103 protein-coding genes, 1 tRNA gene, 5 pseudogenes, 1 riboswitch and 1 other annotated feature (2 of these 111 only partly in view) are annotated in these 115,343 nt (G+C 51.7%); of the genes and pseudogenes, 51 read left to right on the plus strand and 58 right to left on the minus strand.

What is annotated here, in order from left to right; genetic code table 11:
• The 4 genes and pseudogenes from NAL19_RS09870 to NAL19_RS09885 all read left to right on the plus strand — a co-directional run.
• Nucleotides 1-2,544 carry the 3' portion of a CHC2 zinc finger domain-containing protein gene (locus NAL19_RS09870; protein WP_263057366.1) on the plus strand. Its footprint begins 708 nt before the window's first position, so the window shows 2,544 of its 3,252 coding nt (coding positions 709-3,252); the start codon falls outside the window, past its left edge; it ends in the stop codon at nucleotides 2,542-2,544.
• The gene (xerC, locus tag NAL19_RS09875) at nucleotides 2,531-3,640 is read left to right on the plus strand and encodes a site-specific tyrosine recombinase XerC (protein ID WP_263057365.1); all 1,110 of its coding nucleotides are present in this window, start codon (nucleotides 2,531-2,533) and stop codon (nucleotides 3,638-3,640) included. The genes NAL19_RS09870 and xerC overlap by 14 nt, the downstream gene beginning before the upstream one ends.
• Before the next feature lie 917 nt (nucleotides 3,641-4,557).
• Nucleotides 4,558-5,280, plus strand: a pseudogene (locus tag NAL19_RS09880) (type IV secretion protein Rhs); the annotation flags it as partial.
• Nucleotides 5,280-5,654, plus strand: a complete 375-nt coding sequence (locus tag NAL19_RS09885; RefSeq protein ID WP_103860613.1) for a hypothetical protein — start codon at nucleotides 5,280-5,282, stop codon at nucleotides 5,652-5,654. The pseudogene NAL19_RS09880 and the gene NAL19_RS09885, both read left to right, overlap by 1 nt.
• Nucleotides 5,655-5,730: 76 nt before the next feature.
• Here the strand turns inward: NAL19_RS09885 and NAL19_RS09890 are convergent, their stop codons facing one another.
• Nucleotides 5,731-5,967, minus strand: coding sequence for a SymE family type I addiction module toxin (locus NAL19_RS09890; protein ID WP_225084761.1), 237 nt, complete (start codon nucleotides 5,965-5,967; stop codon nucleotides 5,731-5,733).
• Here NAL19_RS09890 and NAL19_RS09895 point away from each other — a divergent pair.
• On the plus strand, nucleotides 5,950-7,968 hold the full coding sequence (locus NAL19_RS09895) for a VENN motif pre-toxin domain-containing protein (protein WP_317630313.1): 2,019 nt from the start codon (nucleotides 5,950-5,952) through the stop codon (nucleotides 7,966-7,968). The two genes, NAL19_RS09890 and NAL19_RS09895, sit on opposite strands and share 18 nt — an antisense overlap.
• 9 nt (nucleotides 7,969-7,977) lie before the next feature.
• On the opposite strand, the gene NAL19_RS09900 is transcribed toward NAL19_RS09895, so the two are convergent.
• A protein-coding gene (locus NAL19_RS09900; RefSeq protein ID WP_263058019.1) for an IS1 family transposase occupies nucleotides 7,978-8,672 on the minus strand; the annotation gives its coding sequence in 2 pieces (ribosomal slippage) (nucleotides 7,978-8,426 and nucleotides 8,426-8,672; 696 coding nt in all).
• On the opposite strand from NAL19_RS09900, the gene NAL19_RS09905 reads away from it, so the two are divergent.
• A complete protein-coding gene (locus NAL19_RS09905) occupies nucleotides 8,671-9,114 on the plus strand; it encodes a hypothetical protein (RefSeq protein WP_263059563.1) in 444 nt (147 codons plus the stop codon). The two genes, NAL19_RS09900 and NAL19_RS09905, sit on opposite strands and share 2 nt — an antisense overlap.
• A 40-nt stretch (nucleotides 9,115-9,154) precedes the next feature.
• Here NAL19_RS09905 and NAL19_RS09910 read toward each other — a convergent pair whose 3' ends face one another.
• Nucleotides 9,155-9,394: a type I toxin-antitoxin system SymE family toxin gene (locus tag NAL19_RS09910; RefSeq protein WP_263059564.1), complete on the minus strand. Its 240-nt coding sequence runs from the start codon at nucleotides 9,392-9,394 to the stop codon at nucleotides 9,155-9,157.
• Between NAL19_RS09910 and NAL19_RS09915 the strand changes: the two genes are divergently transcribed.
• Nucleotides 9,377-11,605: a VENN motif pre-toxin domain-containing protein gene (locus NAL19_RS09915; protein WP_317630314.1), complete on the plus strand. Its 2,229-nt coding sequence runs from the start codon at nucleotides 9,377-9,379 to the stop codon at nucleotides 11,603-11,605. The genes NAL19_RS09910 and NAL19_RS09915 overlap by 18 nt on opposite strands.
• A complete protein-coding gene (locus NAL19_RS09920) occupies nucleotides 11,602-12,075 on the plus strand; it encodes a hypothetical protein (RefSeq protein ID WP_263059565.1) in 474 nt (157 codons plus the stop codon). Before NAL19_RS09915 ends, NAL19_RS09920 begins: the two co-directional genes overlap by 4 nt.
• A gap of 45 nt (nucleotides 12,076-12,120) precedes the next feature.
• Here NAL19_RS09920 and NAL19_RS09925 read toward each other — a convergent pair whose 3' ends face one another.
• Nucleotides 12,121-12,258: a type I toxin-antitoxin system SymE family toxin gene (locus NAL19_RS09925; protein ID WP_263059566.1), complete on the minus strand. Its 138-nt coding sequence runs from the start codon at nucleotides 12,256-12,258 to the stop codon at nucleotides 12,121-12,123.
• Between the two features lie 100 nt (nucleotides 12,259-12,358).
• Here NAL19_RS09925 and NAL19_RS09930 point away from each other — a divergent pair.
• Nucleotides 12,359-12,499 (plus strand): annotated as a pseudogene (locus NAL19_RS09930) (hemolysin); the annotation flags it as partial.
• Between the two features lie 37 nt (nucleotides 12,500-12,536).
• A complete protein-coding gene (locus tag NAL19_RS09935) occupies nucleotides 12,537-12,812 on the plus strand; it encodes a DUF6966 domain-containing protein (protein ID WP_263059568.1) in 276 nt (91 codons plus the stop codon).
• A gap of 67 nt (nucleotides 12,813-12,879) precedes the next feature.
• Here NAL19_RS09935 and sdaA read toward each other — a convergent pair whose 3' ends face one another.
• The 3 genes from sdaA to pabB all read right to left on the minus strand — a co-directional run bounded on the left by sdaA (nucleotide 12,880) and on the right by pabB (nucleotide 16,672).
• On the minus strand, nucleotides 12,880-14,244 hold the full coding sequence (sdaA, locus tag NAL19_RS09940) for an L-serine ammonia-lyase (protein WP_263059569.1): 1,365 nt from the start codon (nucleotides 14,242-14,244) through the stop codon (nucleotides 12,880-12,882).
• A 395-nt stretch (nucleotides 14,245-14,639) separates the two neighbouring features.
• Nucleotides 14,640-15,233 (minus strand): CoA pyrophosphatase, encoded by a 594-nt coding sequence (locus NAL19_RS09945; protein WP_263059570.1) that lies wholly within the window; start codon nucleotides 15,231-15,233, stop codon nucleotides 14,640-14,642.
• Nucleotides 15,230-16,672, minus strand: coding sequence for an aminodeoxychorismate synthase component 1 (gene pabB, locus NAL19_RS09950; protein ID WP_263059571.1), 1,443 nt, complete (start codon nucleotides 16,670-16,672; stop codon nucleotides 15,230-15,232). Before pabB ends, NAL19_RS09945 begins: the two co-directional genes overlap by 4 nt.
• Nucleotides 16,673-16,815: 143 nt before the next feature.
• Between pabB and NAL19_RS09955 the strand changes: the two genes are divergently transcribed.
• Complete coding sequence (locus NAL19_RS09955; protein ID WP_225088009.1) at nucleotides 16,816-17,055, plus strand: YoaH family protein; 240 nt, start codon at nucleotides 16,816-16,818, stop codon at nucleotides 17,053-17,055.
• Between the two features lie 161 nt (nucleotides 17,056-17,216).
• Here the strand turns inward: NAL19_RS09955 and NAL19_RS09960 are convergent, their stop codons facing one another.
• Complete coding sequence (locus NAL19_RS09960; RefSeq protein ID WP_263059572.1) at nucleotides 17,217-17,561, minus strand: RidA family protein; 345 nt, start codon at nucleotides 17,559-17,561, stop codon at nucleotides 17,217-17,219.
• A 228-nt stretch (nucleotides 17,562-17,789) separates the two neighbouring features.
• On the opposite strand from NAL19_RS09960, the gene NAL19_RS09965 reads away from it, so the two are divergent.
• From NAL19_RS09965 to rnd, 5 genes are all read left to right on the plus strand, one after another.
• Nucleotides 17,790-19,721 carry an ATP-dependent DNA helicase gene (locus NAL19_RS09965; protein WP_263059573.1) on the plus strand — a complete coding sequence of 644 codons (1,932 nt, stop codon included), beginning with the start codon at nucleotides 17,790-17,792 and terminating at the stop codon, nucleotides 19,719-19,721.
• Between the two features lie 140 nt (nucleotides 19,722-19,861).
• The gene (tsaB, locus tag NAL19_RS09970) at nucleotides 19,862-20,563 is read left to right on the plus strand and encodes a tRNA (adenosine(37)-N6)-threonylcarbamoyltransferase complex dimerization subunit type 1 TsaB (RefSeq protein WP_263059574.1); all 702 of its coding nucleotides are present in this window, start codon (nucleotides 19,862-19,864) and stop codon (nucleotides 20,561-20,563) included.
• Between the two features lie 123 nt (nucleotides 20,564-20,686).
• Nucleotides 20,687-21,304: a Slp family lipoprotein gene (locus NAL19_RS09975; protein ID WP_411561430.1), complete on the plus strand. Its 618-nt coding sequence runs from the start codon at nucleotides 20,687-20,689 to the stop codon at nucleotides 21,302-21,304.
• A gap of 200 nt (nucleotides 21,305-21,504) precedes the next feature.
• Nucleotides 21,505-23,190: a long-chain-fatty-acid--CoA ligase FadD gene (gene fadD / locus NAL19_RS09980; protein ID WP_263059576.1), complete on the plus strand. Its 1,686-nt coding sequence runs from the start codon at nucleotides 21,505-21,507 to the stop codon at nucleotides 23,188-23,190.
• Between the two features lie 140 nt (nucleotides 23,191-23,330).
• Entirely contained in the window at nucleotides 23,331-24,455 is a 1,125-nt protein-coding gene (rnd, locus tag NAL19_RS09985; RefSeq protein ID WP_263059577.1) for a ribonuclease D, read from the plus strand.
• A gap of 249 nt (nucleotides 24,456-24,704) precedes the next feature.
• Here the strand turns inward: rnd and minE are convergent, their stop codons facing one another.
• The 3 genes from minE to minC are packed head-to-tail and all read right to left on the minus strand — an operon-like array spanning nucleotide 24,705 to nucleotide 26,497.
• The gene (minE, locus tag NAL19_RS09990) at nucleotides 24,705-24,974 is read right to left on the minus strand and encodes a cell division topological specificity factor MinE (protein WP_015840174.1); all 270 of its coding nucleotides are present in this window, start codon (nucleotides 24,972-24,974) and stop codon (nucleotides 24,705-24,707) included.
• A 3-nt stretch (nucleotides 24,975-24,977) separates the two neighbouring features.
• Entirely contained in the window at nucleotides 24,978-25,790 is an 813-nt protein-coding gene (gene minD / locus NAL19_RS09995) for a septum site-determining protein MinD (RefSeq protein WP_039511326.1), read from the minus strand.
• 20 nt (nucleotides 25,791-25,810) lie between these two features.
• Nucleotides 25,811-26,497: a septum site-determining protein MinC gene (gene minC / locus NAL19_RS10000; RefSeq protein WP_010275486.1), complete on the minus strand. Its 687-nt coding sequence runs from the start codon at nucleotides 26,495-26,497 to the stop codon at nucleotides 25,811-25,813.
• Between the two features lie 136 nt (nucleotides 26,498-26,633).
• Between minC and NAL19_RS10005 the strand changes: the two genes are divergently transcribed.
• From NAL19_RS10005 to NAL19_RS10015, 3 genes are all read left to right on the plus strand, one after another.
• Entirely contained in the window at nucleotides 26,634-26,891 is a 258-nt protein-coding gene (locus tag NAL19_RS10005; protein ID WP_225088149.1) for a YcgL domain-containing protein, read from the plus strand.
• Nucleotides 26,892-27,233: 342 nt separating this feature from the next.
• The gene (locus NAL19_RS10010) at nucleotides 27,234-27,890 is read left to right on the plus strand and encodes a fumarylacetoacetate hydrolase family protein (protein WP_263059578.1); all 657 of its coding nucleotides are present in this window, start codon (nucleotides 27,234-27,236) and stop codon (nucleotides 27,888-27,890) included.
• Between the two features lie 117 nt (nucleotides 27,891-28,007).
• The gene (locus NAL19_RS10015; protein ID WP_010275477.1) at nucleotides 28,008-28,454 is read left to right on the plus strand and encodes a YcgN family cysteine cluster protein; all 447 of its coding nucleotides are present in this window, start codon (nucleotides 28,008-28,010) and stop codon (nucleotides 28,452-28,454) included.
• A gap of 167 nt (nucleotides 28,455-28,621) precedes the next feature.
• Here NAL19_RS10015 and mgtS read toward each other — a convergent pair whose 3' ends face one another.
• Complete coding sequence (mgtS, locus tag NAL19_RS10020) at nucleotides 28,622-28,717, minus strand: protein MgtS (RefSeq protein WP_039300147.1); 96 nt, start codon at nucleotides 28,715-28,717, stop codon at nucleotides 28,622-28,624.
• A 316-nt stretch (nucleotides 28,718-29,033) separates the two neighbouring features.
• Here mgtS and NAL19_RS10025 point away from each other — a divergent pair, with 316 nt between their 5' ends.
• Entirely contained in the window at nucleotides 29,034-29,231 is a 198-nt protein-coding gene (locus NAL19_RS10025; RefSeq protein ID WP_263059579.1) for a DNA polymerase III subunit theta, read from the plus strand.
• 109 nt (nucleotides 29,232-29,340) lie between these two features.
• Here the strand turns inward: NAL19_RS10025 and dsbB are convergent, their stop codons facing one another.
• Nucleotides 29,341-29,871: a disulfide bond formation protein DsbB gene (gene dsbB, locus NAL19_RS10030; RefSeq protein WP_263059580.1), complete on the minus strand. Its 531-nt coding sequence runs from the start codon at nucleotides 29,869-29,871 to the stop codon at nucleotides 29,341-29,343.
• A 194-nt stretch (nucleotides 29,872-30,065) separates the two neighbouring features.
• On the minus strand, nucleotides 30,066-31,646 hold the full coding sequence (nhaB, locus tag NAL19_RS10035; RefSeq protein ID WP_263059581.1) for a sodium/proton antiporter NhaB: 1,581 nt from the start codon (nucleotides 31,644-31,646) through the stop codon (nucleotides 30,066-30,068).
• A 244-nt stretch (nucleotides 31,647-31,890) separates the two neighbouring features.
• Between nhaB and fadR the strand changes: the two genes are divergently transcribed.
• The gene (fadR, locus tag NAL19_RS10040) at nucleotides 31,891-32,610 is read left to right on the plus strand and encodes a fatty acid metabolism transcriptional regulator FadR (protein WP_015840182.1); all 720 of its coding nucleotides are present in this window, start codon (nucleotides 31,891-31,893) and stop codon (nucleotides 32,608-32,610) included.
• 91 nt (nucleotides 32,611-32,701) lie between these two features.
• On the opposite strand, the gene NAL19_RS10045 is transcribed toward fadR, so the two are convergent.
• Nucleotides 32,702-34,243, minus strand: coding sequence for a SpoVR family protein (locus NAL19_RS10045; RefSeq protein ID WP_263059582.1), 1,542 nt, complete (start codon nucleotides 34,241-34,243; stop codon nucleotides 32,702-32,704).
• 344 nt (nucleotides 34,244-34,587) lie between these two features.
• On the opposite strand from NAL19_RS10045, the gene NAL19_RS10050 reads away from it, so the two are divergent.
• Complete coding sequence (locus NAL19_RS10050) at nucleotides 34,588-35,841, plus strand: D-amino acid dehydrogenase (RefSeq protein WP_263059583.1); 1,254 nt, start codon at nucleotides 34,588-34,590, stop codon at nucleotides 35,839-35,841.
• Nucleotides 35,842-35,864: 23 nt separating this feature from the next.
• Here the strand turns inward: NAL19_RS10050 and NAL19_RS10055 are convergent, their stop codons facing one another.
• The 3 genes from NAL19_RS10055 to yeaG all read right to left on the minus strand — a co-directional run bounded on the left by NAL19_RS10055 (nucleotide 35,865) and on the right by yeaG (nucleotide 40,480).
• Entirely contained in the window at nucleotides 35,865-37,064 is a 1,200-nt protein-coding gene (locus NAL19_RS10055) for a multidrug effflux MFS transporter (RefSeq protein ID WP_263059584.1), read from the minus strand.
• A gap of 170 nt (nucleotides 37,065-37,234) precedes the next feature.
• The gene (locus tag NAL19_RS10060; RefSeq protein WP_225088020.1) at nucleotides 37,235-38,509 is read right to left on the minus strand and encodes a YeaH/YhbH family protein; all 1,275 of its coding nucleotides are present in this window, start codon (nucleotides 38,507-38,509) and stop codon (nucleotides 37,235-37,237) included.
• Between the two features lie 36 nt (nucleotides 38,510-38,545).
• The gene (yeaG, locus tag NAL19_RS10065; RefSeq protein WP_263059585.1) at nucleotides 38,546-40,480 is read right to left on the minus strand and encodes a protein kinase YeaG; all 1,935 of its coding nucleotides are present in this window, start codon (nucleotides 40,478-40,480) and stop codon (nucleotides 38,546-38,548) included.
• Between the two features lie 454 nt (nucleotides 40,481-40,934).
• Between yeaG and NAL19_RS10070 the strand changes: the two genes are divergently transcribed.
• A complete protein-coding gene (locus NAL19_RS10070) occupies nucleotides 40,935-41,684 on the plus strand; it encodes a MipA/OmpV family protein (protein ID WP_263059586.1) in 750 nt (249 codons plus the stop codon).
• Nucleotides 41,685-41,842: 158 nt separating this feature from the next.
• Nucleotides 41,843-42,694, plus strand: a complete 852-nt coding sequence (locus tag NAL19_RS10075) for an aldo/keto reductase (RefSeq protein ID WP_225088023.1) — start codon at nucleotides 41,843-41,845, stop codon at nucleotides 42,692-42,694.
• A gap of 94 nt (nucleotides 42,695-42,788) precedes the next feature.
• On the opposite strand, the gene NAL19_RS10080 is transcribed toward NAL19_RS10075, so the two are convergent.
• The gene (locus NAL19_RS10080) at nucleotides 42,789-43,658 is read right to left on the minus strand and encodes a D-hexose-6-phosphate mutarotase (RefSeq protein WP_263059587.1); all 870 of its coding nucleotides are present in this window, start codon (nucleotides 43,656-43,658) and stop codon (nucleotides 42,789-42,791) included.
• 107 nt (nucleotides 43,659-43,765) lie between these two features.
• A complete protein-coding gene (gene gapA / locus NAL19_RS10085) occupies nucleotides 43,766-44,761 on the minus strand; it encodes a glyceraldehyde-3-phosphate dehydrogenase (RefSeq protein WP_225088025.1) in 996 nt (331 codons plus the stop codon).
• 343 nt (nucleotides 44,762-45,104) lie between these two features.
• On the opposite strand from gapA, the gene msrB reads away from it, so the two are divergent.
• Both msrB and NAL19_RS10095 read left to right on the plus strand, forming a co-directional pair.
• On the plus strand, nucleotides 45,105-45,524 hold the full coding sequence (gene msrB / locus NAL19_RS10090) for a peptide-methionine (R)-S-oxide reductase MsrB (RefSeq protein WP_180741073.1): 420 nt from the start codon (nucleotides 45,105-45,107) through the stop codon (nucleotides 45,522-45,524).
• Nucleotides 45,525-45,708: 184 nt separating this feature from the next.
• Nucleotides 45,709-45,987, plus strand: coding sequence for a YeaC family protein (locus NAL19_RS10095; protein ID WP_180741072.1), 279 nt, complete (start codon nucleotides 45,709-45,711; stop codon nucleotides 45,985-45,987).
• A gap of 55 nt (nucleotides 45,988-46,042) precedes the next feature.
• On the opposite strand, the gene pncA is transcribed toward NAL19_RS10095, so the two are convergent.
• From pncA to sppA, 3 genes are all read right to left on the minus strand, one after another.
• Complete coding sequence (gene pncA, locus NAL19_RS10100) at nucleotides 46,043-46,690, minus strand: bifunctional nicotinamidase/pyrazinamidase (protein WP_225088026.1); 648 nt, start codon at nucleotides 46,688-46,690, stop codon at nucleotides 46,043-46,045.
• A gap of 19 nt (nucleotides 46,691-46,709) precedes the next feature.
• Nucleotides 46,710-47,729, minus strand: a complete 1,020-nt coding sequence (ansA, locus tag NAL19_RS10105; RefSeq protein WP_225088027.1) for an asparaginase — start codon at nucleotides 47,727-47,729, stop codon at nucleotides 46,710-46,712.
• 377 nt (nucleotides 47,730-48,106) lie between these two features.
• Nucleotides 48,107-49,957, minus strand: a complete 1,851-nt coding sequence (sppA, locus tag NAL19_RS10110) for a signal peptide peptidase SppA (protein ID WP_225088028.1) — start codon at nucleotides 49,955-49,957, stop codon at nucleotides 48,107-48,109.
• A 336-nt stretch (nucleotides 49,958-50,293) separates the two neighbouring features.
• Here sppA and NAL19_RS10115 point away from each other — a divergent pair, with 336 nt between their 5' ends.
• From NAL19_RS10115 to NAL19_RS10125, 3 genes are all read left to right on the plus strand, one after another.
• Nucleotides 50,294-50,845: an NAD(P)H nitroreductase gene (locus tag NAL19_RS10115; protein ID WP_225088029.1), complete on the plus strand. Its 552-nt coding sequence runs from the start codon at nucleotides 50,294-50,296 to the stop codon at nucleotides 50,843-50,845.
• A gap of 100 nt (nucleotides 50,846-50,945) precedes the next feature.
• On the plus strand, nucleotides 50,946-52,871 hold the full coding sequence (locus NAL19_RS10120) for a DNA topoisomerase III (RefSeq protein WP_263059588.1): 1,926 nt from the start codon (nucleotides 50,946-50,948) through the stop codon (nucleotides 52,869-52,871).
• Nucleotides 52,868-53,158, plus strand: a complete 291-nt coding sequence (locus NAL19_RS10125) for a YnjH family protein (RefSeq protein ID WP_263059589.1) — start codon at nucleotides 52,868-52,870, stop codon at nucleotides 53,156-53,158. The genes NAL19_RS10120 and NAL19_RS10125 overlap by 4 nt, the downstream gene beginning before the upstream one ends.
• A gap of 184 nt (nucleotides 53,159-53,342) precedes the next feature.
• Here NAL19_RS10125 and xthA read toward each other — a convergent pair whose 3' ends face one another.
• Complete coding sequence (xthA, locus tag NAL19_RS10130) at nucleotides 53,343-54,149, minus strand: exodeoxyribonuclease III (protein WP_225088032.1); 807 nt, start codon at nucleotides 54,147-54,149, stop codon at nucleotides 53,343-53,345.
• A 300-nt stretch (nucleotides 54,150-54,449) separates the two neighbouring features.
• Nucleotides 54,450-54,545: riboswitch (glycine riboswitch) on the plus strand.
• 21 nt (nucleotides 54,546-54,566) lie between these two features.
• Here xthA and NAL19_RS10135 point away from each other — a divergent pair.
• Nucleotides 54,567-55,193, plus strand: coding sequence for a trimeric intracellular cation channel family protein (locus tag NAL19_RS10135; protein ID WP_225088033.1), 627 nt, complete (start codon nucleotides 54,567-54,569; stop codon nucleotides 55,191-55,193).
• Between the two features lie 187 nt (nucleotides 55,194-55,380).
• Here NAL19_RS10135 and NAL19_RS10140 read toward each other — a convergent pair.
• From NAL19_RS10140 to NAL19_RS10150, 3 genes are all read right to left on the minus strand, one after another.
• Nucleotides 55,381-55,465: transfer RNA gene (locus tag NAL19_RS10140), tRNA-Tyr, on the minus strand.
• A gap of 154 nt (nucleotides 55,466-55,619) precedes the next feature.
• Nucleotides 55,620-56,468, minus strand: coding sequence for a formyltetrahydrofolate deformylase (purU, locus tag NAL19_RS10145; RefSeq protein ID WP_225088034.1), 849 nt, complete (start codon nucleotides 56,466-56,468; stop codon nucleotides 55,620-55,622).
• Between the two features lie 82 nt (nucleotides 56,469-56,550).
• Entirely contained in the window at nucleotides 56,551-57,018 is a 468-nt protein-coding gene (locus tag NAL19_RS10150; protein WP_225088035.1) for a YchJ family protein, read from the minus strand.
• A gap of 132 nt (nucleotides 57,019-57,150) precedes the next feature.
• Between NAL19_RS10150 and rssA the strand changes: the two genes are divergently transcribed.
• The 3 genes and pseudogenes from rssA (at nucleotide 57,151) to galU (ending at nucleotide 60,346) form a co-directional block, all read left to right on the plus strand.
• Nucleotides 57,151-58,056, plus strand: a complete 906-nt coding sequence (rssA, locus tag NAL19_RS10155) for a patatin-like phospholipase RssA (RefSeq protein ID WP_263059590.1) — start codon at nucleotides 57,151-57,153, stop codon at nucleotides 58,054-58,056.
• A gap of 164 nt (nucleotides 58,057-58,220) precedes the next feature.
• Nucleotides 58,221-59,229 (plus strand): annotated as a pseudogene (gene rssB / locus NAL19_RS10160) (two-component system response regulator RssB).
• Nucleotides 59,230-59,434: 205 nt separating this feature from the next.
• Nucleotides 59,435-60,346, plus strand: a complete 912-nt coding sequence (gene galU / locus NAL19_RS10165) for a UTP--glucose-1-phosphate uridylyltransferase GalU (RefSeq protein ID WP_015840214.1) — start codon at nucleotides 59,435-59,437, stop codon at nucleotides 60,344-60,346.
• A gap of 151 nt (nucleotides 60,347-60,497) precedes the next feature.
• Here the strand turns inward: galU and hns are convergent, their stop codons facing one another.
• Nucleotides 60,498-60,905: a histone-like nucleoid-structuring protein H-NS gene (hns, locus tag NAL19_RS10170; RefSeq protein ID WP_225088037.1), complete on the minus strand. Its 408-nt coding sequence runs from the start codon at nucleotides 60,903-60,905 to the stop codon at nucleotides 60,498-60,500.
• Nucleotides 60,906-61,299: 394 nt separating this feature from the next.
• Here hns and NAL19_RS10175 point away from each other — a divergent pair, with 394 nt between their 5' ends.
• Complete coding sequence (locus NAL19_RS10175) at nucleotides 61,300-61,896, plus strand: thymidine kinase (protein ID WP_225088038.1); 597 nt, start codon at nucleotides 61,300-61,302, stop codon at nucleotides 61,894-61,896.
• Nucleotides 61,897-62,037: 141 nt separating this feature from the next.
• Here NAL19_RS10175 and adhE read toward each other — a convergent pair whose 3' ends face one another.
• On the minus strand, nucleotides 62,038-64,713 hold the full coding sequence (gene adhE, locus NAL19_RS10180) for a bifunctional acetaldehyde-CoA/alcohol dehydrogenase (protein WP_263059591.1): 2,676 nt from the start codon (nucleotides 64,711-64,713) through the stop codon (nucleotides 62,038-62,040).
• A 1,009-nt stretch (nucleotides 64,714-65,722) separates the two neighbouring features.
• Between adhE and oppA (NAL19_RS10185) the strand changes: the two genes are divergently transcribed.
• The 6 genes from oppA (NAL19_RS10185) (at nucleotide 65,723) to oppF (ending at nucleotide 73,159) form a co-directional block, all read left to right on the plus strand.
• Nucleotides 65,723-67,393, plus strand: coding sequence for an oligopeptide ABC transporter substrate-binding protein OppA (oppA, locus tag NAL19_RS10185; RefSeq protein ID WP_263059592.1), 1,671 nt, complete (start codon nucleotides 65,723-65,725; stop codon nucleotides 67,391-67,393).
• 196 nt (nucleotides 67,394-67,589) lie between these two features.
• Nucleotides 67,590-69,227 carry an oligopeptide ABC transporter substrate-binding protein OppA gene (gene oppA, locus NAL19_RS10190; protein WP_263059593.1) on the plus strand — a complete coding sequence of 546 codons (1,638 nt, stop codon included), beginning with the start codon at nucleotides 67,590-67,592 and terminating at the stop codon, nucleotides 69,225-69,227.
• A 53-nt stretch (nucleotides 69,228-69,280) separates the two neighbouring features.
• Entirely contained in the window at nucleotides 69,281-70,201 is a 921-nt protein-coding gene (gene oppB / locus NAL19_RS10195; RefSeq protein ID WP_180741055.1) for an oligopeptide ABC transporter permease OppB, read from the plus strand.
• Nucleotides 70,202-70,212: 11 nt separating this feature from the next.
• On the plus strand, nucleotides 70,213-71,121 hold the full coding sequence (gene oppC / locus NAL19_RS10200; protein ID WP_180741054.1) for an oligopeptide ABC transporter permease OppC: 909 nt from the start codon (nucleotides 70,213-70,215) through the stop codon (nucleotides 71,119-71,121).
• An 11-nt stretch (nucleotides 71,122-71,132) separates the two neighbouring features.
• On the plus strand, nucleotides 71,133-72,128 hold the full coding sequence (locus NAL19_RS10205; RefSeq protein WP_263059594.1) for an ABC transporter ATP-binding protein: 996 nt from the start codon (nucleotides 71,133-71,135) through the stop codon (nucleotides 72,126-72,128).
• Complete coding sequence (gene oppF, locus NAL19_RS10210; protein ID WP_263059595.1) at nucleotides 72,125-73,159, plus strand: murein tripeptide/oligopeptide ABC transporter ATP binding protein OppF; 1,035 nt, start codon at nucleotides 72,125-72,127, stop codon at nucleotides 73,157-73,159. Before NAL19_RS10205 ends, oppF begins: the two co-directional genes overlap by 4 nt.
• Before the next feature lie 242 nt (nucleotides 73,160-73,401).
• Here oppF and NAL19_RS10215 read toward each other — a convergent pair whose 3' ends face one another.
• Both NAL19_RS10215 and cls read right to left on the minus strand, forming a co-directional pair.
• On the minus strand, nucleotides 73,402-73,725 hold the full coding sequence (locus tag NAL19_RS10215) for an HI1450 family dsDNA-mimic protein (protein WP_225088044.1): 324 nt from the start codon (nucleotides 73,723-73,725) through the stop codon (nucleotides 73,402-73,404).
• An 83-nt stretch (nucleotides 73,726-73,808) separates the two neighbouring features.
• Nucleotides 73,809-75,269 (minus strand): cardiolipin synthase, encoded by a 1,461-nt coding sequence (cls, locus tag NAL19_RS10220; RefSeq protein ID WP_225088045.1) that lies wholly within the window; start codon nucleotides 75,267-75,269, stop codon nucleotides 73,809-73,811.
• Between the two features lie 391 nt (nucleotides 75,270-75,660).
• Between cls and NAL19_RS10225 the strand changes: the two genes are divergently transcribed.
• Nucleotides 75,661-75,837 carry a YciY family protein gene (locus NAL19_RS10225; protein WP_015840226.1) on the plus strand — a complete coding sequence of 59 codons (177 nt, stop codon included), beginning with the start codon at nucleotides 75,661-75,663 and terminating at the stop codon, nucleotides 75,835-75,837.
• Between the two features lie 75 nt (nucleotides 75,838-75,912).
• On the opposite strand, the gene NAL19_RS10230 is transcribed toward NAL19_RS10225, so the two are convergent.
• Both NAL19_RS10230 and NAL19_RS10235 read right to left on the minus strand, forming a co-directional pair.
• On the minus strand, nucleotides 75,913-77,586 hold the full coding sequence (locus tag NAL19_RS10230; RefSeq protein WP_263059596.1) for a Tar ligand binding domain-containing protein: 1,674 nt from the start codon (nucleotides 77,584-77,586) through the stop codon (nucleotides 75,913-75,915).
• Between the two features lie 130 nt (nucleotides 77,587-77,716).
• Nucleotides 77,717-78,013: a YciI family protein gene (locus tag NAL19_RS10235; RefSeq protein WP_263059597.1), complete on the minus strand. Its 297-nt coding sequence runs from the start codon at nucleotides 78,011-78,013 to the stop codon at nucleotides 77,717-77,719.
• A gap of 277 nt (nucleotides 78,014-78,290) precedes the next feature.
• Here NAL19_RS10235 and tonB point away from each other — a divergent pair, with 277 nt between their 5' ends.
• A complete protein-coding gene (tonB, locus tag NAL19_RS10240) occupies nucleotides 78,291-79,046 on the plus strand; it encodes a TonB system transport protein TonB (protein ID WP_263059598.1) in 756 nt (251 codons plus the stop codon).
• 111 nt (nucleotides 79,047-79,157) lie between these two features.
• Here tonB and yciA read toward each other — a convergent pair whose 3' ends face one another.
• From yciA to NAL19_RS10260, 4 genes are all read right to left on the minus strand, one after another.
• Entirely contained in the window at nucleotides 79,158-79,580 is a 423-nt protein-coding gene (gene yciA / locus NAL19_RS10245; RefSeq protein WP_225088049.1) for an acyl-CoA thioester hydrolase YciA, read from the minus strand.
• Nucleotides 79,581-79,602: 22 nt separating this feature from the next.
• Nucleotides 79,603-80,169, minus strand: a complete 567-nt coding sequence (locus NAL19_RS10250; protein WP_263059599.1) for a septation protein A — start codon at nucleotides 80,167-80,169, stop codon at nucleotides 79,603-79,605.
• A gap of 200 nt (nucleotides 80,170-80,369) precedes the next feature.
• Nucleotides 80,370-81,122 carry a YciC family protein gene (locus NAL19_RS10255; RefSeq protein ID WP_225088051.1) on the minus strand — a complete coding sequence of 251 codons (753 nt, stop codon included), beginning with the start codon at nucleotides 81,120-81,122 and terminating at the stop codon, nucleotides 80,370-80,372.
• A gap of 58 nt (nucleotides 81,123-81,180) precedes the next feature.
• Nucleotides 81,181-81,585: a YkgJ family cysteine cluster protein gene (locus tag NAL19_RS10260; RefSeq protein WP_263059600.1), complete on the minus strand. Its 405-nt coding sequence runs from the start codon at nucleotides 81,583-81,585 to the stop codon at nucleotides 81,181-81,183.
• A gap of 283 nt (nucleotides 81,586-81,868) precedes the next feature.
• Between NAL19_RS10260 and ompW the strand changes: the two genes are divergently transcribed.
• Entirely contained in the window at nucleotides 81,869-82,501 is a 633-nt protein-coding gene (gene ompW / locus NAL19_RS10265; protein ID WP_263059601.1) for an outer membrane protein OmpW, read from the plus strand.
• A gap of 132 nt (nucleotides 82,502-82,633) precedes the next feature.
• Here the strand turns inward: ompW and NAL19_RS10270 are convergent, their stop codons facing one another.
• The 7 genes and pseudogenes from NAL19_RS10270 to NAL19_RS10295 all read right to left on the minus strand — a co-directional run bounded on the left by NAL19_RS10270 (nucleotide 82,634) and on the right by NAL19_RS10295 (nucleotide 90,330).
• A complete protein-coding gene (locus NAL19_RS10270) occupies nucleotides 82,634-83,353 on the minus strand; it encodes an oligogalacturonate-specific porin KdgM family protein (RefSeq protein ID WP_225088054.1) in 720 nt (239 codons plus the stop codon).
• A 387-nt stretch (nucleotides 83,354-83,740) separates the two neighbouring features.
• Nucleotides 83,741-84,547, minus strand: coding sequence for a tryptophan synthase subunit alpha (gene trpA, locus NAL19_RS10275; RefSeq protein WP_263059602.1), 807 nt, complete (start codon nucleotides 84,545-84,547; stop codon nucleotides 83,741-83,743).
• Nucleotides 84,547-85,740, minus strand: a complete 1,194-nt coding sequence (trpB, locus tag NAL19_RS10280) for a tryptophan synthase subunit beta (RefSeq protein WP_225088150.1) — start codon at nucleotides 85,738-85,740, stop codon at nucleotides 84,547-84,549. The genes trpA and trpB overlap by 1 nt, the downstream gene beginning before the upstream one ends.
• Before the next feature lie 13 nt (nucleotides 85,741-85,753).
• The gene (trpCF, locus tag NAL19_RS10285; protein ID WP_225088056.1) at nucleotides 85,754-87,121 is read right to left on the minus strand and encodes a bifunctional indole-3-glycerol-phosphate synthase TrpC/phosphoribosylanthranilate isomerase TrpF; all 1,368 of its coding nucleotides are present in this window, start codon (nucleotides 87,119-87,121) and stop codon (nucleotides 85,754-85,756) included.
• A 7-nt stretch (nucleotides 87,122-87,128) separates the two neighbouring features.
• Nucleotides 87,129-88,130: pseudogene (gene trpD, locus NAL19_RS21820) on the minus strand (anthranilate phosphoribosyltransferase); the annotation flags it as partial.
• Between the two features lie 62 nt (nucleotides 88,131-88,192).
• A pseudogene (locus NAL19_RS21825) lies at nucleotides 88,193-88,768 on the minus strand (glutamine amidotransferase-related protein); the annotation flags it as partial.
• Nucleotides 88,768-90,330: an anthranilate synthase component 1 gene (locus NAL19_RS10295; protein WP_225088057.1), complete on the minus strand. Its 1,563-nt coding sequence runs from the start codon at nucleotides 90,328-90,330 to the stop codon at nucleotides 88,768-88,770. The gene NAL19_RS10295 and the pseudogene NAL19_RS21825, both read right to left, overlap by 1 nt.
• Nucleotides 90,331-90,362: 32 nt before the next feature.
• Nucleotides 90,363-90,467, minus strand: a sequence feature (Trp leader region).
• A 201-nt stretch (nucleotides 90,468-90,668) separates the two neighbouring features.
• Here NAL19_RS10295 and rnm point away from each other — a divergent pair.
• The 3 genes from rnm (at nucleotide 90,669) to rluB (ending at nucleotide 93,398) form a co-directional block, all read left to right on the plus strand.
• Nucleotides 90,669-91,571 (plus strand): RNase RNM, encoded by a 903-nt coding sequence (gene rnm / locus NAL19_RS10300; protein ID WP_263059603.1) that lies wholly within the window; start codon nucleotides 90,669-90,671, stop codon nucleotides 91,569-91,571.
• A gap of 124 nt (nucleotides 91,572-91,695) precedes the next feature.
• The gene (locus NAL19_RS10305; RefSeq protein WP_225088059.1) at nucleotides 91,696-92,316 is read left to right on the plus strand and encodes an L-threonylcarbamoyladenylate synthase; all 621 of its coding nucleotides are present in this window, start codon (nucleotides 91,696-91,698) and stop codon (nucleotides 92,314-92,316) included.
• Nucleotides 92,317-92,513: 197 nt separating this feature from the next.
• A complete protein-coding gene (gene rluB / locus NAL19_RS10310) occupies nucleotides 92,514-93,398 on the plus strand; it encodes a 23S rRNA pseudouridine(2605) synthase RluB (RefSeq protein ID WP_263059604.1) in 885 nt (294 codons plus the stop codon).
• 80 nt (nucleotides 93,399-93,478) lie between these two features.
• On the opposite strand, the gene cobO is transcribed toward rluB, so the two are convergent.
• Together cobO and NAL19_RS10320 are read right to left on the minus strand one after the other, a co-directional pair.
• Entirely contained in the window at nucleotides 93,479-94,069 is a 591-nt protein-coding gene (gene cobO / locus NAL19_RS10315; protein WP_225088061.1) for a cob(I)yrinic acid a,c-diamide adenosyltransferase, read from the minus strand.
• 18 nt (nucleotides 94,070-94,087) lie between these two features.
• A complete protein-coding gene (locus NAL19_RS10320) occupies nucleotides 94,088-94,849 on the minus strand; it encodes a YciK family oxidoreductase (protein ID WP_263059695.1) in 762 nt (253 codons plus the stop codon).
• A 361-nt stretch (nucleotides 94,850-95,210) separates the two neighbouring features.
• On the opposite strand from NAL19_RS10320, the gene sohB reads away from it, so the two are divergent.
• A complete protein-coding gene (gene sohB, locus NAL19_RS10325) occupies nucleotides 95,211-96,257 on the plus strand; it encodes a protease SohB (protein WP_263059605.1) in 1,047 nt (348 codons plus the stop codon).
• A 75-nt stretch (nucleotides 96,258-96,332) separates the two neighbouring features.
• Here sohB and NAL19_RS10330 read toward each other — a convergent pair whose 3' ends face one another.
• Nucleotides 96,333-96,602, minus strand: a complete 270-nt coding sequence (locus NAL19_RS10330; protein WP_180741030.1) for a YciN family protein — start codon at nucleotides 96,600-96,602, stop codon at nucleotides 96,333-96,335.
• A gap of 390 nt (nucleotides 96,603-96,992) precedes the next feature.
• Between NAL19_RS10330 and topA the strand changes: the two genes are divergently transcribed.
• Entirely contained in the window at nucleotides 96,993-99,590 is a 2,598-nt protein-coding gene (topA, locus tag NAL19_RS10335) for a type I DNA topoisomerase (protein ID WP_263059606.1), read from the plus strand.
• 379 nt (nucleotides 99,591-99,969) lie between these two features.
• Complete coding sequence (gene cysB / locus NAL19_RS10340) at nucleotides 99,970-100,944, plus strand: HTH-type transcriptional regulator CysB (RefSeq protein ID WP_225088065.1); 975 nt, start codon at nucleotides 99,970-99,972, stop codon at nucleotides 100,942-100,944.
• Nucleotides 100,945-101,053: 109 nt separating this feature from the next.
• On the opposite strand, the gene dtpA is transcribed toward cysB, so the two are convergent.
• The 11 genes from dtpA to NAL19_RS10395 all read right to left on the minus strand — a co-directional run bounded on the left by dtpA (nucleotide 101,054) and on the right by NAL19_RS10395 (nucleotide 113,424).
• A complete protein-coding gene (dtpA, locus tag NAL19_RS10345) occupies nucleotides 101,054-102,574 on the minus strand; it encodes a dipeptide/tripeptide permease DtpA (RefSeq protein WP_263059607.1) in 1,521 nt (506 codons plus the stop codon).
• Between the two features lie 657 nt (nucleotides 102,575-103,231).
• On the minus strand, nucleotides 103,232-103,867 hold the full coding sequence (gene nth, locus NAL19_RS10350) for an endonuclease III (protein ID WP_180741027.1): 636 nt from the start codon (nucleotides 103,865-103,867) through the stop codon (nucleotides 103,232-103,234).
• The gene (locus NAL19_RS10355; protein WP_263059608.1) at nucleotides 103,864-104,571 is read right to left on the minus strand and encodes an electron transport complex subunit E; all 708 of its coding nucleotides are present in this window, start codon (nucleotides 104,569-104,571) and stop codon (nucleotides 103,864-103,866) included. The genes nth and NAL19_RS10355 overlap by 4 nt, the downstream gene beginning before the upstream one ends.
• The gene (rsxG, locus tag NAL19_RS10360; RefSeq protein ID WP_263059609.1) at nucleotides 104,568-105,197 is read right to left on the minus strand and encodes an electron transport complex subunit RsxG; all 630 of its coding nucleotides are present in this window, start codon (nucleotides 105,195-105,197) and stop codon (nucleotides 104,568-104,570) included. The genes NAL19_RS10355 and rsxG overlap by 4 nt, the downstream gene beginning before the upstream one ends.
• A 10-nt stretch (nucleotides 105,198-105,207) precedes the next feature.
• Nucleotides 105,208-106,263: an electron transport complex subunit RsxD gene (gene rsxD, locus NAL19_RS10365; protein ID WP_263059610.1), complete on the minus strand. Its 1,056-nt coding sequence runs from the start codon at nucleotides 106,261-106,263 to the stop codon at nucleotides 105,208-105,210.
• Nucleotides 106,264-108,333 (minus strand): electron transport complex subunit RsxC, encoded by a 2,070-nt coding sequence (rsxC, locus tag NAL19_RS10370; RefSeq protein WP_263059611.1) that lies wholly within the window; start codon nucleotides 108,331-108,333, stop codon nucleotides 106,264-106,266.
• Nucleotides 108,326-108,904, minus strand: coding sequence for an electron transport complex subunit RsxB (gene rsxB, locus NAL19_RS10375; RefSeq protein WP_225088071.1), 579 nt, complete (start codon nucleotides 108,902-108,904; stop codon nucleotides 108,326-108,328). Before rsxB ends, rsxC begins: the two co-directional genes overlap by 8 nt.
• Nucleotides 108,904-109,485: an electron transport complex subunit RsxA gene (gene rsxA / locus NAL19_RS10380; RefSeq protein WP_010296121.1), complete on the minus strand. Its 582-nt coding sequence runs from the start codon at nucleotides 109,483-109,485 to the stop codon at nucleotides 108,904-108,906. Before rsxA ends, rsxB begins: the two co-directional genes overlap by 1 nt.
• Before the next feature lie 227 nt (nucleotides 109,486-109,712).
• Nucleotides 109,713-109,928 carry a transcription modulator YdgT gene (ydgT, locus tag NAL19_RS10385; protein ID WP_129711257.1) on the minus strand — a complete coding sequence of 72 codons (216 nt, stop codon included), beginning with the start codon at nucleotides 109,926-109,928 and terminating at the stop codon, nucleotides 109,713-109,715.
• A 253-nt stretch (nucleotides 109,929-110,181) separates the two neighbouring features.
• Nucleotides 110,182-111,687, minus strand: a complete 1,506-nt coding sequence (araA, locus tag NAL19_RS10390; RefSeq protein ID WP_263059612.1) for an L-arabinose isomerase — start codon at nucleotides 111,685-111,687, stop codon at nucleotides 110,182-110,184.
• A 36-nt stretch (nucleotides 111,688-111,723) separates the two neighbouring features.
• Nucleotides 111,724-113,424, minus strand: coding sequence for a ribulokinase (locus NAL19_RS10395; protein WP_263059613.1), 1,701 nt, complete (start codon nucleotides 113,422-113,424; stop codon nucleotides 111,724-111,726).
• A 372-nt stretch (nucleotides 113,425-113,796) separates the two neighbouring features.
• Here NAL19_RS10395 and NAL19_RS10400 point away from each other — a divergent pair, with 372 nt between their 5' ends.
• Both NAL19_RS10400 and araG read left to right on the plus strand, forming a co-directional pair.
• Nucleotides 113,797-114,780, plus strand: a complete 984-nt coding sequence (locus NAL19_RS10400; RefSeq protein ID WP_180741018.1) for an arabinose ABC transporter substrate-binding protein — start codon at nucleotides 113,797-113,799, stop codon at nucleotides 114,778-114,780.
• Nucleotides 114,781-114,984: 204 nt separating this feature from the next.
• Nucleotides 114,985-115,343, plus strand: partial view of an L-arabinose ABC transporter ATP-binding protein AraG gene (gene araG, locus NAL19_RS10405; RefSeq protein ID WP_225084668.1) — the start only. It continues 1,165 nt past the right edge of the window; the window shows 359 of its 1,524 coding nt (coding positions 1-359); it begins with the start codon at nucleotides 114,985-114,987; its stop codon lies beyond the right edge, outside the window.

A 115,343-nucleotide genomic window follows, 5' to 3' on the forward strand; every position in this document is an offset into this window, starting at 1 on the left:
GGTCGCCGGACCACGGCGGACTACGCGGTGAAGAAAGGCTCACCCAAACACCTCTACTTACCGTCACCGCTGGCCGGGGTATGGAACGAGGAAGCGCTGAAAGCCTCGTCTGAAATTATCCTGTGCGAAGCGCTTATCGACGCCATGACCTTCTGGTGTGCGGGGTTCCGCCATGTGACCACGGCTTACGGGTCGAACGGTTTTACCGCTGAGCATCTGGCGGCGTTGCAGTACCACGGGGTCAAGCGGGTGTTAATCGCCTATGACCGGGATGAGGCAGGCGACCGGGGTGCGGAAGCCGTGGCCGCTGACCTGCTGGAAAGCGGTATCGAGGCGTGGCGAGTGCCGTTCCCGCAGGGGCTGGATGCGAATGCCTATGCGCTGAAAAGTGGTAATCCTGAAGCGGCGTTAGGGCTGGCGCTGGAGCAGGCACAATGGATGGGTAAAGGGGTTGTCCCCGGCGTGGTGTTCAGTCATGAAACGCCGGTGTCTGACGTGGGTGAAAATCCTTCTTCTTTAGCCGCCTCTGCACCTGCGGTTGATGTGGTGCCGTGCGAACAAACGGATACCGGTGAGCTGCTGTTACGCGCCGGACCACGGGTGTGGCGGGTGCGCGGCTGGCAGAAGAACAGAGTGGCGGAAGTGATGAAGGTGAACGTGCAGGTGCGGGATGAGAGTGCCGGTACGTTCCATGTGGACTCACTGGATATGTACAGTTCACGTCATCGTCAGGGCTATATCAGTGCGGCGGCGGTTGAACTGGGCTGTGAGTCCTCGGTCATCAAACGTGAATGCGGTCGGGTGCTGCTGATGCTGGAGCAGAAGCAGGATGAAGCGCGACAATCTACGGTGCAGTCGGATGTTACAGCGGCGGTGACGGTCAGCGCGGAAGACGAAGCGGCAGCGCTGGCGCTGCTCAAATCTCCCCATCTCACCGAGCGTATCGTCAATGACCTGGCAGCCTGTGGCGTGGTGGGGGAATCAACCAATCTGCTGACGGGGTATCTGGCGGCGACGTCGCGCAAGCTGGATAAACCGCTGGCCGTGCTTATCCAGTCATCATCAGCTGCAGGTAAATCCTCGCTGATGGACGCGGTGCTGGGGCTGATGCCGGAAGAAGAGCGTATCCAGTACTCGGCGATGACCGGGCAGAGCCTGTACTACCTTGGTGAAACCTCGCTGCAACACAAGATACTGGCTATCGCGGAAGAGGAAGGGGTGCGGCAGGCGGCGTATGCGCTGAAGCTGTTGCAGTCGGACGGGGAGCTGAAAATCGCCAGTACCGGCAAGAACGAGCAGAGCGGCGAACTGGTCACACGGGAGTACAAGGTACAAGGGCCGGTAATGCTGATGCTGACCACCACGGCTATCGACGTGGATGAAGAGCTGCTGAACCGCTGTCTGGTGCTGACGGTCAACGAGAGCCGTGAACAGACGCAGGCGATACACGCGATGCAGCGACACGGGCAGACGCTGGAAGGGCTGCTGGCCGCGAGTGAGAAAGGGTATCTGACTAAGTTGCACCAGAACGCGCAGCGGCTGCTGCGGCCACTGAAGGTGGTGAACCCGTATGCTGACCGGCTGACGTTCCTGAGTGATAAAACCCGTACCCGACGCGACCATATGAAATACCTGACGCTGATACAAAGCATCGCGCTGCTGCACCAGTACCAGCGAGCGGTGAAACGGGTCGAGCATCGGGGCGCGGTTATCGAGTATATCGAGGTGGCACAGAGTGATATCGCGTTAGCCAATCAACTGGCGCATGAGGTACTGGGGCGAACGCTGGACGAGATGCCGCCACAGACGCGGAAGTTACTGGTGTTGTTGCGTGAAATGGTGCGGGATGTCGCAGTGCGTCAGGCGCTGAAAGCGGAAGAGGTTCGGTTCTCACGGCGGGATGTCCGGGCAACCCTGCGCTGGGGTGATACGCAGCTAAAAGTGCATCTCTCAAGGCTGCTGGAAATGGAATACCTTGTGCTTTACCGGCGCGGGCTGACGTATGAGTACGGCCTGCTGTGGGACGGCGAAGACAGCGGTCAGCCACACTTATGCGGGTTACTGGACGTGGAAGAAACCGTTCCGGCCAGCGAGAGCAACGATAACCGGTCGGGGTCAGATGAATATCGGTCGACCACGGGTCGGGGTGTGGTCGGTAGTCGGTCGGAGAGTGAAAAAGTAGCGTCAGACCAGACAGTACAAGGGCTGGGTGCCGAAGCGGCCGGGGTTGCTGAAAACGCAGTAATAAAGGGAAAAAAGAAAGCGGGTAAAATCGTGCTGCCCGTGAGTGCGGGTTCACCGATAAATAGCGTGGTTGAGGGCAGCGATAACCGGTCGGGTCTGGAAGCGGCTCAGTCGGCCACCAGTCGGGGTGTGGTCGGTAGTCGGTCGGACAGTGAAAAAGTGGCGTCAGGCCAGACAGTACAAGGGCTGGACGCCGAAGCAGTCGGGGTTGCTGAAAACACGGTAATAAGAGGAAAAAGAAAACGTGCTGCTGCCATCGCCTCCGATGCTAACAAGGTGGTGACGCATGGCCAACCGTAAACCACGGTCGGGTGCGCTGCTGACGGTGGATGAGGTCTACCGTAAACCCATCGGTCCGGCCAGCGACCCGAAGAGCCTGTATGCGCTGCTGCTGCGGTTCGTGGTGTGGCGTCGGGAGCGCAACGGGTCGGAGGCGACGCTGAAGGTGCAGACGCATCACCAGTACCGGTTCATCCTGTGGGCAGCAGAGCGGGGAGTGCATTATGTCCGTGACGTAACCCGCCCCATCCTTGAACGCTACCAGCGGCATCTGTACCAGTACCGCAAAAGCAACGGTGAACCCCTCTCCACCCGGACCCAGCGCACGGCGTTACAGCCGTTGCAGGTGTGGTTCAGCTGGCTGACGAAACAGCATCTGATACTGGCGAACCCGGCGGCCGACCTGGAGCTGCCGAAACTTGAAAAGCGACTGCCGCGCACGATACTGAGCGTGGAGGACGTGGAGCAGGTACTGGCCTTACCCGACCTGACGACGCTTCAGGGCATCCGTGACCGTGCACTGATGGAGCTGCTGTGGTCAACGGGGCTGAGGCGGGGTGAGGTGGCAAAGCTGGACGTCTACAGCGTGGACGGGAGCCGTAAAACGGTGACGGTGAGGCAGGGCAAGGGAAGAAAAGACCGGGTTATCCCGATAGGAAACCGGGCGCTGCGCTGGCTGAGTCACTACCAGCAACAGGTGAGGCCGCAACTGCTGGTCAGTCAGGACATTACCGCGCTGTTCGTGGCGCTGGATGGAATCGCGGGACTGACGGCGAACGGCATCACCCACATGGTCGGCCACTACATCCGGGCATCGGGACTCGCGCCGTGGGGAAGCTGTCACCTGTTCCGGCATGCGATGGCGACGCAGATGCTGGAGAACGGCGCGGATATCCGGTGGATACAGGCGATGTTAGGTCATGCGAGCGTGGAGAGCACGCAACTCTATACGCAAGTCTCCATCAGGGCGTTATCCGCAGTCCATGCGAGTACGCACCCGGCAGAGCGTGAGGCTGAAGAAGAAACCGGGCTGCTGGCTGACCTGATAGCGGACGAGGAGGCGGACACAGCGGAGCCGCACGACATACCTGTGTTGCCGGACAGTCACAAAAGTTAGCTCGTTCTCTTCAAGGCCGCAGGGTACGGCGTCGGGCAAAAGCTGCGCCATCCGTGGCGCACCTATTGCCTTGTTCAGCTAAGCGCTCCGGCGGTAAATGTCGCCCGGCCAGCGTTAACCCAAGCCGTTCTCTGTCATTAACGTTGCTGGCCGTTCGTCATTCAACATAATGTGGCATTACGCGAAAGCCGCTGAACGCGGCCAACGCGCAACGAACATTATGTCGGCGCCGGTCGGCTAATGGGCGCGCTGCGGTCTTCCTCGGCAAAGGCGTGCGGCTGGCCGCCGGGGTTGGGCTCTGTGGCGCGGTGTGGCGCACAGGGCTTCGCCCTCTGCTGCAAACCTCAGCGTGCTTCCCTGGCTCTGACGGAGTGGCCGCCATCCCTGGCGGCGCAGGCTTCGGCGTCAATCCTCAGCAAACATCAACGTCAATATCAAAGCAGAAGCCGTTCCTGCGTCACGGCGCTGAAGGGCTTTACCTCGCCCCCGCCCCGACCCCGCTGCACTGGCTGCGCCCGGCTCGCAGTCGCCGGCTCCTTGCTCGTTCCCGTGCTCGCCATCTCCGCCCCGTGCGGCCCCCGCCGGGGGCCTCCCCGCTAACCCGTTCTCTTGCGGGCTTCGCCAGCCCGCACCCGGCAGACGCTTCACCGTCCCACAGGCAAGCTGCGGAACGGCTCGCGCCGCGATAAACCCGGTTCAACAACAAAACGACTACTGGCAGCGACTTGGGCTGCTGCTATGATGTGGCGGTTGCAGGCGGTAAGGTCACGGCGGGGCGGTAGCGTGCCGGGATGAAAAAGTGCGTATCGGGGCTTGGGTGTGCTGTTATCGAAACGCTTCAGGAAAAACCGGCTGTAACTGGCTGACTGTACAGGGAAAAATGGTGTTCGCTGGCTGAGTCCGCACCGGAAAACGTTGTTGTTGAGAATAACTTCTTCGGCAAAGCGCTGGTTGAAGGATGTGCGATAGCGGCACCATGCCGAACCAAGGTTGCTGAAAAGTTACTTGAGCTCGGCGTGAAAGCAGGTATTACCGGTGTTGTAGCGAAGGAAATCGCGGACAATCTCTCGTCGGAAGAGCTGGATCATCTCATCAGACTGAACATGATGGGTAATGATGAGATTACCGTGAAGTATCTGAACTCGCTTCAGGATAAGTACGGTTCTGACAATGCTTCCAATCCGAATCTTGGTAAGGATCTGACTAACGAGCAGAAGGTTGAGCTTGGCGGATCAGGATCAGGTACACCGGGCGGTTGGGAGCCTCAGGATGAAGAGAATGCCCGTAATAATGATTCTTCATCAGACCCTAAAAGCAGATCACAGTATGAACAATATGTGGATTCGTTACGTGCATCAATGGAAAAGCCCAATGTTAAGGATGATAATCTTAAAAACATAATCAATGATTTATATAGGCCAAATGCCAAAGTTGGTAGTGGAAGTACTGCGGATGCTGTTCGCTATGAATTAGCTACGGGCGAAAAAGTTGGCGGAAGGGGGCATGTTGAAAAAGCGCAAACATACTCCAAGGCTCTTCAAGATTGGTTGAATAAAAATCCTCAAGCCTCTTCAAGTGATAGAGCTGCGGCGGAAAACGTTCTGAAAGATATGCAAAATGCTCTTAAGGGTAAGAAGTGATGGATAAGTATGTTAATGAGTATCTGAGTATCTTTACTCAGAAGTCGGAATATATAAAAAATGAAGTAAATAAGAGTGTCGAATATTGGTACCCAGATCCTCCGCCGACAATTTTATTATTTTCGCTAGTAGGTAAAGCGCTAGTGAGCCAATTAGCCTCATTAGAGCAGTCAGATAAATCAATTTTTTTCCAGCACATCGAAACCGGAATAGTGTCAGATAATGATGATTTGGCAACGGCGGTAGCAACTGGTCTTATTGAATCTTTAGTTACAGCCACCGATGAAAATGAGTCTGTGTGGAAAGAAGTTGAAAGTTGTCTCCATACTGAATCAAAAAAGCACGCGCTATCGTGGAAAAATTTTGGGCAGTAATAGAATTTACCTGACTCAATAAAAGTAATCGTAAAAATCCCGGCCCCTAAAAAGGCCGGTTTTTTTTGCCTGTCTGTCATTCAGTCACAATACGGATCAGCAGTTGCCCCTGTTCAACGGTGACAATCACCGGGGTATCGGTCCCAAATCCCGCCGCTTCGAGCCAGTTGCCGGTAAGGTGCAGGCTGGGGCTGCGGCTGTAATAGCGCGTCATATCGTTGCGGTCTGCGTGGCGACGGCTGACATAGCCGACCTTCAGGTGTCGTAATGCTTGGGGTGTGGCGGGTTCTGACTTATGATGCTGCTTAGCCATAGTAACTACCTCAATGCGGCGAAAGGGCGGGAAACCGGCACGGGCAACAGCTGGTCAGAAACCACGGTGGATGCGGGTAACCACGTCACGCTGAAAAGCGAGCGCGACACGCGGCTGACTGGCGCGCAGGTGAACGGCGAGCGCATTGATGTTGATGCCGGACGTAATCTGCTGCTGCAAAGCCAGCAGGACAGCGAGCGTTATGATTCCAGACAGGTGAGCGGGTCGGCGGGCGGCAGCTTTACCTGGGGCGGCGGGGGCGGTAGCGGCTATATCAGCCTCAGCAAAGACAAGATGCACAGCAATTATGACAGCGTGCAGCAGCAAACCGGGCTCTTTGCGGGTAAAGAAGGATTTGGTATAAAAACCGGTGAGCACACCCAGCTTGACGCCGCGGTCATTGGCTCCACCGCCAGCGCCGAGAAAAATCGGCTGGACACGGGGACGCTGGGCTGGAGCGGGCTCAACAACAAAGCCGAGTTCAAGGTGGAGCACAGCGGCGCCGGGTTCAGCGCCAGCCCGTCCCTGAACGGCAGTATGCTGTCGACGCTGGCGATGAATGTGCCGTCGGCGCTGATGTCGCTGGGTAGCCGCGGCAATGCGTCCAGCACCACCTATGCGGCGGTGAGCGACGGCACGTTGTTGTTGCGGGACACGGCGAAGCAGGTGCAGGATATCACTACGCTGAGCCGTGACGTTGAGCACGCGAACAACGCGCTCAACCCGATCTTTAACAAAGAGAAAGAGCAAAAACGCCTGAAACAGGCGCAGCTGATTGGTGAGATTGGCGCGCAGGTGATGGATATCGTGCGCACGGAAGGCGAGCTGAAGGCGCAGAAAGCCGCGGAGGCTAAAGGCGATGCCACCGTCAAACGTCCGCAGGACGGTGATTCGGCGCAGGAATGGGAAGTCTATAAAAAGGCGCTGACGGAATCACCGACCTACAAAGCCGAGATGCAGAAATACGGCACGGGCAGCGACTTCCAGCGCGCGGCACAGGCGGCGACGGCGGCGATTCAGGCACTGGCGGGTGGGGACATTCAGAAAGCGATTGCCAGCGGGGCATCACCGTATCTGGCGCAACTGGTGAAAGACGTCACGCTACCGAAGGACGAAAGCAAAATCACGGCGTCGGATATCGCAGCCAATGCGATGGCGCATGCGGTGGTGGGGGCGGTGGTCGCCCAGCTGTCGGGTCAGGATGCAGCCGCGGGGGCCATCGGTGCCTCCAGCGGTGAACTGGCTGCCCGTGCGATTATGGCCGCACAATATCCCGGCAAGACGGCAAACGACCTGACGGAAGAAGAAAAGCAGTCGGTCAGCGCGCTTTCCACGCTGGCCTCCGGGCTGATATCCGGTCTGGCGAGCAACAGCACGGCGTCTGCCGCCAGCGGCGCACAGTCCGGGCGTAATGCGGTGGAGAATAACTTCCTCAGTAGTTCCGATATCACGACGTTCCTTGAGAAGTACGCTAAAGCTAAGACAGAAGAGGAAAAAGAAAAGCTCCGTGAAGAACTGAAGCAAAAGGATGCCGAGCAGCAGGCCCAGGCCCAGGCAACCGGAATTTCGGTCAATGACCAGAAAGCCGAACTGGAAAAGCTGAAAGCGCTGATGGCGTCACCGGATTGCAGTGCGGAATGTCGGTCACTGGTAGCTTACTCAATATCTCAGCTTGAACCGGTAGCCAATGATACCCAATTGCATAAGGATAATCTTGCAAAGGCTGGGCTGGCTGCGGTTATCTTCGGGATTACTGACAGAATATCGTCAGGAGCAGGAAAAGCGAAATCGCAGGAGGTGTCTGCAACTGCAAAAGCGGAAAAATCCGCACTTGATGATATTTTACAAGGAGAAAATCAGGCAGCAAAAAACACCGCTACTAATAATTTTGAAGTCAAAAAACTTCCTGATGCTAATGGGAAAAATCACATCACTGCTGTAAAAGGTGATGCAACAATACCCGTCGATAAGATTGAACTATACATGCGTGGAAAAGGGTAATGCGTCCAATTAGTAGAACATGTGTTTTTCAATGAATGCCCCGATGACTTTTTCATGCAATTCTATCGAACGCGAGAAGCAGATTGTTTTACGGGCCAGACGTTTAATACGTGTCCTCAGTGTCAGGTTGTTACGCTCAATACGCTGAGTGAAGATTTTTCCTGTCAGATGCTTATCTTTCGGGAGTTCTCTGGCATAACTGCCCCAGTCATCGCTGGTTATCATACCGATGTTAAACGGCGTCAGCAGAGCCAGAAGTTCACGGCAGGTGTTATCCGTGCGCGGTCCAAACGTGTAAGCCAGAACGCCACCTGTTTTGGTGTTGTATGCATACCAGAGCCAATGCTGCCGGGCTTTATTGCCGACAAAGCTCCATTGCTCATCAAGCTCACAGATAAGTGCTACATCGGCATGAGCGACCGGAGAGGAAGTTATTCGCTTCGGCGCGAGTTTTTTAACGTGCGAATGACGGTGTTAATACCGATTTTCAGTGTTCTGGCTGTATCACGAACGCCGGCGCCGTTGAATGCCATTTCGGTAATTTGTTGTTTGACACCGGGCTTACGCGCTTCATAGGTATAGGTGAGCAGAAACACGCGGTGACAGTCACGACAGCGAAACCGGTCACGACCTTTAGGGTTCTGTCCATGACGGTAAACCTGAACAGACTGACAGCGAGGACAATGAACATTAACGCTGGCCATGAGCAAACCTCAAAGCGGTCATTATATATCAATTCAACTAATTAGAGGCACCACCGACGCGTTAGAGTGCCTCAGTGATTTATTAGTTAAAGACCAGGGGTGTTGTCTGTTATTTTGTAAAAAAATACTTAATTCAAATAATATCGATGGTGTTTTTATTAAAGGTTCGGCCCTAAATTTTTTATTGTTGTCAGAGCAGTGGTCTTATGCCTTTGAGTATTTAACAGGTAATGCAGACAATATAACAATTGCAGAGCTTGAAAAGGCGCTGTTCTATTTTTACTGTGCAAAAAATGAGACAGATCCTTACCCTGTACCAGAAGGTTTATTCAAAAAGCTAATGGAAAGATACGAAGAGCTGAAAGATGATCCTGATGCAAAATTTTATCATCTTCATGAAACGTATAATGATTTTTCAAAAGCTTACTCGCTGAATAATTAGAACAATCCCGGCCCCGCGCCGGGATCGTTGTATTTATCGGTCATAACCGTAGCTCAGTCTCAATCACCAGCCGCCCGTGCTCAACGGTGACAGTCACCGGCGTATCCGTCCCAAATCCTGCGGCTTCCAGCCAGTGGCCGGTAAGGTGCAGGCTGGGGCTGCGGCTGTAATAGCGCGTTATATCGTTGCGGTCGGCGTGGCGACGGCTGACATAGCCGACCTTCAGGTGTCGTAATGCTTGGGGTGTGTCGGGTTCTGACTTATGATGCTGCTTAGCCATAGTAACTACCTCAATGCGGCGAAAGGTCGGGAAACCGGTTCGGGCAATAGCTGGTCAGAAACCACGGTGGATGCGGGTAACCACGTCACGCTGAAAAGCGAGCGCGACACGCGGCTGACTGGCGCGCAGGTGAACGGCGAGCGCATTGATGTTGATGCCGGACGTAACCTGCTGCTGCAAAGTCAGCAGGACAGCGAGCGTTATGATTCTAAACAGGTTAGCGGGTCGGCGGGCGGCAGCTTTACCTGGGGCGGCGGAGGTGGCAGCGGCTATATCAGCCTCAGCAAAGACAGGATGCACAGCAATTATGACAGCGTGCAGCAGCAGACCGGGCTCTTTGCGGGTAAATACGGCTTTGGTATAAAGACCGGTGAACATACCCAGCTTGACGCTGCGGTCATTGGCTCCACTGCCAGCGCCGAGAAAAACCGGCTGGACACGGGGACGCTGGGCTGGAGCGGGTTAGATAACAAAGCCGAATTCAAGGTGGAGCACAGCGGCGCCGGGTTCAGTGCCAGCCCGTCCCTGAACGGCAGTATGCTCTCGACGCTGGCGATGAACGTGCCGTCGGCGCTGATGTCGCTGGGGAGCCGCGGCAATGCGTCCAGCACCACCTATGCGGCAGTGAGCGACGGCACATTGTTGTTGCGGGATACGGCGAAACAGGTGCAGGATATCACTACGCTGAGCCGTGACGTTGAGCACGCGAACAATGCGCTCAGCCCGATCTTTAACAAAGAGAAAGAGCAAAAACGCCTGAAACAGGCGCAGCTGATTGGTGAAATCGGCGCGCAGGTGATGGATATCGTGCGCACGGAAGGCGAGCTGAAAGCACAGAAAGCCGCGGAGGCTAAAGGCGATGCCACCACCGTCAAACGTCCGCAGGACGGTGATTCGGCGCAGGAATGGGAAGTCTATAAAAAGGCGCTGACGGAATCGCCGACCTACAAGGCCGAGATGCAGAAATACGGCACGGGCAGCGACTTCCAGCGTGCGGCACAGGCGGCGACGGCGGCGATTCAGGCACTGGCGGGCGGGGATATCCAGAAAGCGATAGCCAGCGGGGCATCACCGTATCTGGCACAGCTGGTGAAGGACGTCACGCTACCGAAGGACGAAAGCAAAATCACGGCGTCGGATATCGCGGCGAACGCGATGGCGCACGCAGTGGTGGGGGCTGTAGTTGCCCAGTTGTCGGGTCAGGATGCAGCCGCGGGGGCCATCGGTGCCTCCAGCGGTGAACTGGCTGCCCGTGCGATTATGGCGGAACAATACCCGGGCAAGACGGCAAACGACCTGACGGAAGCGGAAAAGCAGTCGGTCAGCGCGCTTTCCACGCTGGCCTCCGGGCTCTTGTCTGGTCTGGCGAGCAACAGCACGGCTTCCGCCGCCAGCGGCGCACAGTCCGGGCGTAATGCGGTGGAGAATAACGCTCTGAGCGACATTATTGAGAATAAAGTATCCGGTATATCGCAGGAAGAGAAGTATCAGAACGCGCAGAAACAACTCATTGCTGCTGTTGAAGAATTCAAAGCTCAGAATTGTTCAGGGTTAAGTGCGGAAGCGTGTTCGGCGAAGATAAGTGAGCATCGGGATGAGTTGCTGAAAGGTGCTACTAGTTTTGGTTTAGACTTTGTACCGGTTGTGGGCGATATCAAAGGCTTTGCGGAAGCGCAGAGTGCTATTGATTATCTGGCAGCAATGGTTGGATTAATTCCGATTGCAGGTGATGCTGCGGGTAAAGCGATTAAAGCAGCAGAAGTGGCGCTGAAGAAAGGAGATGTTGCCGAAGCGTCGAAGCTGATTAATAAAGCTAGTGATGAAATATCTGGGTATTTACCAAGTCCTGGAAATATATCTTTACCTAGCTCGGGAGTCGGTTCTAACGCTGCATTTTCAGTTACCAATGCGCAATTGGGTAAAAAACTCGGAAAACATGTTGAAGATTTCGGTGGTAATGCATCGAATGCGGCAGACAGGCAGCGTGTATTGGATATTATAAATGATATCGGTTCTAAGCCTGATAAAGTTGTCGCCGGTAAATTTGCAGGACAAGGTGTTGGTAATGGTGCCAGTCGTGGAGACGTATTCTTTAGAGTAAAGGGAAACGATGTTGTTGTTACCAAACCGGATGGCAGTTTTGTCACTGTTTTGAAAGACGGAGTTAATAATACATCTGTGAAAAATGCACTAAAGGGAGATCCTAAATGATTAAATCTTTAGGGCAATATCAAAAATGGGCCAGTAGTGTTATTGATGAGCATCTTTTAGATGTTAGGGGGCTGATTTATGTTTTTGATAAACCTGATTTTTATCACCCTCAAAAATTGCAGTTTATTTTTTCTAATACAGAGAAGTTGTTTAGCTTCATGTGCAATAAAGATGGATCATCACTTGAGCTTACGGACTCGCCTATTCAGGAAAGTGATCTCGGCGAATATGGTAAAGAAATAATTATGGATCTGTCGAATATTACATTATTCATTGATTATATTGGGAAGCGGTTGTTAGAGATTTACTCGATATTCTCTTCTGTTGAAGATGCTTTCGTGGGAATGAAATTTGTTTTCGAAGGTGATTTAAATTTAATTATTGTAAATTTTGGGGATGAAATAAATATCTTTAACTCTTTACCATCATCATATGAACATGACGAAGGTATTAAGTATCAGTCATTATAAATGACGAATCCCGGCTCCTAAAAAGGCCGGGATTTTTGTTATCTGTCACTCAGCCACAATACGTATCAGCAGTTGACCGTGTTCAACGGTGACAATCACCGGCGTATCTGTCCCAAATCCCGCCGCTTCCAGCCAGTGGCCGGTAAGGTGCAGGCTGGGGCTGCGGTTGTAATAGCGGGTCATATCGTTGCGATCTGCGTGGCGACGGCTGACGTAGCCAGAGCAGTCGTACTGCTACGGCACGTTGTTGTTGTGGGATACGGTGAAACAGGTGCAGGATATCACTACGCTGAGCCGTGACGTTGAGCACGCGAACAACGCGCTCAGCCCGATCTTTAACAAAGAGAAAGAGCAGAAACGCCTGAAACAAGCGCAGCTGATTGGTGAAATCGGCGCGCAGATGATGGATATCGTGCGCACGGAAGTACGGGCGTTGAAGTCATGTATAACGAGTTTTTAAAATGACAAAATTGGTTGAAATAAAAGTCGTATTGAATGAGATGGCATTTTTATTAGCAGATTGCGACATGAATGACTGGTCGGGAATGTTGTTGCGACTGCGTGCTTACTTGGATGAGGATCGACAGGATGCGATTTATAGCATTCTTAATTTGTATGGCGGGATGGGATCGTTGAATGATCTCGTTTTATGTAAAAATGGGCAGATGCTGAAAGCAGAAAATGACACCTTTGCTGAATTGCGAACTCGCCTTTATATGTTAACCATGTCTCGCTAATACAAAAAGCCCCGCCAATTTGACGGGGCTTTTTGTTAACTACGGCAAAGGCTGTGATGAGAACGAATCAATCACACTGTACTTTGATCGCCAGCCCGCCTCGTGAAGTTTCGCGGTATTTGGCGTTCATGTCTTTACCCGTTTCGTACATGGTTTCAATCACCTTATCCAACGAAACGCGAGGTTCGCTGGTGCGGCGGGTTGCCATGCGAGCGGCGTTAATCGCCTTGACGGAAGCTATGGCATTACGTTCGATGCACGGAACCTGAACCTGACCAGCAACCGGATCGCAAGTTAAGCCCAGATTGTGTTCCATGCCGATCTCAGCGGCGACGCAAACCTGTTCTGGGCTGGCGCCCATCAGTTCTGCCAGCCCAGCGGCTGCCATTGAGCAGGCCACGCCGACTTCACCCTGACAGCCCACTTCGGCACCGGAGATGGAAGCGTTCATTTTATACAGAATGCCAACCGCGCCTGCCGCGAGGAAATAGCGGATATAAATGGTCGGGCTAACCGGTTCGATAAAGTGGTCGTAATAAGCGAGAACGGCAGGGACGATGCCGCATGCGCCGTTGGTTGGCGCGGTCACCACGCGGCCACCTGCGGCGTTTTCTTCATTCACCGCCAGCGCGAACATATTAACCCAGTCCACCACGTTCATCGGGTCGTTGGAGAGCTTATCGGAAGACACCAGCATACGACGCAGCGCAGAGGCACGACGTGGTACGCGCAACGGGCCAGGTAGCACGCCTTCGGTGTTCATGCCGCGATCGATACAGGCACGCATGGTCTGCCAAATATCGGCAAAGTACGCGTCAATATCTTGACGGCTGTGCAGCGCCAGCTCGTTACGCATCACCATCCCGGAAAGCGACAGGCCGCTCTGTTTACAGTGCTCCAGCATCTCTTTGGCGGAATGGAATGTGTAAGGAACGGAGACGTCAGCGGCAGTGTCTTTGCCAAAATGCTCTTCATCGACGATAAAACCACCGCCGATGGAGTAATAGGTTTTGCTATAAATTTCTTTATTACCGGCAAAGGCGGTGATGGTCATGCCGTTTTCGTGCAATGGCAGATTTTCACTGCGGAAAACCATGCCGCCTTCGCGTGGGAAATCGACTTCATGCTGCCCATTAGCCAGCAGCAGGCGCTCGCGTTGCTCAACATCGCGGATAAAGCCAGGGATGGCATCAATATCAACCGTATCCGGCATGTTGCCCGCCAGACCCATAATGATGGCGATATCGGTATGGTGGCCTTTACCCGTTAGCGACAGTGAACCGTACACATCGACGGCAATGCGCGTCGTTGTGGTCAGTAAATTCTGATTGATCAATTCATCGACAAATTGCTTACCGGCTTTCATCGGTCCAACCGTATGAGAGCTAGAGGGGCCAATACCGATCTTAAACATGTCGAAAACGCTTATCACGCGAAACTCCTCAAAGACTCAGGGCGGTATCCACCCTCTATTTTCCGATCGTCTGCATCCGCTCCCTTCACTACAATCAGCTATTTATACAGCTAATTATCTGGTGTTTTCGGTTCTGGCGAGACATGACCTGAATTTTAGTGGATATCTACCCAAAGATTAGAATAAAACTCGTTAAATCGCGCTATTGTAGTGTGGAATATGTCGTGTGGCTTTCTTTTTCGCATGAAATAAACTTATGCCATTGCACAATTTAACTTATCTCAAATGTGCGCTAAATCATTGTAAAATCTACCACTGAATGCTTTGTGAGCGAAAAGTCCGCTTTTAAATTAGGGATATTTAGTGAAGGAAAAGAAGTCGAGAACCGAAAGCCGCTGAATGCGGCCCTAAGTTTAGGGCCTGTCGGAAATCTGTAAGGCGGGCTGGTGGATGATGGCAGCCGTCAGTCCCCAGACAAACTGCTGCTGATACCAAGAGAGGTAAACCCGGTGGCGCTGCTGTTTGCGCTCGATATCCAGTGGGTAATAGCGCGTTAGCGCGAAAGCCTCGCCCAATGGCATTTCGAACAGCTCGGCGACTTCGTCTTCATTGGGATGGAAGCGGGTCTGTGCCGCGATGAGTCCGACAACGGGCGTAACCTGAAAACCGCTCACGCTGTCTAACGGCGGTAATACCCCCAATACCTGAACGTTTTCTGTCGGGATAGCCACTTCTTCCTCTGCTTCACGCAGCGCCGTTTCGATGAGCGAACGATCCTCTCGATCTGCTGCTCCGCCGGGGAACGCCACTTGTCCGGCGTGCTTACGTAGGTCGGTAGAGCGCCGGGTCAATAACAGCGTGGGCGTAGGATGGCAAATAATCGGTACCAGCACCGCGGCCTGACGCTGTTGGTGCACTGGCCGCAATGATGGTGGAAGCTGTAACTGAAAGCGCGTAATAAAGTCGTTCAGCGCAAAAGCCGTTGGCGGCAAAGCGATCTCACTCATTTATTCGATACCTGAATTGTCTGGATCCCATCCAGCAGGGGTAGAATACGGCCTACTTTATCAAACGTTTCCTGATATTCCGCTTGTTCCTGACTGTCGGCAACGATGCCGCCGCCCGCCCAGCAGTAAATTCTGCCGCGTTCGGTTAATAATGTCCTGATGGTGATATTGGTGTCCATCGTGCCACACAGGCTGATATAACCGACGCTGCCGCAGTAAGCATTACGGCGTTGAGGCTCCAGCTCTTCAATGATCTGCATGGCGCGGATTTTGGGGGCGCCAGTAATCGAGCCACCGGGGAAACAGGCGCGCAGCAGTGCGGTGGCGGGGCAATTATCCGGTAGCTGTGCTTCAATCGTACTGACCAGATGGTGTACTGCGGGAAACGGTTCGACGACAAACAGCTCCGGCACGCGTACGCTGCCCGGAACCGCGACGCGGCCAATGTCGTTACGCAGCAGATCGACGATCATCAGGTTTTCTGAACGGTCTTTTTCTGAAGCAGCGAGCCGGGCTGCCTGCTGTTTATCCGCATCCGGGTCTACGAGGCGTGGCAGGGTGCCTTTAATTGGGCGCGTTTGAATACGGTGTTTTTCCAGCCAGAGGAAACGTTCCGGTGAGACGCTGATGACGGTATTTTCTGGTAGACGCAGAAAGGCCGAAAAGGGCGCTTTATTTCCCGCGGACAACTGTAAAAACGCCTGCCATTCATCGCCCTGGTAAGCCGCAGAAAAACGCTGTGCCAGGTTAACCTGATAACAGTCTCCCGCCAGAAGGTAGTCCTGTATTTTGCGGAATTTTTCGCCGTACGCCTCGCGCGACATATTCGGCAGCCAGCTGCTGGTGAGCCTGAAATCGGCTTGCGAGGCGCTAACGGGCGGCGTGGCTAACCAGTCGAGCCGCGTCTGGAGGGAATGATGTACGATCAGCGTTAACGTCTGTCGCTGGTGATCGGCAACCAGTGCCCAATCGTATAAACCGACTGCCATATCCGGCAGGTCGATGTCCCGTTCAGCCTGCACGGGCAGCGCTTCTATCTGACGTCCCAAGTCATAGCCGAACAAACCCAGTGCGCCACCCTGAAAGGGAAAATCAGGGTGGGCTTCTGTGGGTAACGCCAACGTATCAAGCTGCTCTTGCAGAAGGGTAAAGGGATCGCCTTCTACGGTTTTCGTTACGCCGTCATGTGTGATTGCTGTTCTGTTTCCCCGCGTAGACAGCGTAACTCGCGGGTCAGCGACCATGATATCGAAGCGATTGTGCGGATGATCGGCAAACCCGGAATGCAGCAACATCGCCCACGGTTGTTGGGAAAAGGGCGCGAAGCGATCGAGCAGCACGGTCGGGTAGTAAGGCAGCGCGTGATGGATAACGGCGGAGCCCGTCGCGGTGGCCGAATCGCTGGTGTTGGTGACGTGGGTCGTATTGGCGGCAGTCATGTTTTTCGTGTTGTGTCTACAGTATTGCTATGTTGATAGCGCGTCGATTTTCCTGCCCACAGCGTACCACAAAGCAGAAATGCTGGTGTATGCCGAAGCGGGCATGCGATGATACGTGCGAATTTACCAACCAGGAAATTATCATGATTGCAGGTATGCCCGCGCTGACGCATAAGCAGCAGCAAGAGGCCGTTGAGCGTATTCAGGAACTCATGTCTGAAGGCATGAGCAGCGGCCAGGCGATAGCACAGGTTGCCGCGGAGATCCGTCAGAATCATCAGGGTGACAACGTCGCGGTGATGTTTGATGAAGATGATGACACCGTTAATGACAGCGACGAAGAACACCATTTTGACGATGGTGAAGAAGAGGACGAGCAGTAACTGCGCTTCCTCTATACCGTCATACTTCAAATTGTCTGTGCGTTGGCCGCGTTTAACGACTTGGCCCATCGTGGGGCTCGCTCTGGCTAGCCAACGCGTTACGTGGTTCAAAACGTTAACACGTTGTCCTAAACCTCGAATTATGTAGGGGCGATGAGGGTTTATATCGCCGCAATGGCTTTGATTTCGACTTTAAATTTCGGGTGCATCAGCTTAGCCTGCACGGTGCAGCGGACGGGCGCACTGCCCGCCACGACCCAGGCATCCCACGCGGCGTTCATCGCGGCAAAGTCATCCGCATCGGCAAGAAAAATCGTCACGTCCAACAGCTTGCTCTTATCCGTTCCCGCCTGTTGCAGGATTGCATCCAGCGCGCCCAGCGCGTTCTCCGTTTGCGCCTGTGCACCGTCATCCAGATTCTCCGGCACGCTGGTGTAATACAGCGTGTTGTTGTGGATGACCGCGTCTGACCAGCGTGTTTCAGGATTAATACGTGTGATCGCCATGAGATGAATGTTCTCCATTGTGGGAATAATAAAAATGGTGGGGATAATAAAATAGGGTTATCAATCATTATCGACGTGCCAAGCCTAACACAGCGGGGGACGACACGCTTTCCTGATTTAGGGTGGTAGCGTCGGGTGACTCTTGGCATAATCAGCGCGATATTTTTGCCGTGACCAGAAACGGTTAGTGATGACAGACAACGTTTTCCTACGAGAAAGAGAGCAGGCGTGACGAACGATCGGGTAATCGATGATTTTGCGAATGACGGCGCGCTGGCGAAAGCGATCACGGGCTTCAAACCGCGTGAACCACAGCGACAGATGGCGCAGGCGGTAACGCGCGCCATCGATGATAAAACAGCGCTGGTGGTGGAAGCGGGAACCGGAACCGGTAAAACCTATGCCTACCTTGCACCCGCCTTGCGTGCTGATAAAAAAGTCATCATCTCGACCGGCTCAAAAGCGCTACAGGATCAGCTCTATAGTCGCGACTTACCGACGATTGCGCAGGCGTTGAAGTACACAGGTAAACTCGCCCTGCTGAAAGGCCGCTCGAACTATCTCTGTCTGGAACGGCTCGAACAGCAATCGTTGGGCGGCGGTGATTTACCCGCCGAGGCGCTGAGCGAACTGGTCAGGCTGCGCGGTTGGTCGTCGGAAACGACGGAGGGCGATGTCACGACCTGTTCCGGCGTCGCGGAAGACAGCGCGATCTGGCCGTTAGTGACCAGCACCAATGATAACTGCCTGGGCAGCGACTGCCCGCACTATAAAGAGTGCTTTGTGGTGAAGGCGCGGCGTAAGGCGATGGATGCCGATATCGTGGTGGTTAACCACCATCTTTATCTGGCTGATATGGTGGTCAAGGAGACCGGTTTTGCGGAGCTGATCCCAGAAAGCGACGTGGTGATTTTCGACGAAGCCCATCAAATTCCCGATATTGCCAGCCAATATTTTGGCCAACAGCTTTCCAGTCGCCAGTTGCTGGATCTGGCAAAAGACATCATCATTGCTTACCGCACTGAAGTGCGTGATGCCTCTCAGCTGCAAAAAAGTGCCGATCGCCTGACGCAAAGTACGCAGGATTTTCGCTTGGCGCTGGGCGATCCGGGGTTTCGCGGGAACCTGCGCGATGTGCTCGAACAGCCGTCGCTTCAGCGTGCGCTCGTGCTGCTGGATGATGCATTGGAGCTGTGTTACGACGTCGCGAAACTGTCGCTTGGTCGCTCTGCGCTGCTGGATGCCGCCTTTGAGCGTGCCACGCTCTATCGCAACCGCCTAAAGCGGCTGAAAGAGGTACAACTGCCGGGCTATAGTTACTGGTACGAATGTAATTCGCGCCATTTTGTCTTAGCGCTGACGCCGCTGTCTGTCGCCGATCGTTTTCGCGAATTGATGAAGGACAAACCTGCTGCCTGGGTATTTACCTCCGCCACCCTGTCTGTTAACGATCAGCTCTTCCACTTCACCGATAGGCTGGGGTTGGATAACGCGAACACACTCCTGTTGCCTAGCCCGTTTGATTATGCCAATCAGGCGCTGCTCTGCGTGCCTCGTCATTTGCCGGAAACCAATCGTCCCGGTGCGGCGAAAAGGCTGGCGACGATGCTACAGCCGTTGATTGAGGCGAATCAGGGACGCTGCTTTATGTTGTGTACCTCGCATCAGATGATGCGTGACTTGGCCGCTGAGTTTCGCGCCATGCTGACGCTACCGGTGCTGCTCCAGGGGGAGACTGGCAAGGCACAACTGCTGTCGCAGTTTGTGTCGGCGGGTAATGCCTTGCTGGTGGCGACCAGCAGCTTCTGGGAAGGCGTGGATGTGCGCGGCGATACGCTCTCCTGCGTCATTATCGATAAACTGCCGTTTACCTCGCCGGACGACCCGCTGCTGAAGGCACGTATCGAAGATTGTCGGCTGCGCGGCGGCGAGCCTTTCGACGATGTGCAGGTTCCTGATGCGGTGATTACCCTGAAGCAAGGCGTAGGTCGCCTCATCCGTGACGTTGAGGATCGCGGTGTTATTGTGATTTGCGATAATCGATTGGTGATGCGGCCGTATGGCGCTGTATTTCTTAACAGCCTGCCGCCAACGCCGCGGACCCGCGATATTCGGCAGGCGATTAATTTCCTGACCCGTAATACATTTCCTGATCCGTAATACACTTCCTGTCCCATAACATATAGTCCTCGCTGGCGGTTGCCGTCTGTTCTGACCAACGGTGGGAGGGGCTGCGGTACGGCAGGGGGGTATGCTATGATACGGGTTGTTAAGATTTATTTATCCTGCCTGAGGTTGGCATGTCTACGCGAATTCTAGCGCTTGATACCGCAACGGAAGCCTGTTCCGTTGCACTCTGGAATGAAGGCGAAATTCATTCTCTGTTCGAAATTTGTCCCCGTGAGCACACACAACGTATTCTGCCGATGGTTCAGCAGGTGCTGGCCGACAGCGGTCTGACACTTAACGATCTTGATGCGCTGGCCTTTGGTCAGGGACCGGGAAGTTTTACCGGCGTGCGGATTGGTATCGGCATTGCGCAAGGGCTGGCGTTGGGGGCGGATTTACCGATGCTCGGTATATCGTCACTGGCGACAATGGCACAGGGCGCTTTCCGCCTGACGCAAGCGACGCAAGTGCTGGCAGCGATTGATGCGCGAATGGGCGAAGTGTACTGGGGCTGCTATCAGCGCGCTGCTGACGGTGGCTGGCAGGGGGAATCCGAGGAAGCCGTATTGAAACCTGAACACGTGCAGGCCTTAACGGCTACGCTGTCAGGCGAATGGGCCACGGTAGGAACCGGATGGGAAACCTATCCTGAACTGGTCAGCCATGCCTCGTTGGTATTAACGAAGGGCGATGTGCTGCTGCCGCAAGCGCAGGACATGTTGCCGCTGGCCTGTCAGCTCTGGCAAGCAGGAAAAGCGGTCAGTGTCGAGAAGGCGCAACCGCGCTATCTGCGCAATGAAGTAACCTGGAAAAAGCTTCCCGGCCGCGAATAAATGGCATGCTGATATTGCGTGGAGCATAACTTCAAACAGCAACTTATTCGATGCTGAGCAGTCTAACTATCAGATATCTGAAGAAGGGGTTGTGCCATGTTTTTACTAATGAAAAGTGCACAGATGAAAAGTATGCGGATAAAAAATCTGCATCTGAATCAGAAAAAAGCACGCCTCTGTCTGGTGGCGGCGACGGTGCTGCTGCTTTCCGGCTGTGTCACGATACCGGACGCGATTAAAGGCACGTCGCCCACGCCGCAGGACGATCTGGTGCGTGTCATGAATGCGCCACAGATTTATGTCGGTCAGGAGTCACGCTTTGGCGGGCGAGTGGTCAGCATCCGCAATGAGGCACATAAAACCCGTCTGGAAATTGCCAGCATGCCGCTGGATAGCGGCGCGAAACCGCGGTTGGATATGCCATCAGAAGGACGTTTTATTGCCTATGTGAACCGCTTTCTGGAACCTGTCGATTTTAAAGACCAACTGGTGACCGTTGTTGGGCCGATTGTCGGCACCGAACAGGGCGCTATCGGTGATAAACCTTATCGCTATGTTGTGATCGACGCACAAGGCTACAAACGCTGGAATGTCGTGCAGCGTCTGGTGATGCCACCTGGCGGCTACGGTTATGGCCTGTGGGGATGGCGTGCGGGTTACGGCTATGGTTGGGGCCCCGGATGGGGATTTGACGGTGGCTGGCCGGGGCCGGTGCAGGTTGAGAATGTCGTGACAGAATAAAATTATTTCGTTCGACGTGAAGAGATCAGGCGACGCAGGTTGCCTGATTTTTTTTGAATAAAGAATAAATTAGTGATCGTTCTCGCAACCTTGACATTGTTTGTTAGCTAACTGGTAGGCTGAGTTAAAATAATGTTAATAACAATAGGCCTTTGAGGGCGACGATGATGCCACTAAAAAAATATCTCGGGAGTGACGTCTTGGAAAAAATTTGGTTATCACGCTATCCGGCGGACATGCCGGCGGAAATCGATCCGGATCGCTATTCGTCGTTAATTGACATGTTTGAAAATAGCGTAAGGCGTTATGCCGATCGACCTGCCTTCGTCAACATGGGTGAAGTGATGACATTTCGTAAGCTGGAAGAGCGGAGCCGGGCGTTTGCTGCCTATCTGCAAAACCAGCTTAAATTGCAGAAAGGCGATCGGGTAGCGTTGATGATGCCCAATCTGTTGCAATATCCCGTTGCGCTGTTTGGGGTGCTGCGCGCGGGGATGGTGGTGGTTAACGTTAATCCGTTATATACGCCGCGTGAGCTGGAGCATCAGCTAAAAGATAGCGGGGCGAGTACGATTGTTATCGTATCTAACTTTGCGCACACGCTGGAAAAAGTCGTCCATAATACGGCGGTGAAGCACGTGATCCTGACCCGCATGGGAGATCAGCTCTCTACGGCAAAAGGCACGCTGGTCAACTTCGTGGTGAAATACATTAAGCGACTGGTGCCCAAATACCATTTGCCGGATGCGATATCGTTTCGCCGTGTTTTGCAGGAAGGGCGGCGTCAGCAGTATATTCGTCCCGAGATTATCAATACCGATTTGGCATTCCTGCAATACACCGGTGGCACCACGGGGGTTGCTAAAGGCGCGATGCTCACGCACCGCAATATGCTGGCGAATCTCGAACAGTGTAAAGGGGCATACGGCGCTATTCTGCAAGAAGGCAATGAATTGGTGGTCACGGCGTTGCCGCTCTATCATATTTTCGCTCTCACGGTGAACGGCCTTCTGTTCCTTGAATTGGGCGGAAAGAATTTGTTGATCACTAATCCTCGTGATATTCCGGCGGTCGTGAAAGAAATGAAGCAATACCCGTTCACGGCTATCACTGGTGTCAATACGTTATTTAATGCGCTGCTCAACAACAAAGAGTTCCACGAGCTGGATTTCTCAACGCTACGTTTATCAGTGGGCGGTGGCGCATCGGTTCAGCAAGCGGTGGCAGAACGTTGGGAAAAGCTAACGGGTAAACATCTGCTTGAGGGATATGGACTAACGGAAAGTTCACCTCTGGTGTCCGTAAACCCCTACGATCTCAAACATTACAGCGGCAGTATTGGGCTACCGGTATCATCCACGGATGTCCGAATTATTGACGATGACGGCAACGACGCGGGACCGGGAGAATCCGGTGAGCTGTGGGTACGAGGGCCGCAGGTGATGTTAGGGTACTGGCAGAAGCCTGCCGCGACGGATGAAGTGTTAAAAGACGGTTGGCTGGCGACAGGTGACATCGTCACGTCTGATGACGAAGGATTCCTGCGGGTCATCGACCGTAAGAAAGACATGATTCTGGTGTCCGGCTTTAACGTCTATCCGACGGAAATTGAAGATGTCATCAGCCGTCATCCCAAAGTGTCCGAGTCGGCGGTGGTTGGGGTGGCGAATGAAGTCTCTGGCGAAGCCGTCAAAGCCTTTGTGGTCAGGCGCGATAACTCGTTAACGAAAGAGGAACTCATTACCCACTGTCGCCGAAATCTTACCGGCTATAAAGTGCCGAAAGAGATCGAATTCTGCGACGATTTGCCGAAGTCTAACGTGGGGAAAATCCTGCGCCGCGAGTTGCGTGACGATAAGAAGGTGAAGAAAGACGCTGCTGCCTGACGATTTTCCACGAAAACGACTGCCAGAGAGCGGCAGGACGCGATATGATGTTTTCACGCCGGTTTATCCGGCGTTCTTTTTTATGGCGATACGGATTTGACTCAGAACCGTAAAGTAAAAACAACCAAGAGAATGACGTTTTGAATTATCAGTTGATCACTTCCGACATCGGGTTACAACAGGTTTGCTCTCAGGCGCGACGCTTTCCGCAGGTGGCATTGGACACGGAGTTCGTCAGAACCCGCACGTATTACCCGCAATTAGGGTTGATTCAATTGTATGACGGTGAACAGCTTTCACTTATCGACCCGTTAACGATTACCGACTGGGCACCTTTTCAGGCGTTACTGCGTGACGAACAGGTCACAAAATTCCTGCATGCAGGTAGCGAAGATCTGGAAGTATTTCTCAATGCGTTTGGAACACTGCCGACGCCTTTCATCGATACACAGATTCTGGCCGCATTTTTAGGTAAGCCGCTTTCTTATGGTTTCGCTGCGCTGGTGGCTGACTACATGGGCGTGACGCTGGATAAAAGCGAGTCGAGAACGGACTGGCTTGCCCGCCCGCTGAGTGAAAAACAGTGCGATTACGCGGCCGCCGATGTGTTCTATCTGTTACCGATGGCCGCCCAACTGGTGGCGGATACGCAAGCCGCAGGGTGGATGAACGCCGCGTTGGACGAATGTCTCCTGCTTTGTCAGCGTAAGCAGGATATTTTGGCACCAGCGCTGGCCTATCGCGAATTTGGTAATGCGTGGCAACTGCGTGGCCGGCATCTGGCTTGCCTTCAGCGTCTGGCTGAGTGGCGTTTGCGTAAAGCGCGTGAGCGCGACAGCGCGGTGAATTTTGTTGTACGTGAAGAGAACCTGTTACAGGTGGCACGTTGCCTGCCGACGTCACTGGGAGAACTGAGTTCGCTGGGGCTGAGCGGCCCGGAAATCCGCTATCACGGGAAAACGTTGCTGGACTGTGTTGCGCAGACGGACGGCATCGCTGATGCGGATTGCCCGCCACCCGTCATTAATTTGATCGACTATCCCGGCTATAAAAAAGCGTTTAAAGAGATCAAAGCGCTGATACAAAGCATGAGCGAACAGAGTGGATTATCAGCCGAGTTATTGGCGTCACGCCGTCAAATTAATCGCTTGCTCAACTGGCACTGGAAATTAAGTGGGCAAGAGACGGGGATGCCGGAAATGTTGTCTGGCTGGCGCGGCCAGTTATATGGCGATGCGCTGCGTGACATTGTGCAAGGCTATTAATTATCGGTAAACACGTTTTATCAATACGCCTTATTTGCTGTGATGATGGCATTATGGAAAAAGCAGCAAATAGGGTGATGAAAATACGGCGAAAAAAACAAAATAAGAAACAAAAATACTGGCTAAATACACAGGTCGTTGTGGAATCAAACGTCGTAATTTGAAGTATGGCGGAATAGTATGACGGGAGTAGTATGAAGGGAAATAGTTATCCCCTGCGTAAAAGCAGGGGATATCACAGCAGAAAAATCATTTAGGCGTTTCTTCCGCTTCCGGTAATGTCACGTTCAACTCAAGCACGGAAATATCATCTCCTTTTTGCTCAAGCTGAACCGTCACCATCTCAGGATCAATCTGTACATATTTACAGATAACCTCAAGAATATCCCGCTTTAACTGCGGCAGATAATGGGGTTCACTATCTCCCCGGCGTCGCTCCGCGACAATAATTTGCAGCCGTTCCTTGGCAATATTGGCTGTCGTTTTTTTGCGGGACAGAAAGAAGTCCAGTAAAGCCATAATTTATCCCCCAAAAAGTCGTTTAAGGAAACCCTTCTTCTCTTCTTCAACAAAACGGAAAGGACGCTCTTCGCCAAGCAAACGTTCAACTGTGTCCGCGTAGGCTTTGCCAGCATCGGCTTCAGTATCCAGAATGACCGGTTCGCCCTGGTTAGAGGCACGGAGTACGGACTGATCTTCAGGGATCACGCCAACCAGCGGAATCCGCAGAATTTCAAGAACGTCTTCCATGCTTAGCATGTCGCCGCGGCTCACTCGTCCTGGGTTGTAGCGCGTCAGCAGCAGGTGCTCTTTGATTGGATCTTCAGAGCGCTCAGCACGGCGTGACTTCGAGGACAGAATGCCCAGAATGCGGTCTGAGTCGCGCACGGAAGAGACTTCCGGGTTGGTGGTGATAATCGCTTCATCGGCAAAATAGAGCGCCATCAACGCACCGGTTTCAATCCCGGCAGGCGAATCACACACGATAAAATCGAATTCCATGTCGCCCAAATCGTTGAGCACTTTCTCTACGCCTTCATGCGTTAAGGCATCTTTATCACGCGTTTGCGATGCTGGCAGAATGTAGAGATTGTCCGTTCTCTTATCCTTGATCAGCGCCTGATTAAGCGTAGCATCACCCTGAATAACGTTCACGAAGTCATACACCACGCGACGCTCACATCCCATGATCAGGTCGAGGTTACGCAGGCCGATGTCAAAATCGATGACAACGGTCTTTTTTCCTTTCTGGGCTAAACCGGTAGCAATGGCCGCGCTTGATGTGGTCTTGCCAACGCCCCCTTTACCCGATGTAACAACAATGATGCGTGCCATAAATGTTTCCTTGGGAGATTCTAGTCTAGAGGTTTTATCGTTAAAACATTGTCCAGCTGGTTCAGGTTGATCCGCGCTGGCTGCCCAAAATACGGTTCAGGAATCTGGTCGCTCAACCAGTAACGACCAGCGATAGAGACCAGTTCTGCGGCCAGATGCGTACAGAATATCTGGCTCTGAACATCGCCAGAAACGCCTGCGAGGGCTCGGCCGCGCATCATGCCGTAAATATGAATATTGCCATCGGCAATCACCTCAGCCCCTGCGCTGACGCTGCTTGTGACAATCAAGTCACAGTTCCGGGCGTAAATCTGTTGGCCGGAGCGTACGGGGGTGTTGATGACTTTCGTTTTCACCGCGGCAGGAACGGCGGCGACGGGTTCGACTACCCGGCGTTGTGCTTTGCCTTCGCTCAGAAGGGGAAGCCCCGCCTGCGCAATGGTTTTCTTTAATGCATCGTCGGTGCATCCGCTGACGCCAACGACATGCAGGCCGGTTGATGATATGGCCTGCTGTAATTTTATCCAGTCAGTTTCCGCAGTTAATGCGGCCACGTTAATGACAACGGGGGCATTTTTCAGGAAAGCAGGCGCTTGCTCTATTTTTTCCTGTAGTGCCTGATAAATTACCTCGGGTTGGGAATCATGCAAATGAACAACCGATAAGGTAAAGCTGCTGCCTTTTAACTCTATTGGCGTTTGTGACATCTATCCTGACTCAGTTTCAGCATCTTTTAATCCCTAGAGTAACATTTAAGGCATGATATTCCAGAGCGCTGTAAGCATGTTATAGTCACAATTATATACAGGCAAGATGGCATTCCCATCAAATAGAGTAAAAAAAATGTTTTGTGTGATCTATCGAAGTGCTAAACGCGATCAGACCTATCTTTATGTTGAAAAAAAAGACGATTTCTCACGCGTGCCGGAAGAATTAATGAAAAGTTTTGGCACGCCGCAGTTAGCTATGGTCTTACCGTTGGATGGCCGTAAAAAACTGGCGAATGCCGATATAGAAAAAGTGAAACTTGCGCTACAAGAACAGGGGTTTTATCTGCAAGTTCCACCGCCGGTCGAAAGCTTATTAAACACGCCGATGTAAGTGCAAAAAAATAATACCGGTGCGTACTTTCAGATAAAGCCGCAAACATAATTTGGCGTGGAATATCTCGACCATTTACATGATATTCCGCGCGATAAATATTCATCTTCCACGTTTTACTCCGTCATCATTTAATTGTTTCCTTTTGGGATGAATTATGACGCCTTCTCCAGACTACGTGCTTGCCCGCCTTGCTCTCCTGAAATCTGTTGGGGTAACCCCCGTTACGATGATATAACGATGGTTTTGCACCATCGTGTTCTTATATAGCTGTTTTCCTTTTGGGCAGGTTCTGCACCACGAAAACAGCGATAATTCAACAGACAGGGCAGGAGAATACCCATGTATCAACACAGAGACTGGCAGGGCGCGCTGCTTGATTTTCCCGTAAATAAAGTCGTTTGCGTCGGAAGCAATTACTCCGAGCACATTAAAGAAATGGGCAGTGCGACTCCGGCTGAGCCCGTGTTATTCATCAAGCCTGAAACCGCACTGTGTGATTTACGCCAGCCCGTTGCCATTCCTAAAAACCTGGGCTCGGTTCATCACGAAGTTGAGTTGGCTGTGCTGATCGGTACGCCGTTAAAGCAGGCGAATGAAGAACGTGTCGCCCGGGCGATTGCGGGTTACGGTGTCGCGCTGGATCTGACGCTGCGTGATTTGCAGTCCGAATTCAAAAAAGCGGGTCAGCCGTGGGAAAAAGCTAAAGCGTTTGACGGTTCCTGCCCGATTTCCGGCTTTATTCCGGCTGCCGAGTTTGGCGATCCGCAACAAACCGAATTGGGAGTAAAAGTGAATGATGAAGTGCGCCAGCAGGGTAACACGCGTGATATGATTACGCCGATTCTGCCGCTGATTGCTTACATGAGCCGTTTCTTTACGCTGCGCGCGGGCGATATTATTTTGACGGGTACGCCAAAGGGGGTCGGTCCGATCCTGTCTGGCGATATGCTGACGATTACGGTGAATGACCGGACGTTGAGCACACGTATTATCTAATGCCCCGGCTGCCCATGTTGAATGACGGGCAGCAAAACCTCCCCGCCGCGCCCGCCAGAATCACGTATCTTATTTACAACGCTATCGATTTATCAACTTAAGTTAACTGGAAGAAACATGACTGAACGCCCTTTTTGGCAGCAAAAAACGTTGTCTGAGATGTCTGACGATGAATGGGAGTCGCTGTGCGATGGTTGCGGTCAGTGCTGTTTGCATAAACTGATTGATGAGGATACAGAGGAAATCTATTTTACCAACGTCGCCTGTAATCAGTTGAATATTAAAAGCTGCCAGTGTCGTAACTATGAGAAACGCTTCGAGTACGAACCGGACTGTATCAAGCTGACGCGTGAAAACCTGCTGACGTTTAACTGGCTCCCGGCGACCTGTGCATATCGCCTGATTCATGAACGCGAAGATTTACCGCAGTGGCATCCGCTGGTCTGCGGCACGAAGACGGCAATGCACCGCGAGCGTATCTCCGTGCGCCATATCGCTGTACGTGAGAGTGAGGTGGTGGATTGGCAGGATCACATTTTAAATAAGCCTGAATGGGCACGATAGTTGCTGCTCGGTGTGGCGGTTGTCTGGTTGACACTGTTTTCTGATAGAAACTGTTTACTGGCTAAAACTACTTATTAGCTAAAACTATTGACTGGCTAAATCAAGAAGCCCCTCAGTCTGAATCACTCAGAAGAGGGGCTTTTTATCGGGGGGAGCGTCAGTATTCATTAGTCATCCCATTTGGGGCTTAGGTACGCCGCCAGGAAGCTGAGAAAAAGAATGCCGCCCAATACGGCGATGAAGAGATTGATATTACCTAACATGATTGTTTCTCCTGAATAAATTAATTGCGATAGAAATACCTCATAGGGTGGAAAGTCATCGTTGACCTGCGATAGGTACTATAGGACTGGGGCGCATGTTAATGAAGAAAAAACGCTCAAAAAGGGGCTGGTGGTTTACATCTCGTTGAGGTAGCACACGCGGGGCTTCACTGCCGGAATCGGAATGCGCATCTGCGTTTTGCTTGTCACTTCACACTTTTATTTTTCCTTGTGCGAATCATGCTGCCATCCCCAGCATAAATCGTGACGTGTTGTATAATTTTAGAGCAGTATAACCAGCAGAGGGGGAGAGCATGTGATTAACTTTGAGAAAATCATTCTTGAGTACAGCGAGCAGTACACCGATTTTGCTGCCTCCACGATTGCTTTCATGGAAAGTCAGGAAAAAAAGATCGACGCAGATGAAATATCACGAAGAATCCCGCAGGAAAAAAGGCTTTTTTTCAACGAAAGATTAGGCCACTATCGCGATATCTACAGGCCACAGCAGTGAGCGTTTGCGCAAGCCTGTGAGGCGTAGAAACGGTTACCAGAAGCCCGACAACAGTGTCGGGCTTTTCGGTTTATATGTGAAGCGCCTTCTGTATTCATCCGCTTATGGATTAACGGCTGAAGAGATCGCGGCGTTTGGGGCGGAAAGGCTGAGCGATCAATACCAGCACGGCAATCACCAGATAAGCGACAAAGATGCCAAGCAGCCATTGTGGCATTTCCAGAGAGAGGAATTCCCACTGACGCACTGAGCAATCACCTGTCGCATTGAAAATGGCGGGAAGCCATTTGTCTAACGGTAACCATGACGGGAAGCTGACAAAAAAATCACAGGTGGTAAACGGCGACGGATTTAACAAGATATCCGTGTGTTTCCATGCCAGTCGACCCCCTTCGTAGGAACTGTATATCCATAGCGCGATGGCCGGGTAACGCAATGCCGTTGATGGCGCGATGGCGCCAACAATACCTGCGGCGAACACGCCCCATAGCGCACAGCGCTGATAGATACACAGCACGCACGGTTTTAATAGCATAACGTGCTGAAAATAGAGCGCGGTCAATTCCAACGCTAAAGCAGTAAACGCCAGCAGCAGCCACGCACTACGCCCGCGTGAGCAACGATTAAGAAATCGCAACATAAAAATATTCCATGCTAAACATGATTAAAGCAGCAGTGTAAACCGTTCTGGCTTCACTGCCATCATTTCACTGTGCAAAACGTAACGATATGTTTATTTAATGCTTTTCTGTCATTTTACGGCGGCGAACATCGCATTGATAACGTCATCAAGACGGAAATGGTCGCTGCCGTGATTACTATACACGATCGTGATTATGAGTGACTGCCTGATAGGGTCAAGTTTGGCAAAGAAATCCAGTGGTTATTCATTAAAAAATCGGTAAAGGGCACGAGTGTGAATTCCACGCCAAGCAAACCGACCAGCGTCATCACAATCGTGTAAGGCAACGCCATGATGACCATGCGCCCGTAAGACAGGCGGATGAGCGGCGCCAAAGCAGACGTCAGTAAGAATAGAAACGCGGCTTGCCCATTTGGGGTGGCGACGGAAGGCAGGTTGGTGCCGGTATTGATTGCCACGGCGAGCAACTCGAACTGATGGAGCGAGATATGACCGTTCTCAAAGGCATTGCGTGCCTCGTTAATGTAAACCGAACCAACGAAGACGTTATCCGATATCGATGATAGCAGGCCATTGAACAGGTAAAACTGCGTCAATTGTGCGCTCTCAGACGATTGCAGAACGTAATGGATAATTGGTGAAAACAGCTGCTGATCGATAATGACGGCGACGATGGCAAAAAACACCGTCAGCAGCGCGGTAAACGGCATGGCATCCTGAAACGCTTTACCGATGGCATGTTCTTCGGTCACGCCACAGAACGTCGTGGCCATGATAATCACGGAAAGGCCAATCAATCCGACCTCAGCCAGATGAAACGCCAGTGCAACAATCAACCAGACGCCAATCACGGCCTGTACGAGTAAACGAGCTTTATCTTGCGGTGTACGCTTTTCCGTCATATCCCGGTCGTAATCCTCAAGCACACGTCGCACGTTGTCCGGAAGACTGACGCCATAGCCGAAGAGTTTAAAACGCTCAACCAGCACGCAGGTCAGGATACCGCAAATAAACACCGGGACGGTCACTGGCGACATGCGCAGGAAGAAGCTGACGAAATCCCAGCCTGCGCTTTTTGCGATAATCAGGTTCTGAGGTTCTCCCACCATTGTCATCACGCCGCCTAGTGCCGTACCGACGCCAGCGTGCATGAGCAGGCTGCGCAGGAATGCCCGGAATTGCTCCAGCGTACGATGATGCTCCTCGCTGCTTAGCGTGCTGTCATCGCTGATATCGGCCTCATCTTCGCCCTGTTGGGATGCAAAACGGTGGTAAATCCCATAAAACCCGATAGCGACGCTGATAACCACAGCAATCACGGTCAGCGCATCAAGGAAAGCGGAAAGGAAGGCGGCAGCGATACAAAAAGCAAGTGATAGCAGCGTTTTGGAATGAATGCGCAGCAGCAGTTTGGTAAAGACAAAGAGCAGCAGTTGCTTCATGAAATAGATGCCCGCCACCATAAACACCAGCAGCATGAGGACTTCAATATTTCCTGTGACTTCATGCCACACCTGCTGCGGGCTGGTCATTCCGATCAATATCGCCTGGAGCGCCAGCAGACCGCCGGGCTGTAGCGGATAACATTTCAGCGCCATGCCGAGCGTAAAAATAAACTCCACGACCAATAACCAACCGGCCCAAAACGGGCTGACAAAATAAAACAGCAGCGGATTAATCAGCAAGAAGCAAAAAATAGTCAGTTTGTACCAGTCTGGCGCGTATCCCAGAAAATTTTTTAACAGCGCGCGGTGGAGGGGCATGCCGATCATAATGGGAGAGGAATCCTTACTCGTTAGAATAGTTTGATGGTTTTCATCATATCGTAAAAACTTTACAAACGGTCAGAAGTCTACCGTTCTACGCGGCGAGAGAGCGGTTTGCAGTCACAATTTTTCATTGAAATGGTTCGGTGCCTGAGTGCGGCGCTATATCATGATTCTTTCGTCTGGTATTATGATTTGGCTTTTTTCGGCAATCACTGCTACGGATTATCAAACACATGGTTATAAAGACATGGTTATAAAGGCGCAAAGTCCGGCTGGATTCGCGGAAGAATACATAATTGAAAGTATATGGAATAACCGCTTTCCTCCTGGCTCTATTTTGCCCGCGGAAAGAGAACTGTCTGAACTGATCGGCGTGACTCGGACTACCTTGCGCGAAGTACTTCAGCGCTTGGCTCGCGATGGTTGGCTGACGATACAGCACGGGAAACCAACAAAGATTAACAATTTTTGGGAAACGTCCGGGCTCAATATTCTGGAAACGCTGGCGCGACTTGATCACGATAGTGTGCCGCAATTGATCGACAACCTGCTGGCCGTGCGAACCAACATCGCGGCCATCTTTATTCGGACGGCGTTACGGCATAATCCGGAAAAGGTGCGTGATGTCTTGACTCAGGCAAACGCGGTAGACGATAGCGCAGAAGCCTTTGCGCAGCTTGACTACAACGTGTTCCGTGGTTTGGCTTTTGCCTCTGGCAATCCGATTTATGGTCTGATCCTGAACGGCCTGAAAGGTCTGTATATTCGCGTAGGGCGTTACTATTTCTCCAACCCGGAAGCCCGCAAGCTGGCGGTGAATTTTTACGGTAGGTTGGAAGCGTTGCGCAGCGAAGAGTTATACGATCAGGTCATGGATGTCGTCAGACATTACGGTAAAGAAAGCGGAGCGATTTGGCACAGTATGCAGAGCGCCATCCCGCGGGATATCGCGGAAGTACGTCGCTAAGACTCGTACTGTTGCGTCATTGTGAAATATGAAAAGGGTATTCAGGCTATGCCTGAATACCCTTTGTCTTTGGTCGTGTGCCCGAACGCCGTTACGTGGATGCCGTTCCGTTACGCGGCGGGCAGCGTTCCAGCAGTTCAACGCTGCCATCTGTGTTAGCCTGTTCCAGATAAACGTCGAACCCCCACAGGCGATGGACGTGCTTCAACACTTCCTGGCTGCTTTTATCCAGCGGGGCGCGGTTATGCGGAACATAGCGCAGCGTCAGCGCCCGATTACCACGCAAATCCACATTCCAGACCTGAATATTCGGCTCCAGATGGCTCAGGTTGTACTGTGCGGAGAGTTCCTGCCGGATCAGGCGATAGCCTTCTTCATCGTGAATCGCGGCAATTTCCAGATAGTTGTTGCGATCGTCGTCCAGCACCGTAAATAGCCGGAAATCACGCATCAGCTTAGGTGACAGGAACTGGCTGATGAAGCTCTCGTCCTTGAAGTTCTGCATCGCAAAATGCAAGGTATCGAGCCAGTCTTTACCTGCAATATCGGGGAACCAGTAAAGGTCCTCTTCCGTCGGCGACTGACAAATACGTTTGATGTCCTGAAACATGGCGAAGCCCAGCGCATATGGGTTAATGCCGCTGTAATACGGACTGTTATACGGCGGCTGATAAATCACGTTGGTATGGCTGTGCAGGAATTCCAGCATAAAGCGCTCAGTGACCCGGCCTTCATCGTAGAGATGGTTCAGAATGGTGTAGTGCCAGAACGTTGCCCAGCCTTCATTCATGACCTGAGTCTGCTTCTGCGGATAGAAATATTGGCTGACTTTACGCACGATGCGCAGAACCTCTCGTTGCCAGGGTTCCAGCAGTGGCGCATTTTTCTCCATAAAATAGAGCAGGTTTTCCTGTGGCTCTTGCGGAAAACGTCTCGCTTGCTCCGGTGCGGCACCTTGTTCACGCCGTGGTAAGGTTTTCCAGAGGTCGTTCACCTGGCTTTGCAGGTAAGCCTCGCGGCTTTTCTGACGAGACTTTTCCTCCTCGAGTGAAATTTTTTGCGGGCGCTTATAGCGATCAACGCCGTAATTCATCAGCGCATGGCAGGAATCTAACAGACGCTCCACCTCATCCACGCCATAACGCTCTTCACATTGCGCGATATACTGCCGGGCAAACAGCAGGTAATCGACAATGGAACTGGCGTCGGTCCAACTGCGGAACAGGTAATTACCTTTGAAAAACGAGTTGTGTCCATAGCAGGCATGTGCCATGACCAGCGCCTGCATCGGCAGCGTGTTCTCCTCCATCAAATACGCGATACAGGGATCGGAATTGATGACAATTTCGTATGCCAGCCCTTGCTGCCCGTGTTTGTAACGCTGTTCGGTTTCGATAAATTTCTTCCCGAACGACCAGTGGGCATAGTTGATCGGCATTCCTATACTGGAATAGGCGTCCATCATTTGTTCTGAGGTGATGACTTCGATCTGATGAGGATAGGTTGCCAGACGATACAGCTTGGCTACCCGATCAATTTCATCAAGGTAAACCTGCAACAACTCAAACGTCCAGTCCGGTCCATCACTCAGGCGAAGTGTTTTTTTTACCTGATTATCCGTTGATATAGCCATCAGCGCGCCCCCTACGTGACCAACCTGCGCGCAATCGCACAGGCATAATTAATCGTAGCTCAATCTGACAAAAGTGATGAGAAAACGGTGGCTTGGCGTAACAACTTGGTGGAGAGCGGCAATAGCGAAATGCTATCGCTGCGGCGGATGACAATTTCTTACCAAATGGTAGAGTAGTCCTGAATTTTATCTTTTAGCCAGTGTTTTACCCCAATAAAGTCGTATTTTTCTAGCGAATTAGCCCTTAAACAATTCGAGTTACAGGAAAGGCAACGTACCGGTAGCGTGAAAGAGAATGGGCAGAGGCAAATGGTCGATAACGGAAGGAAAGGGAGAGCGGTAGCATGCGGGTTGTGATTCTGGGAAGTGGCGTAGTTGGTGTGAGTACCGCCTGGTATCTTGCGCAGGCGGGGCATGATGTCACCGTTATCGACAGGCAGCCGGAACCGGCGTTGGAAACCAGCGCCGGGAATGCCGGGCAGATTTCCCCCGGCTATGCCGCGCCCTGGGCTGCGCCGGGAATACCGCTGAAAGCAATGAAATGGATGTTTCAGCGCCATGCGCCGTTGGCGATCCGGCCTGATTTCACGGCCACACAGCTGTGCTGGATGTGGCAAATGTTGCTTAACTGCGATGCGCGCCACTATAAAACCAATAAAGCGAGGATGGTCCGTCTGGCGGAATACAGCCGTGACTGCCTGCAACAGTTGCGACAGGACACGGGTATTCAGTACGAAGGTCGACAGGGCGGAACGCTGCAACTGTTCCGTACCGAACAGCAATATGACAATGCGACACGGGATATCGCCGTGCTGAAAGAGGCTGGCGTCCCGTATCAACTGCTGTCCCGTCAGGAGTTGGCCTCTGTTGAACCCGCTCTGGCGAATGTGGCGGAGAAACTGACGGGTGGGCTGCGTTTACCGCATGATGAAACAGGTGATTGTCAGCTATTCACCCGCCAACTGGCGACGATGGCTGCCGATGCTGGCGTCACCTTCAAACTGGGACGTCACGTCCGCCAACTGCGGGTGGAAGGGCAACACGTGACGGGCGTACAGTGCGACGACGAGATGATTGTGGCGGACGCCTATGTGATGGCCTGCGGTTCCTATTCCACGGGGCTGCTGCGGCAGTGGTTCGATATTCCAGTGTATCCGCTGAAAGGTTATTCACTGACGATTCCGCTGGCGGATGATGCCTCAGCACCGGTTTCTACCGTGCTGGATGAAACCTACAAAGTGGCAATCACTCGTTTTGATCGCCGCATCCGCGTCGGGGGAATGGCAGAGGTCGTCGGCTTTAATACCGATCTGAACCCTAAACGGCGTGAGACGTTGGAAATGGTAGTACGCGATCTGTATCCCCATTGCGGCCCGATTGAACAAGCGACATTCTGGACGGGGCTGCGCCCGATGACGCCAGACGGCACGCCGCTGGTAGGGCGTTCACCGCTGAAAAATCTGTATCTGAATACCGGACATGGCACGTTAGGCTGGACGATGGCCTGTGGCTCAGGGAAGTTGCTGGCGGATATTCTGTCGGACAAATCACCGGAGATTGAAGCCGATGATTTGTCTGTGTCTCGCTATACGCGTTAATGTATCTGGATTGTATAGTTTAATTAACCACGGGGCAGTGACGTAATACTGCCCTTGTGGTGCCGCGTGAGCAGTCGGGCGCGTACCGCCAGCAGAGCGGCACAGAGCATGACCAGCGCCAGTGATATTTTTGACGGCAGAGGGATCGCCATCGCGATCAACCCCAGTGCCGCTCCTCCCGCCATTTGTACAAACCCTACCATCGCCGACGCAATCCCCGCCTCATTGGAGTAAGGCTCCAGCGCATAGCTGGTGGAGGGCCCGATCAAAAAGGCCAGACCGGCACAGGCCAGTGCAACGGGCAGCATGTAGGTCGGCCAGGTGTCTTGCAACGCATCAGGCAAAAGCGCGACACCACCAAGCAGAGAAAAGAAACCCGCGCCCATCAGCAGGCTACCCACAGCCAGACAGCGTGGTCGGCCGACTTTGCGGATAATGCGATTCGCAAAAAAGCTGACCAGCATGATCCAAAAGCCGTTTGCCCCGAAGGCAATCGAAAATTCAAGCGGCGTGAGTTGCGCCTGATTCATCAACACCACGGGGGAAAAGGTGACATAAGTTAACGCTATCCCCATCGCGCCCGCGTTGACGGCTGCAAATCCCAGAAAATGGCGATCGGATAACAGGCGTACATATTGGCGCAGCGGTAAGCCGTGTACGGGCAATGTTGAATCCGGGCGCGTTTCGGGCAGGAAGCGAATGACGAGTGCTAGTACCAGAACGCTGTAGCCCGCGAGGAACCAGAAAGGCGCACGCCAGCCGAAGGCTTCAGCCAGCAGCCCGCCCAAGAGCGGTGCCAGCGCTGGCACAATATTCAGCGTGCCGTTAAGAAACCCATAGGTTCTGGCGGCATCATCGCCGTTTAGCTTGTCACGTACGCTGCTAAAAATGGCAACGGCAGTACAGCAGACGGCCATACCCTGAAAAAGGCGTGAAAGAACGAATAGCGTGGCGTTGGTCGCCAGCGCCGCCATGATGGCACCGATGATATAGATTATCACACCAGCCAGCGCCATAGGGCGGCGGCCATATTTATCGACCAGCGGCCCAGCCAGAAGCTGGCCTAATCCCATGACCAAAATAAACAGGGCGACGGTGGATTGAATCAGCGATTCCGGGCTGTTCAACGCCACGGCGATGGCGGGAATCAGCGGTAAATAGATGTCGATACCCAGAGGGCCGAGTAGAACCAGAGTCAGTAAAATCAGAACAAATCGTTGCATAACAAAAACAGACGTCTACGTTTTATGGGGTCGACAGGGTAATGCGCACACTGGCGGAAAGAAAGCGTTATCTTTGTGACAATGTCACGATGAGGTAGTGATTTCCACTCTGGAAGGGGATATCAGCCAGTTAACTATTCATCATTAACAGATAACTGGCTGAGTGATGGTTAATGCCCTACGGTTTGCTTACGGAAGAGTTCGCGGAAGACAGGGTAGATATCATCCTGATCGCGAATATGCTGCATAGCGAAATTATCAAATGTATCGCGCAGTGTTTCATATTCGCGCCAGAGCGTCTGGTGTGAACGTCGTGTGATCTCGATATAGCTGTAATAACGCACCATTGGCAGAAGCTTATTCGCCAGTATCTGGTGGCACAGCGGTGAATCATCAGCCCAGTTATCGCCATCCGATGCCTGTGCCGCATAGATATTCCACTGTGACGGATCGTAACGCTCGCGTACGACTTCCTCCATCAGTTTTAACGCACTGGAGACAATGGTGCCGCCGGTTTCCTGAGAGTAGAAGAACTCCTGTTCATCAACCTCTTTCGCCTGCGTGTGGTGGCGAATATAGACAACGTCTACGTTTTTGTAATTTCTGCTGAGGAACAGATACAGCAGAATATAAAAGCGCTTCGCCATGTCTTTTGTCGCCTGATCCATGGAGCCGGACACGTCCATCAAACAAAACATCACAGCCTGGCTCGATGGCTCGGCCCGGCGCTCGTAGTTCTTGTAGCGCAGGTCAAACGTATCAATAAACGGCACGCGGGCGATTTTCTGGCGCAGTTCGGTAATTTCCTGTCGCAGCCGTTCCTCTTCCAGCAATTGCGCGGGTTCGGTATGTGCCAGCTGTTCCAACGTCTCTTCCAGTTCGTGCAGCGTGCGGCGTTTACCCGCCGTCATCGCCATACGACGCGCCAGTGAGTTTTGCAACGACCGTACCACGCTGATATTGGCGGGAACGCCGTTCGCGGTGTAGCCAGCGCGATGTGTTTTGTACTCGGTCATCTGCCGATGCTGGGTCTTCTTCAGGTTTGGCAGCGCCAGGTCTTCAAACAGCAGGTCCAGATATTCGTCTTTGGAGATCTGAAAGACAAACTCATCCTCGCCTTCGCCATCTTTACTGGCGTCCCCCTGACCGGAACCACCGCCGCCACCTCCTTGTGGCCGCTCGATTTTGTCGTTCTGTACGAAGTGATCATTACCCGGGTGGACGCGATGACGGCGTCCTCCACGGCCCTGATGGAACATCGGTTCGTTGATGTCTGCATTGGGGATCGACACCGACTCCCCGCTTTCGATGTCGGTCACCGAACGCTTATTAATGGCCTCGGAAATCGACTGTTTTATTTGCGACTTATAGCGGCGCAAAAAGCGTTGGCGGTTCACCGTGCTTTTGTTTTTGCCGTTTAGCCGTCGATCAATAAAATAGGCCATGTTTCCCCCAAACGCTGTTGCCAGCATCGTGCGTCATTATGATGATTTCCTCACCCGCAGATACCATTCGCACAGCAAACGCACCTGCTTCCGGGTGTAGCCTTTCTCCATCATACGATCGACGAAGTCATCATGTTTTTTCTGTTCATCCGTTGAGGTTTTGGTATTAAACGAAATCACAGGCAGCAGCTCTTCCGTGTTGGAGAACATCTTCTTCTCAATGACCGTGCGCAGCTTCTCGTAACTGATCCAGTTTGGATTCCGGCCGCTATTATTGGCACGGGCACGCAGGACAAAGTTGACGATCTCGTTACGGAAGTCTTTCGGGTTGCTGATGCCCGCAGGCTTCTCGATCTTTTCCAGCTCGGCGTTTAACGATTCGCGGTCAAACAGCTGGCCTGTATCTGGGTCACGGTACTCCTGATCCTGAATCCAGAAATCCGCATAGGTAACATAACGGTCAAAAATGTTCTGGCCGTATTCGGAGTAGGATTCGAGATAGGCGGTCTGGATTTCTTTACCGATAAACTCCGCGTATTTCGGCGTCAGATAGCCTTTCAGGTGCTCCAGGTACTTCTCTGCCAGTTCCTGCGGGAACTGCTCACGTTCGATCTGCTGTTCCAGTACGTAGAACAGGTGCACCGGGTTAGCCGCAACTTCGCTGTGATCGAAGTTAAAGACGCGTGACAGAATCTTGAACGCGAAGCGGGTCGACAGGCCGTTCATCCCTTCATCCACACCTGCGTAATCGCGGTACTCCTGATAGGATTTCGCCTTCGGATCGGTATCTTTCAGGCTTTCCCCGTCATAAACCCGCATCTTGGAGTAGATGCTGGAGTTTTCGGGGTCTTTCAGGCGCGACAGAATGGAGAAGCGAGCCAGCGTTTCCAGCGTGCCGGGTGCGCAAGGCGCATGCGTCAGCTCGCTGTGGTTGAGCAGCTTGTCGTAAATTTTGACCTCTTCGGATACGCGCAGGCAGTACGGCACCTTCACGATATACACACGGTCAAGAAACGCCTCATTGTTCTTGTTGTTACGGAATTGCACCCATTCCGATTCATTGGAGTGCGCCAGAATAATCCCGTTGAACGGCAGGGCGGCAATACCTTCCGTCCCGTTGTAGTTGCCTTCCTGTGTCGCGGTCAGCAGCGGGTGGAGCACCTTGATCGGCGCTTTGAACATCTCGACGAATTCCATAATGCCCTGATTCGCGCGGCACAATGCGCCAGAGTAGCCGTAGGCATCGGGATCGTTTTGGGCATAATGCTCCAGCTTGCGGATATCGACCTTGCCGACCAGCGCTGAAATATCCTGATTGTTCTCATCACCGGGTTCGGTTTTTGCGATCCCGATTTGTGCCAGAATTGATGGCCATACTTTAACGACTTTGAATTTGGAAATGTCGCCGCCAAATTCCTGAAGGCGTTTGGCGGCCCACGGCGACATGATGGTGCCGAGATAGCGCCGTGGAATGGCATACTCTTTTTCGAGAATGGCGGCATCTTCCTGCGGGTTGAACAGGCAGAGCGGATGGTCATTCACCGGGCTGCGTTCGCCGTTGGCGCTGAGGATGTAAATCGGTACGCGTTGCATCAGTGCTTTCAAGCGTTCGGCCAGAGAGGATTTACCGCCACCGACCGGCCCCAACAGATAGAGAATCTGTTTCTTCTCTTCCAATCCCTGCGCGGCATGTTTCAGGTAAGAGACAATCTGTTCGATCGCTTCTTCCATACCGTAAAATTCTTCAAAAGCCGGGTAGCGAGCAATCACCCGGTTCGAGAATAGGCGCGACATTCGTGATTCTTGGGCGGTATCCACCATTACAGGTTCACCGATAGCCGTTAACAATCGTTCAGCCGCGTTCGCATAAGCATTGCGATCCTGCTGACAGATAGTAAGGAATTCCTGCAGAGTGAACTCTTCATCCTTGGCAGCGTCGTAGCGCTGGCGGTAGTGATCAAATATGTTCATAGCGATGCCCGTCCTTCGTCGATTAGCACAGATTAAGAGAGCGCGTGGAATATATGCCTATTAATGTATTGCCCCCCGAAAGAAGAAATCTTCTGAGTCCAGCAACCCTTATGCCAACTTGCCACATCAGGGCGTCGTGATTTTATTCATACCAGCTGGTCAGGAAGACGCCACCTTCTGTATTAAAGCGTAGTTTGCATCCGTAAAATTTCCTCTAGTCCACAGACGTATTTTTAAGATATTTCAAGGACTCACTTTCAGGAAAATCCGTGTAACCTTATAGAGAATAGGCGCTCAGCCTTAAGGACACGGCCTATTACCGACGTTAGCGCACGTAAAACCTATCGAATAGTTAGGTTATTCGTTAGTGTTATTTTATATAACCTGAACGCGAACGTGTGTAATTGGCTTATCATGTTTCATGATATTTATCTGTAATAGGAAATAGAAAACTGTGAAAAAACCTCAACTATGTATGCTGGCCGCGCTGATTTCTGGTGCCGTGCTCCTGCCTTCAGCCTATGCCGCAGACGTCTCTCTGGGCCTTGGCGCTATGGGTTCAACGTCCGTATACCGTGGTGTTGATAATGACGTTTATCCGCTTCCTGTACTGAATTATGAAAGTGAAAATTTTTATTTCCGCGGGCTGGGTGGTGGATACTACCTGTGGAATGACGGCGCAAATCGTCTCTCTTTAACGGCCTACTACCTGCCTTTAGGGTTTAAACCGGGAGATAGCGACGATCTGCGTATGAAGCAGCTAGATAAACGCCGCGGTACGCTGATGGCGGGTGCGGCCTATCGTCATACTGCCGACTGGGGCGAAATTCGTACTGTGCTGGCAGGCGACACGCTGGACTACAGCAATGGATTCGCGTGGGATACGGCCTATCTTTACCGTTTCTCAATGGGTGATTTGAGCATCACCCCAGGTATCGGTGCCACCTGGTTTAGTGAAAACATGAACCGGTATTACTATGGTGTTAACGCACAGGAGTCCGCGCGTTCCGGCTTTAACCAATATAGTCCTGGCGATGGTTGGGCTCCCTATCTTGAGCTGAGCGCCGGTTATCAGATTAACCAAAGCTGGAGCGCCTGGGCCGTGGGTCGTTACACGCGTTTGTCTGACGAAATGAAGGACAGCCCGATTGTCGACAGTAGTCACAGCATCTTAATGAGCGCAGGCGTCAGCTACCGTTTCTGATGCTTTTCGTGAGCGCTTTTAATGCTCTTCGTAAGCATGGTGCAGTTGCCGTACAATAATGGGGTGATATCACCCCATTTGCACGTTTATGGTGCGCTGAATATCATGTTAGGTTGATGGCAAACCGATGACGTTGACGGTAAATAAGGGAGAAGCGCGTGACAAAAACGATTCGTTTTCCAGATGACACCCGCGTACCGGCGATCGGTCAGGGGACGTGGTACATGGGTGAAGATGCCCGCATGAAAGCGCAGGAAGTGGCGGCGCTGCAAGCGGGCATCGACCTTGGCTTAACGTTGATTGATACGGCCGAAATGTATGCGGACGGCGGGGCGGAGGTCGTGGTTGGTGAAGCGATGCGCGGCCGTCGTGACAGCGTTTATCTGGTATCGAAAGTCTACCCGCACAATGCGGGAGGTGAAAAGGCGATACAGGCGTGTGAACGCAGCCTGAAGCGACTGCAAACCGAGCGTATCGATCTGTATCTGTTGCACTGGCGTGGTGGTATCCCCTTAGTTGATACCATCGCCGCAATGGAACGATTGCAGCAGGCGGGCAAAATCGGTCAGTGGGGCGTCTCCAATCTCGACCTTGAGGATATGCAGGAGCTGTGGTCTCTGAACGGCGGACAGCGCTGTATGACCAATCAGGTGCTTTACCATTTGGCATCGCGTGGTATTGAGTTTGATTTGCTGCCGTGGTGTCAGCAACAGCAGCTTCCCATCATGGCGTATTGTCCGCTGGCGCAGGCCGGGCGCTTACGTGATGGATTATTCTCGCATCCTGTAGTGAAGCGGATTGCGCATGAACAGAGCATCACACCCGCTCAACTTTTATTAGCATGGGCGATTCGTCAGCCGGGCGTGATCGCGATTCCTAAAGCAAGTTCGGTTAAGCATGTTCAGGAAAATGCGCAAGCATTGGACGTGTTGTTGTCTGAGGACGATATCGCGCAGTTGGATCGCGCTTTTCCACCGCCGACGCGCAAACAACATCTGGATGTGGTGTAGCGGAAGCGAAAGCATTTGTGGAAAAGGATTTGCAGAAGAAGGTGTATGGCGGAGCCGCCATACACCGTACTCGTTTGGGTATCTATAGTCGTGGTTATTTCTTGATGCGGATAACTGTCGCCAGACGCGCCGGAGCGTTGGTGGCGGCGACAAACGGTTGATTAATTCGCGCCGTTTCTACGCACACGAACGTTTTATATCCCTCATCGGTCATATCGCTAATTGTACGAGAAAGCTCTGCACCAGGGTTCCACGACACGACATCACTGTGGTGCGAATGGTGTACTTCGATGCTGCGTTTCAGGACGGCGTCATGTACCACGCTGGTATCCTGTGGCTGGGTATAAATGCGGTCTGTACGGTCGGTAAAGACCAGATCGCCTTGCTGCGTAGACAGCTTGCCCTGATTCACCTTATCAATGAATGACTCGCCCAGACCAGTAATGCGAATATCGCTGATGTCACCGATGTTGAAATAGGTGTGCAGCGCGCTGGTAATGCTGTAATCACCTTGTGCTTCCAACTCAATGCCACATTCTTTGCCCAGCTTGAAGCGGGCAATGAGCGTGAACGCATGTGGCCAGCTCTTCCGTGTTTCTTCATTGTCCCGCAGTGTGAACGTGAGCTGCACACCGTGCTCATTTTCGCTGTGGGCGGTAAATTCCCACGGCAGCAGGCGGGCGAAACCATGGTTAGGCTCGGCGAAAGGGCCAAACCAAGGGAAGCAGATCGGTACACCGCCGCGAATCGCAACGTGATGAGTAAAAGGCGTATTGTCACTCAGCCAGAGTACCGGCTCTTCATTAGTTGGCTGCCAACTGAGTAAGTGTGCCCCTTGTAATGCCACTGCCGCACGCACTTCAGGATGGTCAACGACGACGATAGGGAGTTGGTCCAACTGACGCTGGCTGAGGGGGGCGCTAATTTGTTTTGTGACGGGGAGTGAGAAAATTGTGTTATGCATGATAGTGCCTTTTTTTGATTGTTTTTCGTAGTAAAAAGAAATCTGCAAGTAACAATAAAAAAGGGCGACATCACGTCGCCCTTTTTTCACCGAATCATCGCTGACACTTATTTAGAAATGTGAGCAATCAGATCCAGAACTTTGTTTGAGTAACCCGTTTCGTTGTCGTACCAGGAAACCAGTTTCACAAAGTTATCGCTCAGTGCGATACCCGCTTTCGCATCAAATACGGAAGTCAGTTTTTCGCCGTTGAAATCGGTAGAAACCACTTCGTCTTCGGTGTAGCCCAGCACGCCTTTCAGCTCGCCTTCAGAAGCAGATTTGATTGCTGCACAGATTTCTTTGTAAGTAGCTGGTTTTTCCAGACGTGCAGTCAGGTCAACAACAGAAACGTTAGGGGTAGGAACGCGGAACGCCATACCAGTCAGTTTGCCGTTCAGCTCAGGAATAACTTTACCTACTGCTTTAGCAGCACCGGTAGAAGATGGGATGATGTTCTGTGCTGCGCCGCGGCCGCCGCGCCAGTCTTTGTGAGACGGGCCATCAACGGTTTTCTGCGTTGCAGTGGTTGCGTGAACGGTGGTCATCAGTGCTTCAACGATACCGAAGTTGTCGTTGATAACTTTTGCCAGCGGAGCCAGACAGTTAGTGGTGCAAGAGGCGTTAGAAACGATGTCCTGACCTGCGTAAGCTTTGTGGTTTACGCCCATAACGAACATTGGGGTGTCATCTTTAGATGGACCAGTCAGAACGACTTTCTTCGCACCAGCAGCGATGTGCTTACGTGCAGTTTCGTCAGTCAGGAACAGGCCAGTTGCTTCAGCAACGACATCAACGTTAACTTCGTTCCACTTCAGGTTTGCAGGATCGCGCTCGGCGGTAACACGAATGGTTTTGCCGTTAACAACCAGGTGGCCATCTTTAACTTCAACGGTGCCGTTGAAACGACCATGAGTTGAGTCGTACTTCAGCATATACGCCATGTAATCAGCGTCCAACAGGTCGTTGATTGCAACGATCTCGATGTCAGAACGTTCTTGTGCAGCGCGGAAAACAATACGGCCGATACGGCCAAAACCGTTGATACCTACTTTGATAGTCATATATTCCACCAGCTATTGGTTTGTGAATAAAAGGTTGGTTGTAAAATTACAAAAACCTTGCTGAGCGTCAAGCGGAATCGTGTCAATAGTTGCTGTAAGTCAAACCTATGACCAATCTTTGCGCAAAAACCGCTCGAGCCTGTAAATAAGTAACATCTAAGACTGATATGAGGGCGGAATGCATCATATAAAGCCTGCGTTGTCTCAATATGTGATGCTCATCACAATTAAATATTCATGCTGATAACATTTCTAATATTAGGCCAGAACGACCTGTTAGGTTGTTAATTTTTTGTTATAATCAATGATTAATTGAATTGATAACACCCGCTGTGAGACTTCCATGACTAACGACTCTGCTTCGCATACCCCGTCCGATAATACTGAACTGACTGAGATGCAGCGCTATGTCACCCAGCAACGCGGCACAGAGCCCGCGTTTTCAGGCAAACTGCTGCATAACAAGCGTACCGGCGTTTATCACTGCTTGTGCTGTCAGGCCCCGCTGTTTTACTCCGACAGTAAATATGACTCCGGCTGTGGCTGGCCGAGCTTCGATCAGCCCGTTTCCTCAGAAGCGATTCGCTATCTGGAAGATGATTCACACAATATGCGCCGTATTGAGATCCGCTGTGGGCAGTGCGATGCGCATCTGGGGCACGTTTTCCCTGATGGTCCGAAAACCACGGGCGAGCGCTATTGCGTAAATTCTGCTTCGCTGAGCTTTATCGATGACGTTGATGGCGAGCGCGTTGACGGGTAATCTGAGTGAGATGAATAGGGCATGGCAGGATGGCACTGCATAGCTTTAAACGATTCAGCTATCAAGCATTCCTGTAAATACAAACGTTTCTGTAAATGCAAACGTTCCTGTAAATACAAGTGCCCCTGTCAATAACAGAACTCAGTAAGAATAACGCTGACCTTTTTCGGAGCAGAAACCGGATATGGAACTCAATGATCTGATCGACGCGATGACGCCAGAAATTTACCAGCGGTTAGTCACGGCGGTAGAGCTGGGCAAATGGCCAGACGGTGTCGCGTTGACGGCTGAACAGAAAGAAAACTGCCTGCAAATGGTGATGATGTGGCAGGCTCGTCATAATGAACAGGCTGAGCACATGACGATTGGCACTAATGGCGAAATTGTGATGAAGAGTAAGCAGGAACTGAAGCGCGAGTTTAACATCGCTGATGCTATTGTTACGTTGAAGCCCGACGCCTAACGCGTAAGCAGGCAGCCTCATCGGCTGCCGTAATGCAGGGCGACAGTGACGCTGACTAGTGTGCGGAAGGCAGTGTAGCAAGGAACTGCGTCATATCCGTCAGTGTCGCCCCGCGCTGTACCATTTCCCGTAATGCAGATTCGCTGTCGTCGGGCAAAAGATTCAGGCCCCGACAACCGTCCACTAATATTTCGGTGTGATAACCCAGCGCAATGGCATCCCACACGCTGAACTTGACGCAATAATCTGTCGCCAGCCCGAGAATCGTCAAATGGGTGATATGGTTGGCATGTAGCCAGTCATCCAATTCGGTTTTTACCCGATGCCCGTTATCGAAAAAAGCGCTATAGCTATCGATCTCTGGCTGAGTCCCTTTTTGTACGATCCACTGAATGGCCGACTGATTAAGTGCGGGGTGGAAATCAGCACCAGCGGTTCCCTGCACGCAATGAACCGGCCACCAGATCTGCGGCCATCCGTTTAACTCGCCGATTTCTCCAACCTTGGTATTTGCATTAACGGCAAAGCAGCCGTGATTCTCGGGATGCCAATCCTGACTGGCGATCACGGTAACGCCAGCGGCCACGCAGGCCTCAATCGCACGGTTGGCAACCGCAATGACCTGATCGCCTTCATTAACGGCCAATGCGCCGCCGGGACAAAAATCATTTTGTAAATCAACTAATAGCAATGCTTTTTTCATTACCGACTCCGTGATTGACTCAATCTTTATCGCTCAATTCCCCATGCAGGTTCTGCTGCATCAAATGGCGAATTTCATCGGCGCTTAAGTCCTGCTGGCTCAATAAATAATGCAGTTTAGTCAGTGCAGCTTCAACGGTCATGTCAAAGCCACTGATCACGCCTGCATGCGCCAGCGCATTACCTGTCGCATAGCCGCCCATGTTCACACGACCGGAAATGCACTGTGTTAGATTGACGACCACAATGCCGCGTGCGGAGGCTTCGCGTAATTCGTGCAGCAGGCCGGGGCTTTGCGGCGCGTTGCCAACACCGTAGGAACGCAGGATAAGCGCCTTTACCGGCTGACGGAGGAAATTACTGATGACATCGGCAGAAATGCCAGGGTAAATCGTAATCACCCCGATAGGCTGTGGCGTTATGTGATGTACTTTTAGCGGTGGGCAGTTGCTGCATTCCACGGTGGGCGCCAGTCGACGAATATGAATACCGGCTTCCAGCAGTGGCGGATAATTAGGGGAAGCGAAAGCATCAAAACCATCCGCATGGGCTTTGGTGGTGCGATTGCCGCGTAGCAGCTTGTTATTGAAGAAGAGAGCGACTTCATTAATCGGATGATTAGCCGCAACGTATAGCGCATTCAGCAGGTTGGTCTGGCCGTCCGAGCGTAATTCTGCCAATGGAATTTGTGACCCTGTCACGATAACCGGCTTGGCCAGATTTTCCAGCATAAATGAGAGCGCAGAAGCGGTGAACGCCATCGTGTCAGTACCATGCAGAATCACGAAACCGTCGTAATCATCGTAGTGATCTTGAATATCGTCCGCAATGGATTGCCAGTCTGCTGGCGTCATGTCGGAGGAGTCGATCAACGGGTCATATTCATGAATCGTGAACGATGGCATCTCTTCACGATGGAATTCGGGCATGTTTGCCAACTGCTGTTGTAAATGACCGGATACCGGGACATAGCCATTAGCAGAACGCTGCATACCGATGGTGCCGCCCGTGTAGGCGACATAAATGGATTTCTTTCGCATGGTGGTGTGAGTAAGGAGTAAACCAAGAATTATAGAGGGAAAAACAGCCCGATAATACTATCATAAGCAATGACTATTACCGGGCTATACCCGTCATACTTCAAGCTGCTTGTGCGTTGACAATACTCGGCTCATTTCTGAGCCTCGCCCTGAAGGGCGGCCGCAAGCGGCGTTCAAATCGGCTAAGCCGATTTGTCCTTACTCACCCCAGTCACTTACTGGTGTAAGCTCCTGGGGATTAATGAGCCTCATAAATGAAGCTCACCCTTCGGGCCAGCGCTAGCGCTGTTCAAATCGGTAAGACCGATTTGTCGTTCGGTTGCCGCCTTCACGCAACCCGAATTATTTAGGGTATATATGTGCGCTTACTGTAAACGCTACCGGACTTCTCCGCAGTTGAGGCAAAATGCGTACCGGTTCTGCGGGTCGTTTAGGTTATTCATGATAGACGGTTGTGAGCGTACAGCTTCTGCCAACTGGGCGACCGGTGCCGGCAACATAGACTGAACGGCAACGGGCAGCAGGGCGTAAACGGAAGCGTTCACCTGATTCAGCATTGTGTCGAACAGACCAGGTTGTTCCGCATACCAGTTCAATTGGTATTGTCCCAGTTTGGCCAGCTCTGCGGCTTTCTTCACTGCATCATCAAAATCACCGATCTGATCGACAAGACCATTTTCTTTCGCATCGCTACCGACCCAGACGTGACCTTGCGCGATCTGATCGATTTGCTCCGGCGTTTTCTTGCGTGCCTGTGCCACGATATCGATGAAATTTTTATAGCCGCGTTCAATACTCAACTGCATCATCTGCGAGAATTCAGGCGGCAGCGATTTTGTAATCGACAGATCGGCCAGCGGGGAAGTGGCAACGCCATCCGTATGCACGCCAAGGCTTTCCAGCGAGTTTTCGAACGTGGTAATCACGCCAAAAATGCCGATAGAACCTGTCAGCGTACTGGCGCTGGAGATGATCGCGTTTGCTGGCGTTGAGATCCAGTAGCCGCCTGATGCCGCCATGCCGCCCATGGAGACCACGATCGGTTTGCCCGCCAGGCGAAGCGCCATCAGTTCTGAGCGGATCAACTCCGACGCGGTAACGCTACCGCCAGGGCTATTGACGCGCAGTACCAGCGCTTTGACTTTAGGATCGAGGCGTGCGGCACGAATTTGTGCTGCTGTGGTATCGCCACCGACCATTCCCGGTGTTTCCGGCCCGTCAATGATGGCGCCATTGGCAAACACAACCGCAATCTGGTTGTTATTTTGCACCGGCGGTTTGAGGGTGTAGTCGTAGATGCTGATAAAGTTAAAGTTGTTTTTCTGGCTATTCCAGCCGAATGCTTTAACCAGCGATTGCTCGGTCACGGAACGTGATGCCACTTCATCAACCAGCTTGTTATCCAACGCATAGCGTGCGGTGTCGCCCTGAACGGCCTGCAAGCCCGCAATGATGCCTGCTGCACCAGGGAAAAGCTGCTGAGGTGTAATCTGACGGTTAGCGGAAACGGTATTTAAATACTGCTGCCACAGCGCGTTGATCCAGCGGCCATCGGCATCGCGCGCAGCAGGAGACATATCGTCACGCAGATAGGGTTCAACGGCTGATTTATAGGTTCCCACACGGAAGATATTGGTGGTCACTTTCAGCTTGTCGAGCATGGATTTGAAGTAGAGATTGTTGGTCGCAAAACCGTGCAGATCGACACTGCCTTGTGGCGTCAACGACACCGTATTGGCAAAACTGGCCAAATAATATTGAGACTGATTGTAGCTGTCGCCGACGGCATAAATGGGTTTACCGCTATCACGGAATTCACGCAGCGCCTTGCCGATATATTGCAGGGATGGCTGGTCGGCACCGGTAAAGTCGCTGAGATCCAGCACCATTCCCGTGATGTTGTCGTCGCTCTTTGCCTGACGAATACTGTCAACGATATCGAACAGTGAGTTTTCCTGACGACGGTTGTTTGATGCACCGAAGAATTCGCGCCCTAATTGACGCAATTTGTTATTAACGGTGGGTTGATCAACGACTACGCCGGTTAGATCGACCAGCAGCGCACCCTTGGTGGCCACTTCCGGTGTTGTTTTTACCTGTGAGTAGATTCCAACGCCAACCAGAATCAAGGCAATAAGAAAAATATTGAGAATAAATTCTCTGATAAAATTAAGCAGACGCCACGTCCACTTAAAAAATCCGCTAAAAATTCGCCACAATGTGCGCATGATATCTCCATGAACGGGTAAACAACGTGTGCTCTACGTCCTTCAGCTCGCCTCTGGCAAGTGATGAAGCACAAGGAGTGATAGTATCCTAATGAGCAGACAGTAAAAAGTCAGTATTAAATCGCCGCAGAAGCGCGTCCTGTCGGGGCTATCTTGTAACAAAACTTCTACTTGTGCTAACGTGGCGCGCAACGTTGCCGTACCACTGTTTTTACTGTAGACCGCTTTTACTGTAGACCGCGTTTTTGCTGTAAACATCGTTTTAGCGTAAATGTGGCTTCTACCGTAGAAATGGCGTGTATCGCAGAAATTATATTGCCAGACAGGAGATGTGCGATGGATGCTCTTGAATTGCTCTTGAATCGTCGTTCGGCCTCGCGCCTGACCGCGCCAGCACCGACGGGTGACGCGTTGAATAACATCATCCACGCGGGTATGCGTGCGCCGGATCATGGTGCCATGCAGCCGTGGCGCTTTTTTATGATCGAAAATGACGGTCTGGATCGTTTTAGTGCGCTGCTGACCCGTGCGGCGCAGCAGGAAGGCTTGGACGACGCCGGTATCGATAAAGCGCGTCAGGCCCCTTATCGCGCTCCGCTGATTATCACCGTTGTCGCGCATTGCGAAGAGAACCCGAAAGTTCCGCTTTGGGAGCAAATTGTCTCCGCAGGTTGTGCGGTTCAGGCCATGCAGATGGCAGCATTGGCACAGGGCTTTAACGGTATTTGGCGTAGCGGTGCCTGGACGCACAATGCGCTGGTGCGTGAAGCGTTCAACTGTCGTGAACAGGATGAAATTGTCGGTTTCCTCTATTTAGGGACACCGCAGCTCAAAGCCTCAACGACAGTCACGCCGCTTGATACCGACACGTTTGTTCACTACTTCTGATCGTCATCTTTTGAAGAATATCGACTTCCCACCCGTTTTACCGTGTGCTTTCCCGCGAATGACGCGGGAAATGCACAGACTGTGTGCGATAGGGTGAATAATGCGACTTTTTATTGCCGAAAAGCCCAGCCTGGCGCGGGCGATTGCAGATGTGCTACCCAAACCGCATCGACGCGGCGATGGCTTTATTGCCTGCGGTCAGAATGATGTCGTGACGTGGTGCGTGGGGCACCTGCTGGAGCAGGCGCAGCCAGATGTTTATGATGCGCGCTACGCACGGTGGTCGCTTGCCGATTTACCTATCATCCCTCAAAAATGGTTGCTGCAACCGCGTCCTTCGGTTAGCAAGCAGTTGAACACTATTAAAAAGCTCCTGAATGATGCCAGCGAAGTGATTCACGCGGGAGACCCCGATCGTGAAGGGCAACTGCTGGTGGATGAGGTGCTGGAATATCTGGCGCTGCCGGAAGAGAAACGTCAGCAAGTACGCCGCTGTCTGATTAACGACCTCAACCCACAGGCGGTAGAGCGTGCCGTTTCTCGCCTGCGCGAGAACAGGGAATTTATTCCCCTATGTGTTTCTGCCCTCGCGCGTTCCCGGGCGGATTGGCTCTACGGCATTAACATGACCCGCGCCTATACGATATTAGGACGCAATGCCGGCTATGACGGCGTGCTGTCGGTTGGCCGTGTGCAAACGCCGGTGCTGGGGCTGGTGGTGCGGCGGGATGAAGAGATAGAAAATTTCGTCCCCAAAGACTACTTTGAAGTGAAAGCCCACATTGTGACGCCTGCGGATGAGCGCTTTGTCGCGCTTTGGCAGCCCAGCGAATCCTGTGAGCCGTATCAGGATGAAGAAGGGCGCTTATTGCACCGTTCTTTGGCGGAACATGTCGTCAAACGTATCGAAGGCCAGCCTGCGTTTGTCACCAGCTATAATGATAAACGGGAATCGGAAACGGCACCGCTGCCTTATTCGTTGTCGACGCTACAAATTGAGGCCGCAAAGCGTTTTGGGCTCAGCGCGCAGCAGGTATTGGACGTGTGTCAGAAGCTCTATGAAACGCATAAGCTGATCACCTACCCGCGTTCTGACTGCCGCTATCTGCCCGAGGAGCATTTTGCCGGGCGTCATGCTGTCTTGAATGCGATATCCGTACATCAACCCGATCTGCTGCCACAGCCAGTGATGGATGTGGATCGACGTAACCGCTGCTGGGATGACGGTAAGGTCGATGCTCACCACGCGATTATTCCCACTGCCCGCAGCGCCAGCGCCTCGCTGACGGAGAATGAGCGCAAAGTGTATGGTTTGGTCGCGCGGCAGTACATTATGCAATTCTGCCCAGATGCCGTGTTTCGTAAGTGTGTCATTGAACTGGATATCGCGGGGGGCAAATTTATTGCCAAAGCGCGGTTTCTGGCCGAAGCCGGGTGGCGCACGCTGCTGGGTGGTAAAGAACGTGACGAAGAAAACGAAGGCATGCCGTTGCCCGTGGTGGCCAAAGGTGATGAATTACTGTGTGAACGCGGTGAGGTGGTTGAGCGTCAAACCCAGCCACCACGACCGTTTACCGATGCGACGCTGCTATCGGCGATGACGGGTATCGCGCGTTTTGTGCAGGACAAGGAACTGAAGAAAATTCTGCGGGCGACCGATGGTTTAGGGACGGAGGCTACGCGGGCAGGTATCATCGAATTACTGTTTAAACGGGCGTTTCTGTTTAAGAAAGCGCGCTATATTCACGCAAGCGAAGCGGGGCGGGCGTTGATTCACTCGCTGCCTGCCAGCGCGGCACACCCCGACATGACAGCGCATTGGGAAGCCACGTTGACGCAAATCAGCGAGAAGAAATGTCGCTATCAGGATTTTATGCAGCCACTGACTCATTCCTTGCAGGCGTTGATTCAGCAGGCTAAACAAAACGGCGCGGTGAGAGCGTTTAAAGGACTTTCCGCGCCGCCGTCGGGTGCCACAAAACGGCGCAAGCCTCAGACTAAAAAAGCGAAGGAGCAGGAGCAATGAAATCGTTAGTGTCTTTGTGTTTCGTCAGTGTGATGCTGGTGCTGCCCACGCTGGCGCAGGCGAATCGTGGCGGGACGGATATTGTCGTTCCCGTACCACCGGAAGTGTGGGGTGCCGGGACGACGGTGCGTGAGCAAAGTAACAACTGCCTGCGCTGCTGTGTGTATGAAAATCGGAACTATTCCGAAGGCGCGGTGCTGAAGGTCGAAGGTGTGATTCTGCAATGCGTGCGGGACAAGCAAACGTTGGGAACGAATAACCTGATATGGCAGTTGATTAAGCAATAACGGCGCGTTAAGGAAGTATGACGTTTACTGCTTCCGCTGCTTTTCATCCCCGCTGTGCTTTGATGCACGGCGGGGATAGCATTTTTATCGCGTATTATTTTTACCAGGTACTATTTTTACCAAGTTACTATTTTTTACTACGCACTGTCTTTACAACGTATTCTCTCTACAGCGCGATCTATTCCTACAGCGCAAATTGTGCCCAAATTGGCGCATGGTCGGATGGTTTTTCCATTCCCCGAATGTCGTAATCAATACCGGTAGCAACGCAGCGTTCGGCCAGAAACGTGCTGGCGAGAATCAGGTCGATACGCAGGCCACGGTTGTCATCAAACCCGGCTGAGCGGTAATCAAACCACGAAAAACGATCGTTGCTCTCGGGGTTGGCGGCACGGAAGGTGTCAATCAATCCCCAGCCTTGCAAACGCGCCATCCATTCACGCTCTTCCGGCAGGAAAGAGCATTTCCCGGTGCGTAGCCAGCGCTTGCGATTCTCCTCACCAATCCCGATATCCAGATCGGTCGGGCTGATATTGACATCACCCATTACGATCAGTGGTTGCGTGGCGCTGTGGTGCTGTTCCAGATAGGTTTGCAGATCCTGATAGAAACGTGTCTTAGCGGGGAATTTCACCGGATGGTCGCGGCTTTCTCCCTGTGGAAAATACCCGTTAACAATTGTAAAGGTGCCATGCTCCGTGGCGAAATCCGCCATGATGATCCGGCGCTGTGCCTCTTCTTCATCCGTTGGAAAACCGCGACGTACCGCTATCGGCTGCGCTTTACACAGCAGGGCGACGCCGTAGTGCCCCTTCTGCCCATGATAATAAACGTGGTAACCGTACTGGCTGACATCCTCTAACGGAAACATGTCATCGTGGACTTTGGTTTCCTGCAACCCGATGATATCCGGCTGATGTTGTTCGATAATGGCGGCCAACTGATGAGGACGCGCCCGCAGGCCATTGATATTAAAAGATACAACTTTCATGTTCGCTGCCATTCGCTGAAAAATGTGACCAGATGGTAGCAGAAAATGAGGTATGGCGTCACGGTGAGGAGGGGCTTTCGGTACGCGCGAATGAAGATATTGCCGTGATGTTAGAAGCGCTTAACGCAGATGAGCATCCGTGAAAATAAGATTCACTTATATTCAGTTGAATCTAAGGCTTGTCGACCGTTATACTCCGCACCTCGCAGGAGAGAGGGCGTATACCCTAGGGTATATATAACGCTCCGCCGAAGGCGCAAACTCCCATAATCGCTCAGGCTACCCTAACTGCGAATTCCATTGAAGCCAACTGGAGAGAGGTTGCGATGCAACCCACCGAAGGGGCAAGCAGCACGGCTGCGTAAACTCTCAGGTAAAGCGGACAGCGGGAGTGGCACATTTCACAGGATAACTTGTGTGCTGACTTACATCTATCTGATCGCGATTACGGCAGAGGGGATGTCCGGGGCGTTAGCCGCCGGGCGTCGCAATATGGACATTTTTGGCGTAGGCATGATTGCTTTTATCACCGCGCTTGGTGGTGGCACCGTTCGCGATATTCTTCTCGGTAATTATCCCATCGGCTGGACGCAGCATCCCGGCTACATCTACCTCACTATTGGTGCGGGTCTTTTTACGATTATCGTTGCGCGCTTTATGCACCATTTGCACCGCCTCTTTCTGGTACTGGATGCGATGGGGCTCATTGCCTTCACCATCATTGGCTGTAATGTAGCGCTGAAGCTGAATTATTCGATGACGGTGGTGGTCATGGCGGGTATCGTGACCGGCATTTTCGGTGGAATATTGCGTGATATTTTCTGCAACCGTACACCAATGGTGTTGAAGAAAGAGTTGTACGCCAGCGTCTCGCTTTTAGTCGCGCTTTTATATTTGGGGCTCAAGTCACTTAACGTCAACCACGATATTAACCTGCTGGCGTCATTCACTATTGGTTTGGCCGTGCGTCTGGCGGCAATTCGCTGGTCATGGCAACTTCCCGTTTTCTCTTATGTTCCAGGGCGCTGGAAAGGAAAAGCGTAAGGCAGATTTTTGCCCCATCGTCTATGTCGCGCTGATTATCGGTGTGAGTGACGGTGGGGAAAATAACGCTGCGCGTTGCTCAAAACCGTGCCGGTTTTGTCGAACCTTGGTCGAAGGTTCTCACCTTCCCCTAATAGGAATCTGATGTTTTAGCGTTGGGATGTTGTTTAGAAGAACTACTTTGAAATGGTGGTGGGGGAAGGATTCGAACCTTCGAAGTCTGTGACGGCAGATTTACAGTCTGCTCCCTTTGGCCGCTCGGGAACCCCACCACTGGCCTTGCTACTCGAGGCTTTCGCTTCAAGTGGGGCGCATCATAGCAAATGACGCGCCTCTGTAAAGCGGTATATATCAAAAATAAATGCGGTTGCCGTTTTTTTATTCCGTTCGGCGCATCCTTACACAAAAAGATGTCCGATCAACCAATTACAGAATAATGGTGCGGTTACCGTAGACAAAAACACGTTGTGCCAGCACGCGGTATAATGCACGGCTCAGGACATTTTTCTCAACGTCACGGCCTGCTCGCATCATGTCATCTGCCGAGTAAGTATGGTCGACGTGAATAACGTCCTGCATGATGATGGGACCCTCATCCAGGTTATCGTTGACGTAGTGTGCCGTCGCGCCAATGATTTTTACACCGCGTTCGTAAGCCTGATGATACGGGCGAGCACCGATAAAAGCAGGTAAGAACGAGTGGTGAATGTTGATCACCTGATTTGGGTAGTGTTGAACAAACGCCGGCGTCAGCACTCGCATATATTTCGCCAGCACGACGTAATCGGGTTTGTACTGATCGATCTGCGCGATCATCTTTTGATCGTGCTCTTCGCGAGTCAATCCTTCATGGCTGACCAGATGGAAAGGAATATCAAACCGTTCTACCAGCGTCTGTAAGGTATCGTGGTTGCCGATGACAGCGGCAATTTCGACATCCAGACCGCCATAGGTACTTTTCATCAACAGATCGCCCAGACAGTGGGCTTCTTTTGTCACCAGAACGACGATACGACGACGGCCTGCTGCGGTTAATTCGCGAGACGATCCTTCGGGAAGTGCACTATCAAGGTCGGCTAACAATGTGGTGTCGTTGAAAATCCCTTCTAACTCGGTCCGCATGAAAAAGCGGCCAGTGCGGTGATCGACAAACTCATTGTTTTGCACAATATTCAGTTCGTGCTTGTAACAAATATTCGTAATTTTCGCGATGAGCCCTTTTGCATCGGGGCAAATGGTTCGTAATACTTTTCTTTGTATATTTTGGGATTGCATGAGCGCGTGGATCCTGTCCAAAAACTAAAATAACGATCTTATGGTACCGTAGCGATAACGCCGCGCGGGGACTGCCTGTGTTCTATTGTCCGCAGCACTTTTTGTATTTTTTGCCGGAATCGCACGGGCAAGGTTCATTTCTGCCTGTCTGCACATGAACGCCGTCTATATAGTACCAGTGATTATGCAGGCGAAGGAAGCGTGAGCGCTCTCGCATTACTTCTGTTCGCTGGCTGTCTGTTTCCGAGATATAACGTGCGGCGAATTCCACATAGCCTTCATCGGGCGTTTTTCCGGGTGACGTTGCCAGTATAGTAAGGCCAAGCCACTGCGAATTTTGGCAGCTTTCAGTGAGAGACGCGCGCCATTTCTCGGGTTGGAGATCGGGGTGCCAGGTGGCGATAAGGTAATCCACATCCTGTTTGACGTAGGCGGTATAGCGCGATCGCATTAAGATGGCGGGTTCAGCCGCTGTTGCGGCATGCGTGAGATAGGGTTGACAGCATGCGTTATACTGCAATCCACTGCAACAGGGGCAAGATTCTGACACGACGTCTCCTGAAGAAAGTTTAAGATAAAAACTGATAGATAATAAACAGATCCCTATGCAGGATGCCGATATGTTACCTAAGAAGCTCTACGTGTAGCAATGTGCGCTAAAATGAAGACGGGTGGTTCGATCATGCAACGGAAAAAGATTGGAGTAGCCTTGGGATCCGGGGCAGCGAAGGGATGGGCGCATATTGGTGTGATTAATGCGTTAACAGAAATGGGGATAGCAGTTGACGTTGTAGCCGGTTGTTCTATTGGTGCGCTGGTAGGCGCGGCGTATGCCACCAACAATTTAGTTTCAATAGATCGCTGGGTGAGGGCGTTTGGTTACTGGGACGTGATTCGACTGATGGATCTCTCCTGGCAGCGCGGTAGCTTATTGCGTGGCGATCGTGTCTTCAATAGCGTGAAGCATTTGCTCCCGACAACACAGATTGAAGACTGTGACATCAAATATGGCGTGGTGACGACAAACTTGAGTACAGGGCGTGAGCTCTGGCTGACAGAAGGCGATTTACATCAGGCTATGCGCGCGTCTTGCAGCATGCCTGGTCTGCTATCCCCCGTTCGATTTAACGATTACTGGCTGGTGGATGGCGCGGTGGTTAATCCTGTCCCCGTTTCTCTGGCACGGGCAATGGGGGCTGATATTGTGATTGCGGTTGATCTTCAGCATGACGCCAGTCTGAATCATCAGGATTTGCTATCGATCAAACCAACGGCGTCAGACATTGATGCCGAAAATGTCTCGCAAGATTGGCGTAGCAGAATTCGTGAGCGTTTACTGCGAAGTCGGCGTCAGCCAACAGAGAGTTCACCAACGGCGATGGAGATCATGAGCACATCGATCCAGATTCTGGAAAATCGGTTGAAGATGACGCGGATGGCAGGCGATCCGCCTGATGTGCTGCTGCAACCGTATTGCCCTCAGATCGCGACGTTAGATTTTCATCGGGCGCAGGAAGCGATTGAGGCCGGTTATAAGGCGGTAGAAAAGATGCGTGATGAGTTGTTGCCACTAGCGACAGAATCGTAATTAAGAACAGTGGGTGTGAAGGGCGCATGTTGTTGAGAGCGTGTGCAGTTAAGAACGCATGTAGCCTAAACACATGTCGTTAGAAATGCGTAAGTATGTCGTCTATCCGGCATGTCGGCGCTAAAGCAGGTGTGATTATTCGGTGTTTGAAGTAAGGGGTACTGATGGAACAACCACTGGCGGGTAAGCATATTTTAGTCATTGATGACGAGGCCGTTTTTCGATCTGTGCTCGCTGGTTATCTGACTTCTCTTGGGGCTTCCGTTCAGGAGGCGATTAATGGATTAGATGCACTACGTATTCTTGAACACTACCAACCCGATTTAATGATTTGCGATCTGAAGATGCCGACGATGGGGGGCATTGAGTTCCTTGAACGCCTACGTTTGAAGGGCAACGATACGCCAATACTCATCATTTCTGCAACCAGCCAGATGGCGGATATTGCCAAAGTCTTGCGTCTTGGCGTTCAGGATGTATTGCTGAAGCCGATTCGTGATTATGCGCGCTTGCGTGAAGCCGTTATGTCCTGCCTGTATCCCGATATGTTCACTTCACAGTTGAATGAAATGGATCAACTGATGCAGGACATGGATTCCCTCAATCAATCTCCTGAAGCGGTAACCAAGCTGCTTGCCCAGCTACAGCCCCCCGTTCAGCAAACGCTGGCTCATTGCCGTGTTAATTACCGCCAGTTAACCACGGCGGAACAGCCGGGGCTGGTGTTGGATATTGCCGCGCTGTCGGAGGCGGAACTGGCGTTTTACTGCCTTGATGTCACTCAGGGCGTCAATAACAATGGGACGCTGGCCGCGCTACTGCTTCGAACGTTGTTCAATGGGCTGCTTCAGGAGCATTTGGCCGATCAGCAGCACCGTTTGCCGTATCTACCGACGCTATTAAAGCAGGTAAATCAGTTGCTACGCCAAGCGAGTCTGGACGGTCGTTTTCCTTTGTTGGTGGGGTATTACCATCGACAGCTAAAACAGCTGATACTGATTTCTGCCGGGTTAAACGCGACGCTGAATGTTAACGAACAGCAAATCGCACTGAATAGCGGTGTGCCTTTAGGCACGCTTGAAGGTGCTTATCTCAACCAGTTGAATTATCAGTGCGAGGCATGGCAATGTCAGATATGGGGGGCGTTTACGGCTCATGTTGACGACAGAATAGTCTGATAGCGCAAGACGGTGCGGATTTCAGGCCATACCCCTCTTTCGGTATTATTTTTTATTTCCTACCATGTAGGGAGTTATCTTATTTTCATTGCACAGTAATGTTGGGACAAGCGTGCTCTTGTTAAAGTCGTTATACTCTTTCGGTTATCTTGAGTAGATAAATAAAGTTCATTATTTGAACGGTATATAAGAGGCTGTTTATGTCTATTGTGAATAAAAAAGTAAAAAAAGCGGTCATACCAGTTGCTGGATTAGGGACGCGTATGCTGCCTGCCACCAAAGCCATTCCTAAAGAAATGCTGCCGTTGGTAGATAAACCGCTGATCCAATATGTTGTTAATGAGTGTATCGCTGCAGGGATTAATGAAATTATTCTTGTTACACACTCTTCTAAGAATTCTATCGAGAACCATTTCGATACCAGTTTTGAGCTGGAAGCCATTCTGGAAAAACGTGTTAAACGTCAGTTACTGGAAGAAGTCCAATCTATCTGTCCTAAACACGTCACCATTATGCAAGTGCGTCAGGGATTAGCTAAAGGGCTGGGCCATGCAGTATTGTGCGCGCACCCGTTAGTGGGTGATGAGCCTGTCGCGGTTATTCTGCCAGATGTGATTATTGATGAATATGCGTCCGATCTGAAGAAAGATAACCTGAGCGAAATGTTGCAACGTTTTTCTACTACAGGCCACAGCCAGATTATGGTCGAGCCAGTTGAAAATGTAAGTAGCTATGGTGTGGTCGATTGTAAAGGCGTGGAATTAAAAGCAGGGGATAGCGCACCGATGGTCGGTGTGGTTGAAAAACCGAAAGCTTCCGAAGCGCCGTCTAATTTAGCCGTTGTTGGCCGTTATGTACTCTCTGCGGATATTTGGTCTCTGTTGGAGAAAACGCCACCGGGTGCAGGCAATGAAATCCAGTTAACTGATGCCATCGCAATGCTGATGGAAAAAGAAACGGTAGAAGCGTATCACCTGAAAGGTGTAAGCCATGACTGTGGTAATAAATTAGGCTATATGCAGGCATTCGTTGAATATGGTTTGCGCCATGACGGTTTAGGTCAGGAATTTGCGCAATGGTTGCAGGAAACGATTGAAGCAGAAGAAAAATAACAGAATGTAATGATTGCTCTCTGTTTTACAAAAGCAGAGAGCAGCTAAAAACGCCGCATATCTGTTTTCTCTTTGCATTTGCAAAACGCGGTGCCAAAGAAAAACCCCCGATAGCTATCGGGGGTTTTTAGTATTCAGTACTTATAAACAATTACAGCAGGAAATCGTCTAAAGATTTACCTTGCTCTTCGATTGCTTTCTTGATTACTGCCGGTGTACGACCCTGGCCAGTCCAGGTTTTAACTTCGCCGTTTTCGTCAGTGTATTGATATTTTGCCGGACGGGCAGCGCGTTTGCTTTTACCTGCAACTTTCACTGAACCTGAAGATTGTAATAATTCGTTAGGGTCAATACCGTCGGCAATCAGCATATCGCGATATTGCTGCAATTTACGTGCACGTTCTTCAACTTCAGCTTGAACCTGGCTATCTTCTTCGCGGCGTTCATTAACCACGACTTCCAGTTTTTCCAGCATTTCTTCCAAAGTATCCAGGGTACATTCTCTTGCCTGGGCACGCAGAGTACGGATGTTGTTAAGAATCTTTAGTGCTTCGCTCATTGTGATAATCTCAAATTAATATTATTGGTGGCGTGTAGAGTGATAATAGAGTGCTATTTTCCTTTCTGCAATAGTCAAATTTGTAAGTTTGTTAAAAAACATCATTTTTAAAACAGAACTCACATCGTATGTTACATAAATATAAATACTTTCCTGTTATCAAAAAAATACATTTGGTATGCCGCTTTTCTCCCTCAAACGACAGAGAATGGCTTATTGATGCTGCACCGTTGTTATAAGGAATGTTTATATCTTTTATCGTAACAGGCCGCCGCTGGTGGGCATATGGACAAAATGTGGTCGGGGAATAGCCCATTGCGTAGCGTGAAGGCGAGTTGTTACAATAAGTTTTTACGACACGAAGATCATATACCCTGCCTTTTGGAGTAACCGAGTGGCTCAACTTTATTTTTATTATTCTGCAATGAATGCAGGGAAATCGACGGCGCTATTGCAGTCGTCATATAACTACCAGGAGCGCGGGATGCGTACGCTGGTGTTCACTGCAGAAATAGATAATCGGCATGGTGTGGGGATTGTAAGTTCACGGATCGGCCTTTCTTCTCCGGCATTATTGTTTAATCCGCAGACATCCTTATTTGGATTGCTGGAGAAAGAGCATCGTGCTCAACCTGTAGATTGTGTATTAATTGACGAATGTCAATTTTTAACCCGCGAGCAGGTGAGTGAGCTTTCCGATGTCGTGGACCAATTAGATATCCCGGTATTGTGCTACGGGTTGCGTACTGATTTTCGTGGCGATTTGTTTTCCGGGAGTCACCATTTATTAGCGTGGGCAGATAAGCTGATTGAGTTAAAAACAGTCTGCCATTGCGGCCGTAAAGCCAACTGCGTATTGCGATTAGATGCGCAAGGTAATGCTGTCCACGAAGGGGAACAGGTCGTTATTGGCGGCAACGAGAGCTATGTTTCCGTGTGTCGTAAACATTATAAGATTGCGCTGGGATTAACCCGTAAGGAAAGCGAGTAAGGCGGTTAAATATCCGGCTGACGAGCAATTAATAAATAGCGTGTTAATGCGTGCGTGAGGAATAAAAATGCCCAACCCTAAACGGGTTGGGCAGAGCAGAGAGACACACCGCCTTAGCCTAAAGGCGGTACAGACAGCACGTTAATGTGCGGCTTTCTTACCGGTTTTAGCGGCTTTTGCCACAGGTTCAACCGCTTCTGTTTTTGCCTCTTCTGAGAACTTACGACCATAGTAAGTATCCAGCAGAATCTGTTTCAGTTCGGAAATCAGTGGGTAGCGTGGGTTAGCCCCAGTACACTGATCGTCGAATGCATCTTCTGACAGTTTATCTACCTTCGCCAGGAAGTCGGCTTCCTGTACGCCTGCTTCACGAATCGAGGTTGGGATCCCCAGCTCGGTCTTCATGTCTTCCAGCCAGTTCAACAATTTCTCGATTTTCTGCGCGGTGCGATCGCTTGGCGCGGTTAAACGCAGATGGTCGGCTATTTCCGCGTAGCGACGGCGTGCCTGTGGACGGTCATACTGGCTGAACGTCGTCTGCTTGGTCGGGTTGTCGTTCGCGTTATAGCGAATGACGTTTGAGATCAGCAGGGCGTTAGCCAGGCCGTGCGGGATATGGAACTCCGAGCCCAGTTTATGCGCCATGGAGTGACAGACGCCGAGGAAGGCGTTGGCAAACGCAATACCGGCAATCGTCGCGGCGTTATGTACGCGCTCACGGGCCACTGGGTTTTTCGCGCCATCGCGGTAGCTATCTGGCAGGTTCTCTTTCAGCAGTTTCAGCGCTTGCAAGGCCTGTCCGTCTGAATATTCGTTTGCCAGCACGGAAACATAGGCTTCCAGTGAGTGTGTTACCGCATCGAGCCCACCAAACGCACAGAGTGATTTCGGCATATTCATCACCAGATTGGCATCAACAATTGCCATATCTGGCGTCAGCGCATAGTCCGCTAATGGGTATTTTTGCCCGGTAGCATCGTCGGTGACGACGGCAAATGGTGTCACTTCAGAACCGGTCCCTGAGGTCGTGGTAATCGCCACCATTTTGGCTTTGACGCCCATTTTCGGGAACTTGTAGATACGTTTGCGGATGTCCATGAAACGCAGCGCCAGCTCTTCGAAGTGTGTTGTGGGGTGTTCATACATCACCCACATGATTTTCGCCGCATCCATTGGCGAACCGCCACCCAGCGCAATAATCACATCCGGTTTGAAGGAGTGCATTTGCTCAGCGCCTTTACGCACGATGCTCAGCGTAGGGTCAGCTTCAACTTCAAAGAAGACTTCGGTTTCCAGCCCGTGCTGTTTCAATACGGACGTCACCTGATCGACATAGCCATTGTTGAACAGGAAGCGGTCGGTCACGATAAATGCACGTTTAGCACCATCGGAGGCGACTTCTTCAAGGGCGATGGGCAGTGAACCGCGACGGAAATAAATGGATTTGGGAAGTTTATGCCACAACATATTCTCTGCTCGCTTGGCTACCGTTTTCTTGTTGATCAAGTGCTTCGGACCGACGTTTTCGGAGATGGAGTTTCCGCCCCAGGAGCCACAGCCCAGAGTCAGAGACGGAGCGAGTTTGAAGTTGTAGAGATCGCCGATACCGCCTTGAGACGCAGGGGTGTTAATCAGGATACGTGCGGTTTTCATCATATTACCGAAATGATTCACGCGTTCTGGCTGATTGTCCTGATCGGTATACAGGCAGGATGTGTGACCGATGCCACCCATTGCGACCAGTTTTTCCGCTTTAATGACGGCGTCGTTGAAGTCTTTCGCACGGTACATCGCCAGCGTCGGCGACAGTTTTTCATGAGCAAACGGCTCGGACTCATCGACCGCAGTGACCTCACCGATCAGCACTTTGGTGTTAGCAGGGACGGTGATGCCTGCCATTTCTGCGATCTTCGGTGCGGGTTGGCCTACGATGTCGGCATTCAGTGAACCGTTCTTCAGCAAAATACCCTGTACGGCATGCAGCTCTTTGCCTTTCAGCATGTAGCCGCCGTGGGTAGCGAAACGCTCACGCACGGCGTCATAGATGCTGTCCACGACGATAACTGACTGTTCTGACGCACAAATGACGCCGTTATCGAAGGTTTTCGACATCAGAATAGAGGCAACGGCACGTTTGATGTCTGCGGTTTCATCAACGACAACAGGTGTGTTACCGGCACCGACGCCGATTGCTGGTTTACCGGAACTGTACGCGGCCTTCACCATACCTGGGCCACCGGTGGCCAGAATCAGGTTGATATCCGGATGGTGCATCAACTGGTTGGACAGCTCAACGGAAGGCTGATCGATCCAGCCGATAATGTCTTTCGGCGCACCTGCCGCAATTGCCGCTTGCAGAACAATGTCTGCGGCTTTGTTGGTCGCATTTTTTGCACGCGGATGCGGGGAGAAGATAATCCCGTTACGGGTCTTCAGGCTGATCAGCGCTTTAAAAATCGCGGTAGAAGTGGGGTTGGTGGTGGGAACAATACCGCAAATCAGGCCAATCGGCTCTGCAATGGTAATCGTACCAAAAGTGTCATCAGTAGAGAGGATGCCGCAGGTTTTTTCATCCTGATAGGCGTTATAAATGTATTCAGATGCGAAATGGTTTTTGATGACTTTATCTTCAACGATCCCCATGCCGGATTCAGCAACCGCCATTTTTGCCAGCGGGATACGGGCATCCGATGCAGCGAGTGCGGCAGCGCGGAAGATCTTGTCTACCTGTTCCTGAGTGTAAGTGGCGAATTCCTGCTGTGCCTTTCTCACTCTTTCGACCAGTGCGTTAAGTTCAGCAACGTTGGTTACGGCCATAATGCTCTCCTGATAAATGTTAAACTCTTTCAGTCAATTGTTCGCCGAATAGAACAGTATAGATAAACGAGTGAGGGGCGTTTCCGTTACCTGGCTATTCTTTTCTGCCTATTTCGCATTCATTGACTCAAAGAGCTCGTCAGCCGCCGTTGTGGCGCGATTTCTGCTTTTTAAAATACTGTAACCGCCGACATCGTAAAATTTTGAAATATTATTTTGAAAATACATCAAAATTAAGAGGATTTACGTGTCTGCTACAGTATGAGATGAGCATACCTATTTGTGGGTGCCTTTTTTGTGATCAATATCAGACTTTCTTTATGCTGACACCATTCAGCATGCTGATGTTGATAATAACTATCATTAGCCAGATAAAATCAGCGGCTTTTCTACCTAAAATGGGTTGGTAAAGGATCGACAGCGGACGTTGAAGTGAAGCCCTGGCGGGAGAAATGCCAGCAAGGTTTGAGCGTATAACGGGAATTCGTTGTTCGTATAAGACATTTTCGCATAAACATTACTTATATCTTAATCGGGTTAGTTATTTTGCTCGTCTTCTATCGCAGGGAGGTTTCACACGCTTGTCGCGCAAAGTGAGTAACGAAGTTGTTAAAATAATAACATTTCGGTCAGATAATGACGCGGACAGGTAAGCGTGTGTCATCATTTTTGTGCTGTAAAAATGATGAAACCCGCTATGATGTTTTTTTGCTCAAAATCTATAAATTTCTGAATATTTAAAAAATAGTTGCAATATAAAATAAAAAACATTGTTTATCATAAGGTTAGTGGTTGAGTTGAATGACTGAAATAAAACGTTTACCGAGCTGTAGTAAAGAAAATTAAGCAACATCAATGTAAAAATATTGGCGAATGTGTCTGCTTTTGATAGCTTCGAGTGTCGACCTGCTATTCGTTATTTACCCATAAATTAATTTTATGATTTATTTGGATAATGGGCGATCTTTTCTGCTCTATGTGACGGCGATCTTTACGCGTAGAGTCCGGTATGGCGTTGTATCAAGACAGGGGCGTTTATAAAGTGAAAACTCGCAACACAAAACGATGCTTTGTTACCAGTATGATTGCTGCAGCAGTGATGGCGTCATGCGTGAATGTTCAGGCTGCTACTGTACCTGCCGGTGTTGAGCTGGCAAAAGAGCAGGTTCTGGTGAGAAACAATGGCGCTGAGGTGTCATCACTGGATCCACATAAAATAGAAGGTGTGCCGGAATCCAACGTCGCGCGCGATCTATATGAAGGGTTGGTGATTTCCGACCCGGATGGACACCCGATTCCTGGCGTGGCCGAGCGGTGGGAAAGCAGCGATTTTAAAGTCTGGACATTCCATTTACGTAAAGATGCCAAATGGTCGAATGGCGAGCCGGTTACCGCACAGGATTTCGTTTATAGCTGGCAGCGTCTGGCCGATCCGAAAACCGTATCTCCTTATGCTAGCTATTTGCAATATGGTCATCTGCTGAATATCGATGACATCATCGCCAGCAAGAAATCTCCCGATACGCTGGGCGTAAAAGCACTCGACGACCATACGCTGGAAGTCACATTGAGCGAACCGATCCCATACTTTTATAAATTGCTGAATCACTCGTCCATGTCACCGGTAAATAAAGCGGTGGTGGAGAAATTTGGTGATAAATGGACTCAACCAGAAAACTGGGTGGGGAATGGCGCCTACCGTCTGAAATCTTGGGTCGTGAATGAGCGGCTGGTGCTGGAACGTAATACCCAGTATTGGGATAACGCCAAGACCGTGATTAATCAGGTCACCTATCTGCCGATTGCTTCTGAAGTCACGGATGTTAACCGCTACCGTGCGGGTGAAATTGATGTCACCAATAATAAATTACCTATCGAGCTATTTCAGAAGCTGAAAAAAGAAATCCCACAAGAAGTTAAAGTTAATCCCTTCCTCTGTACGTATTATTACGAAATCAACAACCAGAAACCGCCGTTTAACGATGTCCGGGTGCGAACGGCGCTGCGTATGGGTCTTGATCAAGACATATTGACCAATAAAGTGAAAAACCAGGGTGATATTCCGGCCTATGGTTATGTTCCTCCATTTACGGATGGCTTGAAAGCGCGTACGCCAGAGTGGTTTACCTGGCCACAGGCGAAACGTAATGAAGAAGCGAAAAAACTGCTGGCGGAAGCGGGCTATACCGCAGAGAAACCGCTGACGTTTAATTTGCTCTATAACTCGTCCGATCTGCATAAAAAGCTGGCGATTGCGGCGGCGTCGATCTGGAAACAGAATCTGGGCGTCGACGCGAAATTGGAAAATCAGGAATGGAAAACCTATCTCAGCACGCGTCATCAAGGCAATTATGACGTTGCGCGTGCCGGATGGTGTGCGGACTATAACGAACCAACATCGTTCCTGAATAGTATGCTGTCAGACAGCAGCAATAACACGGCACATTATAAGAGCGCGACGTTCGACAAACTGATGGCGCAGGCTGTTCAGGCAAAAACGGACGAGGAACGTGCAGAGATTTATCAGCAGGCGGAATCGCAGTTGGATAAAGATGCGGCGATCGTACCGGTCTATTACTACGCGAATACCCGACTGGTAAAACCTTATGTCGGTGGTATTACCGGCAAAGATCCGTTGGATAATCTGCGGGTGAAAGATCTCTACATCATTAAGCATTAATCCGTCGCGATGTTATTTACGGTTTGATGCAAATGAAATGAGCGAGCTGCGATTAATTTGGTGTTTAATCTCTCGTTACCCATTCCTACTATGTGGGAATGGGGGGCGACGGGAACTGATTAATCGCTTTCTCACAGGGTGCTAATTCAGGAATCGTGCTGGGATAACTAACACGACAACATTACAGGAGAAAATAATGACACACATCACAACTAGAAAAAGAGTAGCAGCCGCTATTATCGCGGCGTTGAGTAGCACGATGGCTGTTTCAGCTATTGCCGCGACCGTTCCCGCTGGCGTTCAGTTAGCAGAAAAACAGGAATTGGTTCGTAACAACGGCGCGGAAGTGTCCTCCCTCGATCCCCATAAAATCGAAGGTGTACCGGAATCAAACGTGTCGCGCGATCTTCTGGAAGGGCTGGTCATTTCCGACGTTAACGGCAAAACCGTTCCCGGCGTAGCGGAAAGCTGGGATAACAAAGATTTTAAAGTGTGGACATTCCACTTGCGTAAAGATGCTAAATGGTCAGATGGCACGCCGGTTACCGCACAAGATTTCGTCTATAGCTGGCAGCGTCTGGCCGACCCGAAAACGGCCTCGCCTTACGCCAGCTATCTGCAATACGGTCATCTGCTGAATATCGATGACATCATCGCCGGTAAAAAATCCCCCGATACGCTGGGCGTGAAAGCGATCGACGATCATACTTTTGAGGTCACGCTGTCTGAAGCGGTGCCTTACTTCTATAAACTGCCTGTTTATGCCGCTATGTCTCCTGTTAATAAAGCCGCCATCGAGAAATTTGGCGATAAATGGACGCAGCCGCAAAACTGGATCGGCAACGGCGCTTATAAGCTGAAAGACTGGGTAGTGAATGAAAAAATTGTGCTGGAGCGTAATCCGCAATATTGGGATAACGCCCATACCGTCATCAATAAAGTGACCTATCTGCCGATTTCGTCGGAAGTGACTGACGTTAACCGCTATCGTAGCGGTGAAATTGATATGACCTATAACCAGCTGCCGATTGAATTATTCCAAAAGCTGAAGAAAGAAATTCCTGACGAAGTCAAAGTCAATCCATACCTGTGCACCTACTATTACGAAATCAATAATCAGAAACCACCATTTAACGATGTCCGTGTGCGTACGGCGCTGCGTCTGGGTCTGAGTCAGGATATTCTGACCAATAAGGTGAAGAACCAGGGTGATATTCCGGCCTATGGTTTTGTACCGCCATATATTGATGGCTTCAATGCACAGACGCCAGAGTGGTTCACCTGGTCTCAAGAGAAACGTAATGAAGAAGCGAAGAAACTGCTGGCGGAAGCTGGCTATACAGCACAGAAACCGTTGACGTTTAATTTGCTCTATAACTCATCCGACCTTCATAAAAAGATGGCGATTGCAGCGTCTTCGATATGGAAGCAGAACATTGGCGTAGACGTTAAGCTGGAAAACCAAGAGTGGAAAACGTTCCTCAACTCTCGTCAACAGGGAACGCATGACTTGGCGCGTGGCGGGTGGTGTGCAGACTATAACGAGCCGTCTACCTTCTTGAACAGCATGTTGTCGGAGAGTAGCAATAATAAGGCTCACTATAAGAGCAAAGAATTTGATGCACTGGTGGCGAAATCCTTGCAGGTGAAAACCGAAGAGGAGCGTGCTGCCGTATATCAACAGGCTGAAGCATTGCTGAATAAAGATGCAGTTATCGTACCTGTTTACTACTATGCAAATACCCGATTGGTGAAGCCTTATGTTGGTGGATTAACCGGTAAAGATCCCCAGGATAATGTTTACGTGAAAGATCTGTATATCATCAAGCACTAATAATAATGGCTGGCGCATGCGATTGTGCTGCCAGCCTTTTATAGGTACGAGCAATGTTAAAATTTATTCTTCGCCGCTGTCTGGAGGCGATTCCGACACTATTCATCCTGATCACCATTTCGTTTTTCATGATGCGATTGGCTCCCGGCAGCCCTTTTACTGGTGAGCGTAATTTGCCGCCGGAAGTGATGGCGAATATCGAGGCCAAATATCATCTGAACGACCCCATGATGACGCAGTACGGTAATTACTTACTGCAACTGGTGCAGGGTGATTTCGGTCCTTCTTTTAAATACAAAGACTACTCCGTGAACGATTTGGTGGCGACGTCTTTCCCCGTTTCGGCAAAATTGGGGGCTGCTGCATTCGTTCTGGCGATTGTGTTTGGGGTGAGTGCAGGCGTAATTGCTGCGCTGAATCAGAATACCAAATGGGATTATACCGTGATGGGCTTTGCCATGACGGGGGTGGTGATTCCCAGCTTTGTCGTTGCGCCGCTACTGGTGCTGATTTTTGCCATTACGCTGCGGTGGTTACCCGGCGGAGGCTGGAATGGAGGTGCGCCCAAGTACATGATTTTACCAATGGTGGCGCTGTCTTTGTCTTATATCGCCAGCATCGCACGTATCACCCGAGGGTCGATGATCGAGGTTTTACACTCTAACTTCATCCGCACCGCGCGCGCCAAAGGGTTACCGATGCGTCGCATCGTCCTGCGTCATGCGCTGAAGCCTGCGCTGCTGCCTGTGCTCTCCTATATGGGGCCGGCGTTTGTCGGCATTATTACCGGCTCAATGGTTATTGAAACCATTTTTGGCTTACCCGGTATTGGGCAACTGTTCGTCAACGGCGCACTGAACCGCGACTATTCACTGGTACTGAGCCTGACCATTCTGGTCGGCGGCTTAACCATTCTCTTTAATGCGATCATTGACGTGCTCTACGCTGTTATCGATCCGAAAATTCGCTATTAATTGGGGGCGCTATGTTTTGGAATCGAAAAAACGTTGAAGCGTTAGAGAACTTCACCGAGCAGACAGAAATTGAAGGACGCAGCCTGTGGCAGGATGCGCGCCTGCGCTTTATCCATAACCGTGCGGCGCTTGCCAGCCTGTTTGTGCTGGCTGTCATTACCGTGTTTGTGATTTTTGCCCCCATGCTGTCCGCATTTAACTACGCCGATACGGACTGGGGAATGATGTCAGCCGCACCGGATATGACCTCTGGGCACTATTTCGGTACGGATTCCTCAGGTCGCGATCTGCTGGTTCGCGTGGCTATCGGCGGTCGCGTGTCGCTGATGGTTGGTGTGGCGGCGGCGCTGGTTGCCGTGATCGTCGGGACGCTGTATGGCGCGATGTCCGGCTATCTGGGCGGGAAGGTGGATTCCGTGATGATGCGTCTGCTGGAGATCCTTAACTCATTCCCGTTCATGTTCTTCGTGATCCTGCTGGTCACGTTCTTCGGGCAGAACATGCTGTTGATCTTCGTGGCTATCGGCATGGTGTCCTGGCTCGATATGGCGCGTATCGTGCGTGGTCAGACGCTGAGCCTGAAACGTAAAGAGTTCATTGAAGCGGCGATGGTGTCCGGTGTATCCACACGCGGCATCGTGTTACGTCATGTGGTGCCGAACGTGCTGGGAGTGGTAGTAGTCTATGCCTCTCTGCTGGTGCCAAGCATGATTCTGTTCGAATCTTTCCTGAGCTTCCTGGGGCTGGGAACGCAGGAACCATTAAGCAGCTGGGGTGCCTTGCTGAATGATGGCGCGAACTCAATGGAAGTGTCGCCGTGGTTGCTGTTCTATCCGGCGGCGTTTCTGGTCGTTACGCTGTTTTGTTTTAACTTTATCGGCGATGGCCTGCGTGATGCCCTCGACCCGAAAGATCGCTGAGGAGCATCAACATGAGCAAGATTGAGTTAACGGGCGCGCACGACGCGCTGCTACATGTTCAGGATCTCCGGGTAACGTTCAAAACGCAGGACGGAGACGTGACGGCGGTTAATGACCTGAACTTCACGCTCAACGCGGGTGAAACACTGGGGATTGTCGGTGAATCTGGCTCCGGTAAATCACAAACGGCGTTTGCGCTAATGGGATTATTGGCGCGTAATGGGCGCATTGGCGGCTCGGCGCGTTTTCGTGGCAAAGAAATTCTTAACCTGCCGGAAAGCCAGTTGAATAAGCTGCGTGCTGAAGAAATCAGTATGATTTTTCAAGACCCGATGACCTCGCTGAACCCTTACATGCGCGTCGGGGAACAACTGATGGAAGTGCTGATGCTGCACAAGAGCATGAGCAAAAGCCAGGCGTTTGAAGAGTCGGTCAAAATGCTGGATGCGGTTAAGATGCCGGAAGCGCGTAAGCGCATGAAGATGTATCCACATGAGTTTTCCGGTGGGATGCGTCAGCGTGTGATGATCGCGATGGCGTTGCTGTGCCGTCCAAAACTGCTGATTGCCGATGAACCGACAACGGCGCTGGATGTGACGGTTCAGGCGCAGATTATGACGCTGCTGAACGAGCTGAAGAGTGAGTTTAATACCGCCATCATCATGATCACCCATGACCTGGGCGTCGTTGCCGGTATTTGTGACAAGGTGCTGGTGATGTACGCCGGACGCACCATGGAATACGGCGCGGCACGTGATGTCTTTTATCATCCAAGTCATCCGTATTCTGTCGGCCTGCTCAATGCCGTGCCGCGTCTGGATGCGGAAGATGAGGTGTTGGCGACCATTCCGGGTAATCCGCCTAACTTGTTACGCCTGCCGAAAGGGTGTCCGTTCCAACCACGCTGCCCGTATTCAATGGATGTCTGCCATAGCGCACCTGCGCTGGAATCTTTTGGTGATGGCCGCTTGCGCGCCTGCTTTAGAGCGATTGAGGAGGTGGTATGAACAACGCGGACGAGAAAAAGGTGTTGTTAGAAGTGGACGATCTGAAAGTCCACTTTGAGGTCAGAGATGATAAGCAGTGGTTCTGGCAGCCGCCGAAAAAGCTGAAAGCGGTCGATGGTGTGACGCTGCGTTTATATGAAGGTGAAACGCTGGGTGTGGTGGGGGAATCCGGCTGCGGCAAGTCCACGCTGGCTCGCGCCATTATCGGACTGGTAAAAGCGACCGACGGGCGTGTCACCTGGCTGGGGAACGACCTGCTGGGCATGAGCGACGAGCAATGGCGTGCCGCGCGTAGCGATATTCAGATGATATTTCAGGATCCGCTGGCGTCGCTGAATCCGCGTATGACCATCGGTGAGATTATTGCCGAGCCGTTAAAGGTTTATCATCCTGAACTGGATCGGCAGACGGTAAAAGATCGCGTGAAAGCGATGATGCTGAAAGTTGGGCTGCTACCGAACCTGATCAACCGCTACCCGCATGAATTCTCCGGCGGCCAGTGTCAGCGTATTGGGATCGCGCGCGCGCTGATTCTGGAACCAAAGCTGATTATCTGTGATGAACCGGTTTCCGCGCTGGACGTGTCGATTCAGGCGCAGGTGGTTAACCTGCTGCGTCAGCTACAGCGTGAAATGCGGCTGTCGCTGATTTTTATCGCGCATGACTTATCGGTAGTGAAGCACATTTCCGATCGCGTATTGGTAATGTATCTGGGTCATGCGGTAGAACTGGGAACGTACGATCAGGTTTATCAAAATCCACAACATCCCTATACCCGTGCGCTGATGTCTGCTGTGCCGATTCCCGATCCCGATCAGGAACGAAACAAGCAGATACAGCTGCTGGAAGGGGATTTGCCTTCACCGATCAATCCGCCATCGGGCTGCGTGTTCTGCACCCGCTGTCCGGTTGTCGGCCCTGAGTGCTCGAAGACACGTCCCTTGCTGGAAGGAAGCTTTACGCACGCGGTGTCGTGTCTGAAAGTCGATCCTCAGGCGCTATTACCGGTGGAAGAAGTCGACGCTCAGTAAGCGGTTTTATCGGCTAGCGATGTAAAAAAGGCGTCTCCCTTGGGAGACGCCTTACGTTGCTGACAATGTACGTCGAGCGTTGATAATGGATAGATCGTAAAGACGCTGTGAATACATCCTTGTACGCTCGAGCCGCGACATCCCTGTCGCGGACGCTTTACTCTTCTATTCCATTATCACGTTTTCGTTTCGCAAATAGAATTACCCACGTCTTCAGTCACTTTGCATTGAGGCAAAACGAATTATTCTTTCCACAGAATGTGGCAAAGTTTGTGGTCTTTTTCCCGGCAAATCAGCACGCGGGCAAAAATATCCGTGATCTCTTCACCTTCCTCTTCGGCCAAACCAATAACGACTTCAGCAAAGAAGTCAGGGTTCAGATCGAAATCAACGTGCTCGGCCCAGTCTTCCGCGGGGTCGAATAACTCTGCGCCACCGCGCTCTTCGAATTGCAGGTTGAACAGCAAAATATCTGCCGGATCGAGGTTATCCGCTGCAAGCTCCAAAAAGATGTCGTAGGCCTGTTCCAATGCTTCGTCTTCGGTCAGGCGATTATTCAAATCCATAACGTAATTCCTGTTAATTCCCAATGGGCATATTAGAACACGGGAAAACGCGTATGCCCTAAATAATTCGCGTGACGGGCAGGTTATAACAGGGGGCTGAAAAAGTAGAACAGCCGCTCGACGATGCGTTGCCAGTAGGGGCGGTTTTGCCACTGTGTCGCGTTTAACAGACGTGAGCGGGCAATATAGTCTTCCTGCACGCAGGCTAAATCGCTGCCGAACCCGGCATCGTCAATCACCAGCGTGATTTCAAAATTTAGCCACAGACTGCGCATATCCAGATTTACCGTGCCGACCAGGCTCAGTTGCCCGTCTACCAGTACGCTTTTGGTGTGCAGCAGCCCGTCCTTGAATTGATAAATCTTCACGCCAGCGGCCAGTAGTTCGGTGAAGAAGGCGCGGCTGGCCCAACCGACCAGAACGGAGTCATTCTTGTGCGGTACAATGATACTCACATCGACCCCGCGTTGGGCGGCGGTACAGATGGCGTGCAGCAGGTCGTCGCTGGGCACGAAGTAGGGGGTGGTCATGATCAACTGCTTACGTGCTGAATAGACCGACGTCAGCAGCGCCTGATGAATCATCTCTTCCGGGTAACCGGGGCCGGAAGCAATAACCTGAATGGTGTGGCCGCTCTCTTGTTCGAACGGCATGACGTTAACATCCGGCGGCGGCGGAAGCAGGCGTTTGCCTGTCTCCATTTCCCAATCGCAGCAGTAAATAATCCCCAACGTGGTCGCTACCGGCCCTTCAATGCGCGCCATCAGGTCAATCCACTGCCCGACGCCAGCATCTTGTTTGAAAAGACGGGGATCGACCATATTCATGCTGCCGGTATAGGCAATGCGGTTATCGATCAGGATAATTTTGCGGTGTTGACGCAAATCCATACGGCGCAGGAAAGCACGGAACAAATTCACTTTCAGGGCTTCAACCACTTCTATTCCGGCAGTACGCATCAGTTCGGGGTGATGCTGGCGGAAAAACTGTACGCTGCCGGCAGAGTCCAACAGAATGCGACAGTGCACCCCGCGTCGTGCTGCCGCGATAAGCGAAGAGGTGACTTGCTCGACCAGACCGCCTGGTTGCCAGATGTAGAACACCATTTCGATATTGCTACGGGCAAGTTCGATATCACGTAAGAGCGCTTTAATGGTGTCATCAAACGTGGTCATCAGCTGTAACTGATTGCCTTTCACACCACCAACCCCTTGCCGCCTTTCACACAGCTGAAATAATGCGCTGGCGACTTCGCTGTTTTCCGTTGCGAAAATACGGCGATACTCTTTTAATTCACGCAGCCATTTTGCCGTTGATGGCCACATTTTACTGGCACGTTCAGCCCGGCGTTTGCCAAGATGGAGTTCGCCAAACGAAAGATAAGCGACAATACCGACAAGTGGCAGAATATAAATCACCAGTAACCAAGCCATTGCAGAAGGCACGGCCCGACGTTTCATCAGAATACGCAAGGTCACACCTGCAATTAGCAACCAGTAGCTAAAAACCAGTAACCAACTTATTACGGTATAAAATGTCGACATAAAAGCAGCATAGTTCCCTTCTGCAAAGAATTAACAAAGTGTACGCATAGATTTATAAAAGGGGAAATGCCTTTCCTCTGAATATCCCGTCATACTTCAAGCTGCATGTGCGTTGGCTACGCTACTCGGCACACTTACGTGTACCTCGCCCCGTTGGGGCCGCTGCAAGCAGCGTTCAAACCTGCCTCTGGCAGATTTGTCACTCACCCGAATCACTTACTTATGTAAGCTCATCGGGATTCCTTCTCTTACCGCCTTCCTGCAACTCGAATTATTTAGGGAATAAAAATGATGGCTAAGAAGAGAAGAGCGGAGAGGGCGATTCACTGATTGTCGTCACGCATCAGGGGTATATAATGCCCCGCGCGAGTGTATTAATAAGAGCCGCATCATGAAACGCAGTCGAAATGAAGTGGGTCGCTGGCGGATGTTGCGTCAGGTCCAGCGTCGAAGAAGCCGCTGGTTGGAGGCTCAATCACGTACGTATCGCCATATTCGCTCTGCCCGTTATTTGCAGCAAAAGCACAAACGGCGGGCATTGCTTTATGCGGTAACCTACGACTGGTAAGCCAGTGAGGAAAATAGCGACCCGAAGTATGGTCGCTATTTTTTTATTACATTCCGGATAGCGTCCCGCTCCGGTTCATCCCATAACCGGAATGCGCTGTGCGATTTCTCTCTGATCGATCATCGGGTTACTGTCACCCTCTGTCGAGGGCAGGATAAACAGCGACACTGACGTATTTAAGCGTTCCGTTTGTTCCAGCAGCGAGGAGAAGGTGCGAGCGGAGGCTTCAACCTGTCCCGCATTTTCTCTGACTGTGTCATTCAGCGTACTGAGACGGGTAGTCACTTCATGAATGCTTTCGGTTTGCTGGTGCGATATTTCCGAGATCTCGCTCAGAAACGTGCCGGTGCCTTTCGCCGTCTGAATGATGTTTTGCAGGCTATCATTCAGTTTGTTCACTAGCCGCGTTCCTGCGCTTACACTGTTGTCTGAATCACGAATCAGCACATTAATATTTTGTGCAGAATGGCTGCTTTGTGACGCCAGCGTACCGACTTCCCGTGCGACAACGGCAAAACCTCGGCCCATCGTCCCGGCCCGTGCGGCTTCTATTGCGGCATTCAGGGACAAGATATGCGTCTGAAATGCCACGTTTTCAATCATCCCAATCGCTTCTGTCATTTCGCGCGTTCTGCCCGCAATGTCTGACATCGCGGCTTTGACGTCATTCATCATGGTTTCGCCCTGCGCCGCGATCTTGCTGGTGTCTTCCGCATGCAGGTTGGCCTGCTGAGTATGCAGCGCATTTTGCTCGAGATGCTGGCTAAGTTGAATAATGTGCTCGGTAGTGACTTTAAGTTCATGGGATTGGCGGTTAGCCTGCTCAGAAAGCTGGAGGTTATCCGCTGCAACCCGATCAACCTGCATCACCATGTGGTCAACGCCCTGGCGAACCTGATTGACTAACGTCACCAGACCTTCCTGCATTTGAATGACGTTGGTATTAAGCTGCCTAATTTCGCGTGTACCGCGTATCTCTGCATCTACCGAGTGAGAAAGATCGCCTGCGGCGATCAGCTTTAAATGGGCAATAATGTGCGTCAATGGGCGAATAATCACTCGACTCACACCGATCCAAACTGCGATGGCGATCGCCAGTAAAAGCCCCAGCACCGTGATGAAAATCGTTTTAGCCTGATCGAGAGAGGATAAAAATTGTTGCCCGTGCTGCTTTTGCAGTGCATCGGTATCTTGCAGATAGTGTGAATATTTCTGAGTGAAATCGCTTTGATAGGCCTGAACAGGAACGGCAAAGAAAATATCGATCTGGTTGGTGGTTTTGATTCCCTGAGCGAGTTCGACAAGCCCGGAATAGAGTTGGTTGTAGCTTTTCTTCAAATCGACGAAGGCTGCCGTGTCGGCTTCCACCGTGGTGACCGTCCCCAATTGTTGGTAGTGCTCCTGCGCCTGTTTGAGAGACACTTCTGCCTCATCCATCAGGCTGTGCCAACTGCCTTCAGACCCCGTTTCTTTGTCTACCAGTAGATAAATACCCGCGCGATTGAGTTTATCGCTGGCGTTCATCACTTCCATCCGCGCTTTATCCATTAACGCTTGTTGCTGGCGTAGGTTTTCGTTAGCCGAAATATCCTGCCGCACTTGGGTCATCGTTTGAGAAATGACACCGACGGAAACTAATTGCAATAAAGAAAATAACCCAATGATCAATAACAATCCGGAGAGAATACTGAGGCGATGACGGCGGCGGATAGTGGCAATTCCGTTTCGCAAAATCGCTGGCATTAACATGATTGTTGACCCTCACTATATGAATAGCGGTCAAACTATCACTGTTAAATGACTAAAATATTTCAGCTTTTAGCAGAGAGGTGAAGGGCCATGATTTTCTGGTACAACCATGACCTATATCAATAGAACCTTAAAACACTTTTTTGAATGGTTTCACGCTGACGTGTTTGTAGACATCTGCCGCGATATAGGGGTCGGCGTCAGCCCATGCCGTTGCTTCATCCAGTGATGCGAACTCGGCGATAATGACGGAGCCGCTAAAGCCCGCCTGACCGGGATCGTCGCTGTCGATCGCGGGTAAAGGGCCTGCGGTAATCAGTCGTCCCTGATCGCGCAATGCTTGTAAACGGGCAAGGTGATCGGGTCTTGCCGACAGGCGTTTTGCTAATGAATCAACATTATCTTCAGCATAAATGACATAGAGCATAGTGACCTCTCAGGTAGGAAGGTACCCTTTTTCGTTTGGGATGCCGGTTTAGCGCCCAGTCGCCAAACGCTATCGGGTAAGAGACTCGCGTTTTTACCATCATACGTGATGTTGTTAGAAGACAATAGGTTGAAGACAATAGTTCGAGGACAATAGGTTGATTTGCCAGAGTAATCCCCTCACGATTTCTGTTTTTTTGCCAATTCCACGGGTTGTTATTGAATATGATTGCTATTTGCATTTAAACTTGGGCGGCATAAGAGGATAAAGACAGACTATGCCGCAAAAAAAGTTTTTTTTGACCCGCCGTTACTCATGGCCATTCATACTTTCAGTTGGTTTTCACGGTTCACTGATTGCAGGTTTGCTGTACGCATCATTCAATAATTCAATTGAATTACCGCAGGAATCCAAGCCCATCAGCGTTGTGATGGTGAACCCTGCGGCCTATGAAGCGGCTCCAGTTGCCAAATCTGCCCCCGAGCCAGAGCCGGTGAAGCAGCCAGAATCGGAGCCGGAACCGACTCCTGAGCCGGAGCCATTGCCACAGCCAGTTCCTATGCCATTGCCGGAACCAAAGCCCAAGCCGAAACCTAAACCGGAACCCAAGCCCGTGAAGAAGGTTGAGCAGCCGAAGCCGGTTAAACGTGAACCGACCGTTGAAAAACAGCCGCCTTCGCCGTTTACCAGGGAAGAGCCGACGCGCAATGTGAATAATGCGCCGGTGAAACAGGCACCCGCGCCCGCCGCCAGCACGCAGTCAAGTGGGCCACGTCCGTTGAGCCGTGCACAGCCTCAGTATCCTGCTCGTGCGTTTTCCCTGCGCGTTGAGGGTCGGGTAAAAATGCAGTTTGATGTGGACGAATCTGGGCGGGTTGACAATGTCCGCGTGCTTTCTGCTGAACCGCGTAATATGTTCGAGCGCGATATCAAACAGGCGATGCGTAAATGGCGTTACGAAGCGGGTAAACCCGGCAAAGATTTGGTTGTGACCATCGTCTTTAAAATTGACGGCGGGGCGGCAGTCGAATAATTCACGTCAGTACCAAAATACACAAAAGAAACGGGGCGTCATCTTTGGCTGATGACGCCCCGTTTTCGTATCGAGCGCTATTCAAAGGCTTATGCCGATGAACGTTAAACGTTACTCACTTGGCGTAAAGTGGCTCTTACCAGCAGGGAGTTCACGTGGGTGACCTGCTTCATCGACCGCGACGTAGGTGAATAACGCTTCGGTAGCCCGATAGCGCTGGCCAATCGGTTCAGACGACACTTTCTTTACCCAAACTTCAACGTTAACGTTGATAGAACTGCGGCCAGTGCGTAAACAACGCGCATAGCAGCAAACCACATCGCCGACGGCAACAGGTTTTAAGAATGACATCCCATCAACCCGCACGGTAACAACACGCCCTTCGGCAATTTCTTTCGCCAAAATTGCGCCGCCGATGTCCATTTGCGACATCAGCCAACCACCAAAAATATCCCCGTTCGCATTGGTATCGGCTGGCATTGCCAGCGTGCGGAGAACCAGTTCGCCCTGTGGTAACACGTTTTGTGTGCTCATTGTGTATGCCTCGATTTAGCGATTACGGTTGCTCGCTTTTTTCTTCTTCTGATTTTTCCTGGTCGTTAGGTAAGTGACGGTAGATGTAGACGCCACAAAGCAGTGTAAACAGCAGTGTTACCCCCGTTAGACCAAAGACTTTGAAATTGACCCACACGCTTTGCGGTAGCCAAAAAGCAATATAGATGTTAACCAGTCCGCACACCAGAAAGAACATCGCCCAGGCTATATTCAATTTTCCCCAGACGGATTGCGGCAAGGTTAGCTCTTTACCCAGCATTTTCTGAATCAGAGTCTGCTTCATGACAAACTGGCTAACCAGCAGAGCGGCGGCAAACAACGCATAGATAATGGTAACTTTCCACTTGATAAACAGATCGTTATGGAACACCAGCGTTAGCGAACCGAAAACGACGACCATGGCAAAGGTCACTAGCGTCATTTTCTCTATTTTACGATACATCACCCAGGTGACCGCGAGTGACAGCGCCGTTGCCGCAATTAATGCGCCCGATGCGACGTAGATGTCATAGAGTTTATAAGCCGCAAAAAACACGACCAACGGTATAAAATCAAGAAGTTGCTTCATTATGTCAATCCATCACTCAACAGTGTCGTAATCATAACCCACAAGAGTTATTCGGTAGCTCATGCCATTATCCTTCATTGTGGAACACCATTCCCGAGATATTGTAATAATTTGCAGAAAATTACGATTGGGCAAGGCATGAACGAGGGAAATGGAGAAGCCTATGTCGCCAGAACGGCGACATAGGTGAAGTGCGGCAATTACGCGCGCAGCAGCATATAAAGGCGGAACAGATAAATCAGAAGAATCGCGGAGATCAGGTTACTTAACCCGTTCAGAACTACACCGAGCACGGTCGGTGAGGAAATGGGTAACTTTGACACGACCAGTAAAATAGCGATTTTAGCCAACAACCACATCACGATGGCTGGTGCGGTTGCGCGTAAGTTGCCGTAGGCCAGTTTGGTGCTTACTTTAATTGCGCTGAAAATCCCGCTTTTTTCAGTGACGACTATCACGGGCGACAAACTCAGGGCAATGGCCAGCAACACGCCAGGAATGACCAGAAGCATCATGCCAAGCTGGATGAGCAGCGTGCACAGCAGGATCAGGAAAAGCAGGCGCAGTAAAAAAGGGGTAGAGGCGCCGATTGCGCGCAGTGCGCTGGTGCGGTGCCCGTCGGACACCAGTTGGATCAGCATCAGAATCCCGCCCGTTAGCAGTACATTGCCGACTAACGCCGCAAAGGTGCCTGCCGCTGACATTTTTAGCAACACGGCTTGTTGTTCCGGCGTCATCTGCTGAATCAAGTCCATCAAGCCGGATTCGACAGACGATGACAGATCGCTGCCGGAGGTGCTCAGAATCCGTAACTCGTCTACAGAAGGCGATAGCGCATGATTCAGTATGACAGTAATGAATGCCGTCAACAGTGACATCATTAAGATGCTGATGAACTGGTTACGGGTAAAATTCATTGTGTCACGGTACAACGTGTTAGCCGTGATAGGCATGCAGGCTCCTTGAAAAAGATAAATCAACGGATAGAACTTAACTCATGATTGTAACCTGTTAATCCGCACTGTGGCACCCCGTCAACGACGCAATGCTGTTTTTCCCTTCTGTAATGAAAGACTGTGATGAAATTGTTGCCAAAGGTGGCAGACCATATTTTTCCCGTGCCCGGTTGCAGGCATCGTTGATCTGCCCATTTTCGCCGGATTGCATAAATTCACGACAGGGTGAAGGGCGATTAACATAAATAGAACAGCTGACGGTATCCCCGACGGTGCCTTGCAATGCCTGACAGCGAGGTGTTTTGCTGTTTGTTCCTGTCATACAGCGTAAAAAAGGGGAAACGGGTTCGGTGAATTGTGAAGGTACAACGCCACCGCCGTCATCGGCTTCAGCCCAATAGAAAGACACTCTGAAATAAGCGCAGCACGCGCCGCAGTGCATACAGGTATTATCGCTCATTGGATGACTAACTGCCTCCAGCCAGCGTGAATCACGTTAATGGAAATAAAAATCTACCGTTGAATGCGTTCGCGCGGTAATGCAATTTGCGGACAGCGCACGTTATGCACCTTTCGCCATTTATTGATTTGGATCAATTTCAGTATTTTTAATTGGTTAGCGATAAATGATGAAGTTCAATTTGCGTGTAAAATCTTTAAAAGATGTGATCTGGCTTAAAACAAGAATACCTACTTAGGGGTATATTTCGCTCGAAATTTAAACCCTATAAATGGAGTGGGTAATGAAAAAGGCATCTTTATTATTGTTGGCAGCGGCGCTTATGCCTGCATTGGCAAAGGCTCATCAAGCGGGTGATTTTATTGTTCGTGCGGGTACAGCAACCGTGCATCCACGTGAAAGTTCGGACAATGTACTGGGTTTGGGAGAATTTCAGGTAAATAACAATACTCAGTTGGGTCTGACTTTTAGCTATCTGGTGACGGATAATATTGGGGTTGAATTGCTGGCGGCTACGCCGTTCAAACACAAAGTCGGCACGCCTGGCACAGGCACGATTGCAGAAGTCAAACACCTGCCGCCGTCACTGGTTGCGCAATACTATTTTGGTGATGCGCAAGATAAATTACGTCCTTATCTGGGCGTTGGCTTGAATTATACGATGTTCTTCGATGAAAAATTTAATGATACAGGGAAGAACTCAGGGCTGAGCGATCTGAGCTTGAAGAATTCCTGGGGCCTTGCTGCGCAGGCAGGGTTGGATTACAACCTGGATAAGAATTGGTTAGTCAACATGTCCGTATGGTGGATGGATATTGATACCGATGTGAAATTTAAAGCCGGTAACGCCCAGCAAAGTATCCATACTAAGCTTGATCCATGGGCCTTTATGTTTGGTGTAGGTTATCGCTTCTAATCTCATTGCTGATTGGATGTGAAAATAACAAAACGGCGACGTTACTCACGTCGCCGTTTTTATAGACACAAAATAACTAACCAATAAAGAGAACGCTATTTTTATTACAGCAGTTATCTATAGGGTGAACCATTAGAAACTGTATTGAACACCAACGCGGTAGCGAGTTTGACGCTCGTCAGTTGTTGTGCTGCCAACAACGTTGCCGACTTCAGCATAAGGCGTCCAGTTTTTATCATATTTATACGCTAATTTAACGTTATGAGTCAGACCATAGTTGTCGCTGTCGGCGATGTAACCAACAGAGCCAGCTTTAGTTTTCTTATCGTATTCAAATTCGTACTCAACCACAAAGTTCGCTGGCAGTTTATAACCCAACGTACTGGTAATGGTATAGCCTTTAACATCAGTAGGATTCGTAGAACCAATTTGATTGCTTCTGCGCAGGTAAGATGCACGGTAGCGTAAGCCATAGTACAGGGAGTCGGTGATGTTTGCCGTGCCTTTAATATATGGACGATAGTTATTATCGTTTGATGAAGAAACCATGTTCAAGCCAGTTTCCAAACCAAAGGTTTTATCAAATTTGTACAGGTAGCTGGCGGTGACTTCAGTACCATTGCTGACGGTTTCGTTATAGGGTTTATTTGGGGTCTTGTCGCTGTCAGATTGTCCAAATTTGGCTTCCATGGACAGACCGAAGCCGTTGTCAAAACGGTGAGACATCAGCAGGCGATCTTTATGATCGTTCTTTGCCGTGTCTTTCATTTCATGGCGATAGTCAATCGTCACAGCCATGGAGCTTAAGCTGATTAAGGAAGTTACCACCATCGTCAATATTTTAACTTTCATTTTATTATCCCAAGTCAAAGAGAATTATTATTTAAAAACGCGCTGCCACTTTTGTTCAGCGGTTTTATTTTATTTATTATTTCTTACAGTAATGTGAACAAGATCGTTAAAAAGGAAAAATTTTGAATGATCTTATTTATGTGATTTTCTTCGTGTTTTATTGGCGGGATTTATGCAGTTTAAAAAATAAATAGTTACTTGGTTTATTTCTTTGTGGTGGGGGTTAATGATTATTTCAATTTGAAAACATTTATTACAATTATAGGGAGTTAGACATTAAATAATAATTGCGAATATTTCATGTCAATTAAATAAGAAATAATTTGAAACACTATTAGTGCGCGCGATAGAACTTGCGTTAAGTATCTATCGCGCGCCTGAAAAGCGCTATGAACGCGTAGCGGCTTTCATTTCACTTACAAAGGTGTGTAACTCTGACAGCATGACGTCAGGCTGGTTCAGATTTTTTTCGATAATCCGCACGATCGCCGAGCCAGAAATGGCACCCGCTGCGCCTGATGCTAATGTTTCCCGCACTTGAGCCGGATCGGAAATGCCAAATCCTTGCAGCGGAGGAGCGGCATGATACTCGTTCAGTTTGGCTACCAAATGGTTCAGCGGCAGTTGGGCGCGTTTTTCTGTCCCGGTTACGCCCGCGCGTGACACTAAATAGGTGTAGCCACGGCCATAGGATGCGATCTCGCGCAATAACTCATCGTCGGCATTGGGCGGGCAGATAAAAATAGGGGCAATGCCATGCCGCAGCGCAGCCGTACGGAAAGGAGCTGATTCTTCTACCGGAACATCTGCGACTAACACCGAGTCAACACCAACCTGTGCGCAGCGCTGATAGAATTCATCAATACCGTTGCTGAAGACCAAATTGGCATATATCAGCAGGCCAATCGGGATTTCCGGGTATTTCTGGCGAATCGTCGCCAGCATTTCGAAGCACTGGCCGGGTGTGACGCCAGCGGCAAAGGCGCGCAGGTTGGCATCCTGAATGGTTGGACCATCCGCCAGCGGGTCAGAGAAGGGCACACCCAGCTCCAGCGCATCGGCACCCGCGGCAATGAGCGTATCGATAATTTTCAGGGATTGCTCGGGAGACGGATCGCCCAGCGTCACAAACGGAACGAATGCGCCTTCCTTTTTCTCCGACAGGCGAGTAAACAGTTGTTGATAACGCTCCATTACATTTCTCCCCGATCTTTCAAAATATCGTGCACGGTAAAGATGTCTTTATCACCACGGCCAGACAGGTTGACCACCAGCAGTTGCTCTTTCTCTGGCTCCGCTTTAATCATCTTCAACGCGTGCGCCAGCGCGTGGGAGGATTCCAGCGCGGGGATAATCCCTTCGCTGCGGCAGAGCGTTTTGAAGGCATCCAACGCTTCGTCATCGGTAATCGAGACATAGTCAGCGCGACCGATGCTGTTCAGGTAGGCGTGCTGCGGACCTACCGATGGGAAATCCAGCCCGGCGGAAATCGAGTAGGATTCTTCAATTTGTCCGTCGGACGTTTGCATCATCGGGGACTTCATGCCGAAATAGATACCGAGACGACCGTGTTTTAACGGTGCGCCGTGCTGCCCGGATTCAATGCCTAAACCGCCAGGCTCAATGCCGATCAGCCTGACACTGGTATCGTCGATGAAATCAGCAAACATCCCAATCGCGTTAGAGCCACCGCCGACGCAGGCCAATACCGCATCCGGCAAGCGACCTTCTTTTTCCAGAATCTGGGCTTTCGTCTCTTCGCCAATCATGCGTTGAAACTCGCGCACGATCGTCGGGTAAGGGTGCGGGCCTGCCGCCGTTCCCAGAAGATAGTGTGCGGTCTCATAGCTGCCAGACCAGTCACGCAACGCTTCGTTACAGGCATCTTTCAGCGTAGAAGAACCGCTGTGAACAGGAATGACTTCTGCCCCCATCAGGCGCATACGGAAGACGTTTGGTGACTGGCGCTCAACGTCCTTTGCTCCCATATAAACGCGGCATTTCAGGCCGAGAAGGGCGCAAGCCAGCGCTGTCGCGACACCGTGTTGGCCTGCACCGGTTTCAGCGATGATTTCGCTTTTACCCATGCGCTTCGCCAGCAATGCCTGTCCGAGTACCTGATTGGTTTTGTGCGCGCCGCCGTGTAGCAGGTCTTCGCGTTTCAGGTACAGCTTGGTTTTCGTCCCAGCAGTCAGGTTTTGACACAGGGTTAGCGCCGTTGGGCGACCCGCATAGTTTTTCAGCAGATCGGTAAATTCGGCTTGAAAGTCAGGATCTTTTTGTGCGCTGACGAAAGCCTCTTCCAGCTGGCGTAACGCTGGGATGAGAATCTGCGGAACAAATTGTCCGCCGAATTCACCGAAGTAAGGGTTGAGTAATGTCATAATGTTCCCGTCTATTTTAGTGTTGCGGCTGACGTAGCGTCGCAAAAACCGCAGCAATTTTCTGTGAGTCTTTTTTTCCCGGCTCGCTTTCGACCCCGGAATTAAAATCCAGCCCTGCGCAACCTTGCTGTGCTGCCAGCGCGCAGTTATCACTATTCAGGCCGCCGGCCAATAGCACGTTATCCAATGATTGGTTTGCCAGCAGCGACCAGTTGAAGGTTTTCCCGCTGCCGCCCTGACCGTTGTCGAACACGTAGCGATCGACATGGACGAGATCGCGCGCTGGCAGCGTATCTGCGATGCTCAGTGCTTTCCAAATCTGGCAAGCCGCAGGTAATTGCTGACGTAGCTGGTTGATCGTCTGTTGATCCTCATCACCGTGCAGTTGAACGGCCGCTAACCCTAACTGCGTCGTGATAGCAACAATGTGTTCGACGGGCGCATTGCGGAAAACACCGACATAGCGCAGTGGAGCGCCAGTCATCACGTCAGTGGCTTGTTTGGCATCAACGTAGCGTGGGGAACTGGCGACGAAGATTAAACCGCCGTAGAGCGCACCTGCTTGATAGGCGGCCTGTGCATCTTCTGCGCGCGTCAGGCCGCAGACCTTGTTTTCTCCCAAAATAACGCGGCGTACCGCGCCGTTCAGATCCGGCTCGGACATTAGCGAACTGCCGATCAGGAATCCCTGAGCAAAAGCGCTGAGTTCACGAATCTGCGCATGGCGATTGATGCCGGATTCACTGATTACGGTGACGCCAGCAGGCAGACGCGGGGCGAGCGTTCGGGTGCGATTGAGATCAATGGAGAGGTCGCGCAGGTCGCGGTTGTTGATCCCGACGACGCGCGCTTCCAATTGAATGGCCCGCTGTAACTCTTCTTCATTACTGACTTCCGTCAACACGCCTAGCTTCAGGCTGTGCGCCACGTCGGCCAGTTGCTGGTATTGCTCGTTGTCCAGCACAGACAGCATCAGCAGGATGGCATCGGCCTGATAGTAGCGAGCCAGATAGATCTGGTAAGGCGAAATAATAAAGTCTTTGCACAACACCGGCTGGTGCACCGCCGCACTGACTTGCGGCAGAAAGGCAAAGTCGCCCTGAAAATATTTCTCGTCGGTCAAAACAGAAATAGCGGACGCGTAATCTTTATAGACCTGGGCAATGGCTACCGGGTCGAAATCGTCGCGAATCAATCCTTTTGATGGTGACGCTTTTTTGCATTCCAGAATAAACGCGGGCTTATCCTGTTTCAGCGCCTGATAAAAGTCACGCTGACTGGGCACGATTTCATGCTGAAAAGAGGCCAGTGGCTGTGCTTTCTCTCTCTCGGCAACCCAGAGCGCCTTATCGCGCACAATTTTATGTAATACGGTTTCCTGCATGGTTCCATTATCCTCTGGCGGACAGGGCGATAACGCGCTGATAAGCCTGTCCACTATGAATGACTTCAAGCGCCTGTTGCGCATTTTGGCGCAAATTTTCTTGTCCGAATAATCTCAGGAGCAACGCAACATTGGCGGCAACCGCAGCAGCGTGCGCGCGTTCACCTTTACCTTGTAGCAGTGACGCGAGAATGTCACGGTTTTCTTCTGGCGTACCGCCTTGTAAAGCGGACAGCGGATACGCATCCAGACCAAAATCGCGGTGCGTCAGTTCGTAGGTTTCAATCTCGCCATTGTGTAATTCGGCAACCTGTGTCGGTGCATGAATGGCGACTTCATCCATCCCGCCGCCGTGTACGACAGCGGCACGCTGGTAGCCCAGCACTTTCAGCGTTTCGGCGATAGGGCGAACCAACTCTGGGCTATACACGCCAATCAGCGCCAATGGCGGACGAGCAGGGTTAACCAACGGTCCCAGCACGTTGAAGACCGTGCGGGTTTTCAACTGCTGACGCACTGGCATCGCATGGCGGAAACCCAGATGATATTGCGGAGCAAACAGGAAACACACCCCCAGGTCGTCCAGCGCCTGGCGTGAATCCTGCGCGCTCATATCCAGCTTAATACCGAAAGCAGAGAGCAAATCGGAGGAACCGGAGCGACTGGATACGCTGCGGTTGCCGTGCTTGGCGATTTTCAGGCCGCAACTGGCGGCGACGAAAGCGCTGGCAGTTGAAATGTTAATGCTGTTGGTGCCGTCACCGCCTGTGCCAACGATGTCGGCAAATAAATAGTCAGGGCGGGGGAAAGGTTGCGCATCGGCCAGTAAGGCCGTGGCGGCACCGGCGATCTCGTCGGGATGCTCGCCGCGCACTTTCATGCTAATCAACGCCGCTGCCAGTTGGCTGGCTTCCAGCTCACCGCGAATAATGGCACCAAACAGCGCCTGACTTTCCTGACGGCTGATGTTGTCCGCGCGGTACAATTTTTCCAGTATATTTTGCATGGTGGCGACATCCTGAACAGAAAACGGTTGTGTAGAAGACAGTTGCATCATCGTATCCCTCGTTAAGCCAGCGCCCAGTCCAACGTTTGTTCCAGCAGTCGTGCACCGTGCGTGGTCAGGATTGACTCCGGATGGAATTGGAAACCGCAGACGCGATCGGCGTCGTTACGCACGGCCATCACCATCGTGTTGAAGTGCGCGTTGACGGTCAGCGTAGAAGGAATACGGCTGCCGACCAGCGAGTGGTAGCGAGCGACCGGTAACGGGTGCGGCAAACCGCTAAACATACCGCTGGCATCGTGGTCGATGGCCGACGCTTTGCCGTGCAGGATTTCACCTGCCTGACCAACATGGCCGCCATAGGCTTCCACAATGGCCTGATGGCCGAGGCAAATACCAATAATCGGCAACTGACCGCGCAGACGTTGCAGCAGTTCCGGCATGCAGCCTGCTTCGGCTGGGGTACCGGGGCCGGGGGAAAGCATAAGAATCGGTTTTTCCATTTGCTGTAACCGCGCGATGATGACATCGGCAGGCAGATGGTTGCGGTAAATCACGACCTGATGACCGCTGGCACGCAGTTGATCCACCAGGTTGTAGGTGAATGAGTCGATATTATCGAGCAGCAGAATGTCGGCCATCAGAAGATCTCCTTTGCATGGTGCGCGCTGGCAATCGCGCGCAGTACGGCTCGCGCTTTATTACGCGTTTCGTCGGCTTCAGCCTGAGGGTTGGAATCCAGCACCACGCCTGCACCTGCCTGAACGGTGGCAATGCCGTCTTCGACATAGGCGGAGCGAATAACGATGCAGGTATCCAGATCGCCGTGTGCAGTGAAGTAACCCACTGCGCCGCCGTAGCTGCCGCGACGGGTTTTCTCACTTTCGGCAATCAACTGCATTGCCCGAACTTTCGGTGCACCGCTCAACGTGCCCATATTCATGCAGGCGCGGTAGGCGTGCAGCACATCCAGATCTTCACGTAATGTTCCCACCACACGAGAAACCAGATGCATGACAAAGGAATAACGGTCAACTTTGGTCAAGTCAGCAACGTAACGGCTGCCCGGCTGGCAGATGCGCGCCAGATCGTTACGGGCTAAATCCACCAACATCAGATGTTCTGCCAGCTCTTTATGGTCGGTACGCATTTCCAGCTCAATACGGCTATCGAGGTCGCGATCCAATGAGCCATCGGCGCGACGACCGCGCGGACGGGTGCCGGCAATCGGGTAGATTTCGATTTGGCGACTGTCGGCATCGTATTTCAGCGAGCTTTCCGGCGAGGCGCCGAACAGCGTGAAATCCTGATCCTGCATGTAAAACATGTAAGGGCTGGGGTTATTGTCTTTCAGCGTTTGGTAAGCTGCCAGGGGGGAAGGGCACGGCAGAGAGAAACGGCGCGACGGCACGACCTGAAAAATTTCACCGATGCGGATGGCTTCCTGCATTTGGCTGACAACCTCGCCGAAGGCTTCATCGCTCTGATTGCAGCTCAGCGTCATCGTCTCGATAGACTGGCGCGGCAGCGCGGGTGCGGGCTGAGTCAGCTGGAATTGCAGCTGTTCCAGACGCTGTTGCAGACGCTGCTTTTCGCTGTGGTTTGGCGTAAACAGGCTGGCTTGCAGTGAGGTCACGCGTTTTTGGTGATCGAGTACCAGCAGTGTTTCTGCCAGATAGAAACAAAAGTCCGGGCAGCGTTGTTGCTGGCTCAGCGCGGGTAACGCTTCGAATCCAGCCACCAGATCGTAGGCGAACAGGCCACCGAGGAACATCGCTTCACGTTCGTCTGCCGGGCAGGCAACCAGCGTCAAAATCTGGCGTAAAGCATCAAAGACCGACAGCGAACGCAGACGAGCGTCTTCATCCTGCATGACGTCTGCTTGTGGGAAGGTGAGTTCACGACCGTTCGGACGCGGCTGATTAATAATCTCTGCCGGCAGTGCGGCATCCAAAAGCGGCAGGAGGCTGGCGCCGTTTGCCGTTAATGCCTGAATGGAAACGAGTGGGCCCAGTGCCGTGATACGCAGCGCGCTATCAACGATTAACAGGCTTTTCAGGTTTTCCTTGCTGTCGATTTCAGCTGACTCTAACAGCAACGTTGCAGGTCTGGCACCGCAGAGCTGATGGAAGATGGCGCTAGGGTCGTTACGGTAAACGGCCTCGGTACGCAGCAGTTCCAGTGTAGGTTGTGTTGTTTGCATTCTTGCTACCCGTTTTAATGTTGTGCCCATCAAATAAAAAGCCCGCTGAGTTAAGCGGGCCTGGGAATATCTGCATGTGTGATAACAGCGATGCGTGATTAGTCCACCCGCGAGAGGGAAGAGCGCCACCAACCATGCTTCATCATTTTCTGCGTTACCATTATCATCATCTCGCGGTTTGGGTTCGAATTACTGTACTGAGCTTGCGTACTAGTTAACTGGTTCGGTGATAAAATGTCAACACCTTCAATAGGATTATTTTATTACTCAGTAAACGGTGGACATTACCATTTGCTTCCTATTAATGGCATCATGCGACTTTCGTATGATTTTTGTTAATGGATAGGCTTGTGCCAGAAGATTCCCAACCGATATCGTCATTCCCACTTTACGATCTGCATAGCCACACCACGGCATCTGATGGCGTTTTAACGCCAACAGCGCTTGTTCAGCGGGCGGTAGACATGCGGGTGAGCGTGCTGGCTATAACCGATCACGACACGACCAGCGGGCTTGAAGAGGCACAGCACGCGATTGCCCAGCAGGGGTTACCGCTGAGACTGATTCCCGGCGTGGAGATTTCCACCCTGTGGGAAAATCATGAGATCCATATCGTCGGACTCGGAATGGATATTGCGCATCCGGCGTTAACCGCGTTGCTGCAACAGCAGGCGGAATGTCGGCAGAACCGGGCGGAGCAAATTGCGGTTCGGCTGGAAAAAGCCCGCATTCCCGATGCGCTGTCCGGCGCACGGCGTCTGGCGACGGGAGGACAGATTACGCGGGCGCACTTTGCGCGTTATCTCATTGAGCTGGGTATTGCGGCCAATATGAATCAGGTGTTTAAAAAATACCTGGCGAAAGGTAAAACGGGGTACGTGCCGCCGCAGTGGTGCACCATCCCGCAGGCCCTCGACGCGATTCATCAATCCGGCGGCGTGTCGGTGCTGGCGCATCCGGGGCGCTATGATCTGACGGCCAAGTGGCTAAAGCGCCTGCTCGCCACGTTTGCGGAAAACGGCGGGATGGCGATGGAAGTGGCGCAATGCCAACAGGCACCGGATGAACGGACGCAACTGGGTCGCTATGCGCGAGATTTCAACCTGATGGCATCACAAGGATCGGATTTCCACCTGCCGTGTGCCTGGATCGAACTGGGTCGCAAGCTGTGGCTGCCTGCCGATGTCGAGCCAGTCTGGCACCATCCGTTACTGGCAGATTCGCCGCGTATCATGGCGTAATGCCATCGCGAACCTATGAAATAACAATCTTTTACCTTCGACACGTTCTATAATAACCCTATTGCACGATGACGCGGGTTGAAATGTGCAACGCCGCGAAATGTCAGACGTATGAGGTAGGGTCATGAGTCAGTTTTTCTATATTCACCCGCAGAACCCGCAGCCGCGATTGATCAACCAATCGGTGGAATTTCTGCATAAAGGCGGAGTGATTGTTTATCCAACGGATTCCGGTTATGCGTTGGGCTGCATGCTGGGTGAAAAGAGTGCGCTGGAACGTATCTGTCGGATTCGCGATCTCGGTAGCGATCATAACTTTACGCTAATGTGCCGCGATCTGTCCGAACTCTCGACGTATGCCCACGTTGATAACACGGCGTTCCGGTTGATTAAAAATAATACGCCAGGCAATTACACCTTTATTCTGAAAGCGACGAAAGAGGTTCCCCGTCGCTTAATGAATGAAAAACGTAAAACTATCGGCCTGCGCGTGCCGTCCAATCCTATCGCGCTGGAACTGCTGGCCGCGTTGAATGAACCCTTGATGTCGACAACGCTGATGTTGCCGGGAAATGATTTCGCCGAGTCCGATCCCGAAGAAATTCAGGAAAGATTGGGAAAACAGGTGGATTTGATTATTCACGGTGGCTCGCTGGGTCAACAGCCGACAACGGTTATCGACCTGACTGAATCCGCACCGCGCGTTGCCCGCGAAGGCACTGGCGATGTCACGCCATTCTTATAGAAGACGCTGCGACAGGTTGTAACAATGGGAATACAAATGGCGCGAAGATCGGTATAATCGCGCCAGCATTGAATACAATGAACGATTTTTACGTACACACTATTTTTACGTACATTCAATTTTTACGTAACGGCTGAATTTTATCAGCAGTTATGACTCCCCCCGACGCCTGGGAAGGCGACACTAGAGGTTGCTCAATGAGCGAAAAGTTACAAAAAGTTCTGGCGCGCGCCGGACATGGCTCACGCCGCGAAATTGAAGGTATCATTCAGGCTGGACGTGTCAGCGTTGACGGTAAGGTTGCTACACTGGGCGACCGCGTTGAAGTGACGAAAGCCACCAGAATCCGTATTGATGGCCATGTGGTTACCGTTAAGGAAACCGAAGAAACTGTGTGCCGCGTCTTGGTGTACTACAAACCGGAAGGTGAACTGTGCACCCGTAACGATCCTGATGGGCGTCCGACGGTGTTTGACCGCCTGCCGAGAATTCAGGGCTCTCGTTGGGTCGCGGTAGGGCGTCTCGACGTGAATACCTCCGGCCTGCTGCTGTTCACGACCGACGGTGAGTTAGCCAACCGCCTGATGCACCCAAGCCGCGAGGTTGAACGTGAATACGCCGTGCGGGTCTTCGGCGAAATTGATGACGAAAAGATCAAGCAACTGAGCAAAGGCGTACAGTTGGAAGACGGCCCGGCGTCGTTCCGTACTATCCGCTATCAGGGTGGCGAAGGTCTGAACCAGTGGTATAACGTCACGCTGACGGAAGGGCGCAACCGTGAAGTTCGCCGCCTGTGGGAAGCGGTTGGCGTGCAGGTTAGCCGCCTGATTCGCGTGCGCTACGGCGATATTACGCTGCCGAAAGGTCTGCCGCGCGGTGGCTGGGCTGAGATGCCTCTGGAACAGCTGAATTATCTGCGTGAGCTGGTGCAGCTTCCGGCTGAGACGGTATCGAAACTGCCGGTTGAACGTGAACGCCGTCGGGTGAAAGCGAACCAGATCCGTCGTGCAGTAAAACGCCACAGCCAGATTAGTACCGCTCCGGCACGTCGTACGTCGCCAAAGCCGAAGCGCAACGGCTAATCGTATTAGCCCCATGCCTCACGGGCAGCTTTCGCTGCCCGTTTTCATTTCGCTACATTTCTTTTCTCGTGATAGTGGCTTTACCAGTCAATCCCCTGCTGTGCCTGAATCCCGCTATCAAACGCATGTTTTACCGGGCGCATTTCCGTCACGGTATCGGCCATTTCCAGTAAGTCACGATGACAGCCGCGGCCAGTAATGATGACCGTCTGTCCGGCAGGACGCTGCTTTAATGCAGTGACAACGTCACTTAAATCCAGATAATCATAGCTAAGCATATACGTCAGTTCGTCCAACACGACGAGATCGAGTTGTGAATCGGCCAGCATTCGTTTGCCATGTTGCCAGACACGCTGTGCGGCTTCCGTATCTGTCTGGCGGTTCTGCGTCTCCCAGGTGAAGCCTGTCGCCATGACCTGAAATTCCACACCGTGCTGTTGCAGCAGGTTCTTCTCACCGTTTGGCCATTCGCCTTTGATAAACTGGATCACGCCCGCGCGTAATCCGTGACCTATTGCCCGCGTGACGGTGCCGAATGCGGCTGTCGTCTTGCCTTTCCCATTGCCAGTGAAAACGATCAGGATACCGCGCGTTTCATTCGCGGCGGCAATACGGGCGTCGACCTTTTCTTTCAGTCGCTGCTGACGCTGCTGGTGGCGTTCATCGCTCATCGTGCGTGTTCTTCTCTATTATTCGGCTGGACCGGCTTTTCTGCCTGGCTGTGCGTCAAAACTCATCCCCGTCTTGCGGCGGCTGTCATCGCCCATCAGGTAGAGATACAACGGCATAATATCTGCTGGTGTTTTCAGTCTCATCGGATCTTCGCTGGGGAATGCCGATGCACGCATTGCCGTACGCGTTCCGCCGGGATTGATACAGTTCACGCGTAGATTTTGTGAACGGTATTCTTCTGCCAGTACCTGCATCAGGCCTTCTGTCGCAAATTTGGATACGGAGTAGGCTCCCCAGCCAGCGCGGCCTTCGCGGCCTACGCTGGAACTGGTGAAAACCAGAGACGCGCAAGGTGATTTCAGTAACAGAGGCAGCAGTGCCTGTGTCAGCATAAAGGTGGCGTTGACGTTGACCTGCATTACCTGATGCCAGATCTCTGGCGTTTGCTCTGTGACAGGCGCGATCTCCCCGAGCAGTCCGGCGTTGTGGAGAACACCGTCCAGATGTGGCACAACCTGCGCCAGTTCGTCAGCCAGTTGAAAGCACTGCGCGGAAGATAGGGTCAGCATATCGCAGACGACCACGTGTGCTGATGTACCGTGTTCCTGCTCGATCTGCTGTTTAACCACCTGAAGTTTGCTTTCTGTGCGCCCCAACAAGATGACATGTGCGCCGTGACGGGCATAGGTCAGGGCGGCTTCCCGGCCAATGCCGTCGCCAGCACCGGTCACCAGAATGATGCGGTTTTGCAGTAAATCGATTTTAGGCTGGTAATGCACAATGAATTCCTCTTGTCGTGGCACAAAACCGCCACGCTTCAGATAATAGACCTGCCATCATGTATCGGCACGGCGAAGCCAACTGTGTCGGGCTGCGCCGCTCGGAACGCCAGATGACGGCGCATTCGGCAGGATGAATGGGGGTGTTATGCCTCAAATGTCGACCGTTTTCAATGAGACTGCCTCTATTTCTCCCGGTGCTGTTGTAAAAAGCAGCAATAGGCATAAAAAACGCAGGAATAACATCGCCATATTGCGTGCCATCAGTTAGGTTATAAGAAGGGAATGGCGCACGACGTCAATGCCATGGTTGGTGAGTAAACCAACATTAATTAATACGCAGTCAATGAGGACGGTGTTTGTGGAATTACTTTCTCTGTACGGTTTATTCCTGGCTAAGGTACTCACTATCGTGGTGGCTATTAGTGCGTTAGTCGTTCTGGCATTCGGGATGACGCAACGTAAGCGCCAGCATAAAGGTGAGTTGCAGGTCATGAACCTGGGCGAGCAATATCAGGAAATGCAACGCGAAATGCAGATGGCCTGTATGAGCGACACCGAACGGAAGCTGTTATCGAAACAAGAAAAGAAGAAAGATAAAGAAACGGCGAAGCAAGATAAGCAGCGCGCCAAACGTGGCGAGGAAAAAAGTGTAAAACCGTGCCTGTACGTACTTGATTTCAACGGCAGTATGGATGCCGGTGAAGTGAGCTCGTTGCGAGAAGAGATCTCTGCTGTGCTGGCTGTCGCGAAACCGAAAGATGAAGTGCTGTTACGCCTCGAAAGCCCTGGCGGTGTGGTGCATGGCTATGGGCTGGCGGCCTCGCAATTACAACGTTTACGCCAGGGCGGAGTGCGCTTGACCGTCGCCGTGGATAAAGTGGCCGCCAGCGGTGGCTATATGATGGCCTGTGTGGCTGACCGCATCGTCGCGGCTCCGTTTGCGATTGTGGGATCTATTGGCGTCGTCGCGCAGATTCCCAATTTCCATCGTTTGCTGAAGAACAAAGACATTGATGTTGAGCTGCACACCGCCGGTGAATTCAAGCGTACGTTGACGCTGTTTGGTGAAAATACCGAGCAAGGCCGTGAGAAATTCCGCGAAGACCTGAATGTCACGCATACGCTGTTTAAGGATTTTGTCCAGCAGATGCGCCCCTCGTTGGATATTGATGCGGTGGCGACGGGAGAGCATTGGTTTGGCACGCAGGCGAAAGATCTGGGGTTGATTGACGCCATCGGTACCAGTGACGACCTGCTGATTGCTGAAATGGCTAGCCATGAAGTGTTAAGCGTTCGCTACACGCGGCGTAAACGCCTGCTGGATCGTCTGACGGGCAGCGCAGGTGATACCGCAGAACGACTGATGCTGCGTTGGTGGCAACGGGGTTCAAAGCCTCTGCTGTAATCGCTCAGCGTAGTGGCTTGCACAAATTAAATGCCCGCGAATGTGCGGGCATTTGCATTTAATCCATCATGCTATTTAATCGATCAGGTCATATTTCTCGGACAAAACATGCGCAAGATGCTTGAACATGTTAAATACCGCGGTGCTTTTTAAGGTTGGCATTCCATTCTCATCGAGAAAAAACTCACCGCGAAAAACCAGCACGCCGTTTTTTTGTTCTACGCTATCTGCGACCATGCCATGCAAATAATCATCGTGCTGTTTAATGATGTCATTGGCTTCAACTAATAAGCTCTGGCGGTCGATAGGACGCTTTTCTTCGTTAACCTGATATTCAGGTGACATGATTTTTACTCCTGTACTCACCCTTGAAAAAAGGGCGTATCGCATTATATGAACAATCATATAAACAACATAAACAATGCTGTTTCGAAAACCAACGTAGTGATTTCATCCCTCCGTCGGGTTATTTCAAAAGCTGCATAAAAAGAAAGGGTACTGCGATACGGTTTCAGCGTAAAGCGTAGATTATGATGCAAATGGGCTACATTTTAGGGGCTTACCTGCCGATATTCAGTGTGGCAGGATGCGGATAAAACCGGATTTCCACGCTAATTAGGTTGCGTGACAGCATTTATCAGGTAGAGTGTGGGATTTTGCGCAGTCAGTAGAATCCGCTCTGGATGCCCCGAAAAATATCTGATTTTCAGAAGAATTCAGCAGGTAATAGTACATATGGGTAAAGCTCTCGTTATCGTCGAGTCCCCGGCAAAAGCCAAAACGATCAACAAGTATTTAGGCAATGACTACGTGGTGAAATCCAGCGTCGGTCATGTACGTGATTTGCCGACGAGTGGCTCAGTCAGTAAAAAGAGCGCGGACTCAACGAAAGATAAAACGAAAAAGAAAGTCAAAAAGGATGAAAAATCCGCGCTGGTTAATCGTATGGGCGTCGACCCTTATCATGGTTGGAAAGCCAACTACGAAATACTGCCGGGTAAGGAGAAGGTCGTCTCCGAATTAAAAACGCTGGCGGAAAATGCCGACCACATCTATCTCGCAACCGACCTTGACCGCGAAGGGGAAGCCATTGCCTGGCACCTGCGGGAAATCATTGGTGGTGAAGATGAGCGTTTCAGCCGCGTGGTGTTTAATGAAATCACGAAAAATGCCATTACGCAGGCATTTGAAAAACCAGACACGTTGAATATTGACCGCGTTAATGCGCAGCAGGCGCGTCGGTTTATGGATCGCGTGGTGGGTTACATGGTATCCCCGCTACTGTGGAAAAAAATCGCCCGCGGCTTGTCCGCTGGCCGCGTGCAGTCGGTTGCGGTGCGCCTGATTGTCGATCGCGAACGCGAAATCAAAGCATTCGTGCCGGAAGAATATTGGGAATTGCACGCCGATTTGCTGACAAACAGCGATGTTCAACTGCAAATGCAGGTGACGCACCACAACGGCAAACCGTTTAAACCCGTCAATAAAGCGCAAACGCAGGCGGCGGTTAGCTTGCTTGAAAACGCCCGCTATAAGGTGGCCGATCGTGAAGATAAGCCAACCAGCAGTAAACCGGGCGCGCCGTTCATCACCTCTACGCTGCAACAGGCTGCCAGTACACGTCTTGGTTTTGGCGTGAAAAAAACCATGATGATGGCACAGCGTCTGTATGAAGCGGGCTACATCACTTACATGCGTACCGACTCAACGAACCTCAGTCAGGATGCCTTGACGATGGTGCGTGGCTATATTGGCGAAGAATTCGGCAAGCGCTATCTGCCCGAATCCGCGAACCTTTACAGCAGTAAAGAAAACTCTCAGGAAGCGCACGAAGCGATTCGTCCTTCCGATGTTGGCGTGCTGGCCGACAACTTGAAAGATATGGAAGCCGATGCACAGAAGCTGTATCAGTTGATCTGGCGTCAGTTCGTCGCTTGCCAAATGACGCCTGCGCAATACGATTCCACCACGTTAATCGTGGAGGCCGCAGATTATCAACTGCGTGCGAAAGGCCGTACGCTGCGTTTCGATGGTTGGACGAAAGTCATGCCTGCGCTGCGTAAAAATGATGAAGATCGCACGCTGCCAACCGTGGCGGTGGGCGAGGCGCTGTCGCTGCAGAAGCTGCTGCCAGGGCAACACTTCACTAAGCCACCAGCACGTTACAGCGATGCCTCACTGGTTAAAGAGCTGGAAAAGCGCGGCATTGGCCGTCCATCTACCTACGCATCTATTATTTCGACCATTCAGGATCGCGGCTACGTTCGTGTAGAGAACCGCCGTTTCTACGCCGAGAAGATGGGCGAAATCGTTACCGATCGACTGGAAGAAAACTTCCGCGAATTGATGAATTACGATTTCACCGCGCGGATGGAAAGTCGTCTCGATCAGGTCGCTAATAATCAGGCGGAATGGAAAGCGGTGCTGGATGAGTTCTTCAATGAATTCAGCCAGCAGTTGGAAAAGGCGGAACAGGATCCGGAAGAAGGCGGTATGCGTCCTAATGCGATGGTGTTGACCAGCATTGACTGCCCGACGTGTTCGCGCCAAATGGGGATTCGTACCGCCAGCACTGGCGTGTTCCTGGGCTGTTCCGGCTACGCCCTGCCGCCGAAAGAGCGCTGCAAAACCACGATCAATCTGATCCCAGAAAACGAAGTGCTGAACGTGTTGGAAGGCGATGATGCTGAAACCAACGCGCTGCGCGCCCGTCGCCGCTGTGAAAAATGCGGTACGGCGATGGACAGCTACCTGATTGATAATCAGCGCAAGCTGCACGTTTGTGGTAATAACCCAGCCTGTGACGGGTATGAAATCGAAACCGGCGAGTTCCGCATCAAAGGCTATGATGGCCCGATTGTTGAGTGCGAGAAGTGTGGTTCCGAAATGCATCTCAAAATGGGACGTTTCGGGAAATACATGGCGTGTACCAACGAGAGCTGTGGAAATACGCGTAAGATCTTGCGCAATGGTGAGGTGGCACCACCGAAGGAAGATCCGGTGCCGCTGCCTGAGCTGCCTTGTGAGAAGTCCGATGCTTATTTCGTTCTGCGTGACGGCGCGGCAGGTGTTTTCCTTGCAGCGAATACGTTCCCTAAATCTCGTGAGACGCGAGCACCACTGGTAGAAGAACTTGTGCGCTTCAAAGATCGCTTGCCGGAAAAACTGCGCTATTTGGCGGAAGCGCCAGCGGTTGATAAAGACGGCAATAAGACGCAGGTGCGTTTCAGCCGTAAGACTAAGCAGCAATATGTCTCGTCAGAAAAAGATGGCAAGGCAACAGGCTGGTCAGCGTTTTACATTGATGGCAAATGGGTTGAAGAGAAGAAGTAACTTTTTTCTGTTACCCAGCGTATAACCGAGTTATGCGTGATAAATCGCGACATCAAGCCAGCCGCAAGGCTGGCTTTTTCGATCGCAGAAAATCTCCAGATAAAACAAATGTATGAAGATTGTCCTGCAGTAGCATGAGGATTGTTGATCCGTGATAGAGAATCATGCGGTTTACCTCGGTGATAATCGCACGCACTGCGTTCTTTATCGTTTCGCCATGTAAAAATGGTTATATAAAAATAATTTTTATGATTAAATGACATTAATTGATGGAAATATGCGCCAGATGGTTAAGGCGTAGTCAAGGTCAATAAAACGGAACGTCGCCAGAACGTCGTGAGATGCCACGCGCACACTTCAATTGGGAATGGGATAAATTATGAAACTACAACAGCTTCGTTATATTGTTGAAGTTGTTAATCACAACCTGAATGTATCTTCTACTGCAGAAGGGTTGTACACCTCCCAGCCGGGGATCAGTAAACAGGTCCGTATGCTGGAGGATGAGTTGGGCATTCAGATTTTTGCCCGTAGTGGAAAACACCTGACGCAGGTGACACCAGCCGGACAGGAAGTCATCCGCATTGCACGTGAAGTGTTGTCGAAAGTCGATGCCATCAAAGCGGTTGCCGGAGAGCATACTTATCCCGATAAAGGATCGCTGTACGTGGCGACTACACACACGCAGGCGCGCTATGCGCTGCCTGGCGTCATCAAAGGCTTCATCGATCGCTATCCTCGCGTGTCGCTGCATATGCATCAGGGCTCGCCGACGCAGATTGCTGAGGCCGTTGCGAAAGGAACTGCGGATTTTGCTATTGCGACCGAAGCGCTCCACCTGTACGACGATCTGATCATGCTGCCGTGCTACCACTGGAACCGCGCGGTGGTAGTAAAACCCGATCACCCGCTGGCTTCCAAAACCGACATCTCTATTGAAGAATTGGCCGCTTATCCCATCGTTACCTATACCTTTGGTTTTACGGGGCGTTCCGAGCTGGATACCGCGTTTAACCGTGCGGGGCTGACGCCGCGTATTGTCTTTACCGCCACAGACGCCGATGTGATTAAAACCTACGTCCGTTTAGGGCTGGGGGTGGGGGTGATTGCTAATATGGCGGTTGATCCGCAAACGGAAACCGATCTGGTGACCATCAACGCGAACAGTATTTTCAGCTACAGTACAACGAAAATTGGCTTCCGCCGCAGCACGTTCCTGCGTAGCTACATGTACGATTTCATCCAGCGTTTTGCGCCGCATTTAACGCGTGATGTCGTCGATACGGCCGTTGCGCTGCGTTCAAATGATGAAATAGAAGCGATGTTCAAGGACGTCACGCTACCAGTGAAATAAACGTCATTCAGAACGGATCACCAACGTAAAAAAGCCAGACAGTGTCTGGCTTTTTATCATTCAAACGCTTCACGCCTCACACATCAGCGTGAGAGGTTCAGGCTGGTTATCAGGCGGATGCTGTTGTCGTAGCGGCGTCCGCAGGAACATCAGTGGCGACATCTTGCGTCATACGCGTCAGTTTCGGCGCGGTCAGCAGCATCAGAACGGCGATGATGCCTGTTACGATGCCAATCTGCAGGAAGACATTGCTGTAAACCTCAAGGGACACGTGTGGGTCTACGACGTTCTCAGGCACGGCCATCATGTTAGCGACATAGCCCGCGATAATCGCAGCACCAGCCGATGTCAGGAACCAGGCACCCATGATGAAACCCATCAGACGCTGTGGCACCAGTTGCGCGACCATCGCCAGACCCAGACCGGAAATCATTAATTCCCCGATACTTTGCAGGCCATAGCAGAGGATCAGCCAGTTGACGGACACGATACCCTGTTCGTTTGCCATGCTGGCGCCCCACGGCAGCACCAGGAACGCACCGGAACACAGCACCATACCCATCGCAAACTTGTGCGCCATCGGCAGTTGATCGCCCATTTTGTTATAAACCGCAGCCAGAATCGGGCTGGCAACCATGATCCAGAACGGGTTGAGTGCCTGATACTGCTCCGGCTCAAAGGAAAAACCTAAAATGGCGTGCTCAACGTTGCGAATCGCAAAGAAGTTCAGCGAGGTTGGCATCTGGTTGTACAACACAAAGAAGACGACAGCTTCCAGCATCAGCAGCAGCGCGACGATCATTTTCCGACGTTCTGCACCGCTTACCGCCAGAATTTCTTTAATGAAGATGGCGACAACGGCGACTGAAATAATGGTCAGAATCCAACGAGCAACGCTCTGATTGTGCAGTAGCCAGGTGGAAAGTGCGACCAGCACCACGATACCCGCGAGAGTAATGACAAGTTTCTTCAAATTGATCGGTTCGAAATCTGGCTGAGAACCTTGTGTACTGACCCACTTGCGGCAGAACATGAAGTTGACCAGCGTCAGAATCATCCCGACCACGCTCAGGGAAAAGGCGACGCTCCAGCCATAGTGTGCGGCCAGTACCGGTGTCGCCAGCATAGAGAAGAAGGAACCGATGTTCACCGACATGTAGTACATGGTGAAGGCGCCATCCAGACGTGGATCGTCCTTCGCGTAGCAGGTCGACAGCAGGGCCGACGGGTTGGCTTTAAACAAACCGTTACCGACGGCAATGGTTGCCATACCGATATAAACCCACGCCACACTGTGGCCGGAATAGGCAATCATGGTGTAACCAAGCGCCAGCACGATAGCACCCAGAACGATCACGCGTTTGGTGCCGAGGACTTTATCACCCAACCAGCCGCCAATAGCGACAAAACCGTATACCAGCGCGCTGAACGAGGAGAAGAGGGTGATGGAGTCGGTTTCGGACATGCCTAGCATTTTGACCAGATAAACGGCCATGATGCCTTGCAGGCCGTAGTAACCAAAACGCTCCCACAGCTCAATACTAAAGATGAGATAAAACGCTTTTGGTTGTTTGAACGCGTTCATGCTGACGCTTTCGGTGGATTCGCTGTTGTTGTTTGCTGTTGACACAAAGACCTCTGATTTTACATATCTCGTTTTTTTTAACGAGAAAATAACAAGAGTGAGGCAGTGAAACTGCAACCTCTTTTCATTGTTATGGGGAGGAAAAACGGCGTTATATTGACGTTATTTTACGGACAGACAAGCTATTTGACATGTTTTGTTACAAGTGGATTTGATTGCCGGATAAAACTATAAATCAAATGTTATGCAGAGTTTAATTTCATATCTTGCTTTCACATCAAATAATTATCTTGGTTTTTCGTATTTTCTTTTTTTAAAAAGGGATATAATCTGCCTTTTAGTTTAAATAAAGTTTATATCATTAACTATGAATGAATATGCGGTTTAATCTTTTGCATATTATTAAATATGCAGTGAGTATAAAAATCGATCAAATATACCCAATAAGATGACTGTCGATATAATCACGAAAAGTGACTTTCAATCACTAAATTTTCTATTAAAAATAACTTATTAGCCTTAAATAGTGGTTATGTGTGTTTTTATACAGCCTTTTTACGCGCGGAGGTGCCAGAAAAGGTTGTGAGGATCTGGATCGTGGGAGCAGGGATCGCGTAACACATTCTGTTTGCAAGAAAGTCAGGGATAAGCCAGGGTGGGATCATCGTGCTGGTGAGTAGCGCTCCACCAGCCCCGAATCGATTAGGCGTCGATCTTCTCACCAAATTCGCACAAATCTTCAATCAGGCAGGAACCACAGCGTGGTTTGCGTGCGATACAGGTGTAACGACCATGCAGGATTAACCAGTGATGACAGTCGACTTTAAATTCTGCCGGAACGACTTTCAGCAGTTTTTCCTCTACCTGTTCAACATTTTTACCCGGCGCAAATCCTGTGCGGTTGCTGACGCGGAAAATGTGGGTATCAACGGCAATCGTCGGCCAGCCAAACGCGGTATTCAGGACGACGTTTGCCGTTTTTCGTCCTACGCCGGGTAAGGCTTCCAGCGCCGCACGATCTTCAGGAACCTGTCCCTGATGCTTTTCCAACAGCAAACGGCAGGTCTTGATGACGTTTTCCGCTTTGCTGTTAAACAGACCGATGGTCTTGATGTACTCTTTCACGCCGTCTACGCCGAGTTCGAGCAGGGCTTCTGGCGTATTCGCGACGGGATAGAGTTTTGCCGTTGCTTTGTTGACGCTGACATCGGTTGCCTGTGCGGAAAGCAAGACGGCAATGAGCAGTTCAAACGGCGTGCTGAAATTTAACTCTGTTGTGGGATGGGGATTGTTGGCTCGCAATCGCGTTAAGATCTCAATCCGTTTGGCCTTGTTCACAGCGATTCCCCTACGGTATCGGTTGCCGGCGCCGTTTTCCCTTCGGTGAGAGCAGCACGGGCTCGGCGTTGTTTCATTTTCTCATCGATCAAATATTTCGCAGCCAGCAACAGCCCGAGACCGATAAACGCGCCCGGTGGCAGCATGGCCAGCAGGAACGGGGAGTCAAGGTGTACAACCTCGATGCGGAGCGACTTAGCCCAACTGCCCAGCAGCAAATCTGCGCCGTCGAACAGCGTGCCGTTGCCCAGAATTTCACGTAAAGAACCGAGCACCACCAGCGCGCTGGTGGCTCCCAGCCCCATTGCCAGGCCGTCAATTGCAGAAGGGAACACCGCATGCTTGGAAGCGAAGGCTTCAGCACGGCCGATGACGATACAGTTCGTCACGATCAGCGGAATAAAGATCCCCAGAGACTGATATAAACCGTAGGCATAGGCGTTGATCAACATTTGCACGGTGCTGACCACCGAGGCAATGATCATGACATAAATGGGAATTCGGATTTCCGCTGGCACCCAGCGGCGTAGCGCAGAGACGGCTATGTTGGTGCAGGTGAGAACCAGCGTGGTTGCCAGCCCTAAGCCCAGCGCGTTAGTCGCGGTTGATGACACGGCTAGCAGGGGGCAAAGACCCAGCAATTGAACCAGTGCCGAGTTATTCTTCCATAACCCTTCAACGAAAAGTGCTTTGGTTTGACTCATTGGGTCTCTCCACAGGCGGACAGCGTGTTGATTTGTGGCGGCAGCGTTTGCAGGTAAAGGGCGCTGCGTTTTACGCTATTAATGACGGCGCGTGGCGTAATGGTGGCTCCAGTGAATTGATCAAACATTCCGCCTTCTTTCTTCACTGCCCAGCGAGCATCCTGTTCACCCTGTACCGTTTGTCCACTGAAGCGGGTGATCCAGTCAGAAATTCGTACTTCGATTTTGTCACCCAGCCCCGGCGTTTCATGGTGCTCGGTGACGCGGACACCAAGTACCTTGCCATGAAAATCGGCACCGACCAGCAGCCTAATGGCACCAGAATAGCCATCCGGCGCGGTACTTTCCAGTGCGGCGGCAACGGGTTCTCCGTTCTGACGAGCGATAAATACGCGATGCGGCGCTGACGATCCTAATGCCGGATTAGTGACAATGTAACACTCTTTTTGAATGTCACTATTGTATAACTCAGCGGGAACCACCTGATCCAACAGCATTTTTTGTTGCAACATCGCCTGATGCGAGATCGTGGGTTCCGTCAGCATGTTTACCACGGCAGTGACGGCGGTAGTGAACGCGGCAAACAGGGCCAGTGTTGTCGCGTGGCGGCGCATTGTAGTTATCATGGGCGTCTCCTCAGCGATGGTGGCCGTAAGCGCGTGGCTTGGTGTAATAGTCAATCAGCGGCACGGTGATGTTTGCCAACAGAACGGCAAACGCGACGCCGTCCGGGTAGCCACCGTAGGTCCGAATTAGCCAAACCAGTAACCCAATCAGCGCCCCAAAAATCAAACGGCCACGGTTTGTGGTTGACGCGGTAACCGGATCGGTCGCAATGAAGAAAGCACCGAGCATGGTGGCGCCGGACAGCAGATGCAGCATCGGCGGAGCGAATTTCTCCGGCGCGATGAACCAGCTTAGTGAGGCGCAGAACATCAGCGACAGCAGGAAACTGACCGGAATATGCCAGCGAATGGTACCGCGCATCAGCAAAAACAGCCCGCCGATGAGAAAACCGATATTCACCCACTGCCAGCCAATGCCTGACAGCGATTGCGCAAACATCGGCTGTTGCAGAATGCCCTGTGGCGTTTGGCCGGAGCGCAGGCTGGTTTTAAACGTATCCAGCGGGGTAGCCTGACTGATGCCATCAACGTTGTGCATTAATTGCTGCATGGTATGTCCGTCAGGTGTGTGTCCGGTAAAAATGATGACGAGCGCATCATGGAAACCGACGGAAATGGTTTGCAGCGGCACAGGTGGCAGCCAGCTCGTCATCTGAACCGGGAACGAGATCAGCAGCACTACATAGCCAATCATCGCGGGGTTAAAGGGGTTTTGCCCTAAGCCGCCATACAGCTGTTTAGCGATAATGATGGCGAAGACGGTTGCCATGACCACCATCCACCACGGAGCAAGCGGCGGCAGGCTGATGCCGAGCAATACGGCAGTCAATAGTGCGGAATTGTCAGCCAGCGTAGTGCGCACGGCGAATTTTCTGAGTGACAGTGTCACACCCTCCGCGATAAGCGCGGTGGCTGATGCCAGACCGACCTGAATCAGGTTGCCGTAGCCAAAGAAATAGACCTGCGCCAGCATGCCAGGCAGACAGGCCAGAATGACCAACAGCATGATGCGCTGTGTGCGCTGCTGATTATGTGTAAACGGGGAACTCGCAATTCTAAAAGCCATTTATTCCTCTTGATATGACGATGCCTGCGCGGCTTTACGGGCTTTAACGCGAGCGATGGCCGCAGCCACGGCAGCCTTACGTGGATCTTCTGGCTCTTGTGCTTCAACGGCGGTAACAGGCTCGGCAACCACGTCAGGAGCAACGGATGAAACGGGGACTTCCGCATTTTCCGCGGTCTGCTGTGCAGCCTTGCGGGCTTTAACGCGAGCGATGGCCGCAGCCACGGCAGCTTTGCGTGGATCTTCAGGCTCTTGTGCTTCAACGGTGGTAACAGGCTCGGCAATCACGTCAGGAGCAACGGATGAAACGGGGACTTCCGCATTTTCCGCGGTCTGTTGGGCTGCCTTGCGCGCTTTAACGCGCTCAAGTGCGGCGGCTACCGCGGCTTTACGTGGGTCAAGCTCGGCTGTTGGGGTTTCCTGCTGCGTCCGTTCTTCACGTAACTGTTCTTCGCGTACGAATGCCTTGCGGGCAGCCCGCGCGGCGATGGCGGCGCGGTTATCGGGCTGTGCATCGGGCGTAATCGCGATTGGCGCCCCGATCTCTGTGGCTGTGGTTTGCTTGCGGCGCACACGCTCCAGCGCCGCCTGAACGGCATCTTTATCCGTGGTGGAGACGCCAGCCGCAGCCTGTTTATGGCGTAGTTCGCGAGCGGCTTTTTCTCGCTCCAGGCGAGCCTGTTTAGCATCAAAACGTACTTTGGCCTGCGCGGCACGCTGTGCCTCTTCGTCGATGGCCCGAATTTCGGCTTTTTCCTGACGGTAATACTGCACCAGCGGAATATTGCTAGGACAGACGTAAGCACAGGCACCACACTCGATGCAGTCAAACAAATGGTGATTGCGGGCTTTCTCGTGTTCCTGCCCACGGCTGAACCAGTAAAGCTGCTGTGGCAAAAGCCCCGCCGGACAGGCGTCGGCACATTTGCTACAGCGAATGCAGGATTGCTCTTCGGCAACCGGCTCCATTTCCGCATGCGATGGCGCGAGTAGACAGTTGCTGATTTTGACGATCGGCACATCCAGCGACGGCAGGGTAAAGCCCATCAACGGACCGCCCATCACCACCATCGGTTGCTTGTTGACATGGAAGCCCCCCTGTTTGAGCAGGTGACGTACTGGTGTGCCCAGCCGCGCCCACACGTTACCGGGCTGACGCAAGGCTTCACCGGTTAGCGTCACCACGCGCTCGGTGAGCGGTTCGCCGTCGATCACGGCACGTTTGATGGCGAAGGCTGTACCGACGTTCTGCATTAACACGCCAATCGCGGCGGAGTGTTTACCGAACGGAACCTCTTTGCCGGTCAGAATTTTGGTGAGCTGCTTGGCACCGCCTGACGGATACTTGGTTGGGATGACGCGCAACTGCATGTCGCTGCGTTTACCCAAGGCCAACCGCAGGGCGGCAATCGCTTCTGGCTTATTATCTTCGATTCCGAACAGAATACGTTTTGGCTGCAACAGGAATGACAGAATCTCGACGCCCTGAATAATCTCCTCTGCGTGCTCCTGCATGAGTCGATCGTCTGCGGTGATATAGGGTTCACACTCTGCGCCGTTGATGATCAGGGTTTCAATCCCGCGCATTCCGCCTTGTAACTTGGCCGCGGTAGGGAACCCTGCGCCGCCCAGTCCCGCGATGCCAGCCTGATGCAGGTGAGCAAGCAGGGTATCGGTGCTCTGTGCGCGATAATCCATCAAGGTCTGACGTTCACACCAGCGATCGTCGCCATCCGGCACAATAATAATACTGAGTTCAGACAGGCCAGAAGGGTGCGCCGTGGTGTGTTGGCGGATCGCATTCACCGTGCCTGACGTTGGGGCGTGAACGGGCAACGTGCGGCCTTTTCCTCGCGTCAGCGGCTGGCCGCGCAGAACTTTATCGCCGATGCTGACGCAGATCTCGCCTTCTGGGCCAAGATGCTGCTTGAGCGGAATAATGAACTGTTCTGGCAGCGGAATGTGACGCAGCGGCGTCTGGCTGGACTGCGTCTTCATTTCCGGCGGATGAATGCCTCCGTCGAAATCCCAGATTCTGTCTTTTCTAAAGGCGGAAAACAGCTTAAGCATGGCGTTCTACTTGAATAACGCGTACTGGAATCGTATCGAGATCCCATTTCCAGTTAGCGGGAGTCGGAGCGATAGGACGTAATTCGATACAGTCCGTCGGGCAAGGGGAGACGCAGAGATCGCAGCCGGTACATAAATCGCTCACGACGGTGTGTACCGCTTTGGTACTGCCGATGATGGCATCAACCGGGCAGGCCTGAATGCACTTGGTGCAGCCGATGCAGTTACTTTCGTCGATCCAGGCAACGTGGCGTGCGGGCGCTTGAACGTCGGCATCGCCCTCCAGCGGCTGTGGATCGACGTTGAGCTTTTCAGCCAGCTTCAACATCATCGCTTCGCCGCCGGGGCCGCATTTATTAATATTTTCCCCATTTAGTGCGACCGCTTCGGCGTAAGGCCGACAGCCAGGGTAGCCGCACTGGCCGCACTGGCTTTGTGGCAGCATGGCTTCCACTTCTTCCACGATCGGATCGTTTTCGACTTCAAACCGACGGGAGGCGTAGCCGAGCACCAGACCAAATGCCAGCGCGAGAGCGCTTAATGCCGCAATGGCAATCCAGATTGCGGTCATCAGAATTTCACCAGTCCGGTAAAGCCCATAAACGCCAGCGACATGAGGCCGGCGGTGATCAGCGCGATAGACGACCCCCGGAACGGCGCAGGAATATCCGACACGGCGAGGCGCTCGCGAATGGCGGCGAAGAGTACCATCACCAGCGAGAAGCCTGCGGCACCGCCAAAGCCATAAATCGTCGATTGCAGGAAGCCGTGCGACAGATTGATATTAAGCAGAACAACGCCAAGTACAGCGCAGTTGGTGGTAATCAGCGGCAGGAAAATCCCCAGCAGACGATACAGCTCAGGGCTGACTTTACGCACGAACATCTCGGAGAACTGCACTACCACGGCGAGCACCAGAATAAATGCCATGGTGCGCAAATAGAGAATATCGAGCGGAACGAGAATAAATTCGTTGACCAGCCAGGAAAACATGGAGCCGACAGTCATGACGAACGTGGTCGCCATGCCCATGCCAATTGCCGTCTCGAGCTTTTTGGACACGCCCATAAAGGGGCACAGCCCAAGAAACTTCACTAAGACGAAATTATTTACCAGAAGGATGCTAACAAAGAGCAATGCGTATTCGGTCATTACGGTGCCTACAAAACAAAACCGGACTATTATCAGGCATTGTCGGGTTTTCGACAACATACCCAAAGTAGGGTTATCGATGTCCCCTGCAAGGGGCGAAAGGGTAACGTCTCGTAAATAAGAGAAACGCCGGGTTGTCAGACAACCACGCAGGGCCTGTTCTGAGCAATAGCCCGGAAGGAAATTATTGCATAATTATTCTTTTTATCGCTGATAACACTTTATGGCTACAGGACGTGATGCCAGACGGATTTTGGCACACAGCCGATATCGAATAAACGCCCGCCGGATGCCAGCTCAGCCCGCCGATGATCCGCAGCACGATACATGTTGATGATTTCCTGACTATCTGTCAGAGAATAATTGAGGTGATCAAAGAGTTTTTCCAGACTTTCTGTTGAGCTGACTTTCCTGAATTTGAGCAAATAGTCATGAACGGTCATGGTGATTGGTCTAATAGTTATGTGGTTGAGATGACTAAGTATATGCAAGCGGCACAACCTGTCTAGAGGGCGATGTAATAAAGTACGCTTATTTTTCAACAACAAACAAATGAAAATGAAAAATAATGGATTGACAGGAAATATGATGACGTTTAAGGCAACGGTGGGCGGCAGCATGATGGCAAACCGTAGCGTGAATGATGGGTGACGATAACGGGGCAGCGTAGACGTCAACTGCCCCTGATATTAGCGTCTAGCGGCTACACAGCTTGTAGTACACCTCGTTCCAGCGCAGCGCATCTTTGAATTCGTGGAGGCGGGTTTCGTTGTCGATCACCAACAGCTCAATATTCTGCATTTGCGCGTAGAGCCGCATGTGTTCGAGATCCAACGCCTGGCTAAAGACGGTGTGGTGCGCACCGCCAGCCAGAATCCAGGCTTCCGCCGCCACTTCCAGCGACGGCTGCGCTTTCCAGATGGCACGGGCAACCGGTAATTTCGGCAGTGGGTGCGGTTGTTCGATCGTATCGACCAAATTTACCAGCATTCTGAAACGGTCGCCCATGTCGATCACGCTAGCGTTGAGTGATGGGCCTGCTGGCGTAGAGAAAATCAGACGAGCAGGGTCGGCTTTGCCACCAATACCCAGGTATTGCGCATCCAGAATCGGCTTCTGTTCCTTCGCAATGGTGGGGCAGACTTCCAGCATGTGGGAACCGACGACCAGATCGTTACCGTTTTGGAAGTTATAGGTGTAGTCCTCCATGAAGGACGTCCCACCTGACAGCCCCCCAGCCATCACTTTCATGATGCGCAGCAGCGCGGCGGTTTTCCAGTCACCTTCGCCACCGAATCCATAGCCCTGTTGCATCAGGCGCTGTACCGCCAGCCCCGGCAGTTGCTTCAAGCCATACAGATTTTCAAAATCGGTGGTGAACGCGTGATAGCCACCTTGTTCCAGAAAACGCGTCATCCCGAGTTCAATCTGTGCCGCATCCAGCAGATTCTGGCGATTAGCGCCGTTGAGCTTCACCGCATCCGTTAACTGATAGCTGGCTTCGTATTCGTCGACCAGCGCATTGATATCGCCTTTGGATACCGCATCAACCACGGCGGTTAAATCACCCAGTCCCCAGGCGCTGACGGAATAACCGAATTGAATTTGTGCACCGACTTTATCGCCTTCGGTGACCGCGACTTCACGCATGTTGTCACCAAAGCGCGCGACCTTCAGCTGTTTGCTTTCCTGAATGGCAGCAGCAACCCGCATCCATTTCCCGATACGGACATGGGCGTTCTTATCCTGCCAGTGGCCGACGACAACCTGATGCGCCTGCCGCATCCGGGCGCCGATGAAACCAAATTCGCGTCCGCCGTGTGCGGTCTGATTCAGGTTCATAAAATCCATGTCCATAGTGTCCCACGGCACTTCGGCATTGAACTGGGTGTGGAATTGCAGCAGGGGTTTACTGAGTACGCTCAGGCCGCCAATCCACATTTTGGCTGGCGAAAAAGTATGTAGCCAGGTCAGCAGGCCAATACAGTTATCTTGATAGTTGGCATCGCGACACAGCGCCAGAATTTCATCCGGTGTTTTCACCAGCGGCTTCAGCACCAGCTTAACCGGCAGATTAGCCTGTTGATTTAACCCAGCGACGACCTTTTCCGCGTTCTCTTTTACCTGACGTAACGTTTCCGGCCCGTAGAGGTGCTGGCTACCGATGACGAACCAGACTTCAAGCTGCTTAAAATGATCCATGATGACTCCTGTAACGTGATCCCAGAGGGATAAAAATTAGTTTTTTGCCGTAGACGTTGGGCTATAGGCAGGTTCCGCGAGGCGGCACCACTGCTGATAGCGTTCATAAAGCTGCTGATAACGGGCAACGCGCTGGCTGTCAGGCATTAAGGTGCGTTCTATGCCGCTGGCCATATGCTGCTGTGCCGTTGGGATATCGTCGTGAACGCCAGCGGCGACGGCGGCAAAGATCGCCGCGCCGAGCGCACAGCACTGATCGGAGGCAACGATCTGCAAAGGGCGATTCATCACATCAGTGCATACCTGCATGATGACGGGGGATTTCCGCGCGATGCCGCCCAGTGCCAGCACGTTCTCGACGGGGACTCCCTGATTTTCAAAGCATTCCATAATCGCGCGCGCGCCAAAGGCCGTCGCGGCAATAAAGCCGCCGAACAGCGTGGGGGCATCGGTGCCCAGATTGAGATCGGTGATCACGCCTTTGAGCCGCTGATTGGCGAACGGCGTTCTGCGGCCGTTAAACCAGTCCAACACGACAGGTAAGTGATCCAGCGTGGGGTTTTCTGCCCAGCGACGGGTAAGCCGTTCCAGCAGTGTGGCTTCCATCGCCTGTAATGACGTTTTGAGTTCGGGATGACCTTGTTCGGCATAGTCTTTCGCCGCTTCCTGTAATGACCAGCCCAGCAGCCGCCCAAACCAGGCGTACATATCACCGAAGGCGGACTGTCCCGCTTCGAGGCCGATATAGCCGGGAACAACGCTGCCGTCGACTTGTCCGCAGATACCGGCGATGGTGCGATCGGCAATGCGTGCGTCGTCGGCGATCAGAATGTCGCAGGTGGAGGTGCCAATTACTTTAACCAGCGTATAAGGCTGTGCGCCTGCGCCGACGGTGCCGACGTGGCAGTCAAACGCGCCGCCCGCCAGGATGACTGTCTCGGGAATGCCGAGACGCTGCGCCCACTCTGCGGTAATCGTGCCGACTGGCTGTTCGGCAGTCCAGGTATCGGTAAACAGCGGGTACTGCAATTTCTCGGTCAGGCAGGGATCGAGCGCATGCAGAAAGTCTTTCGGCGGCAGTCCGCCCCAGCTTGGGTGCCAGAGTGATTTATGCCCGGCGCTGCATCGACCACGGCGGATATCGGCAGGTGCCTGCGTACCGGAAAGCAGGGCGGGCACCCAGTCGCACAGTTCTATCCAGGAGACGGCCGCCTGACGCACCGCGGCATCTTCACGCGAGACATGCAGGATTTTGGCCCAGAACCATTCGGACGAGTAAACGCCACCGATATAACGGGTGTAATCCGGGAATTGGCCGCTTCGGCACAGTGTATTAATGGCTTCCGCTTCTTCTATTGCCGTGTGGTCTTTCCACAGCACGAACATGGCATTGGGATTGTTGGCAAACTCGGGGCGCAGCGCGAGGATCTGACCCTGTTCATCAATGGGGGCGGGGGTCGACCCGGTCGAATCCACGCCGATGCCGATGATGTGTTGGCGCTGTTCGTTCGTCAGGCGGGAAACCACCACCTTAATTGCCTGTTCCAGCGATTCAATATAGTCCAGCGGATGGTGTCGGAACTGGTTGTTGGCCGGCTGACAATATTTACCTTCGCGCCAGCGGGGATAGTAGACCACTTCTGTTTCCAACTCTTGCCCGCTTTGGCAGTCAACGGCTAAGGCGCGTACCGAATCACTGCCGAAGTCGAGGCCAATCGTAATAGCGCCCGCGCTCATGCTTTGCTCCTCATTAATCCGAGATCGTTGGTGTTTACGATAGGCAGGGACAGGAAGAGGCGGTTAGGAGCGGTTAGCTGGAAGTATGTATTTTTCTGTCGCCCGCAGCCATTTTGTGAAGCCCGTCAAAGGTTAATGATTGGTTAAAATTGCTAAATGTATGCACAAACCTGTCATTGTTCCGGGATGTGATAAAGCTCTATATTCGAACCGGAAATAACGACTAAAACATAAAGCGTCTGAATGCTACTGAGTAAAGGATTGCGCTAAGTCTGTGTTTTTCCTTTATCCAGACCGGAAAACCCTTACCCACAACGTGAACGCATGTCGGCGTTGCTGGCGAATGAAAAGATAATTACACCGGAGAACATCATGCATAAATTCACTAAGGCGCTGGCAGCAATCGGGTTGGCTGCGGTTATGTCACAATCAGCTATGGCTGAGAACGTAAAGCTGGGATTTCTGGTGAAACAGCCGGAAGAACCCTGGTTCCAGACCGAATGGAAATTCGCTGATAAAGCAGGAAAAGATCTCGGTTTTGACGTGATAAAAATTGCGGTTCCCGATGGGGAAAAGACCCTGAACGCGATTGACAGCCTGGCGGCCAGCGGAGCAAAAGGTTTCGTTATCTGTACGCCCGATCCGAAGCTGGGGCCTGCCATTATGGCGAAAGCACGCAGCTACGATCTGAAAGTGATTGCGGTTGACGATCAGTTCGTGAACGCCAAAGGCCAGCCGATGGACACGGTACCGCTGGTGATGATGGCTGCCACCAAGATTGGTGAGCGCCAGGGGCAGGAACTGTATAAAGAAATGAACAAACGCGGCTGGAAAGTGGATGAAACGGCCGTGATGGCAATTACCGCGAACGAACTGGACACCGCGCGTCGCCGTACCTCTGGTTCTATGGATGCGTTGAAAGCCGCTGGCTTCCCGGAAAAACAGATCTATCAGGTGCCGACCAAATCTAACGATATCCCCGGCGCGTTTGATGCCGCCAACTCCATGCTGGTTCAGCACCCCGGTGTGAAAAACTGGCTGATTATCGGCATGAACGACAACACCGTGCTGGGTGGCGTGCGTGCAACGGAAGGTCAGGGCTTTAAAGCCGAAAACGTGATTGGTATCGGTATCAACGGCGTGGATGCGGTCAGCGAGCTGTCCAAAGGTCAGGCGACAGGCTTCTTTGGCTCACTGCTGCCAAGCCCGGATATTCACGGCTACAAGAGTATCCAGATGCTGAATGACTGGGTCACCAAGGGCGTAGAGCCGGAGAAATTCACCGAAGTGACCGATGTGGTGCTGATCACGCGTGACAACTTTAAGGTCGAACTGGAGAAAAAAGGCCTGATGTAATCGTAATGTTGTTCACTTAAGCGTGGGTTTACGCCCTCTCGGGCTGCCACAAGTGGCATTTAAAATGCGTTTGCATTTTATAGGGGGAAACACGGTGATGAGGTTTCCGCAGGGATGCCTCGCACCGTGGTCGCCCCCGGTATCTCGATCCTTTGCTGATCGACGTTATCCGCGCGCTACCTGCATCGTTATGAGGAAACCGACATGACAGCACAGTCACCCTATTTGTCGTTTCATGGGATTGGCAAAGAATTTCCCGGTGTTAAGGCGCTTTCGGATATCAGTTTTTCCTGCCATGCCGGCCAGATCCATGCATTGATGGGGGAAAATGGGGCGGGCAAATCAACGCTGTTAAAGATCCTGAGCGGCAACTATTCACCGTCCGCGGGTGAAATTCATATTCAGGGTAAACCGGTGCAGTTTACTCACACGATGGACGCCCTGAATGCAGGGGTTGCCATCATTTATCAGGAACTGCATCTGGTGCCGGAAATGACGGTCGCTGAGAACATCTATCTGGGGCAACTGCCGCATAAATACGGCATGGTGAACTACTCGCTGCT

The organism is Pectobacterium sp. F1-1, from assembly GCF_025643735.1.
Taxonomy (GTDB): domain Bacteria; phylum Pseudomonadota; class Gammaproteobacteria; order Enterobacterales; family Enterobacteriaceae; genus Pectobacterium; species Pectobacterium colocasium.

What these genes read in the sequence shown, in the direction of transcription:
- xerC (WP_263057365.1), top strand. Translation starts at nt 2,531, where the DNA reads ATGGCCAACCGTAAACCACGGTCGGGTGCGCTGCTGACGGTGGATGAG.
- NAL19_RS09885 (WP_103860613.1), top strand. Translation starts at nt 5,280, where the DNA reads ATGGATAAGTATGTTAATGAGTATCTGAGTATCTTTACTCAGAAGTCG.
- NAL19_RS09895 (WP_317630313.1), top strand. Translation starts at nt 5,950, where the DNA reads ATGATGCTGCTTAGCCATAGTAACTACCTCAATGCGGCGAAAGGGCGG.
- NAL19_RS09890 (WP_225084761.1), bottom strand. Translation starts at nt 5,967, where the DNA reads ATGGCTAAGCAGCATCATAAGTCAGAACCCGCCACACCCCAAGCATTA.
- NAL19_RS09905 (WP_263059563.1), top strand. Translation starts at nt 8,671, where the DNA reads ATGAGCAAACCTCAAAGCGGTCATTATATATCAATTCAACTAATTAGA.
- NAL19_RS09915 (WP_317630314.1), top strand. Translation starts at nt 9,377, where the DNA reads ATGATGCTGCTTAGCCATAGTAACTACCTCAATGCGGCGAAAGGTCGG.
- NAL19_RS09910 (WP_263059564.1), bottom strand. Translation starts at nt 9,394, where the DNA reads ATGGCTAAGCAGCATCATAAGTCAGAACCCGACACACCCCAAGCATTA.
- NAL19_RS09920 (WP_263059565.1), top strand. Translation starts at nt 11,602, where the DNA reads ATGATTAAATCTTTAGGGCAATATCAAAAATGGGCCAGTAGTGTTATT.
- NAL19_RS09925 (WP_263059566.1), bottom strand. Translation starts at nt 12,258, where the DNA reads ATGACCCGCTATTACAACCGCAGCCCCAGCCTGCACCTTACCGGCCAC.
- NAL19_RS09935 (WP_263059568.1), top strand. Translation starts at nt 12,537, where the DNA reads ATGACAAAATTGGTTGAAATAAAAGTCGTATTGAATGAGATGGCATTT.
- NAL19_RS09945 (WP_263059570.1), bottom strand. Translation starts at nt 15,233, where the DNA reads ATGAGTGAGATCGCTTTGCCGCCAACGGCTTTTGCGCTGAACGACTTT.
- pabB (WP_263059571.1), bottom strand. Translation starts at nt 16,672, where the DNA reads ATGACTGCCGCCAATACGACCCACGTCACCAACACCAGCGATTCGGCC.
- NAL19_RS09955 (WP_225088009.1), top strand. Translation starts at nt 16,816, where the DNA reads ATGATTGCAGGTATGCCCGCGCTGACGCATAAGCAGCAGCAAGAGGCC.
- NAL19_RS09960 (WP_263059572.1), bottom strand. Translation starts at nt 17,561, where the DNA reads ATGGCGATCACACGTATTAATCCTGAAACACGCTGGTCAGACGCGGTC.
- tsaB (WP_263059574.1), top strand. Translation starts at nt 19,862, where the DNA reads ATGTCTACGCGAATTCTAGCGCTTGATACCGCAACGGAAGCCTGTTCC.
- NAL19_RS09975 (WP_411561430.1), top strand. Translation starts at nt 20,687, where the DNA reads ATGAAAAGTATGCGGATAAAAAATCTGCATCTGAATCAGAAAAAAGCA.
- minE (WP_015840174.1), bottom strand. Translation starts at nt 24,974, where the DNA reads ATGGCTTTACTGGACTTCTTTCTGTCCCGCAAAAAAACGACAGCCAAT.
- minD (WP_039511326.1), bottom strand. Translation starts at nt 25,790, where the DNA reads ATGGCACGCATCATTGTTGTTACATCGGGTAAAGGGGGCGTTGGCAAG.
- minC (WP_010275486.1), bottom strand. Translation starts at nt 26,497, where the DNA reads ATGTCACAAACGCCAATAGAGTTAAAAGGCAGCAGCTTTACCTTATCG.
- NAL19_RS10005 (WP_225088149.1), top strand. Translation starts at nt 26,634, where the DNA reads ATGTTTTGTGTGATCTATCGAAGTGCTAAACGCGATCAGACCTATCTT.
- NAL19_RS10010 (WP_263059578.1), top strand. Translation starts at nt 27,234, where the DNA reads ATGTATCAACACAGAGACTGGCAGGGCGCGCTGCTTGATTTTCCCGTA.
- NAL19_RS10015 (WP_010275477.1), top strand. Translation starts at nt 28,008, where the DNA reads ATGACTGAACGCCCTTTTTGGCAGCAAAAAACGTTGTCTGAGATGTCT.
- mgtS (WP_039300147.1), bottom strand. Translation starts at nt 28,717, where the DNA reads ATGTTAGGTAATATCAATCTCTTCATCGCCGTATTGGGCGGCATTCTT.
- dsbB (WP_263059580.1), bottom strand. Translation starts at nt 29,871, where the DNA reads ATGTTGCGATTTCTTAATCGTTGCTCACGCGGGCGTAGTGCGTGGCTG.
- nhaB (WP_263059581.1), bottom strand. Translation starts at nt 31,646, where the DNA reads ATGATCGGCATGCCCCTCCACCGCGCGCTGTTAAAAAATTTTCTGGGA.
- fadR (WP_015840182.1), top strand. Translation starts at nt 31,891, where the DNA reads ATGGTTATAAAGGCGCAAAGTCCGGCTGGATTCGCGGAAGAATACATA.
- NAL19_RS10045 (WP_263059582.1), bottom strand. Translation starts at nt 34,243, where the DNA reads ATGGCTATATCAACGGATAATCAGGTAAAAAAAACACTTCGCCTGAGT.
- NAL19_RS10050 (WP_263059583.1), top strand. Translation starts at nt 34,588, where the DNA reads ATGCGGGTTGTGATTCTGGGAAGTGGCGTAGTTGGTGTGAGTACCGCC.
- NAL19_RS10055 (WP_263059584.1), bottom strand. Translation starts at nt 37,064, where the DNA reads ATGCAACGATTTGTTCTGATTTTACTGACTCTGGTTCTACTCGGCCCT.
- NAL19_RS10060 (WP_225088020.1), bottom strand. Translation starts at nt 38,509, where the DNA reads ATGGCCTATTTTATTGATCGACGGCTAAACGGCAAAAACAAAAGCACG.
- yeaG (WP_263059585.1), bottom strand. Translation starts at nt 40,480, where the DNA reads ATGAACATATTTGATCACTACCGCCAGCGCTACGACGCTGCCAAGGAT.
- NAL19_RS10080 (WP_263059587.1), bottom strand. Translation starts at nt 43,658, where the DNA reads ATGCATAACACAATTTTCTCACTCCCCGTCACAAAACAAATTAGCGCC.
- gapA (WP_225088025.1), bottom strand. Translation starts at nt 44,761, where the DNA reads ATGACTATCAAAGTAGGTATCAACGGTTTTGGCCGTATCGGCCGTATT.
- msrB (WP_180741073.1), top strand. Translation starts at nt 45,105, where the DNA reads ATGACTAACGACTCTGCTTCGCATACCCCGTCCGATAATACTGAACTG.
- NAL19_RS10095 (WP_180741072.1), top strand. Translation starts at nt 45,709, where the DNA reads ATGGAACTCAATGATCTGATCGACGCGATGACGCCAGAAATTTACCAG.
- pncA (WP_225088026.1), bottom strand. Translation starts at nt 46,690, where the DNA reads ATGAAAAAAGCATTGCTATTAGTTGATTTACAAAATGATTTTTGTCCC.
- ansA (WP_225088027.1), bottom strand. Translation starts at nt 47,729, where the DNA reads ATGCGAAAGAAATCCATTTATGTCGCCTACACGGGCGGCACCATCGGT.
- sppA (WP_225088028.1), bottom strand. Translation starts at nt 49,957, where the DNA reads ATGCGCACATTGTGGCGAATTTTTAGCGGATTTTTTAAGTGGACGTGG.
- NAL19_RS10115 (WP_225088029.1), top strand. Translation starts at nt 50,294, where the DNA reads ATGGATGCTCTTGAATTGCTCTTGAATCGTCGTTCGGCCTCGCGCCTG.
- NAL19_RS10120 (WP_263059588.1), top strand. Translation starts at nt 50,946, where the DNA reads ATGCGACTTTTTATTGCCGAAAAGCCCAGCCTGGCGCGGGCGATTGCA.
- NAL19_RS10125 (WP_263059589.1), top strand. Translation starts at nt 52,868, where the DNA reads ATGAAATCGTTAGTGTCTTTGTGTTTCGTCAGTGTGATGCTGGTGCTG.
- xthA (WP_225088032.1), bottom strand. Translation starts at nt 54,149, where the DNA reads ATGAAAGTTGTATCTTTTAATATCAATGGCCTGCGGGCGCGTCCTCAT.
- purU (WP_225088034.1), bottom strand. Translation starts at nt 56,468, where the DNA reads ATGCAATCCCAAAATATACAAAGAAAAGTATTACGAACCATTTGCCCC.
- rssA (WP_263059590.1), top strand. Translation starts at nt 57,151, where the DNA reads ATGCAACGGAAAAAGATTGGAGTAGCCTTGGGATCCGGGGCAGCGAAG.
- galU (WP_015840214.1), top strand. Translation starts at nt 59,435, where the DNA reads ATGTCTATTGTGAATAAAAAAGTAAAAAAAGCGGTCATACCAGTTGCT.
- hns (WP_225088037.1), bottom strand. Translation starts at nt 60,905, where the DNA reads ATGAGCGAAGCACTAAAGATTCTTAACAACATCCGTACTCTGCGTGCC.
- adhE (WP_263059591.1), bottom strand. Translation starts at nt 64,713, where the DNA reads ATGGCCGTAACCAACGTTGCTGAACTTAACGCACTGGTCGAAAGAGTG.
- oppA (WP_263059592.1), top strand. Translation starts at nt 65,723, where the DNA reads ATGGCGTTGTATCAAGACAGGGGCGTTTATAAAGTGAAAACTCGCAAC.
- oppA (WP_263059593.1), top strand. Translation starts at nt 67,590, where the DNA reads ATGACACACATCACAACTAGAAAAAGAGTAGCAGCCGCTATTATCGCG.
- oppB (WP_180741055.1), top strand. Translation starts at nt 69,281, where the DNA reads ATGTTAAAATTTATTCTTCGCCGCTGTCTGGAGGCGATTCCGACACTA.
- oppC (WP_180741054.1), top strand. Translation starts at nt 70,213, where the DNA reads ATGTTTTGGAATCGAAAAAACGTTGAAGCGTTAGAGAACTTCACCGAG.
- NAL19_RS10205 (WP_263059594.1), top strand. Translation starts at nt 71,133, where the DNA reads ATGAGCAAGATTGAGTTAACGGGCGCGCACGACGCGCTGCTACATGTT.
- oppF (WP_263059595.1), top strand. Translation starts at nt 72,125, where the DNA reads ATGAACAACGCGGACGAGAAAAAGGTGTTGTTAGAAGTGGACGATCTG.
- NAL19_RS10215 (WP_225088044.1), bottom strand. Translation starts at nt 73,725, where the DNA reads ATGGATTTGAATAATCGCCTGACCGAAGACGAAGCATTGGAACAGGCC.
- cls (WP_225088045.1), bottom strand. Translation starts at nt 75,269, where the DNA reads ATGTCGACATTTTATACCGTAATAAGTTGGTTACTGGTTTTTAGCTAC.
- NAL19_RS10225 (WP_015840226.1), top strand. Translation starts at nt 75,661, where the DNA reads ATGAAACGCAGTCGAAATGAAGTGGGTCGCTGGCGGATGTTGCGTCAG.
- NAL19_RS10230 (WP_263059596.1), bottom strand. Translation starts at nt 77,586, where the DNA reads ATGTTAATGCCAGCGATTTTGCGAAACGGAATTGCCACTATCCGCCGC.
- NAL19_RS10235 (WP_263059597.1), bottom strand. Translation starts at nt 78,013, where the DNA reads ATGCTCTATGTCATTTATGCTGAAGATAATGTTGATTCATTAGCAAAA.
- tonB (WP_263059598.1), top strand. Translation starts at nt 78,291, where the DNA reads ATGCCGCAAAAAAAGTTTTTTTTGACCCGCCGTTACTCATGGCCATTC.
- yciA (WP_225088049.1), bottom strand. Translation starts at nt 79,580, where the DNA reads ATGAGCACACAAAACGTGTTACCACAGGGCGAACTGGTTCTCCGCACG.
- NAL19_RS10250 (WP_263059599.1), bottom strand. Translation starts at nt 80,169, where the DNA reads ATGAAGCAACTTCTTGATTTTATACCGTTGGTCGTGTTTTTTGCGGCT.
- NAL19_RS10255 (WP_225088051.1), bottom strand. Translation starts at nt 81,122, where the DNA reads ATGCCTATCACGGCTAACACGTTGTACCGTGACACAATGAATTTTACC.
- NAL19_RS10260 (WP_263059600.1), bottom strand. Translation starts at nt 81,585, where the DNA reads ATGAGCGATAATACCTGTATGCACTGCGGCGCGTGCTGCGCTTATTTC.
- ompW (WP_263059601.1), top strand. Translation starts at nt 81,869, where the DNA reads ATGAAAAAGGCATCTTTATTATTGTTGGCAGCGGCGCTTATGCCTGCA.
- NAL19_RS10270 (WP_225088054.1), bottom strand. Translation starts at nt 83,353, where the DNA reads ATGAAAGTTAAAATATTGACGATGGTGGTAACTTCCTTAATCAGCTTA.
- trpA (WP_263059602.1), bottom strand. Translation starts at nt 84,547, where the DNA reads ATGGAGCGTTATCAACAACTGTTTACTCGCCTGTCGGAGAAAAAGGAA.
- trpCF (WP_225088056.1), bottom strand. Translation starts at nt 87,121, where the DNA reads ATGCAGGAAACCGTATTACATAAAATTGTGCGCGATAAGGCGCTCTGG.
- NAL19_RS10295 (WP_225088057.1), bottom strand. Translation starts at nt 90,330, where the DNA reads ATGCAAACAACACAACCTACACTGGAACTGCTGCGTACCGAGGCCGTT.
- rnm (WP_263059603.1), top strand. Translation starts at nt 90,669, where the DNA reads ATGGATAGGCTTGTGCCAGAAGATTCCCAACCGATATCGTCATTCCCA.
- NAL19_RS10305 (WP_225088059.1), top strand. Translation starts at nt 91,696, where the DNA reads ATGAGTCAGTTTTTCTATATTCACCCGCAGAACCCGCAGCCGCGATTG.
- rluB (WP_263059604.1), top strand. Translation starts at nt 92,514, where the DNA reads ATGAGCGAAAAGTTACAAAAAGTTCTGGCGCGCGCCGGACATGGCTCA.
- cobO (WP_225088061.1), bottom strand. Translation starts at nt 94,069, where the DNA reads ATGAGCGATGAACGCCACCAGCAGCGTCAGCAGCGACTGAAAGAAAAG.
- NAL19_RS10330 (WP_180741030.1), bottom strand. Translation starts at nt 96,602, where the DNA reads ATGTCACCTGAATATCAGGTTAACGAAGAAAAGCGTCCTATCGACCGC.
- topA (WP_263059606.1), top strand. Translation starts at nt 96,993, where the DNA reads ATGGGTAAAGCTCTCGTTATCGTCGAGTCCCCGGCAAAAGCCAAAACG.
- cysB (WP_225088065.1), top strand. Translation starts at nt 99,970, where the DNA reads ATGAAACTACAACAGCTTCGTTATATTGTTGAAGTTGTTAATCACAAC.
- NAL19_RS10355 (WP_263059608.1), bottom strand. Translation starts at nt 104,571, where the DNA reads ATGAGTCAAACCAAAGCACTTTTCGTTGAAGGGTTATGGAAGAATAAC.
- rsxG (WP_263059609.1), bottom strand. Translation starts at nt 105,197, where the DNA reads ATGATAACTACAATGCGCCGCCACGCGACAACACTGGCCCTGTTTGCC.
- rsxD (WP_263059610.1), bottom strand. Translation starts at nt 106,263, where the DNA reads ATGGCTTTTAGAATTGCGAGTTCCCCGTTTACACATAATCAGCAGCGC.
- rsxC (WP_263059611.1), bottom strand. Translation starts at nt 108,333, where the DNA reads ATGCTTAAGCTGTTTTCCGCCTTTAGAAAAGACAGAATCTGGGATTTC.
- rsxB (WP_225088071.1), bottom strand. Translation starts at nt 108,904, where the DNA reads ATGACCGCAATCTGGATTGCCATTGCGGCATTAAGCGCTCTCGCGCTG.
- rsxA (WP_010296121.1), bottom strand. Translation starts at nt 109,485, where the DNA reads ATGACCGAATACGCATTGCTCTTTGTTAGCATCCTTCTGGTAAATAAT.
- ydgT (WP_129711257.1), bottom strand. Translation starts at nt 109,928, where the DNA reads ATGACCGTTCATGACTATTTGCTCAAATTCAGGAAAGTCAGCTCAACA.
- araA (WP_263059612.1), bottom strand. Translation starts at nt 111,687, where the DNA reads ATGGATCATTTTAAGCAGCTTGAAGTCTGGTTCGTCATCGGTAGCCAG.
- NAL19_RS10395 (WP_263059613.1), bottom strand. Translation starts at nt 113,424, where the DNA reads ATGAGCGCGGGCGCTATTACGATTGGCCTCGACTTCGGCAGTGATTCG.
- NAL19_RS10400 (WP_180741018.1), top strand. Translation starts at nt 113,797, where the DNA reads ATGCATAAATTCACTAAGGCGCTGGCAGCAATCGGGTTGGCTGCGGTT.